This is a genomic window from Arthrobacter sp. TS-15 (genome assembly GCF_006964045.1).
Taxonomy (GTDB): domain Bacteria; phylum Actinomycetota; class Actinomycetes; order Actinomycetales; family Micrococcaceae; genus Arthrobacter.
Genome location: NZ_SDXQ01000039.1, coordinates 57672 through 173014 on the forward strand (window position 1 = coordinate 57672; position 115343 = coordinate 173014).

At 61.9% G+C, this 115343-nt stretch carries 103 protein-coding genes and 1 tRNA gene (2 of these 104 cut by a window edge); 50 read left to right on the forward strand and 54 right to left on the reverse strand.

The window, feature by feature from the left end; all coding sequences use genetic code 11:
* Positions 1 to 385, reverse strand: partial view of a LysR family transcriptional regulator gene (locus EU811_RS16100; RefSeq protein WP_142939339.1) — the start only. The gene continues 554 nt to the left of window position 1, outside the view; 385 of the gene's 939 nt are visible here — the first part of the coding sequence; it begins with the start codon at positions 383 to 385; its stop codon lies beyond the left edge, outside the window.
* Between the two features lie 241 nt (positions 386 to 626).
* Here EU811_RS16100 and EU811_RS16105 point away from each other — a divergent pair, with 241 nt between their 5' ends.
* Entirely contained in the window at positions 627 to 1739 is a 1113-nt protein-coding gene (locus EU811_RS16105; protein WP_142939340.1) for a PrpF domain-containing protein, read from the forward strand.
* A gap of 12 nt (positions 1740 to 1751) precedes the next feature.
* Positions 1752 to 3197, forward strand: coding sequence for an SLC13 family permease (locus EU811_RS16110; protein WP_142939341.1), 1446 nt, complete (start codon positions 1752 to 1754; stop codon positions 3195 to 3197).
* Between the two features lie 166 nt (positions 3198 to 3363).
* Here the strand turns inward: EU811_RS16110 and EU811_RS16115 are convergent, their stop codons facing one another.
* The 8 genes from EU811_RS16115 to EU811_RS16150 form a co-directional block, all read right to left on the reverse strand.
* A complete protein-coding gene (locus tag EU811_RS16115) occupies positions 3364 to 4788 on the reverse strand; it encodes a glycoside hydrolase family 32 protein (RefSeq protein WP_142939453.1) in 1425 nt (474 codons plus the stop codon).
* A 133-nt stretch (positions 4789 to 4921) separates the two neighbouring features.
* Positions 4922 to 6484: a glycoside hydrolase family 32 protein gene (locus EU811_RS16120; RefSeq protein ID WP_142939342.1), complete on the reverse strand. Its 1563-nt coding sequence runs from the start codon at positions 6482 to 6484 to the stop codon at positions 4922 to 4924.
* Positions 6481 to 7575 carry an ATP-binding cassette domain-containing protein gene (locus EU811_RS16125; RefSeq protein WP_142939343.1) on the reverse strand — a complete coding sequence of 365 codons (1095 nt, stop codon included), beginning with the start codon at positions 7573 to 7575 and terminating at the stop codon, positions 6481 to 6483. The genes EU811_RS16120 and EU811_RS16125 overlap by 4 nt, the downstream gene beginning before the upstream one ends.
* Positions 7572 to 8534 carry an ABC transporter ATP-binding protein gene (locus tag EU811_RS16130; RefSeq protein ID WP_142939344.1) on the reverse strand — a complete coding sequence of 321 codons (963 nt, stop codon included), beginning with the start codon at positions 8532 to 8534 and terminating at the stop codon, positions 7572 to 7574. The genes EU811_RS16125 and EU811_RS16130 overlap by 4 nt, the downstream gene beginning before the upstream one ends.
* Positions 8531 to 9469 carry an ABC transporter permease gene (locus EU811_RS16135; protein WP_142939345.1) on the reverse strand — a complete coding sequence of 313 codons (939 nt, stop codon included), beginning with the start codon at positions 9467 to 9469 and terminating at the stop codon, positions 8531 to 8533. The genes EU811_RS16130 and EU811_RS16135 overlap by 4 nt, the downstream gene beginning before the upstream one ends.
* A 10-nt stretch (positions 9470 to 9479) precedes the next feature.
* Positions 9480 to 10457 carry an ABC transporter permease gene (locus EU811_RS16140; RefSeq protein WP_142939346.1) on the reverse strand — a complete coding sequence of 326 codons (978 nt, stop codon included), beginning with the start codon at positions 10455 to 10457 and terminating at the stop codon, positions 9480 to 9482.
* Between the two features lie 131 nt (positions 10458 to 10588).
* The gene (locus EU811_RS16145) at positions 10589 to 12262 is read right to left on the reverse strand and encodes an ABC transporter substrate-binding protein (RefSeq protein WP_142939347.1); all 1674 of its coding nucleotides are present in this window, start codon (positions 12260 to 12262) and stop codon (positions 10589 to 10591) included.
* 78 nt (positions 12263 to 12340) lie between these two features.
* On the reverse strand, positions 12341 to 13408 hold the full coding sequence (locus EU811_RS16150; protein WP_142939348.1) for a LacI family DNA-binding transcriptional regulator: 1068 nt from the start codon (positions 13406 to 13408) through the stop codon (positions 12341 to 12343).
* 206 nt (positions 13409 to 13614) lie between these two features.
* Here EU811_RS16150 and EU811_RS16155 point away from each other — a divergent pair, with 206 nt between their 5' ends.
* Complete coding sequence (locus tag EU811_RS16155) at positions 13615 to 14391, forward strand: type 1 glutamine amidotransferase domain-containing protein (RefSeq protein ID WP_142939349.1); 777 nt, start codon at positions 13615 to 13617, stop codon at positions 14389 to 14391.
* 84 nt (positions 14392 to 14475) lie between these two features.
* Here EU811_RS16155 and EU811_RS16160 read toward each other — a convergent pair whose 3' ends face one another.
* Positions 14476 to 15432 (reverse strand): LysR family transcriptional regulator, encoded by a 957-nt coding sequence (locus tag EU811_RS16160; protein WP_142939350.1) that lies wholly within the window; start codon positions 15430 to 15432, stop codon positions 14476 to 14478.
* A 216-nt stretch (positions 15433 to 15648) separates the two neighbouring features.
* Between EU811_RS16160 and EU811_RS16165 the strand changes: the two genes are divergently transcribed.
* The 7 genes from EU811_RS16165 to EU811_RS16195 all read left to right on the forward strand — a co-directional run bounded on the left by EU811_RS16165 (position 15649) and on the right by EU811_RS16195 (position 23088).
* The gene (locus EU811_RS16165; protein ID WP_142939351.1) at positions 15649 to 16668 is read left to right on the forward strand and encodes a VOC family protein; all 1020 of its coding nucleotides are present in this window, start codon (positions 15649 to 15651) and stop codon (positions 16666 to 16668) included.
* A gap of 4 nt (positions 16669 to 16672) precedes the next feature.
* A complete protein-coding gene (locus EU811_RS16170) occupies positions 16673 to 17614 on the forward strand; it encodes a fumarylacetoacetate hydrolase family protein (RefSeq protein WP_142939352.1) in 942 nt (313 codons plus the stop codon).
* A gap of 44 nt (positions 17615 to 17658) precedes the next feature.
* Positions 17659 to 18618 carry a cyclase family protein gene (locus EU811_RS16175; protein ID WP_142939454.1) on the forward strand — a complete coding sequence of 320 codons (960 nt, stop codon included), beginning with the start codon at positions 17659 to 17661 and terminating at the stop codon, positions 18616 to 18618.
* Positions 18619 to 18724: 106 nt separating this feature from the next.
* Positions 18725 to 19849, forward strand: coding sequence for an FAD-dependent monooxygenase (locus tag EU811_RS16180; protein ID WP_142939353.1), 1125 nt, complete (start codon positions 18725 to 18727; stop codon positions 19847 to 19849).
* Complete coding sequence (locus EU811_RS16185) at positions 19846 to 20922, forward strand: amidohydrolase family protein (protein WP_142939354.1); 1077 nt, start codon at positions 19846 to 19848, stop codon at positions 20920 to 20922. The genes EU811_RS16180 and EU811_RS16185 overlap by 4 nt, the downstream gene beginning before the upstream one ends.
* Positions 20923 to 20930: 8 nt before the next feature.
* On the forward strand, positions 20931 to 21926 hold the full coding sequence (locus EU811_RS16190) for a fumarylacetoacetate hydrolase family protein (RefSeq protein ID WP_142939355.1): 996 nt from the start codon (positions 20931 to 20933) through the stop codon (positions 21924 to 21926).
* 139 nt (positions 21927 to 22065) lie between these two features.
* The gene (locus tag EU811_RS16195; protein ID WP_142939356.1) at positions 22066 to 23088 is read left to right on the forward strand and encodes a DUF808 domain-containing protein; all 1023 of its coding nucleotides are present in this window, start codon (positions 22066 to 22068) and stop codon (positions 23086 to 23088) included.
* A gap of 82 nt (positions 23089 to 23170) precedes the next feature.
* On the opposite strand, the gene EU811_RS16200 is transcribed toward EU811_RS16195, so the two are convergent.
* Positions 23171 to 24205, reverse strand: coding sequence for an AAA family ATPase (locus EU811_RS16200; RefSeq protein WP_142939357.1), 1035 nt, complete (start codon positions 24203 to 24205; stop codon positions 23171 to 23173).
* Positions 24206 to 24329: 124 nt separating this feature from the next.
* Between EU811_RS16200 and EU811_RS16205 the strand changes: the two genes are divergently transcribed.
* From EU811_RS16205 to mtr, 3 genes are all read left to right on the forward strand, one after another.
* Positions 24330 to 25529 (forward strand): pyridoxal phosphate-dependent aminotransferase, encoded by a 1200-nt coding sequence (locus EU811_RS16205; protein WP_142939358.1) that lies wholly within the window; start codon positions 24330 to 24332, stop codon positions 25527 to 25529.
* On the forward strand, positions 25526 to 26485 hold the full coding sequence (locus EU811_RS16210) for a 2-hydroxyacid dehydrogenase (protein WP_142939359.1): 960 nt from the start codon (positions 25526 to 25528) through the stop codon (positions 26483 to 26485). The genes EU811_RS16205 and EU811_RS16210 overlap by 4 nt, the downstream gene beginning before the upstream one ends.
* A 159-nt stretch (positions 26486 to 26644) precedes the next feature.
* Positions 26645 to 28054, forward strand: coding sequence for a mycothione reductase (mtr, locus tag EU811_RS16215; RefSeq protein ID WP_142939360.1), 1410 nt, complete (start codon positions 26645 to 26647; stop codon positions 28052 to 28054).
* Positions 28055 to 28101: 47 nt separating this feature from the next.
* Here mtr and EU811_RS16220 read toward each other — a convergent pair whose 3' ends face one another.
* Both EU811_RS16220 and EU811_RS16225 read right to left on the reverse strand, forming a co-directional pair.
* Entirely contained in the window at positions 28102 to 29262 is a 1161-nt protein-coding gene (locus tag EU811_RS16220) for a fatty acid desaturase family protein (protein WP_142939361.1), read from the reverse strand.
* 13 nt (positions 29263 to 29275) lie between these two features.
* The gene (locus tag EU811_RS16225) at positions 29276 to 30376 is read right to left on the reverse strand and encodes a ferredoxin reductase (protein ID WP_142939362.1); all 1101 of its coding nucleotides are present in this window, start codon (positions 30374 to 30376) and stop codon (positions 29276 to 29278) included.
* 215 nt (positions 30377 to 30591) lie between these two features.
* Between EU811_RS16225 and EU811_RS16230 the strand changes: the two genes are divergently transcribed.
* The 4 genes from EU811_RS16230 (at position 30592) to EU811_RS16245 (ending at position 34178) form a co-directional block, all read left to right on the forward strand.
* Positions 30592 to 32055 carry an MGDG synthase family glycosyltransferase gene (locus tag EU811_RS16230; RefSeq protein ID WP_142939363.1) on the forward strand — a complete coding sequence of 488 codons (1464 nt, stop codon included), beginning with the start codon at positions 30592 to 30594 and terminating at the stop codon, positions 32053 to 32055.
* Between the two features lie 90 nt (positions 32056 to 32145).
* A complete protein-coding gene (locus EU811_RS16235; protein ID WP_142939364.1) occupies positions 32146 to 32838 on the forward strand; it encodes a histidine phosphatase family protein in 693 nt (230 codons plus the stop codon).
* Between the two features lie 24 nt (positions 32839 to 32862).
* On the forward strand, positions 32863 to 33411 hold the full coding sequence (locus EU811_RS16240; protein ID WP_142939365.1) for a DUF3090 domain-containing protein: 549 nt from the start codon (positions 32863 to 32865) through the stop codon (positions 33409 to 33411).
* Positions 33411 to 34178 (forward strand): SCO1664 family protein, encoded by a 768-nt coding sequence (locus tag EU811_RS16245; protein WP_142939366.1) that lies wholly within the window; start codon positions 33411 to 33413, stop codon positions 34176 to 34178. The genes EU811_RS16240 and EU811_RS16245 overlap by 1 nt, the downstream gene beginning before the upstream one ends.
* Positions 34179 to 34218: 40 nt before the next feature.
* Here EU811_RS16245 and EU811_RS16250 read toward each other — a convergent pair whose 3' ends face one another.
* A complete protein-coding gene (locus tag EU811_RS16250; protein ID WP_142939367.1) occupies positions 34219 to 35469 on the reverse strand; it encodes an FAD-dependent oxidoreductase in 1251 nt (416 codons plus the stop codon).
* Positions 35462 to 36766, reverse strand: a complete 1305-nt coding sequence (locus EU811_RS16255) for an MFS transporter (RefSeq protein WP_142939368.1) — start codon at positions 36764 to 36766, stop codon at positions 35462 to 35464. Before EU811_RS16255 ends, EU811_RS16250 begins: the two co-directional genes overlap by 8 nt.
* An 81-nt stretch (positions 36767 to 36847) precedes the next feature.
* Here EU811_RS16255 and EU811_RS16260 point away from each other — a divergent pair, with 81 nt between their 5' ends.
* The 4 genes from EU811_RS16260 (at position 36848) to EU811_RS16275 (ending at position 40560) form a co-directional block, all read left to right on the forward strand.
* Positions 36848 to 37657, forward strand: coding sequence for an IclR family transcriptional regulator (locus EU811_RS16260; protein WP_142939455.1), 810 nt, complete (start codon positions 36848 to 36850; stop codon positions 37655 to 37657).
* Positions 37658 to 37846: 189 nt separating this feature from the next.
* A complete protein-coding gene (locus EU811_RS16265) occupies positions 37847 to 38974 on the forward strand; it encodes a cupin domain-containing protein (RefSeq protein ID WP_142939369.1) in 1128 nt (375 codons plus the stop codon).
* Complete coding sequence (locus EU811_RS16270) at positions 38975 to 39811, forward strand: fumarylacetoacetate hydrolase family protein (RefSeq protein WP_142939370.1); 837 nt, start codon at positions 38975 to 38977, stop codon at positions 39809 to 39811. It begins immediately after the preceding gene.
* Positions 39811 to 40560: a maleylpyruvate isomerase family mycothiol-dependent enzyme gene (locus EU811_RS16275; RefSeq protein WP_142939371.1), complete on the forward strand. Its 750-nt coding sequence runs from the start codon at positions 39811 to 39813 to the stop codon at positions 40558 to 40560. The genes EU811_RS16270 and EU811_RS16275 overlap by 1 nt, the downstream gene beginning before the upstream one ends.
* 154 nt (positions 40561 to 40714) lie before the next feature.
* On the opposite strand, the gene EU811_RS16280 is transcribed toward EU811_RS16275, so the two are convergent.
* On the reverse strand, positions 40715 to 43648 hold the full coding sequence (locus EU811_RS16280) for a polysaccharide lyase family 8 super-sandwich domain-containing protein (protein ID WP_142939372.1): 2934 nt from the start codon (positions 43646 to 43648) through the stop codon (positions 40715 to 40717).
* A gap of 291 nt (positions 43649 to 43939) precedes the next feature.
* Between EU811_RS16280 and EU811_RS16285 the strand changes: the two genes are divergently transcribed.
* The 7 genes from EU811_RS16285 to EU811_RS24275 all read left to right on the forward strand — a co-directional run bounded on the left by EU811_RS16285 (position 43940) and on the right by EU811_RS24275 (position 50141).
* A complete protein-coding gene (locus tag EU811_RS16285; protein WP_160147654.1) occupies positions 43940 to 45031 on the forward strand; it encodes a substrate-binding domain-containing protein in 1092 nt (363 codons plus the stop codon).
* A gap of 88 nt (positions 45032 to 45119) precedes the next feature.
* A complete protein-coding gene (locus EU811_RS16290) occupies positions 45120 to 46424 on the forward strand; it encodes an ABC transporter substrate-binding protein (protein WP_142939374.1) in 1305 nt (434 codons plus the stop codon).
* A 62-nt stretch (positions 46425 to 46486) separates the two neighbouring features.
* On the forward strand, positions 46487 to 47416 hold the full coding sequence (locus tag EU811_RS16295; RefSeq protein WP_142939375.1) for a carbohydrate ABC transporter permease: 930 nt from the start codon (positions 46487 to 46489) through the stop codon (positions 47414 to 47416).
* Positions 47413 to 48324 (forward strand): carbohydrate ABC transporter permease, encoded by a 912-nt coding sequence (locus tag EU811_RS16300; protein ID WP_142939376.1) that lies wholly within the window; start codon positions 47413 to 47415, stop codon positions 48322 to 48324. Before EU811_RS16295 ends, EU811_RS16300 begins: the two co-directional genes overlap by 4 nt.
* The gene (locus tag EU811_RS16305) at positions 48321 to 49334 is read left to right on the forward strand and encodes a hydroxyacid dehydrogenase (RefSeq protein ID WP_142939377.1); all 1014 of its coding nucleotides are present in this window, start codon (positions 48321 to 48323) and stop codon (positions 49332 to 49334) included. Before EU811_RS16300 ends, EU811_RS16305 begins: the two co-directional genes overlap by 4 nt.
* A gap of 149 nt (positions 49335 to 49483) precedes the next feature.
* Complete coding sequence (locus EU811_RS24270) at positions 49484 to 49906, forward strand: multicopper oxidase domain-containing protein (RefSeq protein ID WP_238703438.1); 423 nt, start codon at positions 49484 to 49486, stop codon at positions 49904 to 49906.
* 139 nt (positions 49907 to 50045) lie between these two features.
* Positions 50046 to 50141, forward strand: a complete 96-nt coding sequence (locus EU811_RS24275; RefSeq protein ID WP_238703440.1) for a multicopper oxidase domain-containing protein — start codon at positions 50046 to 50048, stop codon at positions 50139 to 50141.
* Between the two features lie 40 nt (positions 50142 to 50181).
* On the opposite strand, the gene EU811_RS16315 is transcribed toward EU811_RS24275, so the two are convergent.
* Together EU811_RS16315 and EU811_RS16320 are read right to left on the reverse strand one after the other, a co-directional pair.
* Entirely contained in the window at positions 50182 to 52587 is a 2406-nt protein-coding gene (locus EU811_RS16315; protein WP_142939378.1) for a phosphoketolase family protein, read from the reverse strand.
* A gap of 7 nt (positions 52588 to 52594) precedes the next feature.
* Positions 52595 to 53749 (reverse strand): acetate/propionate family kinase, encoded by a 1155-nt coding sequence (locus EU811_RS16320; protein ID WP_142939379.1) that lies wholly within the window; start codon positions 53747 to 53749, stop codon positions 52595 to 52597.
* 170 nt (positions 53750 to 53919) lie between these two features.
* Between EU811_RS16320 and EU811_RS16325 the strand changes: the two genes are divergently transcribed.
* From EU811_RS16325 to EU811_RS16335, 3 genes are all read left to right on the forward strand, one after another.
* The gene (locus tag EU811_RS16325) at positions 53920 to 54714 is read left to right on the forward strand and encodes a universal stress protein (protein WP_238703441.1); all 795 of its coding nucleotides are present in this window, start codon (positions 53920 to 53922) and stop codon (positions 54712 to 54714) included.
* 216 nt (positions 54715 to 54930) lie between these two features.
* Positions 54931 to 57531: a cation-translocating P-type ATPase gene (locus tag EU811_RS16330; protein ID WP_142939381.1), complete on the forward strand. Its 2601-nt coding sequence runs from the start codon at positions 54931 to 54933 to the stop codon at positions 57529 to 57531.
* 67 nt (positions 57532 to 57598) lie between these two features.
* The gene (locus EU811_RS16335) at positions 57599 to 58057 is read left to right on the forward strand and encodes a universal stress protein (RefSeq protein WP_142939382.1); all 459 of its coding nucleotides are present in this window, start codon (positions 57599 to 57601) and stop codon (positions 58055 to 58057) included.
* Here EU811_RS16335 and pta read toward each other — a convergent pair.
* Positions 58054 to 60129: a phosphate acetyltransferase gene (pta, locus tag EU811_RS16340; RefSeq protein WP_142939456.1), complete on the reverse strand. Its 2076-nt coding sequence runs from the start codon at positions 60127 to 60129 to the stop codon at positions 58054 to 58056. The genes EU811_RS16335 and pta overlap by 4 nt on opposite strands.
* Positions 60130 to 60339: 210 nt before the next feature.
* Here pta and EU811_RS16345 point away from each other — a divergent pair, with 210 nt between their 5' ends.
* Entirely contained in the window at positions 60340 to 60762 is a 423-nt protein-coding gene (locus EU811_RS16345; RefSeq protein ID WP_142939383.1) for a pyridoxamine 5'-phosphate oxidase family protein, read from the forward strand.
* Here the strand turns inward: EU811_RS16345 and EU811_RS16350 are convergent.
* Genes EU811_RS16350 through EU811_RS16360 form a run of 4 tightly spaced genes read right to left on the reverse strand, consistent with a single transcriptional unit; the run spans position 60701 to position 64325 of the window.
* Entirely contained in the window at positions 60701 to 62635 is a 1935-nt protein-coding gene (locus EU811_RS16350) for a heavy metal translocating P-type ATPase (protein WP_142939384.1), read from the reverse strand. The genes EU811_RS16345 and EU811_RS16350 overlap by 62 nt on opposite strands.
* A 9-nt stretch (positions 62636 to 62644) precedes the next feature.
* Complete coding sequence (locus tag EU811_RS16355) at positions 62645 to 63712, reverse strand: zinc-dependent alcohol dehydrogenase family protein (RefSeq protein ID WP_142939385.1); 1068 nt, start codon at positions 63710 to 63712, stop codon at positions 62645 to 62647.
* On the reverse strand, positions 63709 to 63840 hold the full coding sequence (locus EU811_RS24595; RefSeq protein WP_274595838.1) for a hypothetical protein: 132 nt from the start codon (positions 63838 to 63840) through the stop codon (positions 63709 to 63711). The genes EU811_RS16355 and EU811_RS24595 overlap by 4 nt, the downstream gene beginning before the upstream one ends.
* A 14-nt stretch (positions 63841 to 63854) precedes the next feature.
* Positions 63855 to 64325 (reverse strand): pyridoxamine 5'-phosphate oxidase family protein, encoded by a 471-nt coding sequence (locus EU811_RS16360; RefSeq protein WP_142939386.1) that lies wholly within the window; start codon positions 64323 to 64325, stop codon positions 63855 to 63857.
* Between the two features lie 148 nt (positions 64326 to 64473).
* On the opposite strand from EU811_RS16360, the gene EU811_RS16365 reads away from it, so the two are divergent.
* Complete coding sequence (locus EU811_RS16365; RefSeq protein WP_142939387.1) at positions 64474 to 66189, forward strand: sensor histidine kinase; 1716 nt, start codon at positions 64474 to 64476, stop codon at positions 66187 to 66189.
* Positions 66190 to 66192: 3 nt separating this feature from the next.
* Here the strand turns inward: EU811_RS16365 and EU811_RS16370 are convergent, their stop codons facing one another.
* Positions 66193 to 66888 (reverse strand): response regulator, encoded by a 696-nt coding sequence (locus EU811_RS16370; RefSeq protein WP_142939388.1) that lies wholly within the window; start codon positions 66886 to 66888, stop codon positions 66193 to 66195.
* 254 nt (positions 66889 to 67142) lie between these two features.
* Between EU811_RS16370 and EU811_RS16375 the strand changes: the two genes are divergently transcribed.
* Complete coding sequence (locus EU811_RS16375) at positions 67143 to 68528, forward strand: MBL fold metallo-hydrolase RNA specificity domain-containing protein (RefSeq protein WP_142939389.1); 1386 nt, start codon at positions 67143 to 67145, stop codon at positions 68526 to 68528.
* A 99-nt stretch (positions 68529 to 68627) separates the two neighbouring features.
* Positions 68628 to 69491, forward strand: coding sequence for a universal stress protein (locus EU811_RS16380; RefSeq protein WP_142939390.1), 864 nt, complete (start codon positions 68628 to 68630; stop codon positions 69489 to 69491).
* 91 nt (positions 69492 to 69582) lie between these two features.
* Here the strand turns inward: EU811_RS16380 and EU811_RS16385 are convergent, their stop codons facing one another.
* Entirely contained in the window at positions 69583 to 70026 is a 444-nt protein-coding gene (locus tag EU811_RS16385) for a universal stress protein (RefSeq protein WP_142939391.1), read from the reverse strand.
* A 125-nt stretch (positions 70027 to 70151) separates the two neighbouring features.
* On the reverse strand, positions 70152 to 71354 hold the full coding sequence (locus EU811_RS16390) for a GAF domain-containing protein (RefSeq protein ID WP_342211722.1): 1203 nt from the start codon (positions 71352 to 71354) through the stop codon (positions 70152 to 70154).
* A 384-nt stretch (positions 71355 to 71738) separates the two neighbouring features.
* Between EU811_RS16390 and EU811_RS16395 the strand changes: the two genes are divergently transcribed.
* From EU811_RS16395 to EU811_RS16435, 9 genes are all read left to right on the forward strand, one after another.
* Positions 71739 to 72068, forward strand: a complete 330-nt coding sequence (locus tag EU811_RS16395) for a DUF3040 domain-containing protein (protein WP_142939393.1) — start codon at positions 71739 to 71741, stop codon at positions 72066 to 72068.
* Entirely contained in the window at positions 72065 to 72532 is a 468-nt protein-coding gene (locus EU811_RS16400) for a flavodoxin family protein (RefSeq protein ID WP_142939394.1), read from the forward strand. The genes EU811_RS16395 and EU811_RS16400 overlap by 4 nt, the downstream gene beginning before the upstream one ends.
* On the forward strand, positions 72532 to 72978 hold the full coding sequence (locus tag EU811_RS16405) for a universal stress protein (RefSeq protein ID WP_142939395.1): 447 nt from the start codon (positions 72532 to 72534) through the stop codon (positions 72976 to 72978). Before EU811_RS16400 ends, EU811_RS16405 begins: the two co-directional genes overlap by 1 nt.
* Entirely contained in the window at positions 72975 to 74381 is a 1407-nt protein-coding gene (locus EU811_RS16410; protein ID WP_238703439.1) for a DUF4389 domain-containing protein, read from the forward strand. The genes EU811_RS16405 and EU811_RS16410 overlap by 4 nt, the downstream gene beginning before the upstream one ends.
* A gap of 203 nt (positions 74382 to 74584) precedes the next feature.
* A complete protein-coding gene (locus tag EU811_RS16415; protein ID WP_142939397.1) occupies positions 74585 to 75055 on the forward strand; it encodes a pyridoxamine 5'-phosphate oxidase family protein in 471 nt (156 codons plus the stop codon).
* Positions 75056 to 75079: 24 nt separating this feature from the next.
* The gene (locus EU811_RS16420; RefSeq protein ID WP_142939398.1) at positions 75080 to 76036 is read left to right on the forward strand and encodes an ABC transporter ATP-binding protein; all 957 of its coding nucleotides are present in this window, start codon (positions 75080 to 75082) and stop codon (positions 76034 to 76036) included.
* 20 nt (positions 76037 to 76056) lie between these two features.
* Complete coding sequence (locus EU811_RS16425; RefSeq protein ID WP_142939399.1) at positions 76057 to 77211, forward strand: ABC transporter permease; 1155 nt, start codon at positions 76057 to 76059, stop codon at positions 77209 to 77211.
* Positions 77208 to 78374, forward strand: coding sequence for an ABC transporter permease (locus tag EU811_RS16430; RefSeq protein WP_142939400.1), 1167 nt, complete (start codon positions 77208 to 77210; stop codon positions 78372 to 78374). Before EU811_RS16425 ends, EU811_RS16430 begins: the two co-directional genes overlap by 4 nt.
* Positions 78371 to 78739, forward strand: a complete 369-nt coding sequence (locus EU811_RS16435) for a DUF5655 domain-containing protein (RefSeq protein WP_142939401.1) — start codon at positions 78371 to 78373, stop codon at positions 78737 to 78739. The genes EU811_RS16430 and EU811_RS16435 overlap by 4 nt, the downstream gene beginning before the upstream one ends.
* Positions 78740 to 78753: 14 nt before the next feature.
* Here EU811_RS16435 and EU811_RS16440 read toward each other — a convergent pair whose 3' ends face one another.
* The 3 genes from EU811_RS16440 to EU811_RS16450 all read right to left on the reverse strand — a co-directional run bounded on the left by EU811_RS16440 (position 78754) and on the right by EU811_RS16450 (position 83180).
* Positions 78754 to 79602, reverse strand: coding sequence for a pyruvate, water dikinase regulatory protein (locus tag EU811_RS16440; protein WP_142939402.1), 849 nt, complete (start codon positions 79600 to 79602; stop codon positions 78754 to 78756).
* Positions 79603 to 82005, reverse strand: a complete 2403-nt coding sequence (gene ppsA, locus EU811_RS16445; RefSeq protein WP_142939403.1) for a phosphoenolpyruvate synthase — start codon at positions 82003 to 82005, stop codon at positions 79603 to 79605.
* Positions 82006 to 82238: 233 nt separating this feature from the next.
* Positions 82239 to 83180, reverse strand: coding sequence for a LysR family transcriptional regulator (locus EU811_RS16450; RefSeq protein WP_142939404.1), 942 nt, complete (start codon positions 83178 to 83180; stop codon positions 82239 to 82241).
* A 119-nt stretch (positions 83181 to 83299) separates the two neighbouring features.
* On the opposite strand from EU811_RS16450, the gene EU811_RS16455 reads away from it, so the two are divergent.
* From EU811_RS16455 to EU811_RS16465, 3 genes are read left to right on the forward strand one after another with little or no spacing between them, the layout of a single operon-like run.
* Complete coding sequence (locus EU811_RS16455) at positions 83300 to 84292, forward strand: DUF1852 domain-containing protein (protein WP_142939405.1); 993 nt, start codon at positions 83300 to 83302, stop codon at positions 84290 to 84292.
* Between the two features lie 20 nt (positions 84293 to 84312).
* Positions 84313 to 85359, forward strand: a complete 1047-nt coding sequence (locus EU811_RS16460) for a methionine synthase (RefSeq protein WP_142939406.1) — start codon at positions 84313 to 84315, stop codon at positions 85357 to 85359.
* Between the two features lie 2 nt (positions 85360 to 85361).
* On the forward strand, positions 85362 to 85934 hold the full coding sequence (locus EU811_RS16465; protein ID WP_142939407.1) for a flavin reductase family protein: 573 nt from the start codon (positions 85362 to 85364) through the stop codon (positions 85932 to 85934).
* Between the two features lie 178 nt (positions 85935 to 86112).
* Here EU811_RS16465 and EU811_RS16470 read toward each other — a convergent pair whose 3' ends face one another.
* From EU811_RS16470 to EU811_RS16490, 5 genes are read right to left on the reverse strand one after another with little or no spacing between them, the layout of a single operon-like run.
* On the reverse strand, positions 86113 to 87075 hold the full coding sequence (locus EU811_RS16470) for a carbohydrate kinase family protein (RefSeq protein ID WP_142939408.1): 963 nt from the start codon (positions 87073 to 87075) through the stop codon (positions 86113 to 86115).
* Entirely contained in the window at positions 87072 to 88133 is a 1062-nt protein-coding gene (locus tag EU811_RS16475) for an NAD(P)-dependent alcohol dehydrogenase (protein WP_142939409.1), read from the reverse strand. The genes EU811_RS16470 and EU811_RS16475 overlap by 4 nt, the downstream gene beginning before the upstream one ends.
* 40 nt (positions 88134 to 88173) lie before the next feature.
* The gene (locus EU811_RS16480; protein ID WP_142939410.1) at positions 88174 to 89088 is read right to left on the reverse strand and encodes a carbohydrate ABC transporter permease; all 915 of its coding nucleotides are present in this window, start codon (positions 89086 to 89088) and stop codon (positions 88174 to 88176) included.
* The gene (locus EU811_RS16485) at positions 89085 to 90053 is read right to left on the reverse strand and encodes a carbohydrate ABC transporter permease (protein ID WP_142939411.1); all 969 of its coding nucleotides are present in this window, start codon (positions 90051 to 90053) and stop codon (positions 89085 to 89087) included. Before EU811_RS16485 ends, EU811_RS16480 begins: the two co-directional genes overlap by 4 nt.
* Positions 90054 to 90073: 20 nt before the next feature.
* A complete protein-coding gene (locus tag EU811_RS16490; protein ID WP_142939412.1) occupies positions 90074 to 91426 on the reverse strand; it encodes an ABC transporter substrate-binding protein in 1353 nt (450 codons plus the stop codon).
* 205 nt (positions 91427 to 91631) lie between these two features.
* On the opposite strand from EU811_RS16490, the gene EU811_RS16495 reads away from it, so the two are divergent.
* Positions 91632 to 92552 (forward strand): helix-turn-helix domain-containing protein, encoded by a 921-nt coding sequence (locus EU811_RS16495; protein ID WP_142939413.1) that lies wholly within the window; start codon positions 91632 to 91634, stop codon positions 92550 to 92552.
* Positions 92553 to 93004: 452 nt separating this feature from the next.
* Here EU811_RS16495 and EU811_RS16500 read toward each other — a convergent pair.
* A tRNA-Leu gene (locus EU811_RS16500) sits at positions 93005 to 93086 on the reverse strand.
* 188 nt (positions 93087 to 93274) lie between these two features.
* On the opposite strand from EU811_RS16500, the gene EU811_RS16505 reads away from it, so the two are divergent.
* Positions 93275 to 93880 carry an ANTAR domain-containing response regulator gene (locus EU811_RS16505; RefSeq protein WP_011774540.1) on the forward strand — a complete coding sequence of 202 codons (606 nt, stop codon included), beginning with the start codon at positions 93275 to 93277 and terminating at the stop codon, positions 93878 to 93880.
* A 123-nt stretch (positions 93881 to 94003) separates the two neighbouring features.
* On the opposite strand, the gene pyk is transcribed toward EU811_RS16505, so the two are convergent.
* The 11 genes from pyk to hisI form a co-directional block, all read right to left on the reverse strand.
* Complete coding sequence (gene pyk, locus EU811_RS16510; RefSeq protein WP_142939414.1) at positions 94004 to 95497, reverse strand: pyruvate kinase; 1494 nt, start codon at positions 95495 to 95497, stop codon at positions 94004 to 94006.
* Between the two features lie 54 nt (positions 95498 to 95551).
* On the reverse strand, positions 95552 to 97009 hold the full coding sequence (locus tag EU811_RS16515) for a glutamate synthase subunit beta (protein ID WP_142939415.1): 1458 nt from the start codon (positions 97007 to 97009) through the stop codon (positions 95552 to 95554).
* A complete protein-coding gene (gene gltB, locus EU811_RS16520; RefSeq protein ID WP_142939416.1) occupies positions 97002 to 101615 on the reverse strand; it encodes a glutamate synthase large subunit in 4614 nt (1537 codons plus the stop codon). The genes EU811_RS16515 and gltB overlap by 8 nt, the downstream gene beginning before the upstream one ends.
* A gap of 259 nt (positions 101616 to 101874) precedes the next feature.
* A complete protein-coding gene (gene lgt / locus EU811_RS16525; protein ID WP_142939417.1) occupies positions 101875 to 103029 on the reverse strand; it encodes a prolipoprotein diacylglyceryl transferase in 1155 nt (384 codons plus the stop codon).
* Between the two features lie 21 nt (positions 103030 to 103050).
* Positions 103051 to 103863: a tryptophan synthase subunit alpha gene (gene trpA, locus EU811_RS16530; RefSeq protein WP_142939418.1), complete on the reverse strand. Its 813-nt coding sequence runs from the start codon at positions 103861 to 103863 to the stop codon at positions 103051 to 103053.
* Positions 103863 to 105239: a tryptophan synthase subunit beta gene (gene trpB / locus EU811_RS16535; RefSeq protein ID WP_142939419.1), complete on the reverse strand. Its 1377-nt coding sequence runs from the start codon at positions 105237 to 105239 to the stop codon at positions 103863 to 103865. The genes trpA and trpB overlap by 1 nt, the downstream gene beginning before the upstream one ends.
* 114 nt (positions 105240 to 105353) lie before the next feature.
* Positions 105354 to 106172: an indole-3-glycerol phosphate synthase TrpC gene (gene trpC, locus EU811_RS16540; protein ID WP_187697230.1), complete on the reverse strand. Its 819-nt coding sequence runs from the start codon at positions 106170 to 106172 to the stop codon at positions 105354 to 105356.
* A 2-nt stretch (positions 106173 to 106174) separates the two neighbouring features.
* Positions 106175 to 106447, reverse strand: coding sequence for an HGxxPAAW family protein (locus tag EU811_RS16545; RefSeq protein ID WP_142939421.1), 273 nt, complete (start codon positions 106445 to 106447; stop codon positions 106175 to 106177).
* A 131-nt stretch (positions 106448 to 106578) separates the two neighbouring features.
* Positions 106579 to 107184, reverse strand: coding sequence for a Trp biosynthesis-associated membrane protein (locus EU811_RS16550; RefSeq protein ID WP_142939422.1), 606 nt, complete (start codon positions 107182 to 107184; stop codon positions 106579 to 106581).
* On the reverse strand, positions 107181 to 108764 hold the full coding sequence (locus EU811_RS16555) for an anthranilate synthase component I (protein WP_142939423.1): 1584 nt from the start codon (positions 108762 to 108764) through the stop codon (positions 107181 to 107183). Before EU811_RS16555 ends, EU811_RS16550 begins: the two co-directional genes overlap by 4 nt.
* A gap of 58 nt (positions 108765 to 108822) precedes the next feature.
* A complete protein-coding gene (gene hisI, locus EU811_RS16560) occupies positions 108823 to 109239 on the reverse strand; it encodes a phosphoribosyl-AMP cyclohydrolase (RefSeq protein ID WP_142939424.1) in 417 nt (138 codons plus the stop codon).
* A gap of 89 nt (positions 109240 to 109328) precedes the next feature.
* Between hisI and EU811_RS16565 the strand changes: the two genes are divergently transcribed.
* On the forward strand, positions 109329 to 109973 hold the full coding sequence (locus EU811_RS16565) for a TIGR03085 family metal-binding protein (RefSeq protein ID WP_142939457.1): 645 nt from the start codon (positions 109329 to 109331) through the stop codon (positions 109971 to 109973).
* 58 nt (positions 109974 to 110031) lie between these two features.
* On the opposite strand, the gene hisF is transcribed toward EU811_RS16565, so the two are convergent.
* From hisF to ribD, 8 genes are all read right to left on the reverse strand, one after another.
* A complete protein-coding gene (gene hisF / locus EU811_RS16570; protein WP_142939425.1) occupies positions 110032 to 110808 on the reverse strand; it encodes an imidazole glycerol phosphate synthase subunit HisF in 777 nt (258 codons plus the stop codon).
* A gap of 39 nt (positions 110809 to 110847) precedes the next feature.
* Complete coding sequence (gene hisG, locus EU811_RS16575) at positions 110848 to 111708, reverse strand: ATP phosphoribosyltransferase (RefSeq protein ID WP_142939426.1); 861 nt, start codon at positions 111706 to 111708, stop codon at positions 110848 to 110850.
* A gap of 84 nt (positions 111709 to 111792) precedes the next feature.
* Positions 111793 to 112056 (reverse strand): phosphoribosyl-ATP diphosphatase, encoded by a 264-nt coding sequence (locus tag EU811_RS16580; RefSeq protein ID WP_018778638.1) that lies wholly within the window; start codon positions 112054 to 112056, stop codon positions 111793 to 111795.
* Positions 112057 to 112160: 104 nt separating this feature from the next.
* A complete protein-coding gene (ribH, locus tag EU811_RS16585) occupies positions 112161 to 112646 on the reverse strand; it encodes a 6,7-dimethyl-8-ribityllumazine synthase (protein ID WP_142939427.1) in 486 nt (161 codons plus the stop codon).
* Between the two features lie 17 nt (positions 112647 to 112663).
* Positions 112664 to 113368 (reverse strand): GTP cyclohydrolase II, encoded by a 705-nt coding sequence (gene ribA, locus EU811_RS16590; protein ID WP_142939428.1) that lies wholly within the window; start codon positions 113366 to 113368, stop codon positions 112664 to 112666.
* Positions 113365 to 114060: a 3,4-dihydroxy-2-butanone-4-phosphate synthase gene (ribB, locus tag EU811_RS16595; RefSeq protein ID WP_142939429.1), complete on the reverse strand. Its 696-nt coding sequence runs from the start codon at positions 114058 to 114060 to the stop codon at positions 113365 to 113367. Before ribB ends, ribA begins: the two co-directional genes overlap by 4 nt.
* Positions 114060 to 114686 carry a riboflavin synthase gene (locus EU811_RS16600; RefSeq protein ID WP_142939430.1) on the reverse strand — a complete coding sequence of 209 codons (627 nt, stop codon included), beginning with the start codon at positions 114684 to 114686 and terminating at the stop codon, positions 114060 to 114062. Before EU811_RS16600 ends, ribB begins: the two co-directional genes overlap by 1 nt.
* Positions 114686 to 115343: the 3' portion of a bifunctional diaminohydroxyphosphoribosylaminopyrimidine deaminase/5-amino-6-(5-phosphoribosylamino)uracil reductase RibD gene (gene ribD / locus EU811_RS16605; protein WP_187697231.1), read on the reverse strand. The gene runs 437 nt beyond the window's last position; the window shows 658 of its 1095 coding nt (coding positions 438-1095); the start codon falls outside the window, past its right edge; its stop codon occupies positions 114686 to 114688. The genes EU811_RS16600 and ribD overlap by 1 nt, the downstream gene beginning before the upstream one ends.

The window sequence follows — 115343 nt, forward strand, 5'->3', positions numbered from 1 at the left end:
TCGCCGGGTAGCGCTTCTTGAAGGCGCGGATCACTAAGGGCAAAAATGAACCGGCCAGTGTAGGGAACGTGCCAACCGTCAATGAGCCGCGGTTCAAACCGGCAATCTGGCCAAGGTCGGACCGGGCGGCGCGCATCTGTCCCACGATCTTCCGCGCATGTCCTGCCAGCACCTGCCCCGCCTCCGTGGGGACAACACCGCGGGACCGCCGGTTGAGCAGGGGCTGCCCCACTTCCTGCTCCAATTTGCGCAGCTGCTGCGAGACAGCCGATGGCGAATACATCATGATGTCCGCCGCCGCGGTGATCGATCCCTGTTCCACCACCTCCACCAGGAGGGCAAGTCGCCGGATATCAATTAAATCCAAACTTTCATCGTTAAGCATCGCTTCACCCTTCTCCATACTTGGTTCATTCTAAGCAGTTGCACGGCATTCAGCGCCTGCAGCAGGGTGGAAACCAGGGTTTTCGCAATCTTCAAGCTCTGCCTAACCCTGCCTACACAGTGAATGAAGGATCACTACACTCCCCCTCATTTATTCAACATTGTCTTCATATGTGATTCGGATCATCCTCGTAACAGGCAAACAAACTTTGCAGGATTGCCACGAGAGGCAGGGAAGCACAATGAAGATCGAAGCTGAATGGATGCGCGGAGGAACCAGCAAGTGCTGGGTCTTTGAAACTGAACACCTGGATACGGCCAACGCCAGCCTGGACGATCTCCTGCCGCGACTCTTTGGAAGCCCCGATACCCGGCAAATCGATGGGGTGGGCGGGGCTACATCGACTACCAGTAAGGCAATGATCCTCAGCCGACCGGCGAATCCGGGGGTGGACGTCGAATTCACCTTCGCCCAGGTGGGCATCGAGGAGGCCACCGTTGACTGGGGCAGCAACTGCGGGAACTGCTCCGCCGTCGTCGGCCTCTACGCCATCGAGAAAGGCTGGGTCGTGCCCGACGCCGATTCCACCCGCATCGTCACCCGTAACACCAACACGGGCCAGATCATCATCCAGCGGGTTTCCACACCTGCCGGCGCGCTGCCGATCACCCCGGACGCGCACATGCCCGGCGTCGTGTTTCCCGGCTACAAAGTCGGTCTTGGCTTCCAAGATCCGGCCGGCAAGACCACCGGACATCTGCTCCCCACGGGTGAGGCGTCAGACACGATCATGGCCGGCGGAACCCGCTGGACCGTATCGATGGTGGATGCCGGCGCCCCGGTAGTCATCGTCCGGGCCGAGGAACTTGGACTGGACACAGCCCGCTACGAGACGTGGAAGGCCAGCGTGGAATTGCACCTGGATACCCTGGACGTCATCCGTCGTCAGGCAGCGGTCCGAATGGGAATGGCAGCAACTCCAGCCGAAGCCGCACGCGCCGTTCCCAAGCTCGCAATCGTCGGCCCACCCACCGGGCCGGAGTGCGACGTCAACGTCATGATGCTGTCGATGGGCAAGCCCCATCCGGCGTTGGCCATCACCGGCAGCATCGCCCTCACACTTGCCGCCCGCACCCCGGGCACGGTAATGAACGACATCACCGGCGACGCACCCCAGGCAGTCCTGAAACTGCGGACACCTGCCGGCGTCATCGAAACCTGGAGCGAGGAACTAGATGGGTCCCTTCTGGTGGGCGTAGACCGAACAGCGCGCACCATCGCCTCCAGCATCATTCACCTCCCGGAGACTCTCGGCAACGTCGTCGAAGCCTCACTAGCAACAGCCACTCGATGAGGAGAAACAACCATGGCTAAGACTATTTTCACACCAGCTCCCGAGGCTGAGAGCGAACTCCGGGAAGAGCGTTCCCAGCGACCCGGCAACCGCCGCCGTATCCTGCTGATAACGGTTGCCGCTTCAGTCATCCTGGGTCTGTTTGCCATCCTGTTCGGGGGTGCCATCTTCAACCCGGCGGCCACCCCTGAATCGGAGCCGACCATGACTGCCATCCAGATCATCCCGCTGGTAATCCTTGTGGTGATGTTCGTCGTCGCCACCAAGTGGCCACTGAACATCGGCGTCATGGGACTCGTGGCATCCTTCGGGGTTGGCTACTTCATGCTGGGTATGACCGACAAGGAGATCCTGGCCGATTTCCCGGCGAACATCGTGATCACCATCATCGGTGTTACCTACTTCTTCAGCATGGCCCAGCGAAACGGGACCATCGACATCATCGTCCAAAACTGCGTCAGGCTTGTTCGTGGAAAGACTCTGCTGCTGCCGTGGGTATTCTTCCTGCTCGCAGCATCACTGACCGCCCTGGGCACGTTCTCCCCCGCCGCCGTGGCTCTGCTGGCACCGGCTGCGATCGGCCTGGCCTACGAGTCACGCATCCACCCGGTTCTCATGGGCGCATTCATCATCAACGGAGCCCACGCAGGCGGCTTCTCCCCGCTGTCCGTGGCGGGTGTCCTGGTGCATGACATTGCTGTCAAGAACGGCTTCCCGATCTCCCAGGGCGCACTTTTCGGAGCGAGCTTCGCACTGAATCTGATCCTGTCCGTACTCACTGTGGTGCTGTTCGCCCTTTTGGGTAAACTCCGCGACGGCGCCGCAGGCCAGCACGCCGAGCTCGAGGCACGACCCACCCGCCCGCACGGCCAGCAGATCCTGACGCTGGGGCTCATCGTGGCCATGCTTGTCTGCGCCTTGGGCTTCCACATGCCCATCGGCTTCGTCGCCCTCTCGGCGGGACTCCTGCTGGCGCTGGTCAACATCAGGGAGCACCAAACCTTCATCGGCGGAGTCTCCTGGTCCACCGTGCTGCTCGTCGCCGGAATGATCACTTACGTTTCCCTCCTGCAGCACGCTGGCGTCATCGACACCCTCGCAGAGCAAGCCCTGGCCCTCGGAGCACCTCTCCTCATTGCCCTGGTACTCTGCTATGTCATCGGCGTCGGCTCCGCTTTCGCTTCCTCCACCGCGCTGCTGACAGCTTTCATCCCTCTGGCTGGTCCTTTGCTGGCAACGAGTTCGCTCAGTGCATCGGGAACCGTTGCGTCCCTGGCGATCGCCGCCACCGTGGTGGACGTATCGCCGTTCTCCACCGACGGCGCGTTGGTGGTGGCCAACGCTCGCGAGGATGACCGTCAGCGCGTCTATAAGCAGCTGATGATGTACGCCGGCGGAGTGGTTTTGGTGGCACCCGCACTCGCCTGGGCATTGCTTGTACCAACGGGCATCATGTAGCTCAACGTATTACTAAACGCCGAAGAACAGGTTCGGTACGCGTAGGAACCGCTCCGGCACACCATCGCAACAGGTAACCCGACCTCCGGGCGCAGGGGCGCGACCCATCGCACCAAGGGCAGGACCACCCACCAGTGGTCCTGCCCTTCGTTATTTTTGGGTGGGGCTAGGGCGTGACTTTGAGCTCACGGATGGTCAGGTCCTGGAATGTGGCCGATCCTTCATGGGCGTAAAGGCGGATGCCGTCATCACCTTCAAGGGGGAAAACCCGGTGCGAGTGCACCACGCGCCCATCGCCGACGAACACTTCGACGCTGGTGCGATCCACAAGGATGCGGAGCGTAAGTCTGCCAGTGGTGGGATCCATCGCGGTTTGGGTTTCCCCCGCAGTGGGGTTAACGGTGGGGCGGCGGTTGACGTACGTAAACGAGCCACGCAGGAACGCACCGGCGGCCACATGCCTGCCTCCACCTGGCGCGCGGCATACCTCCAACCCGAGATTGGCCGGCGGCGCGGCCGGATCCCACACCACCTCGCAGCTCAGATCGTAAGCATTCGAGCGGATCTTCAGGTCATGAGTACCGGCAACCGCCACATCACCTAGTCGATGTGTGCGCTTCACGTGATCGCTCAGGGCAGATGTGGGCGCTGAGGCGAGGTAATAGGCGTCGCTTCCACGCTTGAGCCGGACATCGCGGACAATCATGTCATCGCCGTTGTAGCCGTCAGTGGAAAGGGTTGGCGTGTTGTGGGGGTAATCCCAGAAATTGGCCCAGCCGATTGCCCGTCGGAGGGTTGGGTCCTCCGCACCCGTCGCATCGTGATGCGGGTAGGTCACTGCGCCATAAAAGTCGAAGCCATAATCAAGCCATTCCGGCTCGGCGTGGTCGGGGGTGAAGGAGCTGCCGTCAAAAGCTCCAGTCCAATACGCATACGTCGCAGGCAACCCGCGCCCCTTGCCATTGGCACTGGTACCAAGGACCCAGTGCGAGGTGCCGTCGTCGGCAGTCATCTTGAAGAGGTCAGGGCACTCCAGCAGCCCCAGGTCGCTGCGAAGAAATTCGCCAACACGTTTCCAGGACCGAAGGTCCGGGGAGGTGTAAAAACCCAGCTTCTGCCCCTCGGCATTGGCCATGAACCACCGGCCGCGGTCTGCGTCCCAGATCACCTTGGGGTCTCGGAAATCGTGCACCCCCGGGTTGGGCAGTACCGGCGCCTCGCCGCCGGGCGTGAAAGAGCGCCCCCTGTCCGTGGAGTACCAGAGGTATTGTGCCTGCCGGCCTTCCGGAGCCTGGGTAACTAGGGCTATGACGGCTCCAGCACCATATCCGGCAGTATTGGCATCATCAACCACCAGACATCCGGACCAACAATCGCCGTTGCCGTTGCTGAACTTGGGTATCGCCACTCCGCGATCCCGGAATGCGACGTGATCCGTGGTGGTGGCCCTGCGCCAGGACGTGCCGCCACCGCCCTTGATGTAGTCAGCGTTGTACAGGTAGTAGTAGTGGTACTCCCCGTCAAGGTAGATGGGTCGTTGGGGATCGTTCTTCCAGTTGTCGGTCACGCTGAAGTGATAGACAGGGCGCATCCGGGATGATCCTTTCGAGGCTGGGCCGCCCACCGCCATAGCGGGTCCTCCAGGAGTGGACAGCGCGATGGACCCGCCCAGCGCAACAGCGCCGGCGCCGGTCAGAAGTCCGCGGCGTGAGACTGACGGTGATTCATCCATGGGTTTTCTTCCGTTCCGGCTGCAGGCTACGGGTCTCTTCAAAGACCCCGGCCATGGTCCAGGCATCGAAGGAGAGGATCCGCACCGAACCTTCGGTGGCTGCCAGCGTTACGCGCTCGCCGCCGAGGGTTGGGTAGATACGGGCCGTGAGCGGCTTGCCATTGGCGAAAATTTCGACGGCGGACCGGTCCACCAGAACGCGCAGGCGAACTCGCCCATTAGTCATGGGAATGGGGCCGGACTTGTCCTCAACGTCAACGGCAGGGTTGAGGCTGCTGCGGGCCCGGTCAAGGCGAAGAGTGCCTGTTGGGGTTTCGTCAGCAGCCCGGCTCAGCATGATGAGCGTCTCCTCAGCACCATCCGTGGACACGAGCACGCCGAGCCGAACCTCCGCACCAGGGGCAAGATGTAGGTCCAGCTCAAGGTCCAGCTGGTTGCCGGACACACGGGTATCCAGTGGCGTTCCAGCCCCCACCAAAACCTGGACCGGCACGCTGACGTGGTTGCTACGGAGTTTCGCGATTTCGGGAACCGGTGCAAACTCCAGGGTTCCGTCGTTGGCCACCGTGGTGAGCCGCGGCAGGCTCATCACCCCGGACCAGCCGGCCTCCACCATGGCTGCGTCGCTGCGCCCTTCCTGCATCCAACCGAACATGACACGTCGGCCGGACTCATCCTGGAAAGACTGCGGGGCGTAGAAAAAGCGACCCCCAAAGTCCAGCCGGTGCAAAGCCTCCGGTTCGAAGGAATTTCCGGCGTAGCGACCGGTCCAGTACAGCGGGTGGCGGGTTTCGCCGTCGTTCCATGCGGAGAAAACCAGCACATCCGGCGAGTCGTCAGCAGGTGCGGATCCTAAAGAACCTTGTCCTGCCCGGAACAGGTCAACGCATTCCCACATGGTCCCGGTCCAGTCAGTGTCCGCCGGGTCACCCTGTGAGGCATCTCCGATGAACAGCGGCCCCACGTAGTCCCACGATCTCAAGTCCGAAGACTCGTACAAGAACGCCGTACCGCCGCGATGACGAATTCCTGAGCCTACCAACTGCCTCCACACGGTCCCCTCGCGCCATACGCAGTGATCGCGGTAGGCAGTGATGTCCACCCCTGCAGGCGGCGCTGCGATCACGGGGTTCCCGGGATCCTTGGTCCAGTCCAGAAGGTCAGGGGATCCTATGGCGACGCAGGGCAACTCCTTGTCCGCGAACCGTCCGGAGTACACCAAGGTGGGTGTGCCGTCGTCGTTCACCAACACCCCGGACCAGCAGCCCTCGGCATCCGGTCCCGCGGATGGCTCCAAAGCCACGGGCTGATCAGTCCAGGTGACCAGGTCCGAGCTGGTGGCATGGCCCCACTGAATCCGGTGATGAAAAGCACCCTCAGGGTTGTATTGGTAGAACAAGTGGTACGTGCCGTTCCACTGGCTGACCCCGTTGGGATCGTTGAGCCAACCGGCCGGTGAAACGAAGTGGAATCGCGGGCGAAGGGGGTCGGCCTCGGCGCGGGACAGCAGTTCGTCGCGCGGAACGGTGGCGAGCGGGTGGGTAAGTTCAGTCATGCGGAAGCCTCTTCGTGAGCGTTCGACGCCGGGTGGCTGGTTTGGGTTGGTTCACTGACCAAGGCATGACTGCCGGCAGCAGCCCACGGCCGGTAGAGGTGGCAGCGAACCCAGTGACGGTTTTCGGGGTCACCCACCTGATGGCGCACAGGTTCCTCGGACGAGCATGCTTGGTTCGGATCGCCGTGGAACGCGCAGTGCGTTGACGCCATGACCGCTTGCCGCAGTTCGGCCCTGCGTACCGGATCATAGGAGCCTGCACGGGCCGGGTCAGGGACAGCTGAAACCAGTAGTTGCGTGTAGGGGTGGGCAGGATTGGCCAGAAGGTCCAAGGACTCGCCTTCTTCAACCAGTTCACCGGCGAACATGACCGCGGTCCTGTCTGCCAAGTACCGTGCGGACGCGAGGTCGTGGGTGATGTAGAGCATGGAGATGCCCTGCTCGTCGCGGAGCTTGCGCATCAGGTTCAGCACGCCGATCCGGACAGAAACGTCCAGCATGGACGTGGGCTCATCAGCCAGGATGACCTGCGGTTCAACGGCGAGGGCCCGGGCGATCGCAACGCGTTGGCGCTGGCCGCCGGAGAGCTCGTGCGGATACGAGTTCAGCATGTCAGCCTGAAGGCCAACGGTGGTCATGAGTTCTTCGAGCCGCCGCTGGGTCTCCCGCTCGCTTCCGCCGCTCCTGCCGTGGATCGCCAACGAGCGCCGCAGGAAGTGATCCATCCTGTGGGCCGGGTTCAGTGAACCGAAGGGGTCTTGGAACACCATCTGCAGTTTTGATCGGAACGCACGCGATGCTTGGAACCGGTCGCGTTTGAGGACGTCGACGCCGTCAATCAGGATTTCCCCTGAACTAGGCTTTTCGAGCCGCGCCACACAGCGGGCCAAGGTGCTCTTGCCGGAACCGGACTCCCCCACGAGCGCTACGATTTCGCCTTTGGCGATGCTCAGGTCGATCCCGTGGAGGGCGCGGACAGAATCGCGGGAGAACAAACCGCCAATGGGGAAAGTCTTTCCCAGGCCGCGAATTTCCAGGGCAGGGGTGCCGGTGGTGGACACGGCCGCCGGGGTCATCAGTGAGTGGCTCATCGTGCGGCTCCTTCCAGGTTGACGGAATTGACCACCGAAGTGTCGGCGACAAACGGGGCTACAAAGTGGCCGGGTGCCACCTCAGCGAGGTCCGGGATGTTGCGGAACTTCACGCCGTCGGGCAGTCCCGTCAATGGGACGCGGGGGCCGGTGAGCGGCGGGAACGCGCCCATCAGCGCTTGGGTGTACGGGTGACGGGGGTTGGCGTAGACGTCATGGGCCTTGGCGGTTTCCACCATCCGCCCGCCATACATCACGGCCATGCGGTGCGAGAGTTCCACCATGAGGGACATGTCGTGCGTAATGAACAGGACAGAGAAACCGAGCTCGCGCTGGAGCTCCTTGATCTGGGCCATTATTTCCTGCTGAACCACCACATCCAGTGCGGTAGTTGGCTCGTCCAGGATCAAGAGTGACGGCTTGAGCGCTACAGCCATGGCAATCACAGCTCGTTGACGCATGCCGCCTGAGAGCTGGTGCGGGTAGGACTTGAGCCGGGAGGGTTCGATCCTTACCAGTTCCAGCAGTTCCCCGGCTCGCCGCATTGATTCCTTGCGGGAATAGCCGGCATGGGTCGTGAAGATATCAACGATCTGTTCGCCGATGGTCAGCACCGGATTGAGCGAGTTCATGGCCGATTGGAACACCATGGCCACGTCCTGCCAGCGGAAGCGCCGCAGCTCCTCCGGAGTCATGGCCAGGACGTCCTTGCCGCCAAAGGAAATGCTGCCGCCGGCGATCTTCGCGGGATCCTTCAGGAGCCTCATGATCGAGTTGGCAATGGTGGATTTTCCGCATCCGGACTCCCCCGCGAGACCGAACACCTCGCCGGTGCCGATGCTGAAGGAAACGTGATCGACGGCGGTGGTGGAGCGGGTATCGCCGATGTACTGCACCGTGAGGTTCTTGACCTCCAGGACAGGCTGGTGGGAGCCGAAGGAAACTTGGGAGATGGTCATTTGGCGGCGCTCCTTTCGGCTTTCGCGGGTGTTGTTTTGGGCGTTTTGATCTTTCGGAGCCGCGGGTTGGTGACTTCGTCCACCGCGTAGTTGATCAGTGCAAGGGCGAAGGCCACCAGCGCGATGCACACGCCGGAGGGTACAAAGACCCACCAACTGCCGGTCAGCAGGGCACCTTCGTTACCGGCCCAGAAGAGGTTGTTTCCCCAGGAGACCGTGCTGACATCGCCCAGTCCCAGGAACTCCAGGCCCGCTTGGGCGCCGATTCCATAAATCACGCAGGCCAGGAGGGTGCCCATGACGATCGAGGCCATGTTGGGCAGGATCTCGCGGAACATGATCCGGCCTGCCCGTTCGCCGGAAACTACGGCCGCGGCCACAAAGTCCTTGGAGCGGATGGATAGTGCTTGTGAGCGCAGGACGCGGGCTGACCCGGCCCACCCGGTGACCACAAGAACCAGGATCACTGTGCCCAGGCCCGGCGGGAGGAAGGCGGCCAGGATGACCAGCAATGGCAGGCCGGGCAGCAACAGAAAAACGTTGGTGACCAGGGACAGTGCTTCGTCAATGAATTTGCCGAAGTACGCCGAGGCCAGACCCACCAGGATGCCGATGAAAGTGGACGCCACGCCCACAGTCAGTCCCACGAACAGCGAACTACGTGAGCCGTGGACGGTCAGGGCGAGCACGTCCTGTCCTTTGGCGGTAGTGCCAAGCCAGTGCTCGGCCGATGGTTCCAGGGAGGCCATCGCGGTGATCCTTGATGGGTCACCCGGGAACAGCACCGGCGCCAGCAGTGCCAGTGCAAGGAAGATGACCATCACGGCCATGCCCGTCAGCGCTTTCTTGTTGCTGATGAGGCCGTGGACGAAGCTGCGGTTGGGCTTGCGGACAGCCTGTGTTGGTGTTGGCTGCTTCAGAAGTGCGGTAGTCATGATCGGTCCTCTAGTTGCTGCGCACGCGCGGGTCGAGGCGGACGTAGAGGATGTCCACCAGGAAGTTGGCCAGCAGCACAGCGGCGGTGATGGTCAGGAACAGGCCCTGCATGAGCGGATAGTCGAGGCCTTGGACAGCGTTGAGGAGCTGGTAACCAACGCCGGGGTAGGCGAACACCACCTCTGTGAGCAGCGCACCACCCACCACGAATCCCAGTCCCATGCCAAAACTGGTCACCGACGGGAGCATGGCGTTGCGGGCTGCGTAGCGGAGCATAATGCGGCCAGGGCGCAGTCCCTTGGCTTCGGCCATGGTGATGTAGTCCTCGGAATTGGTGGCAATCATGGTGTTTCGCATGCCGAGCATCCAGCCGCCGATCGAAACCAGCACGATCGTCAGCGCGGGCAACACAAGGTGGGCGCCGACGTCGCCGATGAACTCCGACGTCAATGCCGGTTCCAATCCGTCCGTGAAAGCGTGCCTGATGGGGAACCATCCCAGCACCACGCCGAAGAGGTACAGCGCACCCATGGCCAGCCAGAAGTAGGGGAACGAGCCGATGAAAACCAGCACGGGCGGGAGCGCGGAGTCGATCGCGCCGCCACGGCGCCAAGCCGCCAGGATTCCCAGCAGGTTACCAACGACGGCGGCGATCACCAGTGCGGTTCCGCCCAGCAGGAGTGTCCAGCCGATTTGGGACGAGATGACCTCGGTGACCGGGGTGGGGAAACGCGAGATGGAGACACCCATCTGCCCAGTGAAAATGTTGTGAATGTAGTCGATGTACTGCTCCCAAATGGGCCGGTCATCAACACCCAGCAGCTTGCGCAGGGCCTCGATCTGTTCGGGCTGCATTCGGTCCTGGGAGCGGGCGAACATACGGGACACGGGGTCGCCCGGCATGAATCGCGGGAGCAGGAAATTTAGGGTGATGGATGCCCAGAAGGCGATCAGGTAGAAACCCAGGCGGCGCAGGATGAAGCGCACGGTTTCCCTCCATTCGGGAATTGCGGGGATTGCGGAAAGTGAAGCGGCACGCCCGGCGGGGAGGCCGGGTCAGCGGCAGGGTGCCGCCGGGCGTGCCAGCGCTGATGCGGCGGCGTGAGGCCTGCCAGGGATTACTTGCGCGGTTCCAGCGTGGTCAGGACGAGCACCGTTGTGGGTGAACGGACGGAGAGGGTGGCGTACGGGTTGTCCTCCGTGGGCCATCCGGTGAATCGGGTGTCATTGAAGGCACCCCATTCAGGGCCGGAGAACAGCGGCACCAACGGTGCGACGTCGTTGTATTCTTCCTGCAGCTTGTTGGCGATGTCCTTTTGCTTGGACTCGTCAGCTTCCGCAGCGAAGTCGGCCAGGAGGGCATCGGCCTTTGTGTCGCCGAAGCGGTGGTAGTTATCAAAGGTCTTGGTGCCTACCGGCTTCACCGTGGCGGTGCCCATGGAGGTGTTGAAGTACTTGTACGGGCTGGGGTCGTTGGCGCTCCAGACGATCCCGGAATCGAAGTCGCCTGTCTCGTAACCGGCAACCACTGCCGCCCAGTCAGGGGACTCCACCTTGGCAGTAACGCCCACCTCGGCCAGGTTCTGCGCGATCACGTTGGCCACGGACAGCCAATCAGAGGACGTCGCACCCACGGAGATCTTGAACTCGAAGGGCTTCCCGTCCTTGAGCGTGCGCTTCCCGTCAGCTCCCTTGGGGTAGCCCGCCTTATCCAGTAGCTCGTTGGCTTTTTGCACATCGTGGTTGGTCCACGTGCAGTTGTCCTTGACCGCGGCGTTCTTCCACGTCTCATAGTTACCGGAGAGTCCAGTGCAGTCCGCCGGCTTGGCATAGCCGCTCATACCGATCTTGGTGACCTGATCGCGGTCCACGGCCATGCTCAGCGCCTTGCGGACATCAACATCGTTGAACGGCGCTTTGGTGGTGTTCAGCTGCCAGTTGATCATGGCACCGGTGGCCGGGAACCAGTACTGGCGGTGTTCCTTGTCCTTGGAGACAAACGTCTTTTCAATGTTGGGAATGTACTGCGGAGCCCAGTCCACGTCCCCGTTTGCGGCGGCGAGGTTGGCGCCGTCGTTTCCTGCAAAAGCGAGCATCTTGATGCCGGCGATTTTCTGCTTTTCCGGCTGCCAGTAATTGGGGTTCTTCTTGAGCACGAAGGACTGCGCCTGGAAAGTATCAACCTCGGTGTATGGTCCAGTGCCCACGGGCTTGGCGTTTGCATCCTTCTCCGGGTCCGGCAATGCGGACCATACGTGCTTGGGCAGGATGATCAGCTGACCCACATCATAGAGGGCCGGAGACCACGGCTTGTTGAAGTTGAACGTGACCTTATTGCCCTCGGCCGTGACGGTGTCCAGGTATTCAAAACCGCCCTTGATCTTCTTCTGAAGTTCGAACGTGAAAGCAACATCGTCAGCCACGAACGGCTGCCCGTCAGACCACTTCACACCGTCACGAAGGGTGAAGGTGACCGATTTGCCGTCCTCCGCCGACTTCCACTCAGTGGCCAGCCACGGCACCGTATCTCCCTTTGCCGGGTTGAAGATCAGGAGGGATTCGTAGATGGACTGCTGAACCATCGGGTTCACCGTGGGGGCGAACGGGTTGAAGTTCTGCACGAACGTTCCCATGTCCTCACGCGGAATGGTGAGAAACGCGCTGGCGTTCGCTCCGGCGTCGGAAGTGCTTGTCTTGGTGACATTTGCCGTGCAGCCGGTGAGCAGCATCGCGCCCACTGCAAGGCTTGCCGCCGTCATCCGGGCAGCCCGGAAGTATCGGGGTTGTGTCATGATGGTTGTCTCTTTCCTATCTTCATCGTGCAAGGTGAAGGGGTGGGTAAGGGTTGCTCTTCGACGTTGATTTCGCGGTCAGACCGAAGAGCGTTCTAGCAGCGGACAGTCGACCAATTGCTGGTCGGCAAGGATCGGCTGTCCTGCTGTGAGAGCGGCGAGCGTTTGGACGCCCAAGGCGCCCATTTTCTCGAAGGGCAACGCAACCGTGGTCAATTTTGGCCGCAGGTAGGCCGCAATAAGTTCCTGGTTGTCGAAGCCGATCACGGCGATGTCCCCGGGGATGGTCAGGCCCCGTTCCTTGATGGCGTCATAGGCGCCCATCGCCATCCGGTCATTGAGGCAGAACAGCGCCGTTGGCCTGCCGCTTTCCGGGTAGCGATCCAGGATGTGGCAGGCAGCTTCGTAGCCGCCGTCAGCCGTTGCATATCCGGACACCACCAATTCCGGGTCAAGCTCCAGTCCGGCTGCGGCGAGTGCTTCGCGTGCACCCTCCAAACGGCCCACTGAAGCAGGAATAACCGGGTCAAGATTGATGACTCCAATCCGCGTATGGCCGGCTTGGAGCAACCGTTCGACGGCCACCCGGCCGCCCCCACGCTCGTCAGGGACGATCGAGGGCAGCTTTCCATCCGCATCGAAGCAATTGATCAACACGGTGGGTACTTCATTGGCGCTCGCCGGAACATGGACGCCCCGGTGAAACGTGGCTGCGTACAGGAGTCCTTCCACTCGTTGTTCCAACAGCTGTTCAGTTGCAGCATCTTCCAAGCCCTGGTTGGGTCCTACGGCATCGGCCTGGTCGGAGGGCGCGATGAGTAGGAACCGGCGGTCAAGCCAGGCTTGGTCTTGGGCTCCCTTAATGATGTCGACAGCGAACGGTGCCGTGACGATCTCTGTCACGATGCCGTACCAGTCACTGCGCCGGGATGCCAAAGCACGTGCACCGGCGTTGGGCCGGTAACCCAGCTCCTGCACGGCCTGGTTGATCCGGGTGCGGGTTTCCTCGGAAATGCTTGCGTTTTCGCGGTTGCTCAGCACAAACGAGACTGCAGTCCGGGAGACGCCGGCGTGGTTGGCAACGTCCTTCATGGTGACTCCCCGCTGCCGCACGGGCACGGCCTCGTCAGGGGTGGTTTTCGCCATTGAATGCTCCGGGTGCTCTTGTTCGATCCGAGGGTGTGCCAGAGCTTCATGATCTGGCTGCTCACCGGTAACCCTGTTGGTAACGCGCGTTACCCGGTGAACATGTGACTTAGGTTACCCGCGTTACTTCCCGTCTGTCAACAGGCTGCCCGGAGGGCTAAAAACGGAAGGGGCGTAGGGTGGACGTTGGACGAAAGGAGCACTTCATGAAGAAAATCCTCATGGTACTGACCAGCGTTTCCGAGCTCGGCGATACGGGAGAGAAGACCGGTTACAACGTCGCCGAGGCCGCACATCCTTGGAAAGTCTTCAAAGATTCAGGCCACTTCGTCGACTTCGCCTCCATCAAGGGCGGCCAGCCTCCCAGCGACGAGGTAGATACAGATGACCCCATCCAGGTTGCCTTTACCCAGGATGAGACCACGCGCGCCGGGCTGTACAACACCGCCCGCGTGGACGTCGTGGATCCCGGCCAATACGATGCCGTCTACCTCGTAGGCGGGCACGGCACTATGTGGGACTTCCCGGACAGCGAAGGACTGCAGCGGCTGGTAGCCAGCGTCTACGACGCCGGAGGTCTGGTAGGAGCTGTGTGCCACGGCCCTGCCGGTCTGCTGAATGTGGAACTAAAAAACGGGTTCCGACTCGTCCAAGGACGCGACGTAGCCGCGTTTACCAATGACGAGGAAGTAGCTGCCGGCAAGGACAAGGTTATTCCGTTCTTCCTGGCCGACCGCTTGGAGGAGCAGGGTGCCCGCCATGTTTCCGCAGGTGTCTTTGAAGAGAAAGTTGCGGTGGACGAGCGCCTGGTAACAGGCCAGAATCCAGCCTCAGCGGCAGGTGTCGCCAAGGAGATGGAGAAGCTCTTCGCCCAGGTCATCCATCAGGAAAAGGCCGACGAGCAACACGAGTCAGAGGCATTGCGCGCAGAGAAGGACGCGGAAAAGTCCGCCAAGAAAGATGCGGCGGACGCCGATCACTAGTCCCATGGGGTTACGTACCCTGCGCTAGGCCGCCAACTCTGATCCGGGCGCCCCCATCCGTGGGGGCGCCCGACCGTTCCCGGGCTAACTGGCCTGATCCGCCGTGATGGTGACCGGATGAGCCGTCACATGAAAGATCTCATGGAGCTGTGAGCAGGCGCGCTGCACCACGGAACGGAGCCACGCATTTGCGGGATCCTCTGTCAGGGATGGATGCCAATACATGGCTTCCACCAAGGCCGCTTCCAACTCCCCTGCGAACTCCAGGACCTCGATGCTCGCCCCCCGCTGCGCCCTGGATGCCAGCATGCGCGGAACCAGCGCCACAAGGTCCGTCCCCTCCACCATTAAAGGCAGGGACAGGAAGCCGGCCACCACAGCGGCCACGCGTCGCCGAACACCGCGCTTTTCAAAGAGTTTGTCCGCCGGCGTGCTGATGCCCTCGCCGAAATACCCCACGGCGTGCGGCACCCCCACGATGTCCTCCAAGGTCAGCCGCGGCAACTGCAGAAGAGGGTTTCCTGCATCGGCCACGGCCACAAAACTGTCCCGGAACAGTTGTTTCGTGGTTCCTTGCATCTTGTAGCCCATCGGCCCCACCAGCAGGTCCATTCTGGAATAGTCAGCCAAGGCGCCCTGAACCCCGGACGTGGGGACGATGTCCACCACCACATGCGGAGCCTCCTGCCGCAGGATTCCCCTCAAGGGCCCCACGATGAGTGCCGCGGCATAATCGGATGCGGCAATCACGAACTCACGTTCACTGGTGGTGGGATCGAATCCGGACCTGACGCGCGTGGCCCGCTGAATGTGAAGCATGGCTTCGTCAACCAGCGGGACCAAAGACTGCGCGAAGGGAGTGAGCTCGTAGCTGCGGCCGTTACGGACCAAAAGTTCGTCGTCGAAATGCCTCCGCAGCCTGGCCATCGCCGCACTTGTGGCCGGCTGGCTGAGCTGGAGCCGTTCCGCAGCCCGGGAAACGTTCCGCAGCTCCAGCAGAACCTGGAGTTGTGGCAAGAGGTTCAGATCCAGGTTCTTCATGCCCCTAGGTTATCCACAGGAGAAGGACATTAGCTTGCGTGCCCACGAGCCGCGGGCCCCGGACAAGGACCATGACGGCGAGCCATGCCAGTATTTGCCGAACAGATAGTTGCTATCAGATACTTGCTCTTCTCCGAATACGTGATGTGGCTCATGGTTGTTACAGGACCTGCAGATAACTGTCCCAGCAATCAAGCACTCAGAAGGAAATTCATCGTGGAAACTCCCCTCTCCCATCTTGCCCACCTCGAGATCACCACTCCGGACGTTGAAGCCTCGGCACGGTTCTACGAGGAGAAATTCGGCATGCGCATCATTGATCGCGTGGATGGCAATGTGTACCTGCGCTGCTGGGGCGACTACTACCGCTACAGCCTGGTCATCACTGAAGGCCCCGAGGCATCGCTCGGCCGGATGGCGTGGCGCACCAACTCCCAAGCAGCACTGGAAGCCGCAGCAGCCCGTGTTGAAGCAACAGGTGCGCAGGGCACCTGGACGGCCGGTGGCCACGGCTTCGGCAAGGCCTACGAATTCACCGGCCCCTACGGCCACCACATGCGCTTGTTCTACGACGTGGAGAAGTTCGTTGCCGAGCCCGGCTTCGAATCCACGTACCCCGACCGTCCCGAACGCCGTAGCAGCCACGCAGCCGCTCCCCGTTTCCTGGACCACGTCACGGTGGCTTCCTCCGATGTCCGCGGATTCGCCAAGTGGTACAACGAGGCACTGGGCTTCCGCGTCATGGCGTTCGTTGACCTGGACGAAGCACCCATCACCGTCTTCTCAGTACTGACCACCAACGAGAAGTCCCACGACCTCGGCGTCGTCAAAGATACTTCCCAGCGCGCCGGCCGCGTCAACCACATCGCGTTCTGGGTGGACGCCACCGAGGACCTTCTCCGCACTGCTGACGTCATGATGGAAAACGGCACCCCCATGGAATACGGCCCCTCCATCCACGGCGTGGGCGAACAGAACTTCCTGTACTTCCGCGACCCCTCAGGCCTGCGCGTTGAGCTCAACTCCGGCGGCTACCGGAACTACGTGCCGGACTGGGACGCCAACACCTGGAAGCCCTCGGAAGGTTCCAACAACTTCTACAAGAACGGCGCCATGCCGCACTCCATGACAGAATCCTTCCCGCCGGCGGAAGGCTTCACCGCCACGGAAGAAGGTGCATCCGCCGAAATGAAGGAAGCCCTCCTGAACCCCTACGCAAAGCAGGGTCGGGGCTAGGAACATGGCTGACGCAACGTACTCGCTGATCCGCTTCCAGGAACCCGGCGACACAAAGGCCAGGGCAGGATTGCTGGTAGGCGAACGTGTCCTCCCCCTGGACAGTGACATCAATGGCCTGATCCACCACTGGGAGACCACCGAAAACGAACTTGACAAGCTCGCAGCCTCGGCCGGTGAAGAGGCGGGCCTTGCCTTGTCCGCCGTCGAGGTCCTTGCTCCAGTGGAACCGGCGCAGGTCCTACAGACCGGCGCCAACTACCGCAAGCACGTGATCGATCTGGCCGTGGCCCACCGGGAAGCCGGCCAGGATGCCGAAGAGGTGCGCGCCAAGACAGCAGCCATGATGGATGAGCGCGCCGGCCAGGGAACACCCTATTTCTTCATCGGCCTCCCCACGGCTATCGCTTCAGCCACGGACGATCTCACCCTCCCGGCATACAGCAAGTCCCACGATTGGGAACTCGAACTAGCAGCCGTGATCGGTAAGGAAGCTTTCCGGGTAACCCCGGAAGAAGCTCTCGAGTATGTCTTTGGGTACACCATGGTCAACGACATCACCACGCGCGAGTATGTGTTCCGCAAGGACATGCCCGCCATCGGTTCGGACTGGTACCGCGCCAAGAACGCACCGGGCTTCCTGCCCACCGGTCCCCTGCTGGTGCCCGCCAAGTTCTTCGGCGACCCTCAGGATGTCCAAGTGACACTGGAGCTCAACGGGAAGGCCATGCAGGACGAGTCAACACAGGACATGATCTTCGGTGTCGCCAAACTGGTCAGCGAAGCGTCCCAAATCATGCCTCTTCGGCCCGGCGACCTGGTTCTGACCGGAAGCCCCGCGGGCAACGGCCAGCACTGGGGGCGGCTCCTGCAGGACGGCGACGTCATGGAGGGCACCATCACCGGCCTGGGAACCCAACGCATTCACTGCAAGGACGAACAGTGACCGCCGACGCCGTTGAGACCAACCTGATCCGGCCCTCTGACCCGATGGGCAGCATCGCCGCCGCGGCTCAGCTATACAACAACTGGGGACGCTGGAGCGACGACGACGTCCTCGGTACCCTCAACTTCATAGACAACGGCAAGCGCGTGGAGGCGGCATCGTTGGTGAAGTCTGGCGATGCGTTCTCCTTGTCCCAGCCCTTCGACACTAATGGCCCCCAGAAGGGGTGGCGTCGACGCACCAACCCGGTTCACACCATGACCGACACCGGGGTGGACGCGGAGCGCGGCAACCAGGGGTTCCCGCACGGCTTCGGTGGGGCTGATGACGTGATCGCCATGCCCTTGCAGTGCTCTACTCAGTGGGACGGGCTTGGGCACATCTTCGATCGCGGCAAAGCCTGGAACGGCCGGGCCGCGGGAGATGTTGTCACCTCTGAGGGCGACCTCTTCACCGGGATAGAAACCGCCGCCGCCAAAATCGTCACCCGTGGTGTTTTGTTGGATGTTGGCCGCGCCATGGGGCCGGAGCTTGGACGTACTGACGGGGAATTGCCCGATGGCTTCGCCATCACCCCGGAGCACCTGGAGCGCACCATTGAACGCCAGGGTCCAAGCTCGGTAGTTCGCCGCGGCGACATCGTGGTGCTCCGCACCGGGCAGTACACGCGTGTTCGCCGCGAAGGCTGGGGTGATTACGCCGGGGGGTCAGCTCCCGGGTTGTCGTTCAGCACGGCACCATGGCTGCATGCCTCGGAGATCGCCGGAATCGCCACAGACACCTGGGGATTCGAAGTCCGGCCCAACGAGTTTGAAGGTGCTTTCCAGCCACTCCACCAGATCGCCATTCCCAATCTGGGGCTGTTCCTCGGCGAAATGTGGGATCTGGATGAATTGGCGGAAGCATGCGCCCGGGACGGCAGGTATGAGTTCATGCTGACAGCCGCTCCACTTCCCATCACCGGAGCGGTCGGTTCCCCGGTCAACCCCGTAGCCGTGCGATAGCTGGTCCGCCCTCCGGTGTCACAGCCGAAGTAGCCCAGGGCAGAAACAGCCTCGCGCGAGAAGCAGCACAATAGGCAGTATGGCCGTCACCACAAAGGAGTCAAAGATGGCAGCAGTACAGAAGGTCGGAATCGTCGGAGCAGGGGCTGCAGGACTCACTGCGGCGATCCTCCTGGCAGATGCCGGGATCGAGGTGGAGGTTCTGGAGAAGGCAACCGAGCCACAAACCCTTGGCTCCGGTATCACGCTGCAGGGAAACGCCCTGCGCGTCCTGCGCGATCTTGGCGTCTGGGAAGACGTGGAGGCGAAAGGGTACGCGTTCAGCACCCTCGGCCTGCGCGCCCCCGATCCCGCAGGTACCGTGATTGCCGTCCTGGACGACATCCGGACCGGTGGCGACGACCTTCCGGCGACGCTCGGTATGTACCGTCCGGACCTGACTGCCATCCTGCGGGAACGCGCCGTGCAGGCAGGCGCCCGCATCAGTTACGGCAAGACCGTCACCGACATAGAGGACGACGGCGGCAGCGTCACCGTCCGCACCGGCGACGGCGGCACCTCGGGCTACGACCTCCTGATCGGCGCAGATGGACTGCACTCCGCAGTCCGCAAAGCGATCGGCATCGAGGTGGAGCCCAAGCCTACGGGAATGGGTATTTGGCGCGCCTTCGTCGAACGGCCTGAGGAAGTGGTCCGGACCGACCTCACTTACGGAGGGCCGTGTTTCATCGCCGGCTACTGCCCCACCGGCCCGGACACCATTTATGCCTACCTCGTGGAGAAGGCCCAGGAACGCAAGCAGGAAGACGGCCCCAAGGTGATGGCCGAACTCGCCGCCGCCTACGGCGGCCCGTGGAACGAGATCCGCTCAAACCTGGACCATGGCGCCCGAATCAACTACACGTGGTTCACTTCGCACCTGGTGGAAGGACCGTGGAACCGCGGCCGTACCGTCATCATTGGGGACGCGGCGCACAGTTGCCCTCCAACAGTGGCGCAAGGCGCGGCCATGGCCTTGGAAGACGCCGCGGTACTTGCGGAGCTGTTGATCGCCGCGGACCACGTCACGGAAACCCTCTGGAAGGAGTTCGCGGACCGCCGCCTGGACAGGGCAACGGCCGTCGTCAAAGCCTCAGTCCAGCTTGGTCAATGGATGCTGGACGGTGTCAGGGACGCAAATGTTCCGGGCCTGATGAACTCGCTCTCCACCATGCTTAAGGAACCCGCATGAACCACATCGAAACAGCCCAACAGCCCACTGTGGATGTCCATGCCCACGTTCTGATTCCGGCCTTGCAGCAGCTGGTGGCCACCGCTGACCCTGAAGGTTTCGCAGAACTGCAGGCGTTGGAAGTCAGGCGGAACGGTCCCGAGTCCATGGCGAACTCCGGCCTCATGATCAAAGAACGGTGGCCGCAGCTCACTGATCTTGACCGCCGGCTGGCGGACATGGACGCCCAAGGAGTGGACGTACAACTGGTGTCACCGTCGCCGTCGCATTTCTACTATTTTGCCGGGGAAGAGCTCGCACTGCGGCTTGCCATGCAAACAAACGAGGCAGTCCGGGATCTTGTCCAGCAGGCACCGGAACGGTTGAACGGGCTGGGCTTGGTTCCGTTGCAACATCCGCAGCTAATGGTGGAGGCCTTGGAACATGCTGTTCTTGACTGCGGCTTGCTGGGCGTGGAGATCGGCTCTTTTGCTGCCACGCCCGGGGACCCGGAGCGCAGCACTGTTGAGCTCTCCGATCCGCGGCTGGAACCTTTCTGGAACCGGGCTGCGGAACTGGACGCAATCGTGTTCCTCCACCCCTTTGGCTGCTCCCTGGACGAACGACTGGACCGCTTCTACCTGTCCAATACGGTCTCCCAGCCCGCTGAGAACGCCGTCGCGCTGTCCCACGTGATTTTCAGCGGGGTCCTGGACCGTCACCCGGACCTCAAGATCCTCGCCGCGCACGGGGGTGGTTACCTGCCCACCACCATTGGCCGATCGGACCACGCTTGGAAGGTTCGCCCCGAGGCGCAGCGGTGCGCCGAACCGCCGTCGACGTATCTTCAGAGGATCTTCTTCGATTCCCTGGTGCACAGCACCCGCGAGCTGCGCGCCCTCGTTGAGGTGGCGGGCGCCGGGCAAGTCCTGCTCGGCTCGGATTATCCATTCGACATGGGCTCCAGCGATCCCGTCGGGGCAGTTAGCGAAGCAGGATTCACCGCGGCCGATGCCGCCAAAGTTCTTGCCGGCAACGCTTCCGGCCTCGGCATCAGCGCTGCGGCCAGCCTCGCCGTCCGCCCCACCACCTAAGGAAACACATGGTCAAGATCGCCCGCTGGAATCACGATGGCGGTACATACTCCGGGTTCGTGGATGACGGCAGTTGCTTCGGGTTGCCGGAGGGACAAACCGTTAACCACTTGTTGAGTGCCGGTTTGGCAAGAACGCTGGAGATCGCCGCGGAAACGCTTCGCGGCGCACCTTCGGTTGCCCTTGCGGACGTAGAGTTGCTGGCGCCGCTGGTACCTGCCACCATCAGGGACTTCGTGGCCTTTGAAGAGCATGTGGAAGGTGTGAGGAAGAGCATCGACGGCGTGGCCGGCGTTGTTGCGGAATGGTACGAGGCACCCACGTTCTACTTCACCAACCCCCACACGGTGACAGGCACAGGCGATGTGATCAGTATTCCGGCGGGTTGCACCGACCTGGACTTCGAGACCGAGGTAGCCGCCGTCGTCGGGCATGTACCGGGCAGCGACGGCAGTAACCTGTCAGCGGCAGATGCCCACCGGCACATCTTTGGCTACACCGTGCTCAATGACTGGTCCGCCAGGGACCTTCAGCGCCGCGAAATGAAAGTCAGCCTGGGTCCCTGCAAGGGCAAAGATTTCGCAAATACTGTGGGCCCCTGGATCGTGACGGCTGATGAGTTCGAACACCTGCATGACGATGAGGGCTTTCTCCCCATCTCCATGGCTGTGGAAGTCAACGGGCAGCCCATAGGCCAGGATCTGCTGTCCAACATGGGTTGGCCGTTCGCTGAGCTGGTTGCCTACGCGTCCCAGGACTCGGTAGTGCGACCGGGGGACGTCCTCGGCTCCGGAACCTGCGGCAGCGGCTGCCTCGCTGAACTCTGGGGACGGAACGGGTCCAAGACACCCCCACCTCTGAAGACCGGCGACGTTGTGCGGATGGCTGTGGAGGGAATCGGCAGCATCGAGAACACCGTGGGTGAAAGGCGAAACGGCGTGACCAGGGTCCCGGCCCGGAACCGTCCCCGGAACCGCACCGTCAGTGTGGCCTTCCGCACCTAGGACTGACATTGTCCCTTTGCGCGCGTTTTGGCCATCTGCTCTTTGTCACCGCAACATATAATCCGATCATGCCCATTACGCGTTTTTCCTTAGGTTGCCATACTCTCTTGTCCACCCCTCAGCAGGACGGGGCGGTTCTATGAGCGGCGGTCTGGTAGCGCTTCTGGACGATGTTGCCGCCTTGGCCCGCATTGCGGCTGCATCCGTCGACGACATCGCCGCAGGGGCAGCCAAAGCAGGGGCCAAAGCCGCCGGCGTGGTCATTGACGACGCCGCCGTGACTCCGCAGTACGTGTCCGGGGCGGACCCATCCCGCGAACTGCCCATGATCAAGCGGATCTTCTGGGGTTCACTGCGGAACAAGCTGGTGATCATCCTCCCGGCGTTGCTGCTGATCAGCGCCTTCATTCCGGGAGTTATTCCGTTCATCCTCATGTTGGGCGGCACTTACCTCTGCTACGAGGGCGCCGAGAAGGTCTGGCACAAACTTCGTGGCCACTCCGAGCATGAGAAAGCGCCGGCCGTTCAACGCGGACCCGAGGCCGAGGCCAAGGTGACCAAGGGCGCCATCACCACGGACTTCATCCTGTCCTGCGAGATCATGGTCATCGCCATGAATGAGGTAGCAGCTGAGTCATTGTGGGTCAGGGCTTTCATCCTGGTGGTCGTAGCAGTAATCATCACCGTCCTCGTTTACGGTGCGGTAGGGCTCATCGTCAAAATGGACGACATCGGCCTGCACCTGACCACCAAGGACTCCGCGGGTTCCCAGCGCTTCGGCCGCCTGCTCGTCAAGGGCATGCCGGCCGTCCTGGGTGCCATCACGCTCATCGGGACCATCGCCATGCTGTGGGTTGGCGGTCACATCATGTTGCAGGGCGCCTACGATCTCGGCTGGCACGCTCCCTACGACTTGGTTCATGTACTTGAGTCACCCTTCGCCGGGATCCCTGTAGTGGGCGGCTTCCTCGCCTGGCTGGTGAACACGCTGTGCTCTGCCATTCTGGGAGCCATCTGGGGCCTCGTCATCATGCTCATCCTGCATCCGCTGCTGAAGGTGCTGCCGTTCGGCAAGAAGGAGGAGGGGCACGAAGAAGGCGACGTCCGTTCCGCGATCGCCGGACACAAGCCCGCGAAAAACCACGAGGATCCGGTCTCCTAGAACTGTTGCGGCGTCCGGTATAGGTGAGCCTGGACGCCGCAGCTGCAGCCGGATATTACGCGGACCGACCGCCCGAAAACACTCAGACCAGCCAGCTCCACCAGCGCGACCGCTCCGGTTCCGGCGTCGGCTCTGGTTCCGGTTCTTCACCCAAAGCCAGCGCTGCCTCGACGAGGTCTACTCCGGTGAGGGTCATGACGGCCTCCCGATCGAGTGCATCCAGACTTTGAGCCTCATCAAGCGAGAGCCGCAGGGCCTGTCGGTTGAGTGCCTGCTCGAACAACGTGCGGGCAAAGCGTGCGTTACCGGAGTCCTCCCCGGCATGGAGCCCGGCAAGGATTCGACGCAGCATCTGGTCCGCACCGGGTTCCAAAATGTACTCGTGCTGGGCCAGCATACGGTGGAATATGGTCTGCAACTCATCAACGGAGTAGTTGGGGAACGTGATCTCCCGGGCGAAACGTGAACGGAGTCCGGGGTTGGAGAGCAGAAAAGCTTCCATCAGGCGCGGGTAGCCGGCCACAATCACCACAAGCCGATGGCGGTGATCCTCCATTCGCTTGAGCAAGACCTCGATTGCCTCGGGGCCGAAGTCCATTCGGCCATCTTCCGGTGCCAGCGCGTAGGCCTCGTCGATGAATAAGACACCATCGAGCGCTCGTCGGATCACGCGGTCCGTCTTGATGGCAGTCGCCCCAACATACTGCCCCACCAGGCCCGAGCGATCCACCTCAACCAAATGCCCTTTTTGCAATAAACCCACCGCGCGGTACATCTCGGCCAGGAGCCGGGCCACGGTGGTCTTGCCCGTCCCCGGGTTTCCCAAAAACACCAAATGCTGAGACGTGGCAACTTCCGGGAGGCCGTGAGCCTTACGGCGGGCCTGGACTTGGAGCAAGGCGACCAAGGCCCGCACCTGTTCCTTCACGGTCTCCAGGCCCACCAGCGAGTCCAGTTCGGACTGCACCTCCGAAAGTGGCCGGGCCGGCCCGGGCCTTGCGCCCGTGACATCACCTATTAGATCGTCCACGCGTTCCGAGCCGGACAACTTGAGCTGATTGGCCAAGTGGCCAATGGTCTCACGCAGGTCATCAAGCGGATTGCGGCTGGCTGCCATACATCCACTGTAGGGCAGAAGTGGCTGAAGGGTCCGGTATGCCTAAGTTACATCAAACGTTTCTGATATATTAGTTAAGTATTAGCGTCTGCGAAAGACCCTTACTCAACGAGGAGTACACAGCATGCAGCAACTCGCGCATCGACTCGACCGGCTTGGCACCGAAACCGCCTTTAGCGTCGCCCAAGCGGCAGCGGCTTGGAAGGCCAAAGGAAACCTGGTTTTCCCCTTCCACCTCGGCGACATCAACATCCCCACCGCCCCGCACATCATCGAAGCTATGACCAAAGCCATCGCTGACGGCTACACGGGCTACTGCCCCGGCCCCGGCATCCCTCAACTGCGCGAAGCCCTCGCCGAGGACCTCGGTTCACGCCGCGGCATCACCCTCTCCCCCGACAACGTCGTGGTGATGACCGGCGGTAAACCCGTCATCACCAAGTTCCTGCAGGCAGTCATGAACCCCGGGCAGGAAGTGCTCTACCCCAACCCTGGATTCCCGATCTACGAGTCTCAGATCGAATACCTCGGCGGCACGGCGGTACCGTACCGCTACCTCCCCACCAGCCAGGGCTTCTCGATTGACCTCGATCAGGTACGTGCCTCCATCACCCCGAACACCGTAGCGATCATCTACAACGATCTACAGAACCCCATCTCTGCAGAGTCCACCACGGCCGAACGCGAAGCCATCGCCCACATCGCACAAGAGCACAACCTCTGGGTGCTCTCCGACGAGGCCTACTTCGAAACCCGCTACGAGGGTGTCTCCAGCTCGATCGCATCCATCCCGGAAATGGCCGAGCGCACCGTCATCCTCTACACCTTCAGCAAGAAGTTCGCCATGACAGGTTCACGCCTAGGCTGCGCCGTCGCGCCTCTCGAGATCGCCAAAGTACTCAGCACCCTCAACACCAACGATGAATCCTGCACCACTCACTACGTACAGTGGGCGGGTATCGAAGCACTCCGCGGCACGCAGGAACCCGTCCAGCAGATGTTGGACGTCCTGCGTGAACGCCGGGATGCTGCCTGTGAGCTCGTGAACTCCGTCCCCGGGATGCACGTCGCAGTGCCGCAGTCCACGTTCTACCTGTTCCCGGACGTCACCGACGTCATGGAGAAGATGGAATACACGGCAGTGGGCGACTTTGCCAGCGACGCCCTCTACAAAACCGGAGTTTCCTTCTGTACCCGTGAGCACTTCGGCCGACGCCAACCCGGAGAAGAGCGGCAGTACATCCGGCTCGCCTACTCAGGCATCGACGTCGCTGACATCCGCGACGGCCTAGGCCGCCTCCGCGACTGGATCGTGACCGCATGAGCCGCGTCGTCGTCACGGGACGCATCCCCGACGCTGCCATTGAAAAGCTTCGCGCCGAACACGACGTCGATGCCTGGGCTGGTCCCCAGACCATCACCCGCGAAGAACTTCTGCGCCGCGTAGCCGGAGCCGATGCCATAGTGTCCCTGCTCACCGAGCGCGTCGATGCAGAACTGCTCGACGCCGCCGGCCCGCAGCTCAAGGTTGTGGCGAACGTCGCCGTCGGCTATGACAACATCGACGTGCCCGCCTGCACCGAACGAGGCGTCGTGGCCACCAACACGCCAGGCGTACTCATCGAGGCCACGGCCGACATCGCGTTCGGTCTCATCCTCATGGCAACCCGACGACTCGGCGAGGGCGAACGACTCATCCGCTCCGGCCAAGCTTGGAAGTGGGGCATGTTCTTCCTCCTCGGGTCCAGCCTGCAAGGCAAGACCCTCGGCATCGTAGGCATGGGCGGCATCGGGCAAGCAACCGCGCGCCGGGCCAAAGCCTTCGGCATGGAGATCGTCTACCAGTCCCGCAGCGAAATCGATGCTCAAATCGCCGCCGAACTGGACGCCCGACGCGTCGATCTCGACGAGCTGCTGGCCGTTGCCGACGTCGTCTCCCTGCACTGCCCCTACGGCCCCGCCACTCATCACCTGATCGGAGCCGAACAACTCGCTGCAATGAAGAATTCTGCATTCCTCATCAACACTGCGCGCGGACCCATCGTGAATGAAGATGCGCTGGCAACAGCCCTCCGAGAGGGTGTAATTGCCGGTGCCGGGCTCGACGTCTTCGAGAAAGAGCCAAGCGTTCACCCCGAACTTCTTGGGCTGGACAATGTTGCGCTCGTGCCACACCTCGGCTCAGCCACCGTGGAGACACGCACAGCCATGGCCATGCTCGCCGCTGATAACGCACTGGCAGTGTTGAGCGGAGAACAACCACCCGCGCCCATCGCATAGGGCGTCGGGGCCAACATAGATGTGGTCGCCAGTCAGTTCCGGTTAACCCGCCAGGGGTGTTCGAGCTTCGCGGACTCGCGAAGCTACCGGCCAAGGCTGCGCTAACCGTGAGGTTGGAGTTCAGTAGGGTTGGAAGAACCAAGAGCGAGGACAACCCTTATGAACACCCCTGCCAGCAAGACTGCCGTAGACCGGCACTACGACCTGGTGATCATCGGCACCGGGTCCGGGAATTCCATTCCCGGACCCGGGTTCGAGGACCAATCGATCGCGATCATCGAGAAGGCTTCCTTCGGCGGGACCTGCCTGAACGTAGGCTGCATCCCCACGAAGATGTACGTTCACACCGCCGACGTCGCACTGCAGACCGCGGAGTCCGGAAGGCTGGGCTTGGAGGCTGAGGTCAACTCCGTTGACTGGCCAGGCATGGTGAGCCGCATCTTCGGGAACCGGATCGATGCCATCTCCGCTGCCGGTGAAGAGTATCGCCGCGGACCGCAGACCCCAAACATCGACGTCTATGACCAGCACGCCGTTTTCGTTGGTGATCGTACGTTGCGAACCGGCCAAGGGGTCCACCAGCGAACCATCTCGGGCGACCGGATCGTCGTCGCGGCCGGCTCCCGACCCGTTATTCCCGGGGCCATCGCCGACTCCGGCGTGCGGTACCACACCAATGAGGACATCATGCGGATTCCGCAGCTGCCCAAATCCCTGGTGATCATTGGCGGAGGCTACATTGCCATGGAGTTCGCCCACGTCTTCGACGCCCTTGGCACGGACGTCACAATCATCGCCCGCTCCACGCTCCTGAAGAACCTCGATGAGGACCTTCACGATCGTTTCAACACCCTGGCCGCCAAACGCTTCGATGTCCGGTTCGGCAGGACCACCGTTGGCGCCGATCAGAGCGATGATGGTATTACCGTCAGGCTCGACGACGGCTCCACCGCCACCGGGGAGGTACTGCTGGTAGCAGCCGGGCGCACCCCCAACGGAGACCTGCTGGACCTACCTTCCGGCGGGATCGACATGACCAATGACGGGCGCATCAAGGTAGATGAGTACGGCCGGTCGAGCTCCGCCGACGGCGTGTGGGCTCTTGGCGACGTGTCCTCGCCCTACATGCTCAAGCATGTAGCCAACGCAGAGATGCGCGCCGTCCGCCACAATCTGTTGAACCCGGACAAGCTTCAGGAAATGCCTCACCGCCATGTCCCCGCCGCCGTTTTCACGCATCCCCAGATTGCCACGGTAGGCATGACCGAATCCCAAGCCCGCGAACACGGCCATAACGTCACCGTCAAAGTCCAGGACTACGGGGACGTGGCCTTTGGGTGGGCCCTGGAAGACACAACCGGCATCTGCAAGCTGATAGCCGATCAGGACACCGGCAAACTCCTCGGCGCCCACTACATGGGCCCACAAGCATCCACCCTGATCCAGCAAATGATCACTGTCCTGGCCTTCGACCTCGACGTACGTCAATTCGCCGCCCATCAATACTGGATTCACCCCGCGCTGCCCGAAGTCACCGAAAACGCCCTGCTTGGTCTCACCTTCAACTGACCAGAACACCACGTCACACGTCCGCGCACACCGAAGCTACGCAGACACTAACTCCTTGTGGGCAGGGCGAGCTTGAAAACTTTAGCCCACGCAGATCCCACCTGTTTCAGCAGCGGCCCCGTGGTGTACTTCAGACCGTAGCGACCGCAGATCTCACGGACCTTGGGTGCGATCTCGGCGTAACGGTTGGACGGCAGATCCGGGAAGAGGTGGTGCTCGATTTGATGCGACAGGTTTCCGGTCATCAGGTGCATGAACCGGGGCCCTGAGATGTTGGCCGATCCGATCATCTGACGTACGTACCAGTCGCCGCGGGTTTCACCTTCCACCATTTCCTCGGTGAACGTGTCGGTTCCCTCGGGAAAGTGGCCACAGAAAATGACAGCGTGGGCCCAGACATTACGGATAGCGTTGGCAGTCAGCGTGCCGTAGAGGGCTTGCTTCCCGGAGCCTGTAAGCATGGCCAAGGCAGGAGTGGCGGCGTAGTCCTTGGCGAACTGTTTGACCGCCTTTCGCCCCAGCGCTTTGAGGTCCTTGTTCATGGCCTCCTTGGATTTCAGGCCTTCTTTGTACTCGGGGATCTCCAAGTCGTAAATGGCTATGCCCCATTCGAAGACGGGCGCGAGCAAGGCGTTATACAGGGGATTGCCTAGGTTAAAAGGCTTCCATTCCTGATCGGGATCCATCCGCAGAAGGTTGTACCCGACGTCGCGATCCTTGCCCACCACGTTGGTCCAGCGGTGGTGAAGATCGTTATGAGTGTGCTGCCACGAGCGCGAGGGGGTAACGAAGTCCCATTCCCACGTGGTGGAGTGGATGTCCGGGTCTCTCATCCAATCCCACTGCCCGTGGAGGATGTTGTGGCCCAGTTCCATATTCTCCAGAATTTTAGCCACGCTGAGGAGCGTTGTGCCGGTGAACCAGGCTGCCTTGTTCCTACCCACCAGCAGCGCGGCACGACCGGAGATTTCCAACGCCCGTTGAACCTTAATCATGCGCCTGATGTAGGCGGCGTCGCTGGATCCGCGCTTGCCAAGGATTTCGTCACGGATGGCATCGAGCTCACGGCCCAGCTGGGCTACTTGTTCGTCGCTCAGGTGGGCTGCCGCAGGTGGCCGCACTGTCGGCCTGCCGGCCTCGGCAAGGGCACCGGGCCGGGTCTTGGGCCCGACGGCGGTGGCGGAGCTCTTGGCTGAAACTACTGACATGCGGTGGTACTCCTCAAATTCCGAGGTTGACGGGTCCGGCAGCTGCCGAGACGCACGTTTGGATGAGTTCCCCAGGTGCCCCGCGGACCTCACCGGTACGAAGATCGCGGACCCTTCCGGCGAGCAGCGGGGTGAGGCAGCTGTGACAAATGCCCATGCGACATCCGCTGGGCATCAGCAACCCTGCGTCCTCCCCGACGTCGAGAATGGGAACGTTGCCGCCTGCAAGGACCTCGCGGTCGGAAGCCTCAAATGTCACTATGCCACCTTCGCCTCCGTCCCCTCCCCGGAGTTCAGTGCTGAACCGCTCAATCGTCAGCGAACCCACTTCTTTTACACCCTTGGATTCGTTCGCGGAAGCAGCGGCACCGGCCAGCGCCGCCTGGTTCCACATGGCTTCCGCGTCATCTAGGAAGGACTCGGGGCCGCACGCATACGCCGCCCTGGCCCGCCAGTCCGGGCAAACCTCCTCCAACACGGCCGTGGACGTGAAGTTCATGCGGCCACGGCCTTCGGTGTGCCATTGGACAAGCCGGAAGTTAGGAAATTGATCAGCAAGTTCAGCCAGTTCCTCCCAGAAGATACTGTCGCCTTGCCCGCGGGAAGAGTGGATCAGCACAACGTTCGCATCGGGCCGGCTTGGGACAAGCGTCCGGATCATTGACATGACGGGCGTGATGCCGCTTCCCGCCGTGAGCATCAGGAGTGAACGGGGGTGCTCAGGGAGGACAAAGTCGCCCTGGGGTGGAGCCAAAAAGAGGACATCACCCACCTTCGTTTTGCGGACCAGAGTTCCTGACACGGATCCAACGTCAGTGACAGTAATAGCCGGGTCCTTGCCGGCCGGTGAACTCAGGGAATAGGACCGCCAATGGCGAACCCCGTTGAGCTCTACACCTATCCGCGCCCACTGACCGGCCAGGTGGGCATGCCAGCCGCGGCCGGGCCGAAAGAAAATAGTGGCCGATTGGGCCGTCTCATGGACAACCTCCGTGACCACCCCGCGCAACTGACGGGACGAAAAGACAGGGTTGAAAAGCGCCAGGACATCCTCCGGCGCAAGCGGGGTGGTCAAAACCGAGGCTATGCGGGCCAGTGGTCTGAAGCGGACGATGAGCTGCTCCTCGCAACGACAGAGAACAAGAATCCGACCACTTCGGCCGGAAGAGGCTTATGTGGCCCATGCCGGTTCAGTAGGACTGAGAGTATTATCATCACCGGATTCTGCGCAAACCGCCACTTGGAGACCCAACGCCTCCCTGAGGTCGAACCGACATCAAGCCACGGCCACCGGGTCATCAAGGGGATGCAGACTGCTAGCCTCACCTCATGCGCACAACGTCTGCACGAGACAAACGCACCGCCAGCGGACAGCGCGTACTAATCCTGACCGCTGGCGTGGGATCCGGGCATAACAGCGCCGCGGCGGCGGTGCAGCAAGCATGCGCCGCGCGCGCTGACATCGCCGAGGTGCAGGTGCTGGACGTGCTGCAGGTGAGCAGCGTCCTCTACCGCGCACTCTTGAGCCGGGGCTACTTCGTCCTCGTGGAAGGCCTGCCGTGGCTCGTCGAATGGGGCTACGACATCAGCAACCCGCCGTTCCGTCGCCGTGGCCCGATTGACCCCTGGACGCGGGTCAACGCCAGTCCGGTTGTTGGTGCGATCAAGCGGTTCCGGCCCACCGCGATTGTGTGCACACATTTCCTTCCGGCCCAGCTGTTGGCCGCACTGCTTCTCCGCGGCCTGATCGATGCGAAGACAGCTGTGGTCACCACCGATTACGACTTTCAAGGCTTGTGGCTCTCCGGGGCATTCCACAAGATCTTTGTGGCCCGGGAAGAAGGAAAGGTGGAGCTGATGGCGCTTGGTCTTCCTTCCGACCGTGTGACTGCCACGGGGATCCCCATCAAGAAACAGCTCAGTCCGGGGCCCGTACGCGATTCCAACAAGCCACCCATGCTGCTCATCTCTGCGGGTGCGACCGGTGGCGACTACGCTGTCTCGGTGGTTCGGCAGACACTGCATATGCGCTCAGCCTTCACGGCCACAGTGGTGTGCGGCCACAATGATGCGCTGCGGCAGCGCATCGGGGCACTCGTGGCGTCGGCCGGCGACCGCTACAGCGTTCTTGGCTTCACAGCGGAAATGCCGCAGCTGCTGCAGCGGGCGGACCTGTTCGTGGGCAAACCGGGCGGGCTGTCGGCGTCGGAATGCATGGCCGCGGGTCTCCCCATGGTCCTTGTGAACCCGATCCCTGGTCAGGAAGTACGCAACGGCGATTACCTCATGGAGCAGGGGGCAGCCGTACGCTGCAACACCGCCGCAACGATCGGCTGGAAGATCGACCAGGTACTGCGCGATCCCGGCCGGTTGCAGAAGATGCAGGCGGCGGCGCAGAGAACAGGCCGCCCTGACGCCGCAGCCGACGTACTAAGCGAGCTGCTGGGCGGGCCCTCCAGGCCGCTGGTAGTGACGCGCGCGGCACAAAGGACCATCCTTGCCGCCAGCGAGAACCGCTTTGTCGCAACCGACCTCACGGGACCTTCCTCTTTGGTGCGCTTGGTCGACCAGGCTTCGGGCAGCACGGTTGCGCTTCTTCAGGAAGAGGAGCTGCCGGATCTGCAGAAGCGATACTCGACGCCGGACGGAGACTTGGTGCTCCGGCCCGGCCGGGCGTCCCTGCTTCTCCGTTGGGAGCAACGGAGGTTACTCCGCGCGATGTTGAGGGGCGACGGTGGACTTCCTGTCCGTGTCGAAGGGCCGTTGGCGCCGTTCCGCGACCTCCATGGGTAACTGGCAAAACCCCATCGGTGGACCTGCCCACCAGCTGCTTCGCCGCTTCACCAGCTCTGTCCCCAAGCATCCGGTGGTTAGGCTTGGTCAATGGCAACAGTTATTCTTGTGCGGCACGGCCGCACCACGGCCAATGCAACTGGACTGCTGGCCGGGCGGGCCCTTGGTGTCGACCTGGACCAGGTGGGCCGCGAACAGGCGGCTCAGACAGCTGACCGGCTCGCGGCCGTCCCGGTAGTCGCGGTCGTATCGAGCCCCCTTGAGCGCTGCCAACAGACGGCCCGGCTCATCATCGACCGCCAGGCCGGCACGCCGTACGCTCCGGTCGACCCGGATCTCACCGAGTGCGATTATGGCCAATGGCAGGGCCGCTCCCTCAGCGACCTGGCCACCGAGACTTTGTGGCCGGTTGTGCAATCGCAACCAGCCGCCGTCGTGTTTCCCGGTGGTGAATCCATGGCGGCAATGCAGGCTCGTTCCGTGGCAGCGATTCGACGTCACGATGCGGCCTTCGAAGCCGAGCACGGGCCAGGTGCCGTATGGGTTGCCGTAAGTCATGGCGACGTTATCAAGTCGATCCTCGCCGACGCGCTCGGCATGCACCTTGACCTGTTTCAGCGAATCAACGTGGGCCCTGCCTCTGTTTCGATCGTGCGCTACGGCCCTAGCCGGCCGAGCGTATACGCGACCAACACAGACGCGGGTGATCTGTCATGGCTTACAAATATTGTCCCCGCCGGGGATGCGCCAGTGGGCGGCGGTGTGGGGCACAACGCTCTGTGAACCTTATGTGCCTAAAATACAGACATGCCTACACTTGTTCACGAGTTTGCCTGGCCTGATCGGGTCGTTGTTGGCACCATCGGCCTTCCCGGGTCGCGGACCTTCTACCTGCAGGTGCGTACGGGAAAGCAAATGGTGAGTGTTGCTTTGGAGAAGCAGCAGTCGGCTCTGCTCGCGGATAAGATCGACGAAATCCTCGATCAGCTCATCACCGTCCAAGGCAACCCGTTCAGCGTTCCCACAAGTACTCCCCCTGAACTTGTAGACAATGACCCTCTGGAAGCCGTTGAAGAACAGTTCCGCACAGGCGCCATGAGCTTGGGCTGGGATCCAACCACTGCGCAGGTTGTCATCGAGGCGTACCCCATCGCTGACCTCGATGACGACGACGAACCACGTGATGAGGACGGCTCCAACGCGGCCGAAATGTTGCTGGTGCGCATGCCCGTAGGCACCGCCCGCGCTTTCGCCAAACGCACCCGGGAGATCGTCGGGGCCGGACGACCCGCGTGCCCGCTGTGCGGTCTCCCCATGGACGCCGACGGGCACGTCTGCGCCCTTCCCGAGGCCTGATGCCCGCGCCGGAGCTCATGACCGCCGAGCTGACACTCACCGGCCGCATTACGACGGCGTCGAACGCTACCTTCCTGGGCAGCATCGCCGACGTCGACGTCGTCTACAAGCCCATAGCAGGCGAAAGCCCGCTATGGGATTTTCCGCACGGATGCCTGGCTCACCGCGAAGTAGCCGCCTACCTGGTCTCGCAGGTTTTCGACTGGGACATCGTGCCACGCACCTGGCTACGCGATGGTCCCCTGGGTGCTGGAATGGTGCAGCTCTGGCAGGAGCAAGACCCCACCCAGCGCGCAGTGAACCTGCTCGCGACGGAGCACGTACCGGAGACGGGATGGAAACACGTCCTCGAAGGACAGGATGAGAACGGACGGATGGTTTCCCTCGTTCACGAAGACTCGGCCGCGCTCAGGCGAATGGCTGTGTTCGATGCGGTGGTCAACAACGCCGACCGGAAAGGCGACCACATCCTCGCCATGACGGACGGCGTCCGGCACGGCGTGGACCATGGACTGACCTTCCACCAGGACCACAAGCTGCGCACGGTGCTGTGGGGCTGGCTGGGCGATGCTCTTACGGACGAGGAACTCGAAGGCATCGATCGTGTGACCGAAGGACTGCAAGGTGGGCTCGGCCGGGACCTGGCCGACTTGCTCAGCGCCGAAGAAATCGCATCGCTCACCACTCGGTGCGAGCGGTTGCGCGCGGCAGGGCGCTTTCCGGCTCCGAGCGGGGAGATGCCGGCCGTGCCCTGGCCCCTGTTTTAGGGAACCAGGTCCGGCTGGCCCCCTCAACAAACGCCCAACATCAGGCAGGCTGCTTGCTGGTTACCAAGGCCGCCTCCAGTGCAGGCACGCCTTGGCCCGCCGCCTCATACAGCCAATCGTTGTACTGGAAGTCGTTGTCCTTGCGGCTCTTGAACAGCAAGTTGCGCAGTGTCCGCGCGAGGCCGGAAACGTGCCAGGACTCGCCCCAGACGCGGGCGGTGCGCTGGACCCGGGCTGTCCTGGTGGCGCGGGCGGAATTGAACGCGGCAAGCGCTTCATCCCACGCGGCCGGGTTGACGCCGTCAGCGGTGAAGACGGTGCCTGCGGTGACGTCTTGCAGCACGGCGGCGTCTTCGAGGGCCTGGCAGGCACCTTGGGCAAGGTACTGGAGCATGGGGTGGGCGGCGTCGCCCATCAGAACCATACGGCCGGCGACCCAGTTTTCAATGGGGTCGCGATCGTACATGGGCCAGCGGATGCCCGTGCCGAGGTTCGCAAGAGCCGCCTGCACCGCCGGAACACAGTCCTGGTAGGCGGCCTGCAGCTCGTCCACTCCGCCGTATTGTTCTTCACCGCGCTCGAAGGACGGCGATTTGAAAACGGCCACAGTGTTCAGCAGCTCCCCCTTGCGCAGGGGGTACTGCACCAGGTGACAGTCCGGGCCGAGATAAACCACGACGTCTTCGAGGTCCGCAGCAGGGGTTTCCGACGTAATGGGCACGGTTCCCCTGTATGCCACGTAAGCGGAGGAAACGGGTTCATCCGAGGCCACCAGCGGGCGCAGCGTGGACTTCAATCCGTCGGCAGCGATCACCACATCGGCTTCATAGTCCACACCCGACTCGGTGTGCACTACTCCCCTGCCGTTCACCGTTTCCACGCCGTTCACCATGACATCGTTGATGAGCTTCACCCCGGCAGCTTCACAGCCTTCAAGGAGAACCCGGTGCAGATCGCTGCGGTGGATCACCACGTACGGTGCGCCGTACCGGTCCTTGAACTCCCCCTGAAGCGACTGCCTCGTCAGCTCTTCTCCGGTAACAGCATCCCGGAACACCAAGTGCTTGGGCTGGACACCGATTTCCAGTGCCTTCTCCAGCAAGCCCCAGCGCTTTAGGACACGGGATGCATTCGGTGCCATTTGCAGGCCGGCGCCTACCTCGCCGAACTCGGGCGCCCGCTCTACCAGCGTGACGTTGGCGCCGTTTTCGCGGAGGGCCAGGGCGCCTGCAAGGCCGGCCATGCCTCCTCCCACAACCAGGACGTCAGTGGAATTGAGGTACTCAGACATTGTGTGCTCCTTGGGAGATGGTGAGTTTGATTTTGAGTCCGATGCCGGCCAGGAGGACCGCGGCAATCGCTGCGGCTCCGGCAAACGCGAGGAAGTTTGAGTTGACGCCCATTCCGGCTGCCAGAAGGAGGCCACCCACTTGGGGTGCGATGACAGCCCCGATCCGGCCTGTGCCCAACGCCCAGCCAAGCGCTGTCCCCCGCAGGTAGTCGGGATAGTGGCTGGCCACCGCGGCGATGATGAGGCACTGGGTGCCATGGGTTCCGACGCCGGCAAGCACCAGTGCGGCATAGACGACGCTAACGGGCGGGCTGGCCAGGAGAACGGCCAGTCCGACGGCGGCGACGGCGGCTGCCGTTATGGCCGTCGGAATCGGCCCGAAGCGTGTGCCCGCCCATGCCGTGATGACCGATCCGGCAACGGCACCGAGGTTCAGTGCCAGCGCAAAGGTGAGAGCCGATCCCAGGTTGTAGCCCGCCAACTGCATCAGATTGGGCAGCCACGTGCCCAAACCATACCAGGCGAACAAGGTGGCGATGGTGGCGAGGGCAAAGAGCATGCTGACACCCAGGTAAGGGGCGCGGAGCAGAGTACCGAAACCAGAGGAGTTCTTGGACTTAGTACGCTTCATCGAGCCCGGCGTCAGCGTCTCCGGGATGTACTTCAAGCCCAGCGGCACCACGATCACCAGCGCCAGGACAGCCACCAGGAACATCACCTCCCACCCGAAAGCGGGGATCAGGGGAATTCCCACCAGCGCGGCCAGAGAGCCGCCGATCGGGACGCCGGACATCATGAGCGTGGCGATGGTGGAGCGCCATTTTGTGGGGACCAACTCCGCCACCAAGGCATTGGCCGACGGCACCAGCCCGCCAAGCCCGACGCCGGCCAGGAGGCGAAGGGCACCAAAGACCGCCGCATTGGGAGCAAACGCACACAGGATGGTGAAGATCGAAAAGACGATCGCGCACCCGAGGATTGTCTTGCGCCGTCCCCAGGAGTCGGCCATCCGGCCTGCAAAGATCGCTCCGATCATCATGCCGAGGAATGCCATGGACCCAATGGTCCCGGCGGTGGCTTTGGTCAGGCCCCAGCCGGTCTCGGAGATCAGGGAGGCCTGGACGGTGCCGTAGACAATGAGGTCGTAGCCGTCGAAAACCACCAGAAGCCAGCACACCAGGACGGCTAGTGCCGAGCCTTTGGAAAACCGCGGACCGGCCTCAGTGCTGGGAACAGCAGCGGCGACGATTCTGGAGGATGCCTCTTGCGACGCTGCAGCGGGAAGTGAGTGATTCATCCCACCACTTTCGGATGGGTCAGGCAAACAAGGCCATAGAATTCTGTTGTGCAGAACAACTCAGCCTCGAAGCAGCGCGGGATGCCGGCCCAGAACCGGAAACCTGTCCAGAAACGGCCCACGTACTCCATCGAGGCTGTGGACAATGCTTTACAGCTCCTCCAGCTTCTTCGCGACGGCGGTGCCCTTCGACTCAAGGACGCAGCAGCCGAGCTGGGTGTTGCACCTTCTACTGCCCACAGGCTTCTGGCAATGCTCGTGTATCGCGGCTTCGCCGTCCAGGACGAAAACCGCCGGTACGTCCCCGGGCCGGCCATGGGCGTGGGCCCGGCAGGACTGAGCTGGACCCGGCTCCTGAGGGACCTGGCACAGCCTCACATGGAGCTCTTGTCTTCGCGGCTCGATGAGACAGTTAACTTGATGGTGCGCGTGGGCACGAAAGTGAGGTTCCTCGCTACCGTGGAAGGCAGCAACGTCCTGCGCATCGGTGACCGGCAAGGAACCGTGATGCCTGCCAACAGAACATCAGGTGGCAAGGTGATGCTGGCAGAACTGGAACCTGGCATGATCGAGCAACTGTTCCGAAGCCAGAATGCCGAAATCGGCGGCGACACCATTCCCGACGCCGAGTATCCGGCGTTTCTGCGGGAGCTGGACACTATCCGCGGCAACGGATTCGCGGCCAACTTCGAGGGCACGGAGGAAGGCGTTAGCGCACTCGGGATGGCACTCCACAACCGGCATGGGCACGTGGTTGGCGCGCTCAGCGTCGCCACGCCTGCCACCCGGTTCCGTAAAGTGTTCGACGCCGGATTGGTCGCCGCCCTGCGCGAGACCTGCCGACAACTTGAAGTGGACATCGCGGCTAACCCGGCCGACGGAGCCGAATAGGATCCACAACGCGACCACCCCCGCGTTGCGAGGCCCGATCTGCGCCTAAAACGAGCTCCATTCCCCGCAGAGCGGGCCCCGCAACGCGCTTAGTTATTCTGCACAGCAGAAACTTCTCTGATTCCCGCCCGGGCCCTCCGTAGGGTCGAACTACGCCAACACCGTTCTGACCCTATCGAGGAGGCCCCCGTGTCCATCAGCGCCGAGAACACGACTCATGAATCAGTGGCCGCCAGCCACGCCTTGCCTGAGCCCACACCGGAGGAAGCTGCCCAGTTGGAGCAGTTGTATAAGGACTTCGCTGCCGGGAACATGGTTCCGTTATGGACGGAGATCGGCGATCTGATGCCGATGGTTCCTACGCCGAAGGCTGTGCCCCACGTATGGCGGTGGAACGACCTGTATCCACTGGCCGCACGTGCGGGTGATCTGGTTCCCGTGGGCCGCGGTGGAGAACGGCGGGCCATAGCGCTGGCGAACCCCGGCCTCGCCGGCACCCCATATGCCACGCCGACGTTGTGGGCCGCGATCCAGTACCTGGGCGCCCATGAGGTTGCTCCGGAGCACCGCCATTCGCAGAACGCGTTCCGTTTCGTCGTCGAGGGCGAGGGTGTGTGGACTGTGGTGAACGGGGATCCGGTGGCGATGCGTCGCGGCGATTTCCTGCTCACCCCGGGCTGGAACTTCCACGGCCACCACAATGACACCGATCAACCCATGGCGTGGATCGATGGCCTGGACATACCGTTCGTACACTACGCCGATGCCGGGTTCTTTGAGTTCGGCACCGAACGTGTCACCGACGAAGCCACACCGGACCTTTCCCGCTCCGAACGTCTCTGGGCCCACCCCGGCCTCCGGCCCCTGTCCGGGCTGGATGACACCACCAACTCCCCCATCGCTGCCTATCGCTGGGAACACACCGACGCCGCTCTGCGTGAGCAGCTGTTGCTGGAGGACGAGGGCCACCCGGCCACGGTGTCCCAGGGCCACGCCGCCATCCGGTACTCAAACCCCACCACCGGCGGGGACGTCATGCCCACCATCCGGGCCGAGTTCCACCGCCTCCGCGCCGGAGCCACCACCGAGCCGCTCCGCGAGGTCGGATCCAGCGTCTGGCAGGTCTTTGAGGGCACCGGCACCGTGGTGTTGAACGGCGAGACCAAGCAGCTGGCCAAGGGCGACCTTTTCGTGGTCCCTTCCTGGCAGGAGTGGTCCTTGCAGTCCGAAACAGAGTTTGATCTGTTCCGCTTCAGTGACGCCCCCATCTTTGAACGACTGAACTTCAACCGCAGCTACACCGAAGGACGCAAGTAAATGAGACTCCTCACCCTCCGCACCGAAAACGCCGCCGGCAAAGGCACCGTGGCCGTCCGCCAGGACGGCGACACCCTCACGGAGATCACCGGCTTCGCCGACGTCGGCGCGCTGCTGCAGGATCCCGCTTGGGCAACCACTGCTGCGGCGGCCAGCGGCGCAACGCACGCGCTCGACGGCGCCGACCTCGCCGCCGTCGTGCCCGCACCCGGGAAGATCATCTGCGTCGGCCACAACTACCGCAACCACATCAAGGAAATGGGCCGGGAAATCCCGGAGCACCCCACCTTGTTTGCGAAGTACACCGAATCGCTGATCGGCCCGAACGATGACCTGGCGCTGCCGCAGGAATCGGACACCGTGGACTGGGAAGCCGAACTCGCCGTGATCATTGGCAAGAAGGGCCGCCGCATCGCCGAGGCCGACGCCGCGGACCACATTGCCGGGTACTCGGTCTTGAACGACGTCTCCATGCGCGACTACCAGTTCCGCACCATCCAGTGGCTGCAGGGCAAAACGTGGGAGAACTCCACGCCGTTCGGCCCGGCCCTGGTCACCAAGGACGAGTTCACCGCCGGCCCACTCATGACCTCGGCCGTGGACGGCGAGATCCAGCAGTCCACCCCCACCGGCGACCTCGTGTTCACCCCCGAATTCCTGGTCTCCTACATCTCCACCATCATCACCCTGAACCCGGGCGACGTGATCGCCACTGGCACCCCCGGCGGAGTGGGCCATGCCCAGGACCCCAAGCGGTACCTGCAGGAAGGCCAGCTCCTGGTCACCACCATCGAGGGCCTGGGCCAGCTAAACAACCGAGTGGTCAAGGAAGCCTGATGGTCGCCCGCCACGATCTCGCCACCGATCCGCGCTTGCAGGAAGATCTCCTGCAGGCGCGGCGGGGCACCGCCTTCTTCGCCCGCAAACTGAACGAACTCTCCGATGCAGAACTCGACGGCGGCACCCTCCTTCCGGACTGGACCCGCCGCCATGTGGTGGCGCACGTGGGATACAACGCCCGCGCGATCGCGCGCTTGGTGGAGTGGGCTGCCACAGGGGTGGAGACGCCCATGTACCCCTCCGCCGAGGCACGGAACCACGAGATCGATTTCGGCGCGACCCTATCCCCGATTGCACTGCGGAACCTGTTCGACCATTCCGCGGTGCACCTGTCCGTGGAATGGCGCGACCTGCCCGACTTGAACTGGGAAAACGAGGTCCGCACCGCCCAAGGCAGAACAGCCCCCGCCTCCGAAACCGTATGGATGCGCACCCGCGAAGTCTGGACCCACGCTGTGGACCTGGACAACGGAGCCACCTTCAACGACATCCCCGCCCCGGTCCTCGAACGTTTGCTCAAAGACATCACCGGCGCATGGAAAACCCGCGGTACCGACACCGGACTCCTCATCACAGTAGATGACACGGAGTTGACGTTCGGCGACACTGCCGCCGCAGACCCGACGCTCATCACCGGCACCCTGCCCGCCGTCGTCGAATGGGCCACCGGCCGCGGCTCCAACGGCGTCAATGCCGACGGGCCACTCACCCAAGGAACGACGCCAGCTGCCCCGAAGTGGATTTAGCCGCGGCCGATGCCATTAGTAGCCACAAACCCCCGATGCTACTCATAAATCAGGATGAGGTATGCCTATTGGACAGATAAGCAGTCAGGGCTTCACACCCGGCCGAACGTAGTCAACAGGGACCCTGACATCCCGCCCGGTCCCGGGAGCTAGGTCATTTGGTGATCAACTGGAGTTGAGGCGGCTGCATCCCGAGTCTGGTATCGAGCACGGCCGCCAGTCCCACCGCCCCCAACGGCTCATAGACTGCGAGGGAAACGGCTCCCGATGCTGCTGCAACGGCGCTGGTCACATCGAGCGCAACCCAGTCCCTGGCGGTGCCCAGGAGACCGCTGCTGAGGGCGGCACCGAGTGCTGGCGCATTGTTCCAGGTGACCGTTGACTCGGACCACGGGGCCGCGCCCTGTGCGAATGCCTGGAGGGTGGTCTGAACTCCAGCCGAGTCCTGCACGTTGCCGTGTACCCAGAGCACAGCACGCTGTACGGTGCCTGTGATTCCGGTCAGGTCAAATTTGGTCAGGGATCGGCGGGTGTAACCGCTGGCAGTCGAGTTGGTGTTCTTCACAACCATTGTGCTGAGGCCGCCGTAGTTGGTGCCCGCGTACGACCCGTCGCGGATGTAGGCGGTAGCCGTGGGGGCCAGCTGAATGGCTGTTGTGGGAATGATCGTTGTCCCGGTACTGGAAAGGCTTATTGTGCGGCTAGCACCAAGCGTTCCACCAACTTCTGCCAGCAATACGACTTTGCCCGTGGCGGTCAATGCGGTGATGCCTATTGGCGCGCCAGCAACCTTCGTGTAGGCGGTGCTTGCAATCGTGACCTGTACTGTTGTGGTGGTCCGGGTCGGATCGGAGATATGGACCACCATCGCTCCATTTTGCTCGCGGATCAGCACCGAACAGGGTTTGTCCACTGTGATCGGTCCGGCCGTGCCGGCGGCGAAGAAGTTTGCCATCGTCAGGCCAAGGAGCGGCACCTTGATCGCCTGCACTGTCGCCGTGTTGGACAGTACAGTTACGTTTGGCGTTGTTGCACGCGCCGCCGCCTGCGCCGCCGTTGCCCCTGGCATGAGTTGGTAGCAATAACTCGCTCCCGATGGGTTGGTGCCGTGCTCGAAGGACATTGTCACGTAATTGCGGGTGAGCGGCGTGGTGGCGCCGCCGGTGTTGATGTCGGACCATTTGCCGCTGCGGGCAGTCCGCTTTGCTGTGACCGAACCGCCCTGTGGGAAAACCCAAGAACCCACGCCACTGGCCGTCATGTATTGCGGGTCAGTAAACGTGTCGACCCAGCCGAGGTTCGTCGGTTGTGTTGTGCCGTTGACCGAAAAGGTGAAGGTGTTCGTAGCACCCATATTTCTGTTATCGATCGTGGTGCGGACGCCTGCACCGTCGCTGCCCGTGATTCCAGCCCCTAGGCAGAAAATCGAATCGTCCAGGCAGAACCACGACTTTTTCCCGGCAAGAGTCGACTGAAGGCCGCGGACGTCCTGACCGAGGACGGCGAACGACCCATCGGTTGTCCCACCTGCCCACGCCGCGTTCGGACGGTCCTTGCCCCACGCCTGACCTGCACCATCTGCTAGTGCCTTCGTGGAGACGGTCGTTCCGGGGAGGGAATATGGGTCGACGGTAGGCCAAAATTCATCGGAGAACTGCCCATTACTGTGATTATCGCCCCACCAATAGAGCATGCCGCTGTTGGTATGCCAGCCGCGTAGATTCTCGCCGTTGCCATATTCATAGAAACCGGTCCTTGTTGAGCACATGCTGATGGCTGCCGCCCACGTGGCGCGACGGTGCACGGCGCGGTCCATACCGAATAGTCGGTGTTCGACGGGTTCAGCCGAAGCCGTGATGCTTGAGTCGCTCAAGAGCGCCTGTGCACGTGCCAGCTCGGGAATTTCCAGGTTAGTGTCGTTCAGCAACGGCTCATAATATTCGCGCTCCAGCCACCCTTTGACCATGGCTTTCCACGCCGCCGCCTGCGCCGCGGGCACTGCTCCGGTGTGTGCCAGCCGCAGGATGTGGGAAACGAGGAGATGGCCTCGTGCGTGGTCGCTGGAGCGGCCCAAACCGTTGGCTCGAAGGCCCCTGCTGCTTCCACGTCCGCACACGCCGTCCATGACCAGACCGTTAAATATGAAGGGTGCGTACGCGTCAGTAACCGAGTCGTAGAAGTTTTGTGCCTGGGGGTCAGTGATCATCCATGGTGTACCCGCCAGCAGCGCTGTCAGCCTGCTGAGGTTGTTGAGCAGCACTTCACCGTAGGTTCCGGTGTACGGAATCCACGTGTGCTGCACGAAGCTTCCATCGGCGTAAAGTCCATCGCCGGCGAGCACGTACGGGAAGATTGGTGAAAGTCCGGCCTGCGCGACCGCGATAGGGGTGGGGTCCTTGGCAAGTACTCCTCGCAGCGCCAGTACCTTGCAGAGATCCGCACGATTCGCCCCGGTACTGTTTCCGGTGTAACTCGACACCACCGCTGCCGGGACGAAGTGATCAATTGCGGCGCAGTAGTTCGCGATCTGGGCCCCTGTCAGTTGTCCGTACATCAGCAGGACCGTGTCCAGCATGTTAGATGGTGCCCCGATTTGCCAATCCCACCAGTTGTTGAAGGTGGCGGTGGTCGGTGAGTACGCGTTTGTGTGCATCCAATCCAGCCCGGCTGCGATGCTTGCTGCCAATGAGGGGTCGCCAGTTATTCCACTGCCCTGTTGACCGTAGGCAAGCGCCATGGTTCGCAGCCGCTTATAGCAGGCCGTGACGTTGGCAGAGACCGAACCAACGGGCAGATCAGGCCACAGAGCTGCTCCGCCGGCGGTCATGGAGTTGCGATAGGCTGCCGCGTCGCTGCCCAGCGTTGCCAGCGCTGTGGAAAACGGGGCCGCAGCAGGGTTGAATCCGTTTCCCGTCAGGTTAGCGACCCACGTTGCCCGCATAGCATCATAGGTGTCGCCGGCCCACGCGCTTTGAGGCCGCATGACAGAGCCGATGGCCGCCAGTGCGGCCGCAGCACCTGACAAACGTAAAACGCCCCGCCTGCTGATTCCGGGCATGGCCAGCGTGAATGGATCCTCACGATTCATCTGTCCTCCTTGACAGTACTGCGCACTACACGGCCTGGTCTCAGGCCGAGGTAGGAACAAGCAGTACACCGGTGCGATGAGGAGATCCGGAAAACGATCACACTCGCACAGCCGAGAAAACTCCCGCGACGAGACTGAAAAGTAATGTCTGCAGCCTTGTTTCAAGGAAAGGTCGTAGGACAAGCCCTCAACTCACTAGTTACTCCAGGGTTGCAGGTGGGCCGACGTCGAGACTTGATTGAGCTTGATGGATTGTTGACTCGAACACGATCAAACAGCAAGACTGGGCTGATGTTCCAGGAAACAAGGCAGGCGGCCATACTCCGCGAGATTGAGATCAGGGGTGAAATCAAGGTCACCGAGTATGCCCGGAGGACAGGACTGTCGCCGATGACAATTCGCAGGGATCTGGCGTCACTCAGGGAAAAGGGCCTGGTCGATCGCATCCATGGCGGAGCCATCTCCCCTGGAACGGCCGCACTGCAGCCGGATGTCGGGAACAAGAGGAAGATTTCCATCGCGACCATCGGGATGATTGTGCCGGCCTCTACATACTATTTCCCTGCGATCATCCGCGGAGCCGAGGCCGCAGCCTCGGAGAGAGGCGTCCGCCTTATCCTGGGAGTCTCCGACTATTCGCAGGAAGAGGAGTGCCGTCAGATACAACGGATGCTCTCCAATGATTTTGATGGCTTGATCGTGACCCCGAGCGATTCGTTCGAGCCGGGGTCCTTGACCTACAAAATGCTCGGGGAAGTGGATATCCCCGTAGTCATCATGGAACGACTCTTGGACGGCGCATCAGCGCAGACTCCCTTCCAAGCCGTTCGGACCGACCACGCCCATGGGGCTGAAATCAGTGTCCGTCACTTGCTCGCCCTCGGGCATCGCCGGCTGGCCTTGGCCACCAGGCCGAGCCCTACCGAGCCACTTGTGCACCAAGGGTTTGAACGCGCACTCCGAGCGGCCGCGACCGGAACGGCACGTTATGTTCACGGACGGATAGCGCCAACTGGTGACGGTCTCGCGGCCGTCCGCGGGTCCCTAGAGCACTTCTTGAAACGTTGCGTTGATGAGCGCGTCACCGCCGCCCTCGTCCTGCCCGATGAGGCAGCAGTGACACTGATGGAACTGACCCAGGATTCGAGTTTGGAGCTTCCAGAGGGGTTCACGATCGTCGCTTATGACGACGAGATTGCTTCCCTGGCGCCGGTTCCGTTAACGGCCGTGGCTCCTCCGAAGTGGCAAGTCGGTTATACGGCCTTGAAGATGTGTTTCGATGACATCTCCTCGTCCACCGCAGTCCCACGTCCTGCGCGGGTAAGGGCAGCCCTCCTACCTGAACTGATTGTTAGGGAGTCCAGCCTTCTGCAGAATGGTTGATTATGTGCGATTGACCGCCTAAGTCTTGTTTTGAGGTTCAATCAAACATTTCATGATGTTATCCGTTTCACATTTCCAAGGAGACATCATGCGCTTTACTAGAGTTTCCACGCTCGGCGCTGCGGCGTTGGCAGGCGCCCTGGCCCTGACAGGTTGCGGCTCATCAAATACCGTTACCGCCACCGCATCTTCAGCTCCTGCTGAAGCCACAGGGGACATCACATTCTGGTCAGCTTTGCCGAACATGGATAAAGTGGCTCAGGCTTTCAACAACTCCCAAGACAAAATCAAAGTCAAGTTCGAAACCGTCCCCACCGGCGCCAACGGCGGCTACGCGAAACTGGCGGCCGCCATCGGTGCGGGAACTGCTCCAGATGTGGCGACCGTCGAGTATTACGCACTCCCCCAGTTCGCCAGTTCGGATCAGCTCCAGCCGCTGGACGGCGTCGTCGCGAAGGAAACACTGGAGAAATACAACGACTCCAGCAAGAGTCTGGTTCAGCTGGGCGGTAAGACGTGGGCCCTGCCCTACGACGCACCGCCCATGCTGATGTGGTACCGCGAAGACCTCCTTGCCGGGGCAGGATCCAGTGTCCCCCAGACCTGGAAGGAATTCGAGGCAGCCGGTAAAGCTGTGCAGGCAAAATACCCTGGCACGTACCTGGCGTCGTTCAACCCCAATGAACCAACGTGGTTCGCAGGCCTCGCTTGGCAGAACGACGCACGATGGTTCTCAGCCCAGGACACTACCTGGAATGTTGGGGTTAATGACGCCGCCAGCAAAGAAGTCGCGGACCTGTGGCAGCGGATGATCAATGACAAGACTGTGAAAGTGGTCAACTCCTACAGCGACGAGTGGACTGCCGACATTGCCACGGGCAAGGCAGCCGGCATCGCCGGAGCGAGCTGGAGCGCTACCTCTATCCAGGCTCGGGCCAAAGGCCAGGAGAAAAAGTGGATAGCGGCCAAACTCCCTCAATGGAATACCCCCGCAACGTCGCTCTATGGCGGATCAACGTTCGCCGTTCCGAAGACCAGCAAAAATCCCGCAGCTGCCGCCAAATTCGCAGAGTTCCTGACTACCGATCCGCGCGCCATCGCGGCCCGAGGAAATACCGGTTCAGCGTACTTGGCGGACCCGGAACTGACGGCCACCGCCAAGAAGGCCTTCGACGCCAGCTTCTTCGCCAATGACATCTGGTCCGTCTTTGACGAGGCGGCCGGAACTGTCCGCAAGGACTGGCAATGGGGCCCGAACTTCGATGTCACCAATTCAGCGGCCAAAGACGCCTTCGGAACACTCAGCGCCGGGGGAAATCTCGCTACAAGTCTCGACAGTATCCAGGACAAAACCATTACTGGGCTCAAGCAATCAGGGCTTTCGGTCAAGTAGACCTACCCCACCCACTGAGCACTAAGCACTACGCACTGAGCAGGACGAAGAAGGAGCACCCCATGTCAACCATTAGCGGCACTTTGCGCCCGAAGAGTAAGAGGGACAAGGGCGGCGGCGGGCGAACCGCCGCGATCTTCCTAACTCCCTTCTTTGTCCTGTTCATGCTGTGCATGATCGGCCCAGTTGTTTACTCCGTAGTTCTGAGCCTCTTCTCCGAGCAGAAATCAGGGTTGGGATTCGGAGGTGCCCCGCAAACGACGTTTGTAGGCATCACGAACTACCTTCAAGTCCTCTCTTCGGAGTCGTTCCTCCAAGGATTCGGCCGGATCGGACTTTACGTCGTCATGTACATCCCAGTCATGATTGGAGGAGCGATTGTTCTGGCACTGCTGCTCGACGCTCTTGCCGCCCGCGCCAAACGGCTTTTCCAGCTGCTGCTGTTCCTGCCTCACGCCGTTCCGGGGGTCATTGCGGCCCTGATCTGGACCTACCTCTACACCCCCGGCGTCAGCCCGGTCGTGCAGGCACTGGAGAACGGCGGCATCTCGCTGAACTTCTTCTCCTCCGAACTCGTACTACCCGCCATGGTCAACATCGCTGTCTGGCAGTGGACCGGTTACAACGTCATCATCATTTACACCGCTCTTCAGGCGATACCCCAGGAAGTCCTCGAAGCTGCCGTTGTCGATGGGGCGGGACAGATCCGTGCAGCCATCAGCATCAAACTTCCCTTGGTTCTTCCCGCGCTCGGTGTCATCGTGCTCTTCACCAGCATCGGTGCCTTGCAGCTGTTCACCGAACCCTCCATCCTGTCCAAGGCCGCATCCAGCGTCACTCCCGGCTACGTGCCCAACATGTGGGCCTATGACGCAGCCTTCAACCGGTTGGACCTTAACCAGGCAGCAGCAGCCTCAATTATCATCGCTGCGCTGGCCGCCGTGGTGTCCTACTTTGTCACCCGGTTCAACTCTAGGAACGTCAACGCATGAGCATTCTCGAGAAACCCCGTTCCGAAGCGCGCCAAACAAATGCTGCCAACAGCCGGCCCCCGAAAAAGCTAAGGGTCAGCGCCAGAAGCACCGTAGCCGTCAACGGGCTCCTGGTCCTCGGAAGCCTCTATATGATCCTGCCGATCTTGTGGCTTGTCCTGGCATCGCTAAAGAATGTTCAGGACCTGTACTCCAGCGGCATATTGGAACTAGGCAACATCGCCCTCCTGGACAACCTCATCGCACTATTCCAAGAGAACGACGGCATCTTTGCCAAATGGATGCTCAACAGTTTCCTCTATGCCGGCATCGGCGCTGTCGTCGGCGGCTTGATCTCCGTGATGGCCGGCTACGCTTTCGACAAGTTCAAGTTCAGGGGTCGCAGCAAACTGTTCGGGTTCGTGCTTGTGGGTGTCCTGATTCCCAACACAGCTACAGTTCTCCCGCTCTACATGCTTTTCTCCACTATGAACCTCACGAACAGCATCTGGTCGATCATTCTTCCGGCACTGTGCAATCCCTTCAGCGTTTACCTTGCCCGGATCTTCAGCCAGTCCTACATTCCTGACGAGACCCTGGAGGCTTCCCGTATGGACGGCGCCGGGCCGATCAGGACGTTTGTCTCGATTGCCGTCCCGATGATTGGTCCCGGCTTCGTCACCATCGCGTTGTTCCAGTTCGTTGCGATCTGGAACAACTACATGCTCCCCTTGGTAATGCTCAACACCCAGGAGCTGTTCCCCGTCTCCTTGGGCATGGCTTTGTGGCAGGGGTACACCAGCGGCAACCCGGAATACAGCGTCCTGGTCATAACCGGGGCCCTCATGTCCGTGATACCCCTCTTACTGGCATTCACCATGCTCCAACGATTCTGGAAGTCAGGCCTCTCAGCAGGAGCGGTGAAGTGAACAGGCCACTCGCCGCGGCCTTCGCCATGTCCGCAGATGTAGCCGGCAGGCTTTTCACCTCCACCCTGCTTGGTTCAATTGACCCAAGCAAGATTCGGGTGCTGGACAGCCAACCGATGACGACCTTCACGGATGCCAGGGCCAACGGAATACTCGCCCGCACGGAGATCCTCATTACGGGCTGGGGTTGCCCGCCCCTCACCGCTGAAGTCCTGGACCAAGCACCTATGCTGCAATACGTGCTGCACGCCGCCGGCACTGTCAAGGATCACATCACCGAAGAAGTATGGGACAGAGGCATCCAAGTCAGCTCAGCCGCCGTCGCAAATTCGATACCAGTAGCTGAATACACACTCGCCATGATCCTGCTGGCCAACAAGAAGGTCCTGCAGCTCTCAGCTGCCTATGCCAAGGAGCAAGGCGCACTGCCAGCCGAGGACTTGTTCCCTTCCCTTGGCAATTACAGGAAAACAGTCGGGGTCATCGGAGCCTCAAAGATCGGTCGCTTGGTCCTGCAGAAACTCCACGGTTTCGACTTCCACATTCTCATAACGGACCCTTACCTCACCCCCGCAGAAGCCGAAAGTCTTGGCGCTGAACTGACGGATTTGGAAACGCTCCTGGCCAACAGCGACGTTATCTCCCTTAATGCACCCGATCTCCCCGATACGCAGAACCTGCTGAACAAAGAAAGACTCGGACTGATCCGCCCCGGCGCCACCCTGATCAACACTGCCAGAGGCGCCCTGGTGGACCACGAGGCCCTGCGTGCCCGGATCCTTAACGGCGACTTGTACGCCATTCTCGACGTGACCACGCCTTGGGTCCTCCCGCCCGGCGATCTTCTCTACAACCATCCCAACGTGCTGATGTCGCCACACATCGCAGGGTCCATGGGCACGGAATTGGAACGCCTCGCAGCAGCCGCACTTGACGAAGCTGCCCGCGCGGCCGCACATCTGGACCTGCGCTACCCAGTAGCCGCATCGGACCTGGCCAGGACGGCCTGACGGAGCCTGTGCAGCAATAAGCAGGGCGGAAATACGGCGCATACTGGAAGTACTAGAAAGAAGCAGCCAGTGAAACCGTTGACGCGCCGGCTCCTGCTGGTGCTGAGTGCAGCAGGAGCGGGCGCCACAGCCGCGGTCAGTGCCGGGCTGTGCTTGAACAGTGGGCCCGGTGCCAACCCCTTCGTCAGCGTAGCCCGGGCGAAACATTCGACTACGAGTGCACACTCCCTGCTGACCACCCACCGGGCACTTACTGGTACCACCCCCGTCACCACGGCCATGCTGCCGACCAAGTGGCCGGTTGTCTCTGCGGCGCGATAGTGGTGGAGGACACCGAACCGATTCCAGTCACGAAGGAAAGGGTGATGGTGATCTCCGATTTGTCCCTCGACGCCGACGGCAACCTTGCCCGGCCGGACCGATCATCAATGCCTGCCCCTCCCGGTACCTGCGATTGTCCCTTGACGGACAGCAGGTCCGCCTGCTCAGCCGTGACATCGGCTATTTGCCGGAGCCTGAGGAAGTTACAGAGGTGGTTCTCGCACCGGGCAACCGGGTGGAACTGCTCGTGAAAACCCGGGAAGCGTATGCCACGCTCACGGCTGCCCCTGTGAACCGTGGCAGCATGAGTCCCATGATGGGGGACCCGGCCATCGGACGTGGCGGCCCGGCCGGTGAAGGCACACTGGACATTTGTTCTCTGGAATCCGGGTGGCATTCGATGACTTCCCCGGCCGCACCGTTTTCCATTGCCACATCCTCGATCACGAAGACCAAGGCATGATGACCACTGTCCAAGCGATCTGAGCGGCAGGTCAGGCCGTTGAGGAATACGCCGTTTGGAAGCCTACTGCTGCGTCCACACCCAGTCCCTGATTTCGGGGAGGTCCTCAAAGTGCTCGCGGATATACCTGGCGTGGTCCTCCAACTGCGTCCGGCAATGCTGCAGCAGTTGGTCTGCCCCTGCAAACTGCCCATGTGCCCGGCGTAGTGCTTCCATCACCAAGTGGTACCGGCTGACCTTGTTAAGGACCACCATGTCGAACGGAGTGGTGGTGGTGCCTTGCTCGTTGTAACCGCGGACATGGAACCGCTCGGGGTGCGGGCGGCCGTGCAGGAGTTGATGCAGGGCCCTCGCGTAACCATGCCATGCCATCACAACGTCCACGTCTGCGGTGAAGAGTTCCTCGAACTTTTCACCAGCCAGCCCATGCGGATGCGTGTCCGGAGGTGGCAGGACCATGGCATCCATGACGTTGACAACCCGGACGGACATGTCGGGGACATACTTCCTCAGCAACCATGACGCCGCCAATGTTTCCTGTGTGGGAACATCACCGGCACATGCGAGGACAATGTCCGGTCCTTGGGCGGCCGGAGTTCCAGAAGCCTCATTTCCAGCCCAATCCCATATGGATGCACCCACGGCTGCGTGCTTCCGTGCCTCCTCGAGGGTCAGGTACTGAAGATGTTCCTGTTTATCAATGACTACCAGATTCACGTAGTCCTTGCTGTTCAGCATGTGTTCCGCGGTGACCAGCAGTGTGTTCGCATCGGGAGGGAAATAGACACGGATGACTGTACTGGACAGGGACAGGACGGTGTCGATGAGACCCGGGCCTTGATGACTGAAGCCGTTGTGATCGTTCCGCCAGCAGGTGGAGGTCAGCAGGATGTTCAGACTCGGAACGGGCTTCCGCCACTCCAGTTCCCGTGCATGTTGGAGCCATTTGGCGTGCTGGATGGTCATGGAAGCACTTACCATCGCAAACGCCTCGTAGCTGGCAAACAGTCCGTGGCGTCCGGTCAGCACATATCCTTCCAGCCACCCTTGGCAAAGGTGTTCGGAGAGGACTTCCATCACGCGTCCGCTGGCGGATACATGATCGTTGGCGAGCGCCGCAGCCGGTTCCAGGAGGCACCTGTCGGTGGCTTCGAATACTGCGCCGAGCCTGTTGCTGTTGGTTTCGTCGGGGCAGAAGAGGCGGAACCTTGGGTCCTCGGCGGTACCGGTGTAGATATCCCGGAGCATTTCCCCCAACGGTCTGGTGCTCTCATGCATCACGGCACCGCGGGGAACGGCCTCTATGGCGTACTGATCGAGCCCTGGAATCACCAGATCATGGCCTCCATCGCCACGGCTGGCCGGCAACGCACCCATGCGCAGATCGCCTTCAGGGGCGAGTTGCGCGAGTTCGGGAATCAGCCGGCCGTCGGCGTCGAACAGTTCTTCCGGCCGGTACGAACGCATCCACGCCTCAAGTTGCTTGAGGTGATCGGGGTTTTTGCTGACGCCCGCCAGGGGGACTTGGTGGGAGCGGTGTGTTCCTTCTACGGGCTTTCCGTCCACTGTCACCGGTCCTGTCCACCCTTTGGGGGTGCGTAGGATGATGGCCGGCCATCGTGCGGGACCGGCGACTCCTTCTGTGCGGGCGCGGGACTGGATTGTCCGGATCGATGCGTAGGCTGCGTCCAACGCTGAGGCGAGGGCGGGGTGGACGCGGTCTGGGTCGTCGCCGGAGACGATGACGGGATCCCAGCCGTGGGCCTCCAGCAGTGATGCTACCTCCACGTTTGAGCGGCGGCCCAGCACGGTGGGGCCGGAGATCTTGTACCCGTTGAGGTGGAGTATTGGAAGCACAGCACCATCCCTGCATGGATTGATGAACGAGGGCGCCTTCCACGAGCCCTCCAGAGGACCGGTTTCGGCCTCCCCGTCACCCACCACGCAGGCAATGATCAGGTCCGGATTGTCCATGGCCGCTCCGGTGGCATGCATCAGGGAGTAGCCCAACTCGCCGCCTTCATGAATGGAACCGGGGGTGGCGGGGCCGACGTGGCTGGCGATGCCTCCCGGGGTCGAGAACTGCCGGACCAGCCTCCGCAACCCTTCGACGTCTTTGCCAACGGCGGGATAAACCTCCGAGTAGCTGCCCTCCAGATAGGTATTGGCGACGACGGCGGGTCCCCCGTGGCCGGGACCGGCCACGAACAGAACTTCCGCATTTGTGCGACGGATAAGGCGGTTGAGGTGCGCGTAGATCAGAGACAATCCGGGACTTGTTCCCCAGTGACCCAGTAGTCTGGGTTTGATGTGCTGTACTTGCAGCGGTTCCCGGAGCAGGGGGTTTTCCTGCAGGTAGATCTGGGCAACGGTCAGATAATTGGCCGCGGACCAATACCGGTGCAGGAGGTCAAAGTTCTCTTCTTTGGACTCAGCATGGGTAGCGGTGGCGTTCTCTTCCAGGCTCATGGTGCAATCACCTTTCCTTCGGGGGCATGGCGAGCAAAGCCGCCGTCGATTCTGCTATGGCGCGTTCTTCATCGCTGGGCACTACCAGCACAGGAAATGCGGAGTCCGTGGCGCTGATTTTTCGGATGCCGTCCTTACTGGCCGAATTCGTTTCCTCATCAAGCCAAAGCCCCAGTGGTCCCAACCATGCCACCACCTTGTCCCTGAAGAGTGCAGAGTTCTCACCCACGCCTCCGGTGAACACCAGAGCGTTGGGCCGGCCAACCACCATGGAATAGGAGGCAATGTATTTGGCCAGACGGTAGGCAGCCATATCCAAGGCGAGAATCGCACCAGGTTCTCCCTGAAGAGCAGCAAGGCCAATTTCACGCATGTCAGCGGTTCCCGCCACCGCAAGTAAGCCCGAGCGGTGGTTCAGAATATGGTCAACTTCTTCGGCAGTTGCACCGCCGCGCTGGATCAACAAGACAATTGAGGGATCCAGGTCTCCCGAGCGCGTACCCATGACCAGGCCCTCCAGTGGGGTCATTCCCATGGAGGTGTCCACGCTGAGCCCCTGTCTTAGGGCGGTGACGGATGCGCCATTGCCAACATGCGCCACGATCCCATTCAAAGACGCAATCGGAATCCCGAGAAACTCTGCAGTGTCGCGGCAGGCCATCTCCACCGAGATCCCGTGGAACCCGTAGCGCCTCACAGGATGCGCCAAGTAGGCGTCCTCCGGTATGGCGTAGCGCGCAGCGAAGTCCGGAATGGAGCGATGGAAAGCCGTGTCGAAGACGGCCACCTGTGGGAGGTCGGGCCAACGCTTACCGGCGGCGTCCATGCAGGCAATACTGGCCGGGTTGTGCAGTGGCGCCAAGGGACTGAGGTCTTCAATGGCGGTTATTACGTCCGCTGTGGCACGTACCGGGCTGCTGAACCGTGGGCCGCCGTGGACTACGCGGTGACCAATCGCCTCCGGCCCTGCGGATCCGAGGCTCTTTACGGTGGCATCGAGTTCTTCAAAGGCAGAGTGCAGGCCGTCCTGAGTAGAACGCTCATCAGGTGGCCAGTCCACCTGTCCGGACGCCAGGATGTCCGTTCCAGGGTGGGAGGCTGAGGTGTCCCGCACATGGTATTTCAGCGATGAGGAGCCGGGGTTCAGCACAAGGACGCGCATATTCTCCTTTCACGTCCGCCGGGAAGGGGAAGGTGGATGCCTCTCCTCTGGACCCTAGTGCACTGAGCTATTAAGCGGGAGGGCCTTCCGGCCCTTGCGACGACGGACCGGCCGGCAGATAGTGGAGAGCACCACCGTTGGCCATCCGAAGGGAACATCGGTTCGTGAAGATGCAGATTCTGGTTGCCCTCGACGGCTCACGGGCGAGGTCTCCTGTGGCCGACTGGGCTGCGGCCCGCGCGGAGTCCCTTGACCTTGGCCTGGCCTTGGTCCATGTAATCCCCGATCGGTGGGCTTACCCCCGGGAGAGCGACCGTCAACTGGCGCTACGCCGCGCTGAGGATCTGCTCACCGAGGAAGCGGAACGGCTGGCGGCAGCCTTTCCCTTTCTGGCCATCACGACTCACCGGTTGTCAGGCGAACCTGCCACAACGATCGCTTCCATGTCATCGGCCTACTCGATGGTGGCGGTGGGCACAGACCGCGGACCCGGTACGGAGGGGCAGGGATACGGTTCGGTCAGTTTCCAAGTTGCTGTTACCAGCAAGTGCGACGTCGCCGTTGTTCCCGACCTTGCCCGCCAAGAGCGTTCCGGCGTAGTGGTTGGCGTCGACGGCTCCCCTGAGTCAGTGGATGCCCTGGATCAAGGGGCCAGGGAGGCCCAACGTTTGGATGATGAATTGACCATTGTCCACGTAACGGGTCCCGGGGTTGACCCTGCCGAGGGCAGGAACGTCCTTGACGCGGCTGTCCGGCGGGTCAAGAACGAGTTCCCCTCCGTCGTGGTGAAGGAAGTCCTGGATACCAGCCGTGGCCCCGGAGAAGCGTTGATAACTGCTGCAGCAGAAGCACAGCTGCTGGTCATGGGTTGCAAAGGGCGAGGCGGTTTGAGCGTACTGGTGGGCTCCGTTGCCCAGCATGTGCTCCTGCAGGTGCAGTGTCCCACTATCCTGACCCGAAGCTAGCCTGAGATGCCGGTGGGCTACCTCTGAGGGACAACTCCAGGCGGCTCTCCCGTAACGGTTGAACCCATCGGCTTCCACGGCAATCACCCCCTCACCCGAAGAACGTCGAGCTTGATTCATGGTCCGGCCCCTCCCGACCATGCCTTTCGACCCTAGACGCGGGCAGTTCCCCGATGGAGTCTTTCATCGAACAGGCATTCCTGCATTGGAGAGAAGATGTCCCTTGGGAACACACCTTCGGCCTCACTGTCCGAGACCCCGGGCGCCGAGGGCCTGAGCTCGCAGGCGGCCGGCGATCTGTTGCGACGAACCGGACCAAACGTTCTACCCACCGCCGAAAAAGTCCCCCCATGGCGGAGGCTGCTCGGGGAACTGACCCACTTCTTCGCCCTGATGCTATGGGTTGCAGCTGGGCTCGCTTACGTGGCAGGCATGCCACAACTGGGCATCGCAATCATCATCGTGGTGATCGTCAACGGCGTTTTCGCCCACATCCAGCAGGAACGGGCCCAACACGCAGCCGAACGATTGCAAGGACTGCTCCCGGCCGACGTCACTGTCCGGCGGGATGGGCGGCTTCAGAGGGTGCATGCGAATGCCTTGGTACCGGGAGATGTGGTGGTTCTGGCCGCAGGCGACAGGTTGCCGGCAGACGTGCAGTTCATTTCGGCGTCAGCATGCAGCGTCGATGAATCGATGCTCACCGGTGAGAGCGAGTCCGTACCCAAATCCGCGACGGACACTGCATGGGGCGGCACGTTCCTGGTCAACGGCGAAGCGGAAGGGTTGGTCACGGCCACCGGAGCCAACACCAAGCTAGCCGCCATCGCAGCGCTGACCAGCGGCACCAAGTCTCCGCCCACTCCGCTGACCATGGAGCTGCGCAGAATAGTCCGCTTGGTTGCCATGGTGGCCCTCACCGTCGCCGGGCTGTTCTTCGTGGTCTCACTTCTGGTCGGAATTGTGTGGCGTGATTCCTTCCTGTTTGCCATTGGAGTTGCGGTTGCGCTGATCCCCGAGGGCTTGCTGCCAACGGTTACCCTGTCCTTGGCCATGGGCGCACAGCGTATGGCGTCGAGAAACGCACTCGTCCGCAATCTTGAAGCCGTGGAGACCCTTGGCTCCACCACCTTCATTTGCACCGACAAAACCGGAACGCTGACGCAAAACCGGATGAACGCCGTCGAGGTCTTCACGCTGGAAGGGCCGCTACATATCAGCGGTGACGGCTATACGCCTGAGGCCCGGGTTGATGGGCCAGGCCGTCCCTCTGCCCTCCGGGTGGCCAGTGCGGCCCGCGCCGCGTCGCAGGGCCGCGCCGTGCTCCACGGCGAGGAATGGGTGGCCAGCGGAGATCCAATGGAAGCGGCGATCGATGTTTTGGCCCGACGCCTTGTGGGGAATGCACCTGAGGAACTTCAGCCAGAGGTACGGTTCGCCTTCGACGCCGATCGTCGGAGGGAATCGGTCATTGTGGGCAACACACTATATGTGAAAGGAGCTCCGGAATCCGTCCTTCCCCTCTGCGGAGTCGAAGCCACTCAACTGTCCCGGGAAGTAGAAACCATGGCTGCCAAAGGCCTCCGCGTCATTGCTGTCGCCACGAGGGAACTGCCTGGAGCAGCCGGCAGTTGGCGTGAGCGGGCCGCAGAAGAGGCTGAGCTGAACCTCGAAGGAATAGGCCTCATTGGCCTCCATGACCCACCCCGTCCGGACGTGGCAGATGTCATCAAAACCGCCCGGGGTGCAGGAATCCGTATTGCGATGATCACCGGCGACCACCCCTCCACCGCAGCGGCAATTGCACGGGAAATCGGCCTCCTGGGGCAACCGGACATGGTCTTTCAAGGCGCTGAACTCCCCCATGACGAACAAGTCCTCGGGGCACTGCTGGACCGTGATGGAGTGGTGGTGAGCCGGGTTTCTCCCGAGCAGAAACTGAGGGTGGCCAAAGCCCTGCAGAGCCGCGGGCACGTTGTTGCCATGACCGGCGACGGCGTCAACGACGGTCCCGCTTTACGTCAAGCCGATATCGGCGTGGCCATGGGACTCAGTGGCACCGATGTGGCCCGTGAGGCAGCAGACCTAGTGCTCCTGGATGACCACTTCGCCACCATCGTTGCCGCCATAGAACAGGGCCGGGCCACCTACTCAAATATTCATCGGTTCCTCACTTACCACTTGACTGACAACGTCGCTGAACTCACGCCCTTCGTGATCTGGGCACTTTCCGGTGGTCAATTCCCCTTGGCCCTCGGCGTTCTCCAGATCCTGGCCTTGGACATCGGAACCGATCTGCTTCCCGCATTGGCCCTCGGGGCGGAACCACCAGGCAAGCGGGTGTTGAGCAGGCCTCCCGAAAAACGGCATCTCCTGGATCGGCAACTCATGCTCAGGGTGTTTGCTGTCATGGGTCCCACGGAGGCGTTGTTCGCCATGGGGGCTTTCTCCGTGGTTCTCTTTGGCAGCGGTTGGGGCCGTGGGGACCCGCTGGACCCCGTTGTGCTGATGGGCGCATCAGGGGCCGCGTTCACAGCGGTGGTCCTTGGCCAGTTGGCAACTGCCTTCGCTTGCCGCAGTGCTACCGTTCCCGCGTGGAAGCAGGGATGGTTTACCAATACGTTGCTGCTGTGGGCTGTAGGGGTGGAACTGGCGGCGTTAGCACTGTGCCTCTATGTACCACCCGTAGCCGGCATCCTGGGCCAGGCTCCTCCTCCCCTCCCTGGCTTCGCCGTTGCCCTCCTCGCGATTCCCGGCGTTCTGGGGGCGGATTGGCTCTACAAACGGCTGCGTCACGGAGGGACCCACACCCATTAGGGCAGTCTGCCGGATCCGTGCCCTTCGACCCTAGTGGCGCGGACCGGTGGAAGAGCAGGCTGGTCCCATGAATACACACTCGCGCTCAGATCGGATCGTTGTCGGCGTCGACGGATCCGAATATTCCTCCAATACCCTGCAGATGGCCGGCCGCATGGCAGCTGCGTTGGGAGGCCCCTTGGAGGTAATCACCTGTATTGGAATGTCCGACTACTACTTGGCCTCGCGTTTCGAGCCCGAGTTGACACGCTTCACCACGGAATTGGAAGACACTGCCAAGCGGCTGGTCGAGGAGGCCTTGGAGCGAGCCTTCGGCGCAGACCGCCCCAAGGATCTAACAGTGACGGTCAAATTCGGTGAACCAGCCAAAGTCCTTGTCGAAGAAAGCCACGGGGCGCAACTGCTCGTGGTGGGGAGGCGGGGCTCCGGTGGCTTCTTCAATCAGCCAATGGGATCCGTCAGCAGGGCTTGCTCGGCCCACGCGCAGTGCCCCGTCCTGGTGGTCACTCAGGATGAAAAGGCCTAGCTGGGCGACTGCGCCTGGACAGCGGTAATGGCGACAGTGTTGATGATGTCTTCGATCGTCGATCCCCTGGACAGGTCATTGATGGGTTTGCGGAGCCCCTGAAGGATGGGCCCGACGGCGACAGCACCGGAAGACTGCTCCACGGCCTTATAGGTGTTGTTGCCTGTGTTCAGGTCAGGGAAGACGAAGACAGTGGCCCTGCCCGCCACAGCAGATGACGGCAACTTTGAACTCGCGATAGCTGCATCCACCGCGGCGTCGTACTGTATGGGGCCGTCCACCGCAAGGTCCGGCCGGGCAGCGGCGACCATATCCGTAGCTCGCTTGACCTTGTCCACGGCCGTTCCGCCGCCGGATACGCCTGTGGAGTATGACAACATTGCAACCCTCGGTTCAACGCCGAACTGCGCCGCCGTCGTAGCCGATGCGAGCGCGATGTCCGCCAGTTGCCGGTCCGTTGGATCCGGCACTACGGCGCAATCTCCGTACACGAGTACGCGGTCCGGAAACAGCATGAAGAACACCGAGGACACCAGTCCGTTGCCATGCTGGCTTTTCATGAACTCCAGCGCCGGGCGAATCGTGTTGGCCGTGGTGTGCGCCGCTCCGGAGACCATCCCGTCGGCCTCCCCCAGGTGGACCATCATGGTGCCAAAGTAGGCGCCATCGAGCATGACTTCCCTGGCACGTTCCAGGATCACGCCTTTGTGGGCGCGCAAGCGCTGATATTCCAGGGCGAATCGCTCTCGTAATGGCGAATGGGCGGGGTCCACGATGGTGATGCCACCCAACTCGATGCCCTCGGCTTCGGCAAGCTCGCGGACCGCAGACGGATTCCCTAGAAGCGTCACGTGGCACACATCCCGGCGACGCAGAATCTCCGCCGCACGCAAGACCCGGCTATCTTTGCCCTCAGCCAGAACGATGCGTTTCTTCTGCTGGCGGGCGCGTTCTACGAGGTCATTGAGGAATCGCAACGGCGTCATGGTCGCCGGACGCGGCAGCGCCAGACGTTCCAGCAACTCCTTTTCGTCGATGGAGCGAGCCCAGATGCCCAATGCTGCTGCCACCCTGCGGCTTTCTCCGGTGTGGATCTCGCTGCGGACGTGCGAAACACGTTGAGCCGTAGTGGAGGCATCCGCGGATTCTGCGAATACAGGAAATGGCGCATGTGCCATCAATGGCAGCACGTAGCTGGCAGGGACCAGGCCATCAGTCAGGATGACTCCGGACGGCGTGGGCAGCTCCGGTGACAACGCCGAGGCCATGCAAGCCATGACGATGTCAGTGCGATCCCCGGGAACAATCACCAGGTTCCCGGGCTCAAGTATCCGCAGGAAGTTCTCCGCGTTCATAGCGGCCACTTGCACGCCGCCCACGTCCCGGTCCAGCTCTGATCTGCCCGAGAACCATTCAAGAGACAATGTCATCGCCACATCGGCCACGGTGGGCGCCGATATCTCAGGAACCTCGGGAATCACGTAGCTTGGAAGGCCTCCCGTGGCCGCCCTAACAGCTCCCCGAACTGTGTCGATGTCTGCTGGCCGGACGCGGTTGACCACAACGGATAACACCGGGCATCTGGCTGCCTCCAGCTGCTGTGACGCGTCGGCCACCGCCTGGGTGGTCTCCTCCGGGCCCAATCCCTGGGCCCCGATGACCGCGAGGACCGGCAGCCCCAGATTGTTGGCCAGTTGGGCGTTCAGGTCGAACTCCCTCCCGGCGTCCGGGCCTGAGAGGTCCGAACCGTCCACAACAACAACGTCACATTCTTCGGCGATGCGTCCGTACTCCTCCAGTGCCTGGGAAGAAACCTCGTCCTCGCGGCCTGCCGCCAGCGCTGCCCGGGCATCAGCCAACGTCATTCCTGCCCTGCAGCGGACTGACTCCACCTTGTATCGCCTGCGAAGCATCCGAAGCAGTGGGTCGTCGGCCGGATCTGTTCCGTTCACAATTGGCCGGTAGATTCCCATTCGGCCCGTTCTGCGGTGCAGCGCGTCAGCCAGCCCCAAGACCACCAGTGACTTCCCGGCTTCGGGCGCGCCGGACACAACATATACGCCGTGGACCATGGTGTTTCCCTCCGGGCCGATCATCCGATGCTTCACAGTTGCACCCCGCAGGGCCTCACCGCCAGAGTCGAAGGTCATGATGGCTGCTCCCGCCCCCCGGGACCTTGGACTCTACTGGGGACGGGAAGCCAGCCATAGGCTCGGGAGCATCGAATCACCGGCGACGTGGCGATACGCCAGCAGCCATCACCCACCCAGGAGACCGAGATCATGGAAACCGATGAACGCCCCGGAACGGTCCTATCCGAAGCCGACTCATGGAAGGTCCTGGAACGTAACCAGCATGGTCGCTTGGCTGTCAGCGTCCTGGGTGAACCGGACATCTACCCACTGAACTTCATCGCCCACAACCAGCGGCTGCTGCTGCGGACAAACCCCGGAACCAAGCTCGCCGAGCTGACAGTGAATGAGAAGGTCGCCTTCGAAGTGGAGGAGATCGCCGACGCCGAAGCATGGAGTGTTGTCCTTAAGGGCACTGCCAGGGTGATCGAGTCGCAGTCGGAGATCGACGAAGCGGACAAGCTGCCCCTGAAGCCGTGGATTCCGACGCGTAAATACACCTACGTGGAGATCACTCCCACCCGGGTCCATGGCCGCCACTTTGAACTCGGTGATGAGCCGGAGCGGTATTGACCCCACGGGCCTCTGCTGACGGCACCGACGCAACAGACCCTCCAGGGCCCAGGGCCCTGAGGGCATTGAGAATGGTGGCAAGATCCACCAGCTCCTGCAGCAGCGCCCCGGCGACGGCTGGAATCATGCCCAGCGAGGCCATCACCATCAGGCCGAGGCTCAGCAGTATCCCGGTCCAAATGCTGGTCCGGGCGATTCGAAGGGTACGCTGCCCGATGCCAACCGCCAGCGCGGCCTTGGACAGGTCATCGACCATAATCACCACGTCCGCCGACTCGCTGGCCGCAGTGGCGCCTTTGGCACCCATGGCGATGCCGACGTCGGCCGCTGCCAGTACCGGAGCGTCGTTGACGCCGTCGCCCACCATCATCACGGGCCTGTGCGGAAGCGCGGCTACGGCGGCAACTTTGTCAGCAGGCAGGCATTCGGCCAGGACGTTGCTGATGCCCGCATCCCTGGCGATGTGTTCGGCTGTGGTTGCAGCGTCTCCGGTGAGGAGCATCGTTTCCCCGACCCCGAGTCTCCGAAGTTCCGTCAGGGTGTCCTTTGCGTTTGGGCGCAATGGATCGCTCATGATCAGAGTGCCGGCAAACCGACCATCCACGCCGACGTAAATCCCCAGATGGCCTGCGGGCAGTGTGGTCATATCGAAGCCGCTCACCAAGGAACCGACGTAAGCGGGTTTACCTACCACGACGTGGTGGCTTCCGCAGTCGGCCGTGACACCGTTGGTTGCCTGTTCGCTCGCGCCCGTTGCCGGTACCAGCGCCAAGCCGCGCGCTCGGGCTTCTGCCATGACTGACGCCGCCAGGACGTGGGTGGAATACTGCTCGGCGGAGGCGGCCAATTGCAGGAGGGCGTCTTCGGACAGATCTGAGGCGGGGGCCACCCGGATTTCAGCCAAAGAAGGGTTGCCTTGAGTGAGGGTCCCCGTCTTGTCGAAGACGGCGGTCTTGACTCTACTGAGTTGCTCGAGCGTGCCGGCGTTTTTGATGATGATGCCGGCATGTGCGGCCTTGCTGGTCCCCGCGAGGAACGCGACAGGTGCAGCTATCAGCAAAGGGCACGGGGTGGCTACCACCAGCACCTCAGCGAACCGACCCGGGTCCTGGCTGAAGAACCACGCAGCGCCGGCCAGCACCAAGGCGACCAGCGTGAACGGCACCGCATATTTGTCGGCAAGCCGTACCGTCGGAGCCCGGCTTGCCGCGGCTTCCTGAACCAAGGCAACTATTTGGCTGTACTGCGAATCCGCTGCGGTGGCTGTGGCCTCCATACGCACGGCATCGGCCCCGTTGACAGTGCCGCTGAGCAGCAGGTCGCCCTGGGTTCGCTCAGCAGGCAGGCTTTCGCCTGTCAGCGCTGACTCATCAAAGATTCCGACGTCGGAGAGCAAGGTACCGTCCACCGGAACCAACTCTGCGGGCCTGACCAGCAGTACGTCTCCGGGGACCACGGCATCCACCAGGATTTCCTCCACGGGCATTCCGGGCCGTTCGCGGTGCGCGTTCCGCGGGGACCGGTCCAGAAGCGCACGGAGCTCTCTGGTGGCGCGGCCTTGGGCAAATTGTTCCAGCGCTTCGCCGCCTGTCAGCATCAGAACCACGATCAGGGATGCCAAATATTCCCCCACCGCAACTGTTGAGCAAATGGCCATCACGGCCAAGAGGTCTATGCCCCAGCGTCCGCGCAGGAGCCCTTTGATCATGGTGCCGGCCCGGTAGAGGGCAACGCTGAGGGCAAAGATGCTTGCGAGCCCCTGGGCCGCAGGTATTTGTCCGCTGACGGCGAGGATCAGGACGGCGACGAGCACCACCAAGGTTCCAGTCACTAACGGAAAGCGCAGGGCCGAGTTCAGCAGCCGTTGTCTCATGTTCGCGGATCAGTCATGAGGTTTTCGGCTCAGAACCACTTTCAGGGCCCCTGTTTCCGCGGCACGCGAGAACGTGTCATAGGCATCCATGAACTGTTCCAGGCCGAAGTGGTGGGTGGCAAACCTATCAGCAAGGAGCTTATGCTGGGCCACCAGGCGAAGCAGCATCGGGGTGGTGTTGGTGTTGACCAATCCCATGCTGATGTTGATGTTTTGGATCCACAGGTCCTGGAGCGGAAGTTGGACGGGTTTTCCGTGGACCCCAATGTTGGCCACGTGCCCGCCGGGGCGGACCAGGCGCAAGGCCATGTCAAAGGTCTCCGGTATTCCCACGGCTTCCATGGACACGTCCACACCAGCCCCGTCGGTGAGGGCGAGAACGTCCGCAATCCACTCGGGCTTGGTGGGGTTGACCGTGTGCGTGGCTCCGAAGTCACGGGACTTGGCCAGCCGGCTCTCGTCGGGATCTATGGCCACTACCGTGGCTGCACCGTGGAGCCCGGCCGTGGCCATGGCCGCAAGGCCGATGGGTCCAGCCCCTACAATGGCCACGACGTCTCCCGGGGCCACGTGTCCGGCTTGGACTCCGATTTCGAAGGCCGTGGGCAGTATGTCGGAAAGCATCACGGCTTCGTCGTCGGTGACGCCGTGGGGCAGTTTGTGCAGGGAATTTTCTGCATAGGGAACACGGACGAACTCGGCCTGCGTCCCGTCGATGAGGTGGCCGAAGATCCAGCCGGTTCCGGCTTGTCCTTCGTCCCCGAGGCAGTGGGAGAACAGGCCCTTCCTGCAATTTCCGCAGTGTCCGCAGGACTTGATGCAGGAGATGATCACCCTGTCTCCTGGGCGGAGCGCACTGATTGAACTCCCCACATCGGTGACAGTCCCCACCCCTTCGTGCCCCAGGATGCGTCCCGGCTGGACCGCAGGGACGTCCCCTTTGAGGATGTGCAGATCGGTACCGCAAATGGTAGTGGTGTCTATACGCACGATTGCGTCTGTGGGATGCAGGATGACAGGATCCGGCACGTCCGCCCAGGACTTTTCTCCGGGGCCACCGTAAACGAGTGCCTTCATGGTGTTGTTCCGTCCTTGTGATGTCCGTCCACCAGGATGGCCGGACGGGCACAGTTGCTCTGCTCCAGCACGTTCCGGCATTCGTCCGTGGCGTGACGTGCGACGGCGGCGCTTGGCTGTGTTTTCATTCCAAACCCGGTTTTCATTCCAAACCCGCCCTGGTGGCGTCGTCGAGCGGACTCCACCACGTCAGCGGCGGTGTCACCTTGAAGCGGCGTCCGGTCAACGAGGTGGGAACGATTCGGACAAAATGGTCTTTTCGCCCGGCCTGCCATGGGAAAAGCAACAGACCGACAGTGTCCAGCACTTCCTGGGTCAGCTTGATGCTCTCTGCTTTTCCCTTGACCACGACGCTCCAGGCGACGCCCGTATTCGGGTCGACTCCGTCCGCTTCCAGTGCTACAGGCGTGGCGCTGAGGGCGGCGTGGAGCTTACTCCCCTCGCCAGTGCGGAAGACCAGCGTGCCGTGGTCTGCTTTGTAATTGATGGGAAAGATGTCGGGGTGATCGTGCGCCCAAACTGCGAGGCGGCCCACTGAGACGCTGCGCAGCAGCTCCCAACACTGCTTGTTGTCCAGGATCTCAGTTTCCGGAACCGTGGGTTTGTTCGTCATGGTTAGACCGTAGGTCTGGTGGTGCCGGGACAACAGGGCACAAAGGCCCACATGCGCCGTAGCCGCTTCAGAGGCGCCAGAGTAGTCTGGCATCAAAGGAGCCCTGCGGCCCCGAGACAGGATCTCGTACGTTCGTCGAAAGGTACTGGTGAACCCATCCGAAACTCCTGAGCCCCGCAAGCCGAAGCTTGAATCGCGGATTCCGATTGAAGACCTTTTGAAGGACTTCGTTGGGCGCGCCGGGGAGCTTCTACAGGCACAGGAAAGAACGCGGGGTCTGCTCGAAGCAGTTGTGGCCGTCGCGGAGGACTTAAGCCTCGAGGCCGTGCTCGACCGTGTGGTGACCTCCGCCTGCCACTTGCTTCACGCCCGCTATGGGGCCTTGGGCGTCATTGGTGAGGACAACGCGCTCAGCCATTTCATCACCGTCGGGATAGACAGCGAGCAGGCCACCCGGATCGGCCCCCTCCCCACCGGACACGGTGTGCTCGGCCTACTCATCACCGAACCTGTGCCGCTTCGCCTCCACGATCTGCGCCAACACCCGAAGGCCTACGGATTTCCCCAACACCACCCGCCCATGAAGTCATTCCTCGGAGTTCCTGTACGGGTGAGAGACGTGGTGTTCGGCAACCTCTATCTGACGGAGAAGGACGGTGGCGGGGACTTCACGCCGGAGGACGAGGACCTTGCCGTGGCGTTGGCAGCGGCGGCCGGTGTGGCAATCGAGAACGCCCGGCTGTATGAAGACGCCCGACGGCGGACGTCCTGGCTCGAAGCATGCATGGACGTCACAGGGAGAATGCTCGGTGGTGACCAGGTGGACCGGGCCGAGAATTCAGCGCTGAACTTGATCGCTGCCAGGGCTTTGCGGGAATCGGCATCCCATCTGGCCTTGATACTGGTCCCGTCCTCTCCGGGAGGCCCGTATGAAGTCGCGGGCACGGCAGGGGAACGCGGAGATGATTTCGCTGGCAAATCACTGCCAATGGATGCCGCCGGAGTCCATGAAGTGGGACGAGAAGGGAAGCCGCTCTGCCTCGATGACTCCACGGAACTCCTTGGTATTGCCGGGCATGCAGGGCCAGCCAAACTCCTCATCATCGACCTCACCGCCCAAGGAGCCCATCATGGGCTTTTGATCCTGGCACGTGATCCTGGTACAGGAAATTTTTCCAAGACGGATGTGGAGATGGGTGCGGTCTTCGGTTCGCATGTGGCACTCGCGCTAGCACTCGAACGGATTCACAGGCTCCGGGAACAAGTAGTGGTGTTCTCGGACCGCGACAGGATCGCCCGGGACCTCCATGACCTGGTGATCCAAAGGCTTTTCGCCGCGGGGTTGAGTATTCAGAGCCTTCGGCGTTTTACCACTGGCGAGTCTGCTCTGAACAGGATCGACTCCGTCACCGAAGAGCTGGACACCAGCATCCGCGATCTCCGCAACACCATTTATTCGCTTCAGGCCAGTACCCACGAGCGCGAGCCGTTGAGCGGCCGCATCCTTCAGTCGATTCAAGCCGGTGCCAAATCCTTGCCCTACGCGCCGCATCTGACCTTGGCCGGCCCCGTTGACTCCCTCACCGACGAAACCACCATAAAACACCTGCTGGCCGTTCTCACAGAGAGCCTCAGCAATGCGGCGCGTCATTCAGGAGCCACATCCGTCAATATTTCTGTGGCGGTCCACGAAGGCCGGCTGACACTTGAAGTGGCGGACGATGGATGCGGTTTTAAGGATCCGGCGCCGGGGAACGGCCTAACGAACCAGGCGCGCAGGGCAGCGGAAATGAATGGCACTTATAGCGTCACCAGCGCACCAGGCAAGGGGACGTCGCTAACATGGTCGGTCCCGCTGTCCTGATCCTCAGTGCCGGTTCCCGGCATCCTCTTCGGAAGAATGAGCCATGAAAACCGCCGCCTGGGTTCGGCGTTCGAACCCGAGTTTGGCCAAGAGGGATGAGACGTAGTTCTTGACCGTCTTCTCTGCCAGGAGCATTTCCTCTCCGATCTGGCGGTTGGTCATACCTTGCCCAACGAACTCGAGGACCCGGCGCTCCTGTGGTGTGAGGGACGAGACTCGGGGATCCTGTTTCTTCGGCTCCGTGAGGCCCTGAATGATCCTCGTCTTGACGGCCTCATCGAACAACGACTCGCCCCTGGCAGCCTTGCGCAGGGCGCCAAGCAAATCCATTCCGCCGATTTCCTTCAGGACGTACCCGGCGGCACCGGCAAGGACGGCGCCGCGGAGGGCTTGTTCGTCGTCGTAGCTGGTGAGTATGAGACAGTTCAGCGAAGGGTCAACTGAACGCACGTCACGGCATACCTCAATTCCCGTCCCGTCGGGCAACCGTGCGTCCAGCACAGCGACGTCCGGGTGCAACGCAGGAATCCGGCGCGTCGCTTCCTCGGCGGACCCGGACATGCCGACCACCACGAAGCCTTCACCTTCCAAGAGTTCTTGGAGCCCCCGACGAACCAATTCGTGGTCGTCGAGTATGAACACGCGGATTGGTTCTCCTGGGGAATCGGTCCTGTGGCCGGATGTTTCTCGGCGATCCATGACTCTCCTGTCCGACGGTCGGTGACCGCATACTCCGGGGCCTGTGCGGGCGGCCCTGCCAAATTCTTGCTGACGGGCGCCTTGGCCACAAGGGTCCAAGGACCCTTCATCAGCACGTGACTTTTGGCCCTGTCCAGAACGGTCCAATGTGCCGACGCTGGAAGAACAAGCCCGCAGAAGCACTCGGCTAAAAGTGCAACGTCGGACATCAAGAAGGAGCCAGCCGTGCCCTGCCTTAAGGATGAAGCATCGTCATGAGCACCAAAAACCCCTCTACGCTCCGCTTTCTTGGCGCAACGGACACCGTTACCGGCTCGCGCTACCTTGTGGACTTCCACGGAACTCGAATCCTTGTGGACTGCGGGCTCTTCCAGGGCTACAAACGGCTGCGCCTGCGGAACCGGCAGCCCTTCCCAGTATCCCCTGCCTCCATTGATGCCGTCCTGCTGACGCACGCCCATCTGGACCATACGGGCTATGTTCCCAAGCTGGTGAAGGATGGTTTCAGAGGTCCTGTCTACGCCACTCACGGGACGAATGAACTGTGCAAACTCCTGTTGCCCGACAGCGGACACCTGCAGGAAGAAGAGTCCAGGTACGCCGATCACCGTGGGTCCTCTATCCACACCCCTGCTTTGCCCCTCTATACAGCGGCCGATGCCGTGAAGTCGCTCAACAGCTTCCACCCCGTTGCGTTCGATGAGCCCCTCGACCTCGGCGGCGGCGTCGAGGCCACGTTCGTACCCGCCGGCCACATTTTGGGAGCAGCCCAGCTTCAGATCCGGGTGGGCGGCAACTCCCTTCATTTCACCGGCGATCTGGGCCGCGACGATGACCCCCTCATGTATCCTCCCCGGCAGCTGGAGGCAGCCGACGTGTTGGTGACGGAGTCCACGTACGGCAACAGGACGCATCCAGCCAGCAGCCCGGAAGCTGAACTCGGCGAGGTGGTTTCCCGGGTGGCCAAGCGGGGAGGAGTCATTCTGGTAGCGGCATTCGCCGTTGGCCGGGCCGAAACGCTCATGCTTCAGTTGGCACGGCTTCGCAGAAAAGATGCCATACCTGACATTCCCGTCTATCTCAATAGCCCCATGGCCATAGACGCTTCCTATATGTACCAGAAGCATCCGGACGAACACCGCCTGCGCCCTGATGAATTCAAGGATATGTACGGGGTAGCCGTTATGACCCGGACGGCGGACGATTCCAAGCTCCTGAACCTCAGGGGTGGCCCCATGATCATCATCTCCGCAAGCGGGATGTTGACCGGTGGACGGATTCTGCATCACATCGAGGCGTACGGCAATGACCCCAAAAATGCCATTGTCCTGAGCGGATACCAAGCCGCCGGCACCAGGGGTGCAGCGCTGGCGGCAGGTTCGCGTGAACTGAGGGTCTATGGGCAGGACGTCAAGATCAGGGCCGAGGTGGTCCAATTGGAAGGTTTCAGCGCACACGCCGATTCCGATGCCATCCTCCGATGGATGCATTCAGCCGCACGAGCCCCACGAATGACGTACATCACCCATGGAGAGCCGGATGCATCTGAGGCCCTTCGCCTCCGCATCAAATACGAATTGGGGTGGAAGGCCCGTGTACCGGAATATCAAGAGACCGTCTCCATCGCCACACCGGAATAAGGACTTCCGGCCCTAACCGGTCCTATGAACCCGGTACAAACTGGCAACAAGGCCCCGGCGAAGGTCCGGGGAACTCGTCAACGAAGAACGGGCCCAGCCATGAATGAAGCAATTGTCGTAGGTGTCAACGATTCACCCAGCAGCGAGGCTGCCATGGGATGGGCCATGCATCGAGCAGCCACCTTGAAGCTGCCGGTTCAGCTTGTCCACGCCGTGGACGACCGCTGGGCGTACGATTCTGTGGGGTACAACGAATGGATCCGGGAATCCGGCATCAACTTTCTTGCAGCCGCCAAGGACCGGGCCGCCAAGATGGAACCCACCGTCAAGGTCACCACCGACCTCGTCTCGGGTGGTGCCGGTTACGCTTTGGGCAAGAGGTCCAAAAAGGCCGCCATGGTGGTCATTGGTTCAGGCCATGGCTGGGCTGGCGGTTCCCTGACCGATCGCGCCTTGCAGGTTGCTGCCGTGGCGCGTTGTCCCGTTGCAGTCATCGGTGAGCACGACATGACAAACCGCAAAGGAATTGTGGTCGGAGTGGACGGTTCTGAAGAGTCCACCCAGGCCGTCGCGTTCGCTGCGGCGGAGGCCGACCGTCAGGGCCAGGAGCTGACTGTTCTCCATGCCTTCCTCACGCCGGAACCGTGGGTTACCCGCGGTGTACCCCGCACCAACTACTTTGAGGTCATCACGGAAGAAGAGCGCGTTGTACTGGCCGAAACCGTCGCCGGATTGGCAGACAAGTACCCGGATTTGGTGGTGCACCAGATCCTCGACACCCACACACGGCCCGCCGAAGCACTGCTCGCTGCCGGGGCCACTGCACAATTGCTGGTGGTTGGCAGCCGCGGACGGGGCGCCTTCAAACGCCTCTTGTTGGGTTCGACGGCGCATGCGGTTCTCACCAAATTGCCGTGTCCCACGATTATCGCGCGCATCAGCCCCGTCAAGCACTCCGACTGAAAGAACCATCACACCCCGAACCCGGGGCACTGAAAGTGCGGACTTGCCGGCCCCCGGGCAAGCCCGCACTTTCGTGTTAAGCACTCATTCATCATTCCTTTTCGGGGGTGTGCACCACAAGAACCGGGCAATGTGCGTGTGCGACGCAGGCCGAACTGACCGATCCCATCAGTAGACCGCCGAAGCCGCCATGGCCGCGCCTGCCGACCACTACCAACTCTGCTCCGCGGCTTGCTTTGATCAGTCCTTGCCGTGGATGGCCCTGTTCCAGATGCGAAATGACGTTGTCAGGCACGTCAAAGCCGAATGCCTTTTCGACTGACTCGTTCAGGACTTGTCCGGCCGCTTCCTCAAAACCGGTGATCCCCATGGCAACGTAGCCTTCGTAAACCGGCGGGAAATCCCAATACGCAACGGCCTCAACGGTCGCCCCCAGCGGGACGGCAAGGCGCTGAGCCTCGCGGAGCGCCTCAATGGATGCCTCCGATCCATCCACACCTACAACTACCCTGCCTGGCGATGTGTTCCCTACCATGATGTCCTCCGGCACTCTCTGGTGTTACCGCGCTCTGGCGTTCCTGAACTTATGACGTGCAGTCTTGCCAGAATGGCGTGAACGGCTACCGGGGAACAGGGCCGAAGGTCACAGTGGCGCGGACCTCAGCCAGCCTTATCTGCGGATCGGAGTTGTTCGATGGTCGACCTCAGCGTGCGGATCGTCTCGTCCAGTTCTTCGGTCAGGGCCGCCATCCGCTCCAACGCCGCCGGATCATCCATGAATCGCCTGAGGTTTTGAATGCCCAAACCCGCAGCAAACAAGCGTTGAATCACCAAGTCGTGCAAATCGCGCGCAATGCGTTCCCGGTCCGAGAGCACCACGCTTTGTTGCCGAAGGGCGCTCGCACGGACAAGATCCAAGGCCAACCCTATTCTGCTGCCGAAAAGCGCGCTGGAATCAACATCCGAACGGGTGTATGCGGGAGCCCCGGTACCGCGGGCCAACAGGAGGGCTCCATTGTCCGTTCCACGATGACCCAAAGCCGACACAAGCACAGGGCCCAGCTTCTCCGTCAAGTCAACGCCCAGAACGTGATGAGGGTCCTTCACCACAAGGGATTCGCCGGTTTCGATAACGGATAACACGATCTGCGAACCGGTGAGCTCCTGCCCGGCGTAGAGGCCCTGTACCCCGATCGCCGACCGGCACAGCACTCTTCCGTCTGACGCTGGGACCGCAACGACAGCAAGAATGGATTCCGACGCCCGAAGGGCCGCTTCGGCCACGAGATCAAGGTGACTGGCGCCGTCGTCGAACTCGTTTGCGATCAGCAGGCTACCTAACTCCACACCGGCCTCGAGCCACCGTTGCCTGCGGTGGCTCTCGTCGAACAGCCGGGCGTTCTGGATGGCAACCCCGGCGGCCGCCGCCAAGGCTACAGCCAACTCTTCATCGGCAGCGGTGAAATCCAGCCCGTCCTTCTTTTCCGTCAAATACAGGTTGCCAAAGACGACGTCGCGGACCCGGATGGGTACGCCGAGGAAACTTTTCATGGGGGGATGGTTCCTGGGGAATCCACTCGCCATCGGATGCTGGCCAAGGTCGTGGAGCCGTAAGGGCAGCGGTTCCCGGATCAAGTGGCCCAACACGCCGTGACCAGTTGGCAGATCACCAATTGACCTGATGCCGTCGTCGTCAATCCCCACAGTGACGAAGTGACTAAGTTGCTGATCCTCACCGATGACACCCAAGGCACCATATCTCGCATCCACCAGGGTGCAGGCTGACGTGACCACCCGGTCCAAAACGGCTTCCAAGCTCAGTTTGTCCGCCATGGACATGACCGCATCAAGCAAAGTGTTCATTTGCTCCTGGGCATGAAGCAATTCGTCGGCCCGCTCCACGAATTCGCTAAGGAGCGTATTTACACGCCCCTTCAGTGGGGACCTCCACGGTTGGTCTGCGCCCACAGGTCATGCCTCCCTTGTGCCAAGCGAGAGTACTTCTTTGCCGAGTCTAAGGGACTCCTGTGGATACAAGAACATCTCCCTGCCGGACTCCAGTAAAGGTTTAAACACTCGGTATTTGTCCGGGCTGGTGGTGCCCTGAACAATGGTCTCGCCCAGTCGCCGATAATTCGGACCGATACTCCCGGGCAAAGTCTTAGGTCCCGAAATCCGGAGTGACTTTCGGCCCTGTTTCCTGATTCCGGCACCACACATGCTGGGAGGGAAAGCAGGAGGCACACCATGGCACTTTCGGAGTTCGAGCGGCTCGAACTACAGAAAATATCGCAGGCCCTTCAGGAGGAGGACCCCAGGCTGGCAGCACTGATGAGCGTGGATGATCTGAACCGACGCCGATGGAAGGGCATAAAGCGAGGCTTCCTCGCTGCGCTTGCCGGGCTCGGACTGCTGCTGGTGAGTTACCCAGTGGGCAGTCTGGCACTGGGAGTGCTGGGCTTCCTTGTCATGGGTGCAGGAACGTACTGGGCGACCGTTTTCATAGGTGACCGCCCTCTTCGCGGGAAGCCCCGCCCCCGAACACACACCCACGAGAAGAACAAGGAACAGTCATGAAAGCACTGGTCGTTTACGATTCCGGCTTTGGCAACACCAAGGCGATTGCTGAGGCCATTGCAGCAGGCCTCAGCTCACTCAACGCGAAAGTGTTGCCCGTCGGACAGCTTCGACCCGAAGATATCTCATCAGAGGACCTTTTGGTGGTGGGAAGCCCCATCAACGGGTGGCGCCCAACCCAGAAGACCACCGAGGCTCTATCCCGTCTTGGTAAACATGGACTCTCAGGGGTGGTTGCTGTCGGCTTTGATACGAGGGTCAAGTTGTTCATCCATGGGGATGCGGCCAAGAAGATCACCAAAACCCTGCATGACGCCGGAGCCAGCATTATTGCCAAACCAATGGCCTTCTACGTCAAGGGAACCGAAGGGCCCCTGCTTGATGGAGAGACGTCCCGGGCAACGGCGTGGGGTAAAGAACTCCTGGCAGTTGCCAAAGCCCATGGAAGCCAGAGGAGCGCGTGATGGCAAGCTGGCTTGACCCGAGCAAGATCATTGTAGGCGTAGACGGATCCCAAGCCTCGGTGGAAGCGCTACGCCAAGGACAGCGCATTGCCCTGGCTCTTGACGCACCGCTTGAAGCGTGGGGTTGCTGGGAGATGCCGCTGGGATACGAAGGATATCTTGCGCTGGGAATTGATGGATTCGCCCATGATGCGGAGGATCGACTCAACAAGGCAGTGTTGGAGGCGTTTGGTGCTGAAAAGCCCCGGAACGTCAGTTCCCGACTTGTTCAAAGTTCACCCCGTGCCGGGCTGGTTGAAGGCAGCAAGCATGCGTCGCTTCTTGTAGTAGGCAGGCGCGGTCACGGTGGTTTTGGGGGACTTCTCCTGGGCTCGGTCAGTTCGGCCTGCGTTGCGCACGCGCACTGCCCTGTCCTGGTGGTTCACTCCCCCGAAAAGGGCTCTTGAGTGACTATTGGGCAGATGTCCATCCCGGCAGCTCCAGGCGACCGGCAGCATGGCTCGCTTCTGCCCAAGACGACGAAGCCTTCTTCACCTCCCCAACAGAGCGGTACACGGTTTCGTCCCGAGCATTGGTCTCCCCCCAACTCGATGCCGTGGGCGAGGGTACGCCCCAAAGGCTTCCCTTTGACGTTGGAACCCTCAGGCTCCGGGCCACCGCGACGGAGGCAAGCCGTGAAGTGTTCATCGGCATTGCACCCCAAACCGACGTGGGCGCGTACCTTGAAGGGGTACACCGCACCGAGTTGCGTGACGTGAAATTCCAGCCTTTCCGGCCTGTTTACAGGGAAGTCCCAGGCTCATCCACTCCCGCAGTACCCGGTGCCCAGCAGTTCTGGGCAGCATCGGCTTCCGGCCCGGGTGAGCAACAGCTCACGTGGAACATAGCCCCCGGCAATTGGACGGTGGTGGTGATGAATGCCGACGCCAGCCTCGGGGTATCCGCGGACCTGCAAGCCGGCTTCCGTTCCGACCTCATCAAACCCGCAGCAATGGGCCTGCTGTTCGCTGGCATCCTGGCCATCCTGGTCGGCGTGCCGCTGTTGGTGTTGGGCGCCGTAGGTCTGGGCCGTGGCGGCGGATCGCCGGGCCAGCCCCCCTCGAGATCTGCGGCAGCACCAGACTCTGCACCGGCGAGCGCCATGAACTCACCGCTTCAGTTCACCGGACAGTTGGACCCCGCCCTGTCTCCATGGATGTGGCTGGTGAAATGGTTCCTCGCCATCCCCCATTTCTTTGTGCTGTTTTTCCTTTGGTTCGCGTTCGCTGTCACCAGCATCATTGCCTGGTTCGCCATCCTTTTTACGGGCCGCTACCCGCTATCCCTCTTTCACTTCAACGTTGGCGTCCTCCGTTGGAACTGGCGTGTGGCATTCTATTCCTACGGCGTGGGTGGGACTGATCACTATCCGCCGTTCAGCCTCTCCCGGACGGACTACCCGGCGAATTTGGAGGTGGATTATCCGGCGCGTCTCTCCCGGGGCCTAGTTCTTGTCAAGTCCTGGTTGCTGCTCATACCGCACCTGCTGATCGTGGGGGCGTTCACAGGAACGGCGACGTGGGCTTGGAGGACCGAGGACGGACCTGCCGGCGTCATCAATGATCGCGGCGGAGGACTGTCCCTACTGGGTCTGCTGGTGATCATTGCCTTGGTAATCCTGTTGTTCACCGGCAGCTATCCGCGCCCCCTGTTCGGGTTCATCATGGGTATTAACAGATGGGTCTACCGTGCGCTCATCTACGGAGCCCTCCTGCGCGACGAGTATCCGCCCTTCCGCCTGGACCAAGGTGCCTACGATCCCGAGCCAATGCAGCCCCCTAATGCTGACGGAAGGGCCGACCTGCCGTGATTGGCGGCCGCATCGCCGCGGTAGCACCGGCGTCGCGAGGAAACGCACGACGGCGAGTGGTCGCCGTCGCGGTTTTGCAGCCAAGGCGGTGTCCGCTGTGCGGCTTTCGCTAATAGCCGCCGCGAGGACGGCCGCAGACGTTCCGGGATCATTTGGGCCTTTGGGCCCTGTTGGGGACCGGAAAGCGACCGTAGGATCTCGACATGACCGACAAGAACATAGTGCCTGAGGCAGAAGTACTTGAACCTGACGATTGCTGGAGGCTGCTGGGCGAGACCACCATCGGACGGCTCTCCGTTATCGTCAACAGCCACCCTGATATTTTTCCCGTAAATTTCGCGGTGGACAACAAAACGATAGTTTTCAGGACCGGACCGGGAACCAAACAGTGGGCCATGGAGGATGACGCCGTGGTAGCCATCGAGTGCGACTCCGTCAGTGCCGAATTCGAAATTGCGTGGAGTGTGGTTGTGAAAGGCACAGTTGAGGACGCAGGGTCCGAAGGCCCTCGACTTGATGAGATCAGGCGCGCCCTTTTCCCGTGGCAGGGAGTGGGTCAGGACCACCTCTTCAGAATTGTTCCGGCCTCGGTAACCGGGAGACGATTCGACCTTTCAGCGCCGATGTCGCTTCAAACTCCACTCAACGACGCAACACGGGCCGGCTTGGAATAGCGCGGTGCGCCCTTGAAGAATCAGGTGGCACCGCCTCGCACCGGAACAGTCTTGTCAGCAGACCGGCTCGTCAAGAAATTCGGTGACCTGACCGCCGTCGACGACGTCTCCTTCGCCATCGGTCCCGGTGAGACTTACGGCCTCCTTGGCCCGAACGGGGCCGGAAAAACCACCATCATCAACATGGTTGCCGGTCTGATCCCTGCCGATTCCGGATCAGTTGATGTGGCCGGTATCAGGATGGACCCAGGGAGTGTCGCCGCAAAACGCAACCTGGGGCTGGTCCCCCAAGAGCTCGCGATCTATCCTGATCTGACGGCACGCGAGAACCTGAATTTCTTCGGCCGTCTCCAGGGGCTTGGCCGAAAAGAGTTGTCCTCCAGAGTGGACACGGTTTTGGATCTCCTTGGCCTGACTGAGCGTGCCGGCGAACAAACCAAAAAGTACTCCGGTGGCATGAAGCGTCGTCTGAATATTGGTATCGGTTTGCTCCACCGCCCCGGTCTGCTGATCCTTGACGAACCGACGGTGGGAGTTGACCCACAGTCACGCAACTCAATTCTTGAAGCGGTGGGAAACCTCTCAACGGAGGGCACCGCGGTCCTCTACACCACCCATTACATGGAAGAAGCAGAGCGCCTATGTGACAGGATTGCCATCTTGGACCAAGGCCAGGTCCAGGCTGAAGGAACCAGGGACGAGCTCATCACGCTCACCGGCGGAGTGGACCGTATCAGCCTCGTGGGGACCGGCCGGACCACGGCAGCAGCTCAAGCACTGACGTCGCTCGACGGTGTTCACCGCGTCACTGATTCCGGAGGAACCGAACTGATACTCACCGTCACGGACGGTGCAGCTCTCCTCGCAGGCATAGTAACTACCGCAGCCCGATCAGGAATGACCCTGGCATCGGTATCCGTGACACGTCCGGACCTCGAATCGGTTTTCCTGCATTTGACCGGCAAAGCGCTCAGGGACTGACCGTGCGAGCACTATGGACCATGGTCGGCAATGATCTACGTCAACGGCTGAGGGACAAGTCGGTGCTCATCTTTTCGCTGATCGTCCCCTTGGCATTGATGGGCGTGCTGAGCTTGGCTTTCGGTCGACTGGGTACCGGCAGCGTCGACCTGCAACCAGCCACTGTCATAGCAAGCGTCGAAGACTCCGGCCCACTCGGTGCTGCGTTGCTCGAATCGCTGGCTTCAGTCGAATCCATGAAGGTCACCGTACGTCAGGTGTCATCGGAGGCCGTGGGCCCGGAAACCCGCACTACCGGTGCCGCCTTGGGCATCGTCATCCCGGCCGGCTTCAGTTCAGCCTTGGATACCGGGCAACCGTCCGCCCTGCAACTTATCGAAGGCAGCGGGTCCGTCCTCGAGACGAGTGTTTTGATCTCAATCGTGACCGGAATCGTGGACCAGTTCACCGCTGCGTCGGTAACGGAGGCAGCGGCGAGACTGGGTGGAGTCCCCCCTGATGCTGCGGCAGGCATTGGACGAATCGCGGTGACCGGCGACCCGATCCTCCATGTCACGGAAGGAATCGCGCCAGCCGGGCAGTTGTCGCTTCGGGCCGGCTTGGTGGCCGGTCAAACGGGCTTGTTTCTATTGTTCACGGTGGGGTTCGGGGTCCTAGGACTACTGGCGGAGAAGGAACAGGGAACACTCGCCAGGATCAGATCCACCGCCGCACCGCAGTGGACCGTCGTCGCCGCCAAAGCTCTTGTCGGTTTCTCGTTGGGAGTCGTCGCAAGTGGCGTGCTGCTTGCCAGCGGCACGCTCCTCTTCGGCGTTAACTTCGGCTCCCCGGCCGTTGTGGGCTTGTTAGTCCTCGGGGCAGCGGCGGCGGCCACCAGCCTAACCTTTGTCGTGGCCAAAATGGTTCGGACAGCAGAACAGGCCAATGTGGCGCAATCCATTGTTGCCATGGTGCTGGGTATCGCGGGAGGCGCCTTCTTCCCCATCCAAGCGTCAGGTTTCATGGCGGTCCTGATGGATTTGAACCCGGTGGGTGCATTCATCCGGGGCCTCGGAATCTCTGCCGGTGGCGGCGGCGTCGCAGAAATCGCCGTGCCTTTGGTGACGATGTGGGGATTCGCGGTTATTTGCGTCATGGTCTCCCGCTTCCTGCCGGACCGCGGAGCCAAGGCATGAAAGCGATCCTGGCCATCGCCGGCGTGGAGGTGCGGCGCTTCCTGCGGGACCGCTCCAACATCTTTTTCGTCTTTACCTTCCCGCTCCTGCTGATTCTGTTATTGGGCACCCAGTTCGGTTCGAGCCGCGCGGAAACCCGGGTTAGCCTCACTGGTGGATCCGGGACGGCGCTTGAGTCCATTGTGACGGAACAATTGGAAGCCGACGGCCTGCAGGTGGAATCTGTCACCGCCCAAGTGATGCACGAACAGCTGGCGCGCGGAAGGGCCGACGTCGGGCTCGTCATCCGCGACGAAGCCGCCGCCGCGTTCGACGACGGACGCCGTGCGGAGCTGCAGATTCTCACTGCGTCGCAAGCATCAGCCCAAGCAGCACTACAGGAAGTCAGGGGTTCCCTGGGCGCCATCAGCATGCGGCACAGCCAGCTCGCAGCTTTGGAGCAGGCCGGCCTGCCGGCCGAGGCAGCGGAGACTGCCGTGGCGCAGGCGCAGGAAGCTTTCCAGCCACCCCGCGTAGAGATCCTCGACACCGACAACACCGCGCAGGAGTTCCGTGGCCTGGGGGTTTTCGAACTCGGAGCGGTGCAGCAGCTGCTGCTGTTCATCTTCCTCAGTTCCCTGACCGGTGCCGCCACGCTGATCCAGGCCCGCCGTTACGGCGTCATCCCGCGTACCATGTCAGCACCCGTATCCAGCGGCCAAACGATTGCCGGGCAGGCAGTGGGAAGATTCGGGATTGCATCAGTCCAAGGTGCGTACATCCTGGTAGGTACGGCCCTGCTCTTCGGCGTTGATTGGGGCAACCTCTGGCTCACGGCAATGGTCTTGATAGCCTTCAGCGCCGTCGCCGCAGCAGCCGCCATGATCATCGGCTCACTGTTGGATCACGACGGCGCCGCAACAGGTATCGGAATAGGCGCAGGTCTCGTGCTGGCTGGCCTGGGAGGCTGCATGGTGCCACCCGAGTTCTTCGCCGAACCCCTTCAGAGCATCTCGCGGCTGACTCCACATCGGTGGGCCTACGACGCCTTGGCCGCCATCCAACGGCAGGACGCTTCCTTCACGGACATACTTCCCGCTCTCGGCGTCCTGGCAGCGATGGCCGCTATTCTCCTTATGTGTGGCGCGTGGCTCCTACGACGCAGCCTCCAAAGGGCGCTATGAGACCAGTTTTGCCCACGGACGCAGAGTCGTTTTTTGATGGATCTCCTCAAGGCCTCGCCATCTGCCGGGCCGTCCTTGCCGTTGTGGGTGGACTCGGTGATTTTCGGGTCAACGTATCCAAGAGCCAGATCGCCCTTCGGCGGCATCGTGGGTTCGCCTACTTGTGGCGGCCTGACAAGTACGTCCATTCGAGGGTACCGGCGGTGTTGTCGTTGGCTTTGCCCTACGAGCTCGGCTCCCCACGGTTCAAAGAAATCGTTCATCCCGCTCCTTCCGTGTGGATGCATCACTTGGAACTCCACGATCCAAGCATGGTTGATGCCGAGGTGAGGCAGTGGATCAGGGAGGCCTTTGAGGCGGCATAGCGCAGTAACGCCACTCAGTGATGCAACTGCATGCGCTGAAGGACGGTGGCTGATATTTCTTCCACGGACATGGACGCGGAGTTGACGTAAGGGATGTTGTTGGCCTGGTACATGTCCTCGGCATTGCGCAGCTCAAAGGCGCACTGATTCAGTGAGGCGTAGTTGCTGCCCGGGCGGCGTTCCTGCCGGATCTGGCTGAGGCGGACGGGCTGTGAGGTCAGCCCGAAACATTTGCTCGCGAAAGGCAGCAACGGTTTCGGGAGGGTCATGGTGTCGAAGTCTTCCTCCACCAGGGGGAAGTTCGCGGCGAGGATGCCGTGCTGGAGGGCCAGGTACATGGTGGTGGGAGTTTTACCGCACCGCGACGGGGCGATGAGTATCAGTTCGGCGCGTTCGAGCGCCCGAAGCGACTGACCGTCGTCGTGCTCTATTGCGTACTCAACAGCTGCCATGCGGGACTGGTACCGCACCGCGTCACCGAGCCCGTGGGCCTGTCCGGGCTGTCCGCTCGCGGACGCGCCCAGTGCCGTCTCGAGTTGGCCGATGTGTGTGCCGAACAGATCGAAGAAGAGGCCCCGGCTTTGGGCCAGCACGGCACGGATGTCATGGCCAACCGCCGTTGAAAAGATGATAGGCCGAGGCCCCGAGCCTGCGATCCTGTCGATCGTTGCCACTACCTCGCGCGCCTGCTCGACCGTGGTGATGAACGGGATGGTTTTTCGCTCCAGCCGCTGGCCCGGGAACTGGCTCAATAGCGTGTTTCCCAGTGTTTCGGCGGTGATGCCGGTGCTGTCCGAGAGGAAGAACACCGTGGGGTTGGACGCGTGGTCCTCCCCCACGGTGTTTCTTTGCAGATCCTCCATTTAGACGGAGGTCTCGCTGCTGGTTCGTGCCAGGCGAAGCCAGGTTTCGGTGACGGCGTCGGGGTTCAGCGAAATGGAGCTAATACCCTGATCCAGCAGCCACTCGGCGAAGTCCGGGTGGTCGCTGGGGCCCTGCCCGCAGATGCCAACGTATTTGCCCCGGGCGCGGCAGGCGGTGATGGCCATTTCCAAGAGCTTGGTGACTGCGGGGTTGCGCTCATCAAAGCCTTCAGCGACCAGCGCGGAGTCCCGGTCCAGCCCGAGTGTGAGCTGGGTCAGGTCGTTGGAACCGATCGAGAAACCGTCGAAGTACTCCAGGAATTCATCGGCCAGAAGGGCATTGGCTGGAAGTTCGCACATCATCACGATCTCCAGCCCGTTCTCGCCCCGGCTGAGCCCGTTGGCAGCGAGGAGCTCAGTCACACCTCTGGCTTCGTCCAAAGTACGCACAAACGGGACCATGAGCTTGATGTTGGTCAGGTCCATGTCGTTGCGGACGTATTTCAGGGCTTCGCACTCGAGTTCGAAAGCCTGCCGGAAGGACTCGGACAGGTACCGGGATGCGCCCCGGTACCCGATCATCGGATTTTCCTCTTCGGGTTCGAACGCCGGCCCGCCCAAGAGGTTGGCATACTCGTTGGACTTGAAGTCGGAAAGCCGGATGATGACCGGTTCCGGAGCAAAGGCAGCCGCGATGGTGGAGATGCCTTCGGCAAGGCGCTGCACATAGTAGTCTCGGGGCCCGGCATATGCGACCGTCTTTTCCTGGATCTGGCGCACCGTGAAGTCATCGAGTGTTGCCGGGCGCTCGATTTCTCCGGCAACAGCCAATAGCGCGTTCGGGTGGATCCCGATCTGGCGGTTGATGATGAATTCGAGCCGGGCCAATCCAACCCCGTGGTGAGGGAGGCGGGCGAAGCTGAAGGCCTGCTCCGGTGTGCCGACGTTCATCATGATCTTCACCGGCGCTTCGGGCATGGTGTCCAGGCTGGTTTCATGCAGGGTGTAGTCCAGCAGGCCTTCGTACACCAAGCCGGCTTCGCCTTCGGCGCAGGATACCGTCACCGGGGTTCCGTCCTTCAGGATCTGGGATGCGTAACCGGTCCCCACGACGGCGGGGATGCCAAGTTCACGGGCGATGATGGCAGCATGGCAGGTCCGCCCGCCACGATCAGTGACAATCGCGGCAGCCTTCTTCATGATTGGTTCCCAATCAGGGTCAGTCATGTTCGCCACCAGGACGTCGCCCTCCTGGAAAGACGCCATCTGATCAATCGAGCTCAGTACCCGGACCTGGCCGGCACCAATCCGCTGACCAATGGCCCGGCCCTCCACCAGAACCGTCGAGCGTTCGGCGAGGGTGTACCGGGACGTCGTCCCGGCAGCCTTGCGGGACTCCACCGTTTCCGGGCGGGCCTGAAGGATATAGAGTTCCCCGTCGGCTCCGTCCTTGCCCCACTCGATGTCCATGTGACGCCCATAATGCGCTTCAATGGCCTGTGCGTGGCTCGCCAACAGTTCCACCTCGGCATCCGTCAGGCTGAAGCGGCTCCGCAGATCCCGCGGCACAGGTACAAAGTCCACAGTCTTTCCGACCTCCCCCGAGTCGGTGTAGACCATCTGCACAGCCTTCTCCCCCAGGCCCCGCTTCAGCACAGCCGGCCGACCCGCCGCAAGGGCAGGCTTGTACACATAGAACTCATCAGGATTCACCGCGCCCTGGACCACCGCTTCGCCAAGTCCGTACGAGGAAGTGATGAAGACGGCGTCGTTGAACCCAGTCTCAGTATCCATCGTGAACATCACCCCCGAGGCGCCAATGTCCGAGCGGACCATGCGCTGGATTCCGGCCGAGAGTGCCACCTCCGAGTGGGTGAACCCGTGGTGGACGCGGTAAGCGATGGCCCGGTCGTTATACAAGGAAGCGAACACATCCTTGATGGCCAGGAGAATGTTGTCGATGCCGCGGATGTTCAGGAACGTCTCCTGCTGACCGGCGAATGATGCATCCGGAAGGTCCTCAGCCGTGGCGCTGGAACGCACCGCCCACGAAACATCCCCACCGTGCTCCGCGGTCAAGCGATCAAACGCGGTGCGGATGCCCGTCTCGAAAGCGGAAGGGAAAGGCGTCTGCCGGATCAGGTCGCGGATCTTCTGCCCTACCCGCCCCAACGCGACGACGTCGTCGCTGTCAAGACCCTCCAGGATGCTTTCGATGCGGGCATCCAGGCCTGATTCGCTCAGAAACCGGCGATACGCATCGGCCGTCGTAGCGAAACCGTCCGGAACCTTGACGCCGGCGGAAGCGAGGTTGCGTACCATCTCGCCAAGGGATGCGTTCTTGCCTCCGACTTGGTCGAGGTCGGACAGGCCAAGCTCAGAAAACCAGAGAACATCAGTCATAGGTCGTGCTCCTTAGTTGACACACGCGTCGTTGCGTGAATGTCGATATGGAAAGGCTCGCTGCTTTATGACCGACCCTGCAAATGGATGTGACAAGGACAACACAGAATGCATGTAATGAAAGGTCATTGAACGCGCCCTACGCCAAAACCAGCACCCCCGGTTCCCACAACTACGTCCAGTCACTGAGTGGCAAAGAGCTAAGTGGCAAAGACTCACCCGCTCAACAGCGGTCAGTCGATCAGCGCGACGCCAAACTCAGCGACGACGGCCCGCAACTCCCTGAGGTAATGCTGCGCTTGGTCGGTGAGAGGAATCGCAGCGTGGCCGATCCAGCCGATCTCGATGCGTTCTTCAACATCCAGCGGGATGGCGACGATCTCCGGGTCGAGTTGCCCGCTGATGATCCCGGTCGAGATCGTGTAGCCGTGGAGCCCGATCATGAGGTTGAAGATCGTGGCACGGTCAGAGACCCGGATCTCCTGCTTGCTGGACAAGGTCGAGAGAATCTCCTCGGCGAAATAGAAGGAGTTGTTCGCACCTTGGTCGAAGGTCAGCCGCGGCAAGCCGGCGAGATCATCCAGAGTCGCACGCTTCTTTGAGGCGAGCGGGTTTTTCCGTGAAATGAAGATATGCGGATCGGCAAGGAAGAGCGGTGTGAACGCAAGCCCGGATTCCCGGAGCAGCTTGTCGATGACCTTCCGGTTGAAATCGTTCCGGTAAAGGATGCCTATCTCGCTGCGGAGCGTCCGGACATCCTCAATAATGTCCCAGGTACGGGACTCACGCAGGGAAAACTCGTATTCAGCCACATCGGAGGCCTTGACCATCCGGACGAAGGCGTCCACCGCGAACGAGTAGTGCTGCGTCGACACCCCGAGCAGACGTCGCCGCGGTGGCCTACCAAGGTAGCGCTGCTCGAGGAGAGCGAACTGCTCCACCACCTGCCTCGCATAGCCCAGGAACTCCACCCCGTCGGCGGTGAGCGTGACTCCGCGGGCGGAGCGGACCAGGAGCTCACGGCCCACCCGGGCCTCAAGGTCCTTCATCGCTGCTGACATGGTCGGCTGCGCTACATAAAGAAGATCTGCAGCCGCGGAGATCGAACCCTCAGCTGCAACTTCAATGAAATAGCGGAGTTGCTGCAGGGTCAGTCCGCTCGAAAGTTGGGGCATAGGAAAAGTCTATATGAACGCATAGTAACGCCTAGTTACCCGATACCCTCGGGATGATTGCACCATGGATACATCACCTTCTGAAAGGCCGTCTCCGGCCATCAACGGATTGGCAGCACATGGCAGACGACTTCACCTTCAGCATCACCACGACTCCCTTCGACGAGGACTACTCACCGTCCGAAGGCTCGCGTATTACAACAAATTTCGCCAACCTAGCACGGGGCGAGCACCGCCAGGAGAACCTCCGCAACGCCTTGACCATGATTCGGCGCCGCTTCAACGACCTCGCTAGCTGGGACAACCCGGACCGGGACCGTTACACGCTGGAGCTTCAGATCGTTTCCGTGCAGATAGAATTCACGGCAGAAGGTACGGATCAGCAGTTCCCGCTGTTCGAGGTTCTCGACATCCAGATCGTCGACCAACTGAACGGGGTCCGCCACCAAGGGATCGTCGGGAACAACTTCTCCTCCTACGTCCGTGACTTCGACTTCAGCGTTGTACTGCCAGCGGCAGCAGCCGAGGCAGGCAAGCCCACCGTCCCCGGGGACTTCGGCGATCTTCACGGCAAACTCTTCCAGCAGTTCCTCGATTCCCCGGCATGCCAGGAGCGCTTCCCGCAACCGCCAGTGGTGTGCATCAGCGTCTCCACCAGCAAGACGTACCGGCGAACCGAGAACCGTCACCCCGTCCTGGGCGTTGAGTACCAGCAGGACGAGTTCTCGCTGACGGACGCGTACTTCGCGAAGATGGGACTGCAGGTTCGCTACTTCATGCCACGCGGCAGCGTTGCGCCGCTCGCCTTCTATTTCCGCGGCGACCTGCTCAACGACTACTCCAACCTGCAGCTGATCGGCACCATCAGCACCATGGAGACGTTCCAGAAGATCTACCGCCCGGAGATTTACAACGCGAACTCCGCCGCCGCCGTCGTATATCAGCCCAGCCTGGGCGAGCAGGATTACTCGCGGACCCAGATCGCCTACGACCGCGTCGAGCGCAGTCAGCTCGCGATCACCCAGGCGAAGTACACGGAGGAACACTTCATCACGCCCCACAAGGATCTATTGGACCAGTGGACCGCAAAATACCCCGCCCTCGTCAACTGACCCACGGAGAATCGCCAATCATGAACACACTTTTGCCCACAACCCTTGTGGGAAGCCTGCCGAAACCATCATGGCTCGCACAGCCGGAGACTCTGTGGTCTCCGTGGAAGCTGGACGGAGATACGCTGCTCGAGGGCAAGCAGGATGCGCTGCGCATTGCCATCCACGAACAAACCCGACGCGGCATCGACATCGTCAGCGACGGCGAGCAAACCCGCCAGCACTTCGTCACCACCTTCATCGAACACCTCAGCGGGGTCGACTTTGAACAGCGCAAGACCGTGCGCATCCGTGACCGCTACGACGCGAGTGTGCCGACCGTCGTCGGACCCGTGCGCCGCGAGCGGCCGGTATTCGTCGACGACGCGAAGTTCCTCCGCGCAACCACCGACAAGCCGATCAAGTGGACCCTCCCCGGTCCAATGACCATGGTGGACACTCTTTTCGATGACCACTACAAGAGCCGCGAGAAGCTGGCCTGGGAGTTCGCCACGATCCTGAACCAGGAGGCGAAAGAACTGGAGGCGGCCGGGGTGGACATCATCCAGTTCGACGAACCCGCGTTCAACGTCTTCCTTGACGAGGTCAAAGACTGGGGCGTGGCTGCGCTCGAGAGAGCGGCAGAAGGACTGCGCGCGGAGACCGCCGTGCATATCTGCTACGGCTACGGGATCAAGGCGAACACTGACTGGAAGGCGACGCTCGGCTCACAGTGGCGGCAGTACGAGGAAACATTCCCGCTGCTTCAGAGCTCAAGCATCGACATCATCTCGCTGGAATCCCAGAACTCCCACGTGCCCATGGACCTCATCGAGCTCCTCCGCGGCAAGAAAGTCATGCTCGGGGCAATCGACGTCGCAAGCGAGACCATTGAAACGCCGGAGGAGGTGGCCGACACCCTCCGCAAAGCCCTGCAGTTCGTCGATGCGGACAAGCTCATCCCCAGCTCCAACTGCGGCATGGCACCGTTCCCCCGCGACGTCTCACTGGCCAAACTGAGCGCCCTCAGCGCAGGAACGAACATCGTTCGCGAGGAGCTCACACGCTCCGCCCCCCAGGTGTCATAACCATGTTTCACGCCTACCCCCCAGACACTTGGGTCCAGGCTCCGGCGCAAAGCTTCCCGTCCTCCCTCTCGGCCGACGACTTCAAAGCCCTGTTCCGTGGCCACCCGGGAGGTGTCGCCGTCATCACGGCCGATGCCGGCGAAGGACCCGTGGCACTGACAGTATCGTCGGTGGTGTCAGTCAGCGCGGCACCTCCGTTGCTGATCTTCTCGGTCTCGGCACTGTCCTCTGCATCCGAGGCGCTTTCACGCGCCGAAACCGTGGTCGTGCACCTGCTGGACGCGCACGACGTCGACTTGGCCAAGTTCGGAGCGACCCCCGGAGTCGACCGCTTTGACCAGACGCACCGCTGGTCGACCCTTGCAACCGGCGAGGCGGTGTATGACGATGTCCGCGCCTGGGTGCGCTGCGCCGTCATCAATCGCATGGAGGTGGGGACCTCCACCATCATCGCCGTTCATGCCCTGGAGTCCCGCGTGATGCGTGAAGTCCAAGCGGGCGAACCCGGCGACGCTCTGGTCTACCACAACCGCACATGGCACCGTCTGGGCGAGCACTCCAGGCACGACGGCTGAGCGCCGCCCCAACAATGCGAGGCAGCAAACCGAACGGCGCACGACGGCGGGAGCATAACTCCCGCCGTCGTCCTCGTTAACGTCGTCATCGTTAACGTCGGATAGCGTTCGCGGGCCACGTTTCGCAGGACACGGGGACTGCTGGAGCGTCGCTTCCAAGGACTTGAGTAGCTGGGCATTATCGAGGGGCCCGACCCAAAGTAGACAGCGGCCCAAGTTCGATCGCGGTTGGCGGGTTTGCCCCTGCCCTGGAACAGGTAATTGCAGCGGCCCTGGTGGCATACGCGGCCACAAGCAACAGCTCGTCCTCGGATAACGCGTTCAGCTTCTTCCTGCCTGCCGCACCGAGGGCACACACTTGGGCCAGACCCGAGATGAGCCCCGCCATGAACGAGTCCCCGGCCCCCACGGTATCCGCCACGACGATCCTCTCGGCAGGCATCTGCACCCGACCCCGACGCGTGAGGATCACAGGACCGGCCGCACCCCTCGTCAACGCAAGCAATGAAGGACCGAGCTCCAGCCATGCCTCCAGTGATTCCGTTGGTGTCCTGTCCGGGTAGAGCCAAAGGAGGTCCTCGTCGCTGGCCTTCACGACGTCGCTGGCGGCAACGAACTGTTCAACCCGCGCCCGGGCCCGAGCCACATCCGGACTGATGGCGGGCCTGCAATTTGGATCGAAACTGACGGTTGCGGACTCCCGGGCTGCCCGCACAAGCGACAACGTGGACTCGTCCCCCGGCGCGAGGACGGAGGCGATCGACCCCGTATGAACGTGACCGGCGGACCGCACGGCTTCCGCCGCCGAAGTCCAAGCATCGTCTAGGTCCCAGCTGACATCGAAGACATACGTCGCGGCACCGTCGGCACCCAGGGTGGCAGTCGCCGTCGACGTCGGTGCGGAGCCGCCTTTGATGACTCCGACGCCATTGCTGCTGAGGTGCTTCTCCAGCGATGCGCCGTGGGTATCATCGGCGTAGTGCGTCACAAGACTGGTCCGCATGCCGAGCCGTGAAACACCAACAGCGACGTTCAGCGGGCTCCCGCCGGGATAAGCCTGGGACGTAGCCGCGTGGGGATCTCTGATCACGTCCACCAGCGATTCCCCAACCACCGTGACTAAAAGATCCGTGTGATTCATCGGCCCGGGTACACCACGGCTTTGAGCTGCCCCGGCTGCTTGCCGGCGGTCAGCGCCGCCTCGGAATCAGCGAGCCCGAACTTGCCCGTGACTAGGATGTCGAGGTCTACTTTGCCGTCCGCGAGGAGTTGGATGGCCAGCGGCCAGGTGTTGGTGTAGCGGAAGACGCCGGAGAGCCAGATCTCGCGGTTCTGGATGTAAGAGACAGGCAGTTCGACGTCGTCTGCGCCGAGTCCCACCAGGATTACGCGGCCCGCAGGACCCACGGCTTTAATCCCGGAACGGACCGCCTGAGGTGCTCCGGAAGCGTCAATAAACGCATCGACGTCGAGCCCTTCCACCTTATCCGTCAGGGCGTTCAGCGCGTGCGTCGCACCGTGCTTCAGGGCGAAGTTAAGGCGGTCTTCGGCGATGTCCGTGACGTAAATTTCGCTTGCGCCGAAGGCCCGCGCGGCCTGCGCAGCGATGATGCCGATAGGACCGGCGCCGGCGATCAGGACCCGGCTGCCGGGTTTGATTTCTGCGCGTTCGCAGGCCCAGAGCCCTACCGAGAGCGGCTCAATCAGTGCAGCGGCTTCGTCGCTGACATCATCCGGGATGTCGTACGCGAAGTCGCTTTGAATGGTGACGTACTCGGCGAACGCGCCGTCCACCGGCGGGGTGGCATAGAACTCCATCTCCGGGCAGAGGTTGTAGCGTCCGGCCTTGCACTGCTTGCAGGTCCGGCAAGGGCGTTGGGGCTCGACGGCGACCCTCGCACCGATGCGAGCGGGGTCCACGGAGCTTCCGACGGCGGCAATCCGCCCTGCGAGTTCGTGGCCGAGGATCAAGGGGTGGTCCACCACATAATCACCGATCCGGCCGTGCTCGTAGTAGTGGACGTCGCTTCCACACACTCCGACCGCGGAAACCTGCACCAGCACTTGGTCGGCGTCGAGGTGCGGGACGGGCAGCGTCTCCATGGTCATCTGGCCTTGGCGCTGCAGGACGGCGGCGCGCATGGTGGCCGGCAGTTCAGGCTGGTCGAGCAGCGGGGTCTGAGTGGTTGAGGTTGTCATGATGGGGGTCCTTTGGAGTTGGTTACTTAGCCGCGTCGAATTACTTGACGGCGCCGAGCGAGAGGCCTTGGACGAGCTTGTCCTGTGCTGCGAATCCGGCGAACAGCACAGGGAGCGAAATGACGACGGCGGCCGCGCAGACCTTCGCGAGGAAGAGGCCCTGGCTGGAGACAAATCCGGTCAGGAACACGGGAGCCGTGCCGGCCACAACGCCGGTGAGCACTCGGGCCAGCAAGAGCTCGTTCCAGCTGAAGATGAAGCAGATCAGGGCCGTGGCCGCGATGCCCGGCATCGCCACGGGTGCTATGACCTTGCGAAGCGTGAGGATCAGGTTGGCGCCATCGATCTGTGCAGCTTCCAGCATTTCGACTGGGACTTCGGCGAGGAAGGACCGCATCATCCACAACGCGATAGGCAGGTTCATGGACGTGTACATGAGGATCAAGAACCATATGTTGTCCAGCGCGCCTACGGTCTTGGCGAAGAGGTACAGCGGAAGGATCGCTGCGACCACCGGCATCATCTTGGTGGAGAGGAAGAAGAACATGACGTCCGTCCACTTCTTCACCGGCCGGATGGACAGGGCATACGCGGCTGGGATGGCCAGGACAAGCACCAGGACGGTGGACAGGATGGAGGCCGTGGCGGAGTTGATCAGCGAAGGCCAAGGGCTAACGCCGGACGTCTCACCGAAGAACTCTTTGTAGGCATCCAGGGTGAGATTCGCAGCCAAGGACGGAGGGTTGGTGGCGGCGTCCGACTCGGAGTGGAACGAGGTCAGGATCATCCACAAGACGGGCGTAGCGAAAAGCAGGGCCAGCAGCCAGGCTGCGATGCCGGCAGCTGTGTTGTTGCGGGTGGGGTCCATCCGCGACTTGCCGCGACGACGGACGCCGGTAGGCGTGCTGGATTTTTCAGGCGTGATGCGGGCTGCGGTGTGACTGAGTGTGCTCATCGTGTTGCCTCCTTCTTGAAGAGCGAGAAAACGGTGCGGAGGGCGAAGGTCGCCACGAGGATGGTGCCGATGACCACCACGACGCCGGCCGCGGAGGCCAGCCCGTATTCATTGGCGTAGTAGAAGGTCTGGTAGATCGCGTACGGAAGATTTGCGGTGCCCAAGCCTCCGGACGTAAGGGTGAATACGGCGTCGAAATTCTGCACAATGTAGATCGCACCCAACAGGCCTCCGAGTTCCAGGTACTGGCGAAGGTGCGGGAGTGTAAGGTGCCGGAAGATGGCCCACGGTGTAGCTCCGTCCATCTGGGCTGCCTCCACGGTATCCATGGGCCGGGACTGCAGCCCGGCCAGCAGGATGAGCATCATGAACGGAGTCCACTGCCACACCAGCGAGATGATGACCGCCATCAGCGGCGCTTGGGACAGCAGGTCCAACTGCGGAGGAGTGTCGCTGCCGAACAGGGACCAGATCCACGTCAGGACACCGTTGATCAATCCGTAGGTGGGGTTGAGCAGTGCGTGCTTCCAGATCAGGGCTGCGGCCACGGGCACCACAAGGAACGGGGCAATCAGCAGCGTCCTTGCCAATCCGCGTCCGATGAATTTCTTGTCCAGCAGCAGGGCCAGGCCTAGGCCGACGACCAGGCTGGCCAGGACCACGGCAACTGTGAGGAGGATGGTGGTGAAGATGGCTTGGCGGAGGTCGGGATCGGTGAGGACCGTGACGTAGTTCTCGAAGCCGGCGAAACCCGTGGTGCCGGGGCTCAGGCTGTTCCAGTTGAGGAACGAAATGATCAGTGTCACCACGAACGGGAGCTGCGTGACGATGATGAGGAAGATCAGGGCTGGAAGCAGCGGCGCACGCCGGGCCCAGGCCAGGGCGCGTTCCCGCGATGCTTTGCTTCGTGAAGGTTTTGGTGTGGCATGTCCCGGGCGGGAGATGCGCGCCGTTGCGGTAGTCATGATGTTCTCCTGCGGTTCGGCTATTGCTTGTTCTTGTACTTGTCGCCGACCTTTTGCGCGGCTTCCTGGCCCTTGGCCAAGGCATCAGCCACACTGCCTTGACCGGCAATGGCAGAGCTGACGCCCTGGGAGACGTTGGTGCCAAGAGCGGCGAACTCGGGGATGCCGACAAACTGGATGCCGACGGCGGGCCGCTCTTGGACGCCGGGGTTCTTAGGGTCTGCATTCTCGATGGCAAAACGTTCGGCTTCAAAGAACGGGGCAGCGTCCTGGAACTCGGCGTTCTCGTACGTGGAGATGCGCTTACCTGACGGCACCTTTGCCCAACCGAGCTTGGAGGCCACCAGTTCTTCGTATTCCTTGGAGCTGGCCCAAGCGATGAACTTTTCCGCCGAATCTGTCTTCTTCGACGCCGCCTGCAAAGCCCATGACCACGTCCACAACCAGCCGGCGGATGAGGTTTCCTTCACCGGAGCCTGCGCATAGCCAATCTTGCCCTTCACCGGGGAGGCCTCCGCCTCCAAGGCGCCGGCGGCCGAGGTGGCGTCGTACCACATGGCCACTTTGCTTTGCGTCAGGTTGTTCAGGCATTCGGTGAAGCCTGCCTGGGCTGCACCGGCCTGACCATGTTCCCGGACCAATTTGGTGTAGAACTCCGTTGCTTCCGTGAACTCGGGCGAATTGACCTTCGCGTTCCAGTCCTTATCGAACCAGGTACCGCCGAAGGTGTTGACCACGGTTGTCAGCGGCGCGAAGACCTGCCCCCAGCCCGGCTGGCCCCGAAGGCAGATGCCTTTCATCCCGGGTTCCGCCCCGTCCACCCTTGCGGCGAGCTCAGCCACTTCAGCCCAGGTGGGCTTCTCCGGCATGCTCAGGCCATTGGCGTCGAAGACGTCCTTGCGGTACATCAGGAAGGACGATTCACCATAGAACGGTTCGCCGTAGAGCTTGCCGTCGGTGCCAGTGAGGGACGCGGTGTAGGCCGGCAGAATATCGTCTTGCTTGAACTCAGGATCCTTGGCCACGTTGTCCAGTGGCGCCAACCAGCCATTGGCCGAGTAGAACGGGATCTCGTAGTTGGACAGCGAAGCGACGTCGTACTGGCCTGCCTGGCTGGAGAACTCCTGGCTGATCTTCGCCCGGACGTCGTTCTCCGGCAACACCGTGTAGTTCACGCGGATGCCCGTCTCCTTGGTGAAATTATCCGCAGTGAGCCTCTGCAGGTCTTCCATCTGCGGGTTGTTCACCATCAGGACGCTGATGCTGTTCTGGTCACCAGCTCCGGTTCCGCCCGCTCCGGCACAGGCCGTGGCGGATAGCGCGATGCACAGGGCGCCGGCTGCAAGGGCTGCCGCACGTGTTTTTGGGCGCATTGAGGACTCCTTCGTTCTTCATGGGGGTGCGCAGTCTCCGCACTCCTACTACTGCGTGGAAGTACAAGACCGGAGCGGGGCAATCGTCCGGGAATCCGGGGCGCCTCGCCGTCTTCGTCAACATTAGGCGTGTGGGGTGGGGCACAACTAGCGTCCTTGATGACGCATACTGATACTTATTTTCCCTCTCCCATCGGAGGCCCCCATGAGTTCCACCCCTCCGGGCGACGGCGCTGCGGCGCGGCTGGCCCAGCGGCTTATTGGGATGCGCGCCAACCGCGAAGTGATCCCCGAAGATCCGAACCATTCGGTCCGTTGGCACCAGCATGACTACCCCAGCCCGGTAGCTCGCTGGAATTATCACCCCGAGTACGAAATCCACCTCATCCGAGAAGGATCGGGAAAATTCATCGTCGGTGACCATATCGGCACCTTCGAAGCCGGGCACGTCTCCCTGATTGGGTCCGGGCTCCCCCATGATTGGGTCAGCGATCTCGAACCAGGGGAACTGCTTCAAAATCGCGATGCCGTGATCCAGTTCGACGGGAAGTGGGTGGAGCAGGCAGCCGTTCTCATGCCTGAACTGGCTGAAGTAAGGCCGTTGTTGGAACAGTCCGCCCGGGGCATCGAATTCTTTGGCCAGACGGCACAAGTGGCAGCCGACTCCATAGAAGCCATGGGCACCTCCACCGGATTGGAGCGTCTGCATCACCTGCTGGCATTGTTTGCCACGCTTTCCCGGGCGCCGGAGCATGATCGTAAATACCTCGCCGATGAATGGTTCCGACCTCAATTGGACGGCCAAGCAGAAGCAGTCGTGGACATCGTTCTCGAGTACGTCTTCACCAACCATGCCGGCAGCGTCGCCATGGCAGAAGCAGCAGCCATGGTGGGTATGGCCGAGCCCACATTCTCCAAATACTTCAAACGAGCCACCGGGCAGAACTTCACGGACCTGGTTCGGAAACTGCGACTGGCTCACGCACGGCGCCTGCTGGAACGCAGCGAGAAACCGGTCTCGGACATTTGCTACGAGGTGGGCTTCAGCAACCTTTCCAACTTCAACCGGCAGTTCCTCAGGGAAGTTGGTGAGACGCCACGGCAGTTCAGGCAGCGCGTCATGTAGCGAGGGCCACTCACATGCATGAGCAGACGTAAACCGAGGGAAAGAAAGCCCATGGATGCAAGCAGCCCTGATAAAGGAGATTTAAGTCTGGACAGCGTCCACACTTAGTTTGGCCTGACAAAGCATCGGCCAGCCCGGTCTTCTCACGCCAAGAATATGCCGAAGCCAGACGTTATCTACGCAGTTTCTCGGCATCATGTCGCACTCACTCTCCCTACCCATAAGGAGGTGTAGGCCAACCAGGACCGACCGGACGCACCAAGAAGGGAACGAATAACCCCAGTGCAGAGCCAGCGGAGGGCCAACCAGCCACGACCCTGAACCCGCTCCCCCACAAGTTCACAGGTGACCCGCGGCGCCAGGCACACCCCGCGGCCAGTGTCAGAGGGACCTGACCAACCAGAATGTACACCCGTTAAAGCAAAAGCCCCCTCTGACGAGGGGGTTTGCTGTGCCCGAGGTGGGACTCGAACCCACACACCTTTCGATACTGCATTTTGAGTGCAGCGCGTCTGCCAATTCCGCCACTCGGGCGCGGATATGCGGGGAAGGTAGCTGCTCTCATCTCTGTGAGCAACGCGATCCTTTCCCAGCACGCGAAATTACTATACATGCAGATAGGCTGATTCAAAGAACCGGGCACGCCGATGCAACAAAACCAGCCATCAAAGAGTCCACACTAAGATGGACATGAACCCGCCGAACCTTTTCAAGGAGATCCCGTGACCGAACAGACGGAGTCCACGTCCACAGCCCAGCCGGCCCGACGCGTTGTCGTTGCCGAGGATGAGACCCTCATCCGCCTGGACATTATCGAGATTTTGAAGGGCGAGGGGTACGACGTCGTCGGCGAGGCAGACAATGGCGAGAAAGCGGTGCAGCTGGCCGAGGAATTGAAGCCGGACCTTGTCCTCATGGACGTCAAGATGCCTGTCATGGACGGTATTTCGGCTGCTGAGAAGATCGTCAAGGCACGCATTGCACCTGTTGTCCTTCTGACTGCCTTCAGCCAGAAGGAACTGGTGGAGCGCGCACGCGACGCCGGCGCCATGGCGTACGTCGTCAAGCCGTTCTCCCCCGCGGACCTGATCCCGGCCATCGAGATCGCACTGTCCCGCCATGAGGAGATCAAGGCGCTTGAGAACGAGGTTTCCGACCTCCAGGAGCAGTTCGCTACGCGCAAGCTTGTAGAGCGCGCCAAGAGCCTCCTGACCACCAAGATGGGCTTGACGGAGCCTGAGGCTTTCCGTTGGATCCAGAAGACCTCCATGGACCGTCGCCTCAGCATGCGTGAGGTTGCCGAGACCATCATCAACCAGGTCAACTAGCACCAAGTAACGCACGACGGCGGCCGCTCACCTNNAGGTGAGCGGCCGCCGTCGTAATCGCCATAGACAAACAGAAAGCGGGCTCCGCCACATTGGCGGGGCCCGCTTTCAGCAACCGAGGACTTACGCCTTGGTCTTGGACTTCTTTTCAGGCCAGGGGCCAACGGGTTCCTTGCGGGAGCCGTCGTCGGTCTTGGAGGTGTCGGCGAGGTCGCCTACCTTGTGGACCTTCAGCGAGTTGGTGGAACCGGCCTGTCCTGGAGGGGAACCGGCAGCAATGACAACCAGGTCGCCTTCGTCCACGAGGTCCATTTCCAGCAGGCTCTTGTCCACCTGTGCGGTCATCTCGTCGGTGTGGCCCACGGAGGGCACCAGGACCGGCTGGATGCCCCAGGTGAGGGCCAGCTGGTTCCAGACGTGCTCAACGGGTGTGAACGCGAAGACCGGCTTGACGGGGCGCAGGCGCGAGAGGCGTCGTGCCGAGTCGCCGGACTGGGTGAAAGTACAGATGTACTTGGCGTCCAGCTGGTCGGCGATTTCGACGGCGGCACGGGTGATGGCGCCACCGCGGGTCTTGGGCTTGGTACCCAGCGGGGGGACGCGCTCAAGACCGTGGACCTCGGTGGATTCGATGATCCGTGCCATGACCTTGACGGTCTCAATGGGGTACTGGCCCACGGAGGTTTCACCGGAGAGCATCACTGCGTCGGCGCCGTCGAGAACTGCGTTGGCGCAGTCGGAAGCCTCGGCGCGGGTCGGACGCGGGTTGTCGATCATGGATTCGAGGACCTGGGTGGCCACGATGACCGGCTTGGCCCAACGGCGTGCCAGTTCAATGGCGCGCTTCTGGACGATCGGCACCTCTTCGAGCGGCAGCTCCACACCGAGGTCGCCACGGGCAACCATGATGGCATCGAACGCGTCGATGATTTCGTGGAGCTGCTCCACTGCCTGAGGCTTTTCGATCTTGGCGATCACCGGCACGCGGCGGCCTTCTTCGTCCATGATCTCGTGAACGCGCTTGATGTCTGAGGCATCACGGACGAACGAGAGGGCGATCAGGTCTGCGCCGCGCTTGAGGGCCCAACGGAGGTCGTCCTCGTCCTTTTCGCTCAAGGCGGGGACGTTGACGGCTACACCGGGCAGGTTGATGCCCTTGTTGTTGGAAACCTTGCCGCCAACCGTCACGGTGGCAACAACCTTCACGTCGTCAACCTCGATGGCACGCAGTGCCACCTTGCCGTCGTCAATGAGCAGTGCATCGCCTACGTTGACGTCCTCGGTGAGGCTCTTGAGCGTGGTGGAGCAGATGTCCTTGGTACCGGGGACGTCTTCGGTGGTGATGGTGAAGGTATCGCCAACAGCCAGTTCATGGGGGCCGTCAACAAAGCGGCCCAGGCGGATCTTGGGTCCCTGGAGGTCAGCCATGATGGCAACCGGCTTGCCCAGCTGTGCCGCAGCCTTGCGGACGTTCTCGTAGGTGTTGTCGTGCACGGAGTAGTCGCCGTGGCTCATGTTCATGCGAGCAACGTCAACGCCGGCCTCCAGCACCGCGAGGGTGTTCTCGAAGCTGGAGATAGCCGGGCCGAAAGTTGCCACAATTTTCGCGCGTCTCATATACCTACCCTAAGTAGTCATGCTGATTGAGTAAAAGAAACGTTCCTGCCGGCGCTATAAGACCGCTATCGCCCGGTCGGTGGGGGCGACCGGTGCCGGGAGAATGGTGCTTCCCATCAGGAACCTGTCCACTGCGGCCGCGCAAGCACGGCCTTCCGCAATGGCCCACACAATCAGTGACTGGCCACGTCCGGCATCGCCGGCAACAAACACTCCCTCGGTGTTCGTCATGTAGTAGCCGTCGCGGGCAACGTTGCCCCGACTGTCGAACTCTGCGCTGACCTGCTCGGTGATACCTGCCGGCTCAGCACCGGTAAAGCCCAGGCTCAAGAACACAAGGTCAGCTGGAATGATGCGTTCTGTACCGGCTTTGGGCAGGCGCTTGCCGTCCACAAACTCGGTTTCAGCAACTTTGACGCCGGTGAGTTTGCCGTTTTCGCCAACGAACTCAACGGTTGATGCAAGGTAGGTACGCTCTCCACCTTCTTCGTGGGCGCTGGCGACCTCGAACAGTGTGGGGAATGTCGGCCACGGTTGGTGGGCGGCTCGTTCGGCCGGCGGCTGCTGGCCGATGGCGAGCGTGGTCACCGATGCTGCCTGGTGGCGGTGTGCGGTGCCGATGCAGTCAGCACCGGTATCGCCACCACCCAGGATGACAACGTGCTTGCCACGGGCGTCGATGTGGTTTTCGGGGCTCTCCCCCGCCACCATACGGTTCGAAGGAACCAGGTAATCCATGGCGAAGTGGACACCCTCAAGGTCCCGGCCCGGAATGGGGAGGTCACGCGGCACGGTGGCGCCGGTGGCCACTACAACGGCGTCGTAACGGCGGCGCAGCTGCTCCCAGGTGACGTCCGTACCCACTGCGACGCCGGTCCGGAAGCGGGTGCCTTCGGCCTTCATCTGCTCAAGGCGGCGGTCAACCTGTTCCTTCTCCATCTTGAAGTCGGGGATGCCGTAGCGGAGCAAGCCGCCAATCTTGTCGTCGCGTTCGTACACAGCAACGGTGTGGCCCACACGGGTCAGCTGCTGCGCCACAGCCAGGCCTGCAGGGCCGGAACCCACCACAGCCACCGTCTTGCCGGTGAGGCGAGTCGGCGGAAGGGGCTGGACCCAGTCGTTATCGAAGGCTTGGTCGATGATGGAGACCTCGACCTGCTTGATGGTCACGGCAGGCTGGTTGATGCCCAGCACACAGGACGCTTCGCAGGGTGCAGGGCACAGGCGGCCGGTGAACTCCGGGAAGTTGTTGGTGGCGTGAAGGCGCTCAATCGCTTCTTCACCCTTGTCCCGCCACACGAGGTCGTTCCACTCGGGAATGAGGTTACCCAGCGGGCAGCCCTGGTGGCAGAACGGAACACCGCAGTCCATGCAGCGGCCGGCCTGGCTCTTCAGGACGCCCTTTTCCTGGGCTTCGTACACTTCTTTCCAGTCCATGATGCGGACGGGAACGGGACGGCGTGGCTGCGTCTCGCGCTGCCGGACTTTCAGAAATCCGCGTGGATCAGCCACCGGTTACCTCCAGGATTCGAGACCATACTTCTTCGCCATCGGGGTCAAGGCCCTCTTCGATGGCGTCAAGACGGGTTTGCAGGACTGCGGCGTAATCGCGCGGCAGCACTTTGGTGATGCGGGCGGCGGTGTCGTCGAAGTTTTCGAGCAGACGGCCGGCCAGGACGGATTCGGTTTCTTCAAGGTGCTTGGTGAGCAGACCGTGGACAATGTCGCGGTCCTCGGCGTCGAGCTCCAGGAGCTGAAGTTCACCGGTATCGAGGGCCATCTTGTTGACGCGCTCAGGCTGCAGGTCCAGCACATAGGCGGTTCCACCTGACATGCCGGCACCGAAGTTACGGCCCGTGCGGCCGATAATCAGCGTCTGGCCACCGGTCATGTATTCGCAACCGTGATCGCCAATGCCTTCGACGACGGCGGTGGCACCGGAGTTACGCACCAGGAAGCGTTCACCAACCTGGCCCCGCAGGAACATTTCACCGCTGGTAGCGCCGTAACCTATGACGTTGCCGGCAATGACATTCCGCTCTGCCTGGAACACGTTGGTGCGGTCCGGGCGGACGATGATTCGGCCGCCGGAGAGACCCTTGCCAACGTAGTCGTTGGAATCGCCGAACATACGCAGGGTAATGCCCGCGGGGAGGAACGCTCCGAGTGACTGGCCTGCGGTGCCGTTGAGCGTGACGTCGATGGTGTCGGTCGCCAGGACATCGATGCCGAAGGTCTTGGTCACCACGTGGCCGAGCATCGTTCCCACGGAACGGTCCGTGTTGATGACGTCCAGGGTGATCTTGACGGGCATGCGGTCGCTGAGCGCTTCCTGGGCCATGGTGATCAGCCGCTGGTCGAAGTGCTTGTCCAGCTCGTGGTTCTGGCCGGTCATGTTGCGCAGCGGCACGTCGTCGTCGAACTCCAACCCGTGCAGGATGGGGTCCAGGTCCAGCCCTTCGGCCTTCCAGTGGTTGATCGCTTCGCGGGTATCCAGGACCTCGGCGTGGCCAATGGCCTCTTCCAGGCTGCGGAAACCGAGCTCGGCAAGGATTTCGCGGACTTCTTCTGCGAGGAATTCGAAGAAGTTGACCACGAACTCGGGCTTGCCGTTGAACCGGGAGCGAAGCTCGGGGTTCTGCGTGGCAACACCAACAGGACAGGTATCCAGGTGGCAGACGCGCATCATGATGCAGCCCGATACCACCAACGGAGCAGTCGCGAAGCCATACTCTTCGCCGCCCAGGAGGGCCGCAATGACAACGTCGCGGCCGGTCTTGAGCTGCCCGTCAACCTGGACCACCACGCGGTCGCGGAGACCGTTGAGCATCAGGGTCTGCTGGGTCTCGGCGAGGCCAAGTTCCCATGGCACACCCGCGTGCTTGAGCGAGTTCAGCGGCGAGGCGCCGGTACCGCCGTCGTGACCTGAAACAAGCACGACGTCGGCCTTCGCCTTGGTGACGCCGGAGGCCACCGTGCCGATCCCGACTTCCGAAACCAGTTTGACGTGGACACGGGCCGAAGGGTTGGCGCGCTTGGCATCGTAGATGAGCTGCGCGAGGTCTTCGATCGAGTAGATGTCGTGGTGCGGGGGCGGCGAAATGAGTCCTACGCCGGGAGTGGAGTGCCGTGTCCGGGCTACCCAGGGGTAGACCTTCTGCGCCATCAGCTGGCCGCCTTCGCCGGGCTTTGCGCCCTGGGCCATCTTGATCTGGATGTCCTCGGCGTTGGTCAGGTACAAGCTGGTGACGCCGAAGCGACCGGAGGCAATCTGCTTGATGGCCGAGCGGCGCTCGGGATCCAGCAGGCGATCAACGTCCTCGCCACCCTCGCCCGTGTTGGACTTGCCACCCAAACGGTTCATGGCGATGGCAAGTGTCTCGTGGGCTTCCTGCGAGATGGAGCCATAGCTCATGGCACCCGTGGAGAAACGCTTGACGATGCTGGAGACAGGCTCCACTTCCTCCAGCGGTACTGCCGGACGGACACCGTCCTTGAACTTGAGGAGCCCGCGGAGGGTCATCAGGTTCTCGGACTGATCGTCAATGCCCTTGGTGTAGGACTTGAAGATGTCGTAGCGGCGTTCGCGGGTGGCGTGCTGCAGGCGGAAAACCGTCTCCGGGTTGAAGAGGTGCGGTTCGCCGTCACGGCGCCACTGGTACTCGCCGCCGCCAAGCAGCGGCTGGTGCGGGTGCTCGATGCCACCTTCGGGGTACGCCATCTGGTGACGTGCCGAAACTTCGGCTGCGATGACATCCAGGCCGACGCCACCCAGCTGGGAGTGCGTACCGGAGAAGAATTCGTCCACGAGTTCCTGGGACAGGCCCAGTGCTTCGAAGGTCTGGGCGCCAGTGTAGGAAGCCACAGTGGAAATGCCCATCTTGGACATGATCTTCAAGACGCCCTTGCCCAGGCCCTTGATGAGGTTGTAGACACCGTCTTCGGCGGTGACGCCTGTGACGTCACCGTTGGAGATCAGCTGCTCCACCGATTCCATGGCCAAGTAAGGGTTGACGGCGGATGCGCCGTAACCGATGAGAACTGCCACATGGTGTGTCTCGCGAACGTCTCCGGCCTCAACCACCAGGGCGGTCTTGGTGCGGTTCGCGCTGCGGAGCAGGTGGTGGTGAACGGCGCTGACCAGCAGGAGCGAAGGAATCGGGGCCCATTGCGCGTTCGAGTCACGGTCGGACAGCACAACGTACTGCACGCCGCGGTTGATCGCGCCGGAAACCTGTTCGCAGATCTCCGTCAGACGTGCACGCAGTGCCGCTTCTCCGCCCTCGGGGCGGTAAAGGCCACGAACCTTCATGGCGATGCGATCGCCGTCGGGGGTTTCGATGTTCGCGATCTTGGCAAGCTGATCGTTGTTGATCACCGGGAACGGCAGCGAGATCTGCGGCTGGCGGACCTGCTTGCCGTCCAGGAGGTTGCCGTTGGGACCAATGGCACATTTCAGCGAGGTGACCAGCTCTTCGCGGATAGCATCCAGCGGCGGGTTGGTGACCTGGGCGAAGGACTGCACGAAGTAGTCGAACAGCAGGCGTGGGCGCTTGGAGAGCACAGCCACCGGGGTGTCCGAGCCCATGGCACCCAAGGGCTCGGCGCCGGTGCGGGACATCGGTCCGAGCAGGATCTTCAGCTCTTCGGTGGTGTAGCCAAAGGTCCGCTGGCGGATGTTTACCGAAGCGGCCGTGTGGACCACGTGCTCACGCTCGGGAAGCTCGTTGATGTCGATCAGGTTGTCCTTGAGCCAATCGGCCCAGGGGTTGGCCCCGGCAATTTCAGCCTTGACCTCGGTGTCGTCAATGATGCGTCCGGCTTCGGTGTCCACCAGGAACATCTTGCCCGGGGCTACGCGGCCTTTCTTGACCACGTTGGAAGGCTCAACCTCAATGACACCAACTTCGGAAGCGAAGATGATGAGGCCGTCTTCGGTGATCCAGTACCGTCCCGGGCGCAGGCCATTGCGGTCCAGTGTTGCGCCAACGAGGCTGCCGTCGGTGAAGGACACAGCGGCAGGACCGTCCCACGGCTCCATGAGCAGGGAGTGGTATTCGTAGAACGCACGGCGCGCGGGATCCATAGTGGCGTGGTTCTCCCATGCCTCCGGGATCATCATCATGATCGAGTGCGTGATCGGACGGCCGGAGAGCCAGAGGAGCTCGGCCACCTCATCGAAGGAAGCAGAGTCCGAGGCGCCCGGGGTACAAATCGGGTAAAGCTCCTCGGGCACCGAACCCAGCAGGGGGCTGGCCAACTGCGACTGGCGGGCACGCATCCAGTTGCGGTTGCCCTTGACCGTGTTGATCTCACCATTGTGGGCGATGGTGCGGAACGGCTGCGCCAACGGCCAGGACGGGAACGTGTTGGTGGAGAAGCGTGAGTGGACGATCGCAAGCTTCGTCTTGAACCGCTTGTCCGAAAGGTCCGGGTAGAACGGCTCCAGCTGTGCGGTGGTCAGCATGCCCTTGTACACAATGGTGCGCGAGGACAGCGACGGGAAGTAGACACCGAACTTGTTCTGGGCGCGCTTTCGGATACGCCAGGCACGGGAGTCCAGTTCATTGGGCTCAAGGCTTTCACCGGTGGCCGAAGCGAAGAACGGCTGCGAGAAGTACGGCATGCAGGCCCGCGCCATGGCGCCGACCAGGTCTGCAACCACCGGGACCTCACGCCATCCGAGGACTGTGAGCCCCTCATCAGCGGCGAGGGCTTCGATACCGGCTTTGGCGTTGTCAGCTTCACGGGACTCAGCTGGAAGGAAGGCGGTGCCCACCACATACTGGCCCGGTGAGGGCAGTTCGAATTCGGTGACGGCCCGGAAGAACTCGTCCGGGACCTGCATCAGCAAGCCCGCACCGTCGCCGGTACCTTCGTCGGCGCCCACGGCGCCGCGGTGTTCGAGATTGCGGAGGGCGGTCAGCGCCGCTTCCACGATGTCGTATCCCGGTTCCCCGCGGAGCGTGGCAATAATAGCCAGGCCGCAGGCGTCCTTCTCCTTATCAGGGTTGTAAAGACCCTGAGCCTCCGGGAGCGCGGCAAAGCGCTTGAACGGAGACATGGCACCCTGAGGTTCGATATTTTCGGACCAACCGGGGTTATGAAGATGGGTCATGGGAGACGTCCTTCCTCGAGATCGTGCGTATGGAAGGGACAACGTTGGCCCCACCTTGCCTGCCCTGTGACGGGCACAACAAAGCGCTAGTAATTGGAATTGTAGGCCAGCCGATCCAGCGCAACGAACAGTTACGCAGACCTCTGGCCCCGGCTTGACCAGTGAACATCGGTATGCTGCGATCCGGTTTCCGGGGTGCCACGACGCTGTGGACTGGGCCCTACGAGCGGTGACTCTGTTGCCCCTTTACCGAACGCGACTACTTGGTGTCGTCTGCCTTCGGCGTGGATCCGGGGGCCTTCCTTGCGGCAGTTGCAGCAGATGTGGAACCGGTGCCGGACGTGATGTCCTTTCCCGTCTCCCCTGCTGATTCCTGCGGCTCGTCAACGTGGCCCGGATCGCTTTGGTTATCTGGGAGATTACCACGCGAACCAGTATCTGAGACAGATGCGTCCACATCATGACTGGTGACGCTGGTCACCGCAGCCGGCTCCTTTTGCGCCGTTTTTTCGGGCTCGCGGCCCGGCAAATAAGGAGTATCGGGCACCGGCCGGCCCTTCCGGCCCAGGACGAAGAAGATCGCCAGAGCGGCTACAAAGACAAAGATGCTGGTCCACACATTGAGCCTGGTGGTAATCCCGAAAAGGCTGATCTGCTCAGCATCGTCAATGCGCAGCGCTTCAATCCACACGCGGCCCAAGGTGTAGTACACGGCGTACAACCAGAAGAGCCGACCCCACCGGAAATTGAACTTCTTATCCAGCAGCAGAAGGATGGCGACACCCGCCAGGTTCCACAGCATCTCGTAAAGGAACGTCGGGTGGAAGAGAGTGCCCGCAGCCATGTCCGGCGGGAAGTTGGCATTGGCGGGGTCAATCTCCAGTCCCCACGGCAACGTAGTGGGCGCGCCGAAAAGTTCCTGGTTGAACCAGTTTCCCAAGCGTCCGATGGCCTGGGCCAGGAGCAGGCCCGGAGCTGCTGCATCAAGGAATGCCGTCAACTTAACGCCTGCCCGTCGGCAACCGATCCATGCACCTACCGCACCGAGGATCACAGCACCCCAAATGCCCAAACCACCCCGCTGGATCTGCGGAATCAGCGAGAGGTCCCCTGTGCCGTCAAACCCGGGCCCGAAGTAAGCGTCCGGGGAAGAGAAGACATGGTAGAGGCGGCCACCGATAATGCCGAAGGGGATCGCCCAGATGGCGATGTCCCACAGACTGCCCTCAGGCGCCCCGCGGCGCTTCCAACGTGCCGAGGTCAGCCACAAGCCAACGATGATGCCCGCCAGGATGCAGAGGGCGTATGCGTGGATGCGCAACGTCCCCCACGGTAGCGGAATGTCGAAACCGGACCACGATGGGCTCGGGATACTCAAGGGGACCATTGCCGCAGCGTGGAGGACGTTCTGCATTCGCTTCGCTGTTTCCTTTTTCTAGGCTTCTGCAGCTGCGCGGCCCAGGCCGGCGCTGAGGTTCTTGGTGAGTTGTCCGACGGCGTCCACGCCGCCGTCGCGGAGGGCCGCCACCAACGCGGTCCCGACGATCACGCCGTCCGCGTATGCAGCAATTTCACGGACATGATCCGGGTTGGAGACGCCCAAACCGACGCACACCCGATTGGCGCCGGCGGCGTGGGCGCGGGCCACCACGTCTTCAGCACTGCTGCTGACCGACGTGCGGGTTCCGGTGACGCCCATGATGGACACAGCGTAGACAAACCCACGGCTTGCCTTGACCGTCATGTCCAGTCGCTCCGGAGTGGAAGAGGGCGCCACAAGGAACACCCTGTCCAGGCCGTACCTGTCGGAGGCTTCAAACCACTCATGAGCCTCATCAGGGACCAGGTCCGGTGTGATGAGTCCTGCTCCCCCGGCTTCGGCCAGGCGACGGGCGAACTCGTCCACGCCCATGCGCATGACCGGGTTCCAATACGTCATGACCAAAACTGCTGCATCGGTGGCGGCAGTAATGCCTGCAACCACGTCAAAGACGTCTGCGACGCGGAATCCGTTGGAGATCGCTTCAGTGGTAGCGGCTTGGATCACGGGACCGTCCATCACGGGATCGGAGTACGGAATGCCGATTTCGATGAGGTCAGCACCGTTCCGGGCCAAGGCTATGCCGGCCTCGATGCTCTCCTTGACCGTGGGGTAGCCGGCGGGAAGGTACCCCACCAACGCGGCCCGGCCTTCTGCTTTGGCCCGGTCAATGACGGCGGCGGATTTGCTGGCGAATTCTTCAGTCATCAGTTCTGGTCCTCGTTGACATCCACGGCTGCTTCGTTGGTGCGCTCGGTGGGCCCCTTAGGCTTCCGCGTGGACAGTGTGGTGCCCTTGACGTGCCCTTCCTCGTCCAACATGTTGAACCAGGCGGCAGCAGTCTCCACATCCTTATCGCCACGCCCGGACAGGTTCACGATCACTGTCACGTCCGAGGGATTTTCCTTGCCCTCCGTGAGACGCTGGCCGATCTTGATGGCACCGGCCAATGCGTGGGAGGACTCGATAGCAGGGATGATGCCTTCAGTCCGGCACAGGAGGCTGAACGCATCCATGGCTTCGGTGTCCGTCACGGCCTCGTAGGTGACACGCCCGATGTCTGCAAGGTAGGAGTGCTCCGGGCCGACGCTCGGGTAATCCAGCCCGGCAGAAATGGAGTGGGACTCAATAGTCTGACCGTCTTCATCCTGCATCAGGTACGAGCGGGCGCCGTGAAGTACGCCCGGGCGGCCCAGCGAGATGGCTGCAGCGTGGCGACCTGTCTCCACCCCTTCACCGCCGGCTTCAAAGCCGTAGATCTTCACTGATGCGTCGTCAAGGAATGCGTGGAAGAGGCCGATTGCATTGGATCCTCCACCGATACATGCAGCGATGGCGTCGGGAAGCTTCCCGGTTTGCTCCAGGATCTGGCTGCGCGCCTCTTCACCGATGACTTCGTGGAAGTAGCGGACCATGGCAGGGAAAGGATGCGCTCCGGCGGCGGTACCCAGCAGGTAGTGGGTGTGCTCCACGTTGGAGACCCAATCCCGAAGGGCATCGTTGATGGCGTCCTTGAGCGTCTGCGAACCGTTGGTCACGGGAACCACGGTGGCCCCCAGGAGCTGCATGCGCGCCACGTTCAAGGCCTGCCTACGGCAATCCTCGGCACCCATGTACACCACGCACTCAAGGCCCAGCAGTGCCGCGGCGGTTGCGCTTGCCACGCCGTGCTGGCCTGCGCCGGTCTCGGCGATGACGCGGGTCTTGCCCATCCGCTTTGCGAGCAGTGCCTGGCCCAGGACGTTGTTGATTTTGTGGGAACCGGTGTGGTTGAGGTCCTCGCGCTTGAGGAAGATGCGCGCCCCGCCTGCGTGCTCCGAGAAGCGCTTGGCCTCGGTCAGCAAAGACGGCCTGCCGGAGTAGTTCTTGTTCAGGTCCTTGAGCTGGGCGATGAAATCAGGATCAGCTTTGGCCTTCTCAAAGGTGTCCTGAACTTCGTCAAGGGCGGCGATGAGCGACTCGGGCATCCAGCGTCCGCCATAGCTGCCAAAGTAGGGCCCCGATGCATTCCGCAGCGAAGGGCCACCTTGGAGGAATGCATCCGCTGCATTCTCTTCTGAGCCGGCTGTTGGCGCGTCGACCATCAGTCTCACCGTCCTGTTCCAGTTAGTTCTTTGGGTAGTTCCACGTGCCACAAGGCAGCCGCAGGCTGATGCCCGGGCTGCCTTGCAACTATTCGCCGTGACTCAGGTGCTGCCTCAGTTCCTGACGGCGATTGCGGCAGCTCCCGCTGCCTTGAATTCAGTGATGCGTTCGCGCGGTGTGGAGTCGCTGACCAGCGCTTCCCCCACCAGGATGGCGTTGGCGCCGCCCGCGGCGTAATGAGAGACGTCCTCGGGACCCCTGACGCCGGATTCGGCCACGATGACGGACTCAGCCGGAATCAAACCGGCCAATGATCCGAAAACGGAACGGTCGACGTCGAGCGTTTTGAGGTTGCGCACATTGATGCCAATGATCTTGGCCTGCGCCGCGACAGCTCGCTCGATTTCCTCTTCGGTGTGCGTCTCCACCAGGACGTTCATGCCGAGCTCGTGGCTCAGAGCACTGAAGTCAGCAAGCTCCGAGTCGGACAGCGCCGCAACGATCAACAGGATGAGATCGGCACCGTGTGCACGGGCTTCCCAGATCTGGTACTCGTCAACGGTGAAGTCCTTGCGCAGCAACGGCGTTTCGACGGCGGCACGTACGGCGTCGAGGTCCGCCAGGGAACCGCCGAAGCGGCGCTGTTCGGTGAGGACGCTGATCACGGAAGCCCCGCCGTCGGCATACTGCGCCGCAAGCGACGCAGGATCGGCGATGGACGCGAGATCACCTTTGGAAGGGCTGCGACGCTTGATTTCGGCGATGACTTTGAGGTCGTTGCGGATGGATGACGGGCCACCCAAGGCGGCCCATGCATCACGGGCCGGAGCAGCGTTAGCGGCGCGCTCCTTCAGCTCCGCGAGGGACACGAGACCACGCCGGGCCTCCATGTCCTCCTTGACGCCAACAATGATGTCATCAAGAACGGTCACGATTAGTGACCGTTGTTCTGCAGCTTGCTGCCGCCAACTCCGTAGCCTGCCTTGCGCATGACGAAGCCCACGATCAGGCCGATAACCATGACCACCAGTCCGCCGACGAAGATCGGGGTGTTGGCGATGACAAATGCGATGGAAGAAATCAGGGCGCCCACCAGCATCACAAGTACGCAGGTCCAGGCAGCCGGGCTGTTTCCGTGGCCAATGGCGTCAGCGTGGCTGGCCATTTTGGATTCAGCTTGGTTTGCGGACACTGTGGTTTTGCTCATGTGAAATCTCCTCAGGATGAATACTGCTTACATTCTGCCATTTATTGACGACGGCCGGGACATCGCCGGACGTCATCGCAGGTGTGGTCGGCTTTGTTGCGCCGGGGAACCCGAAAGTACGATGCGACTGCTTACGTGGGGTCTTCTCCGCGCGAGAGGCTGTCCCAGCTGTCGATCTCGTCAACGGGTTCGTTGTTGCTCTTCTTGCTTCTCGTCCCGGCGTCATATTTGGTCCGTGAGGTCCAGTGACGAGCCGCAAGCGGCAAGAGAACAGCGCAGACCGCCAGAAGGGAACCGGCAATGATGGCAAGCACGGGGAACACAGTAACTGCTGCATCGGCCTGCCCGCCCGATACTCCCGTGGCTGCAGCTATGGAACCTTGCGCGGCTCCCAACGGATCCAGCATGACGGTCACTGCCGCGAGGATGATCCCCGCAGCTGACAAAACAATGAGGACTGCAATGATCCAGCGCGCTATCTTTCCGGCGATGGATGCAGCCAAGCCGCCCGCCAGAGCGACGACAGCCAGTGCTGTGACCGCGGTAGCCGCTTTGCTTCCTTGGACATGGAGGTCACTGTTGGAGGCACCAGTGGGGTCCAGCCGGACCTCGATCCAGGTCTGAGTGGTGGCTCCAAAAACGGCCAGCGCAAGGATGGTGGTGGCCAGAACCAGAGTGGATTTTCGCGCCCACCGCGGAGACTGCCTCACAGAAGGTGCTGAAGATGCCGCGCTCATGAAATCGACGTCCCGGTGTCGGATTCATCTGCGCTCCGCACAGACCTTGCGGAAATGTTCTGCAACGAACCGGCTGTGTGCACCGCACGGAGAGGTGCGGCAGCTTTGTTCACCGTTTCAAGGGCTTCCGAAGGCTTGTGCGAATCGGCCACGATCCCACCGCCGGCCTGGACGTAGGCGCGTCCCTCACGGAGCAGTGCGGACCGGATGGCAATGGCCATGTCCATGTCTCCGGCGAAGTCCAAGTAGCCCACCACGCCGCCGTAGATACCACGCCGGTGCGGTTCGAGTTCGTCCAGCAGCCTGAGCGCGCGCGGCTTGGGAGCACCGGAAAGAGTGCCCGCCGGAAAAGTCGCTTTGAGGACGTCGTAGGCCTTTGCGTGCGGGGCGAGCTCGCCTACCACGGTGGACACCAGGTGCATGATGTGGCTGAACCGCTCCACTTCCATGAACTGCGTAACGTCCACGGTTCCGGCCACACAGACCTTGGAGAGGTCGTTGCGTGAGAGATCCACCAGCATCAGGTGCTCTGCGCGCTCTTTCTGGTCAGCCAGAAGCTCAGTAGCCAATGCCTTGTCGGCCTCCACCGTCTTGCCACGGGGGCGCGAGCCGGCGATGGGGTGGGTAATAACTTCCTGTCCGGTCACCGTGACCAAGGCCTCCGGTGAGGAGCCCACAATCGAGTACTCGCGGCCGTCCGCGTCCTCCAGGCTGAAGAGGTACATATACGGGCTGGGGTTGGTGTTGCGCAGGACGCGATAAACATCCAGGGGGTCCGCGGCGCATTCCATTTCGAATCGCCGCGAGATCACTACCTGGAAAACCTCACCGTCAACAATGGCTTCCTTGCCGCGGTCGATTGCTTCCAGGTATTTGGCCTCGTCCCAGCGTTCCTGGACGCTCGAGGCGAAGTCCAGGGCAGCCGCTTCAAGCACGGACACGGGCTGGGCAACCGGTGTGCTGATCTGCTCCAGCAGCGCCTTCACCCGGGCTACGGCGTCGTGCCAGGCATCATCCACCCGCTCGGAGCTGTCATCGAAATTAATGGCGTTGGCAATCAGGAGGACGGTGCCGTCCATATTGTCGTGCACCGCCATGTCGGTGACCAGGTTCAGTGCCATCTCGGGCAGCTGCAGATCATCTTCGGGCGGGGACGTCAGCCGCTCCCAATGGCGCACAGCTTCCCACCCGAGGAAGCCCACCAAACCGGACGTGAACGGCGGCAACCCATCAAAGCGGTCAGTTTGAAGTGCCGCGACGGTGTCCCGCACAGCGTCAACGGGGTTGCCCGAGACAGGAACTCCCACGGGTGGCTCACCAATCCAGTGCGCCTGGCCGTCTTTGGTGGTCAGCGTGGCACGGGACTTGGAACCGATGAAGGAGTAGCGCGACCACGCGCCGCCAACCGCAGCGGATTCCAAGAGGAAGGTTCCCGGTTGCCCCTTGGCCAGCTTTCGGTACAGGCCAATGGGAGTCTCGGCATCCGCCAAGACCTTGAGTCGGACAGGGATGACACGGCTGTGGACGGCGAGTTCGCGGAACTCTTCCAGGCCCGGGCTGATGATTCCAAGGTCCTGCATGGCTATGTTTTCCGCCTTATTGTCTGAGGTGGTGCGTCAGTGGAAAGTGGTGGGTGCCTTAGTCGGGGTGGCCCGTAACAACTGTGAAGTCGCGACCATCGAAGCAGGTCCGGGTTCCGGTGTGGCAGGCTGCGCCGATCTGGTCCACGCGGATCAGGAGGGCATCGCCGTCGCAGTCAAGGGCGACAGACTTCACGAACTGTACGTGTCCGGAGGTGTCGCCCTTACGCCAGTACTCCTGACGGGAGCGGGAGTAGAACGTGACCCTGCCGGAGGTCATGGTGCGGTGGAGAGCCTCATCATCCATCCAGCCGAGCATGAGGACCTCATGGGTGTCGTGCTGCTGCACGATAGCTGCGACGAGGCCGGAAGAATCCCGTTTCAGGGCGCTGGCGATCTCCTGCGGCAAAGGGCTCGCGGGCTCGCTTGAGGGCTCCGCGGCAGGAGTTGGGCTGGGGGCGGACTGCTCTGACATCAGATCAAGTCTAGTGCCTTTGGCGGGAGCCGGATTCTGCGGCGGTTCCACTGCGCAAGAGTGCTCCGATCGTGCTAGTTTCACAAGTGATGCATTTCGTCGATCCTTCCCGAGAAGTACTGGCCGAAACCCTTCTGGCGGCCGGACCTGACTCCCCCACGCTCTGCGAAGGGTGGCAGACGCGGGATCTTGCTGCGCATTTGTATCTGCGCGAACGGAAGATTGCAGTGGGTTTGGGCCTGCTGATTCCCAGTTTGGGCAAGGCCTCGGAGAAGGCCACCTCCAAACTCGCTGCCAAGCTCAAGAGCCCTGAAGCCTATGCGGACCTCATCAAGACGTTCCGCGCCGGCCCTCCGGCCCTCTCCCCCTTGAAGATCAAAGCCCTGGATGAGACGTCCAATCTCATTGAGTACTTTGTTCACACCGAGGACATTCGCCGCGCCGGCGACCGTTGGGCACCCCGGGCACTCGACGAAGCATATTCGGATGCCCTCTGGGACGACCTCATCAAGCGCGCGGCCTTCCTTTACCGCGGTGTGGACCTCGGTATTGTGCTTGTGCGACCCACCGGTCCCCGACACGTAGCCAAGCGAGCCCCCGTTTCAGTAGCAATCGTCGGCGAGCCCGGCGAACTGCTCATGCACGCTCATGGACGTACCAGCCAAGCGCTCGTCACCTTTGAAGGCCAGCCGGACGCCGTCGCGCTCTTGCAGTCAGCCGACATCGGCCTCTAAGTGCACAATGGAGGGTCACCTGCGCGGTGACCCTCCATTGCCTTTTAAACTCTACTGATCAGCGAACCTCGAAGCCTGCCTCACGAATCGCGGTCTTCACCTGGGCGATCATGTCATCCGGGCCAAAGTGGAACACCGAGGCCGCCAGCACGGCGTCCGCGCCAGCCTCCACGGCGGGCGGGAAATGGGCAGGCACGCCGGCCCCGCCCGAAGCAATGATGGGGATGTTTACCGCCGCCCGAACCAGCCGGATCAACTCGAGGTCGAAGCCGTCCTTCGTGCCATCGGCGTCGATCGAGTTGAGCAGGATCTCTCCCACACCCCTGTCGGCGGCTTCCTTGGCCCAGGCGATCGCGTCGATTCCGGTACCGGTGCGGCCACCATGCGTGGTCACTTCAAAACCGGACGACGTCGGGATGTCACCGTCACGAGTACGGCGCGCGTCCACCGAGAGCACCAGGACCTGCGAGCCGAAGTGACGGGTGATTTCATCGATCACATCGGGGCGGGCGACAGCCGCGGTGTTGATGGACGCCTTGTCCGCACCGAAGCGCAGGAGCTTGTCCACCTCTGCCACGCCACGAACACCACCACCCACGGTCAAGGGAATGAAGACTTCCTCAGCCGTGCGGCGGACGACGTCGAACGTGGTTTCGCGGTTGCCGGACGACGCAGTGACGTCCAGGAACGTCAATTCGTCGGCCCCGCCGTTATCGTACCGGTGCGCGAGTTCCACCGGATCTCCGGCATCTCGGAGTCCTTCAAAATTGACGCCTTTGACCACCCGGCCTGCATCGACATCCAGGCATGGGATGACGCGTACGGCTACAGCCATGTGCTGCTCCTAAGTTCTACTGGGCTTGCTGTCCGTGGATCAGATGCGGCAAGCGTGGATGCTGCTGACCAGGATGGCGCGTGCTCCGAGGTCGTAGAGCTCGTCCATGATGCGGTTGGTTTCCTTCTTGGGAACCATGGACCGCACAGCAACCCACTCCGAATCCCGCAGCGGTGAGACAGTGGGCGATTCCAAGCCGGGAGTCAGCGCAGCCGCGTCCTCCACCAGGTCTTTGCGGATGTCGTAATCCATCAGGACGTACTGGCGGGCTACGAGGACACCCTGGAGTCGACGGATGAGAATCTCGATTTCCTTGGCTGTCCCGTTGGCGGCTCCGCCCGAACCGGACCGGCGGATCAGCACGGCCTCGGACTTCAGGATGGGATCGCCAAAGATCTCCATGCCGGCAGCTTTGAGCGTGTTACCTGTTTCAACGACGTCGGCGATTGCGTCCGCGACGCCCAGACGCACGGAAGACTCAACGGCTCCGTCCAGCCGGACCACGGTGGCGTTCACGCCGCGCTCGGAAAGGTAATCGCGCAAAAGTCCGTCGTAACTGGTTGCCAGGCGCTTGCCTTCGAGCTGCTCGACGCCGGTGAAGTCACCTACCGGTCCAGCGAACCGGAACGTGGACGGCGCGAAGCCCAAAGGAAGCAGTTCTTCGGCTTCCACTTTTGCATCCAACAAGAGGTCGCGGCCGGTGATGCCGACGTCCAGGGTTCCCTGGCCGACGTAAACGGCGATGTCGCGGGGACGGAGGAAGAAGAACTCAATGTCATTGTCGGGATCAACCATGACCAGTTCGCGGGTGTCGCGGCGCTGGCGGTAACCAGCCTCGGACAACATTGCCGAGGCGGCTTCGGACAGGGATCCCTTGTTGGGGACTGCTACACGGAGCATTGGGAGACTTTCTTTTTGGAATGGAGGTTTTCAGGCACCTTGGCCACGCAGGGGGCTCCGCAACAGGCAAGCGGAGTGGCGTGGCTAGAGATGCTTGTAAACGTCTTCCAGGCTGAGGCCCTTAGCGAGCATGAGGACCTGCAGGTGGTACAGCAACTGGGAGATTTCCTCAGCGGCGGCTTCGTCCGATTCGTACTCCGCGGCCATCCAGACTTCGGCGGCCTCTTCGACCACCTTTTTACCGATGCCATGGATTCCGGAGTCCAGTTCGGCAACCGTGCGCGAACCTGCCGGGCGGGTCGCTGCTTTCTCACTCAGTTCTGCGAACAGCGTCTCGAAATTCTTCACGCCCTCCAGACTACTTGCTCAGGGGCAGCCACCGCTTGTTGGGGCGTTGCATGACGAAGGGGATGTGAGTGAAGACACACTCACATCCCCTTCGATCCAGGCCTCTAGCTGAACTGTTTGAGTGTCACAGCCGTGGCCAAGGCAGCGGTCACTGCTTCGTGTCCCTTGTCCTCCTTGGAACCCGGAAGGCCAGCACGGTCGATGCCCTGCTGCTCGGTGTCGCAAGTGAGGACGCCGAAGCCAACAGGCACCCCGGTGCGGACGCTGACGTCGGTGAGGCCCGACGTCGCGGCCTGGCAGACGTAGTCGAAGTGCGGGGTCCCGCCGCGGATCACTACGCCGAGGGCTACCACAGCGTCGAAGTGCGGCGCGAGCCTGGCCGCTGCAACCGGAAGTTCAAAGCTGCCCGGAACCCGCAGGAGCGTGGGTTCGGCGATGCCGGCTTCCTTGGCTGCGCGGAGGGCACCGTCAACCAGGCCGTCCATGATCTGTGTGTGCCAGCTCGCGGCCACAATGGCCAACTTCAGCTGTGAGGTTTCCTCGGGGTTAAGGGTGGCGAGGTCGATAGTTGGTGCGCCGTGGCCGCTCATAGTTGCTGGGGATCCGTTCAGTCTTGGTTGTTGTCAAAGGGTAGGGATGCCGGCGTCTTGCCGTTGCTGACGGGCTGGACGTCCAGCGCCAGCCGGTGGTCCATCCGGTCTTTCTTGGTCTGCAGGTAGCGGAGGTTCTGTTCGCGGGAGGGAACCTCGGTGGGCACCATCTCCACCACCGTGACACCGGCTTGGGCGAGGCGGTTCTGCTTATCGGGGTTGTTGCTCAACAACCTGACCTCGTGCAGTCCCATCTCCGCAAGGATCTGGCCCGCGGCAGTGTAGGAGCGCGCATCTACAGGCAGGCCGAGCTGTTCGTTGGCTTCCACTGTGTCAAAGCCGGCTTCCTGCAGCGCATATGCCTTGATTTTGTTGGCCAACCCGATGCCCCGGCCCTCTTGGCCGCGCAGGTACAGCAAGGTCCCGCCCTCTGCGTGGATGAGCTCCAGGGCAAAGGCCAACTGTTCTCCGCAGTCGCAGCGGTAGGAACCAAACACATCACCGGTGAGGCACTCCGAATGCAGCCTTACCAATGGTGCACGGCCGCCCTTGGGCGGGTTGGGGGAACTCACGGCGAGGTGCTCGTGGCCGGTCTCATGGTCAGTCCACGCCTGTGCCACAAAGTCACCAAAAGCCGTAGGCAACTGCACGATCGGCCCACCACTGACGGGGTGCGTCCCGGGGCCGGTGTGGTCGCTGCTGCGTGTGGTCGATGCGGTCATCGCTTCTCCTCGTCCTCCTGTGAAACATGTGCTTTCCGGGACTCTACCGCCTCAACATACGACACCAGGTCCTCGATGGAGATGAGGGGGCATCCATGTTCAGCGGCAAAATCACGGAGACTGTCCAGCCGCATCATTTCACCGTCGTCATGTACCAACTCTGCGATCACACCCACCGGAGCGAGCCCGGCAAGCCGACACAGGTCCACGGCAGCTTCCGTGTGACCTGGGCGTTCACGCACTCCCCCGTTAACCGCACGCAGCGGGAAAATATGCCCGGGGCGTGTGATCGATGCCGGAGTGCTGTTTGGATCCGCCAAAATTCGGGCAGTCAAAGCGCGGTCAGTAGCTGAGATTCCGGTGCTGACTCCGATCGCAGCATCGCAGGAAATGGTGTAGGCGGTTCCCTTTGCGTCCTCGTTGATCTCCACCATAGGCGGCAGGATCAGGGCGTCCGCGCGCTCTGAATCCAAGGGAACACAGATGACTCCGGATGAATAACGGATGGTCCAGCCCATGAGCGCCGGCGTTGCGTGCTCGGCGGCGAAAATGATGTCGCCTTCGTTTTCCCGGTCTTCGTTGTCCACCACGATCACGGCCTTGCCGGCGGCCATGGCAGCGATTGCTGATTCGACAGGATCCAAGCCGGTACGTCCCGTGCCGGCCGGAGTTGTCTTGGCGGGAGCGCTCATCAGTTGCCTCCCTGCCGGGGCGCGAAGGACAGGAGGCGTTCGGTGTACTTGGCCAACACATCAACTTCGATGTTCACCCGGCCACCCACCGCTTTGGCGCCCAAGCCGGTTTCTTCCAGCGTGGTGGGAATCAGGCCCACTTCAAACCACGGCGCCGTTTCTGCGGCAGGGCTGACCGCGGTCACGGTCAGTGAAACACCGTCGACGGCGATCGAACCCTTTTCGGCGATGTACCGTGCCAGCGTGGCCGGCACTCCAAACCTCAGCCGGTCCCAGTTCCCCAGCGGCTCGCGTTCCAGCAGCTCACCTACACCGTCCACATGGCCTTGGACAACGTGCCCATCCAGCCGTCCGCCGGCCGGAACGCAACGTTCCAGGTTTACGGCATCTCCCGCCGCCAGCTCGCCAATGGTTGTCCGGACGAGGGTCTCCCCCATGACGTCCACGCTGAAGTCCTGGCCCTCGATCTGCGTAGCGGTCAGGCACACCCCGTTGACGGCAATGGAGCCACCCAGGGGCAAGCCGTCTGCCGTGGTAGGCGCTTTCAGCCTCAATGTTGCGCTGGCATCGCCATCATGCTCAATGCCAAGCACAGTGCCTTGCTCGGCAACGATTCCCGTAAACATCAGTTTCCTCCTGTGAGATGTTCCGCAGCTTCTCCGTGAAGAACCACATTTTTCTGCGAAACCGAATTCTTGATAGTGCTGGCGGCGCCCCGTGGTGACCGCAGGTGTAGCCGAAGGTCGTTCCCGAGAATGCGGACAGCGCCGCCACCGGCGTCGTCCCAGGACCAGTGCTGGGCGTCCGCAAGTGTGGTGATACCGAGGTCATGAAGCGCCGGGGTACCGGATCCGAGCAACGTGGGAGCGAGGTAGACGATCAGTTCGTCCACCAGGTCCGCGGCAAGGAAAGTGCTCAAAATGGAGGAGCCTCCCTCCACCATGAGATGCCGGACTCCCTGCTCGAACAGCAGGCCCAAGGCTTCCGCCGGATCCCGCGTGGGCAGGTGAAGGAAACGCCCGTCGGTTCCCCGGACTGCAGCATCTTCAGGGACTTCCCGCAAACCCATGACTGCACGGAGGGGCTGGTGGGCCGAGAGCCCGCCCTCCGGTGTCCGCGCCGTCAATCGCGGGTTGTCGATCAGCACCGTCCCGGTTCCTACCAGGATCGCGTCGATCAGACCCCGCAGTCCGTGGTTGTCAGCAAGCGACTCCGGACAGGAGATCCATTGGCTGGTGCCGTCCACAGCGGCAATTCTGCTGTCCAGGGTCTGGGCTATATGC

What these genes read in the sequence shown, in the direction of transcription:
- EU811_RS16105 (WP_142939340.1), top strand. Translation starts at nt 627, where the DNA reads ATGAAGATCGAAGCTGAATGGATGCGCGGAGGAACCAGCAAGTGCTGG.
- EU811_RS16110 (WP_142939341.1), top strand. Translation starts at nt 1,752, where the DNA reads ATGGCTAAGACTATTTTCACACCAGCTCCCGAGGCTGAGAGCGAACTC.
- EU811_RS16115 (WP_142939453.1), bottom strand. Translation starts at nt 4,788, where the DNA reads ATGCGCCCTGTCTATCACTTCAGCGTGACCGACAACTGGAAGAACGAT.
- EU811_RS16120 (WP_142939342.1), bottom strand. Translation starts at nt 6,484, where the DNA reads ATGACTGAACTTACCCACCCGCTCGCCACCGTTCCGCGCGACGAACTG.
- EU811_RS16125 (WP_142939343.1), bottom strand. Translation starts at nt 7,575, where the DNA reads ATGAGCCACTCACTGATGACCCCGGCGGCCGTGTCCACCACCGGCACC.
- EU811_RS16130 (WP_142939344.1), bottom strand. Translation starts at nt 8,534, where the DNA reads ATGACCATCTCCCAAGTTTCCTTCGGCTCCCACCAGCCTGTCCTGGAG.
- EU811_RS16135 (WP_142939345.1), bottom strand. Translation starts at nt 9,469, where the DNA reads ATGACTACCGCACTTCTGAAGCAGCCAACACCAACACAGGCTGTCCGC.
- EU811_RS16145 (WP_142939347.1), bottom strand. Translation starts at nt 12,262, where the DNA reads ATGACACAACCCCGATACTTCCGGGCTGCCCGGATGACGGCGGCAAGC.
- EU811_RS16150 (WP_142939348.1), bottom strand. Translation starts at nt 13,408, where the DNA reads ATGGCGAAAACCACCCCTGACGAGGCCGTGCCCGTGCGGCAGCGGGGA.
- EU811_RS16155 (WP_142939349.1), top strand. Translation starts at nt 13,615, where the DNA reads ATGAAGAAAATCCTCATGGTACTGACCAGCGTTTCCGAGCTCGGCGAT.
- EU811_RS16160 (WP_142939350.1), bottom strand. Translation starts at nt 15,432, where the DNA reads ATGAAGAACCTGGATCTGAACCTCTTGCCACAACTCCAGGTTCTGCTG.
- EU811_RS16170 (WP_142939352.1), top strand. Translation starts at nt 16,673, where the DNA reads ATGGCTGACGCAACGTACTCGCTGATCCGCTTCCAGGAACCCGGCGAC.
- EU811_RS16175 (WP_142939454.1), top strand. Translation starts at nt 17,659, where the DNA reads ATGGGCAGCATCGCCGCCGCGGCTCAGCTATACAACAACTGGGGACGC.
- EU811_RS16180 (WP_142939353.1), top strand. Translation starts at nt 18,725, where the DNA reads ATGGCAGCAGTACAGAAGGTCGGAATCGTCGGAGCAGGGGCTGCAGGA.
- EU811_RS16185 (WP_142939354.1), top strand. Translation starts at nt 19,846, where the DNA reads ATGAACCACATCGAAACAGCCCAACAGCCCACTGTGGATGTCCATGCC.
- EU811_RS16190 (WP_142939355.1), top strand. Translation starts at nt 20,931, where the DNA reads ATGGTCAAGATCGCCCGCTGGAATCACGATGGCGGTACATACTCCGGG.
- EU811_RS16195 (WP_142939356.1), top strand. Translation starts at nt 22,066, where the DNA reads ATGAGCGGCGGTCTGGTAGCGCTTCTGGACGATGTTGCCGCCTTGGCC.
- EU811_RS16200 (WP_142939357.1), bottom strand. Translation starts at nt 24,205, where the DNA reads ATGGCAGCCAGCCGCAATCCGCTTGATGACCTGCGTGAGACCATTGGC.
- EU811_RS16205 (WP_142939358.1), top strand. Translation starts at nt 24,330, where the DNA reads ATGCAGCAACTCGCGCATCGACTCGACCGGCTTGGCACCGAAACCGCC.
- EU811_RS16210 (WP_142939359.1), top strand. Translation starts at nt 25,526, where the DNA reads ATGAGCCGCGTCGTCGTCACGGGACGCATCCCCGACGCTGCCATTGAA.
- mtr (WP_142939360.1), top strand. Translation starts at nt 26,645, where the DNA reads ATGAACACCCCTGCCAGCAAGACTGCCGTAGACCGGCACTACGACCTG.
- EU811_RS16220 (WP_142939361.1), bottom strand. Translation starts at nt 29,262, where the DNA reads ATGTCAGTAGTTTCAGCCAAGAGCTCCGCCACCGCCGTCGGGCCCAAG.
- EU811_RS16230 (WP_142939363.1), top strand. Translation starts at nt 30,592, where the DNA reads ATGCGCACAACGTCTGCACGAGACAAACGCACCGCCAGCGGACAGCGC.
- EU811_RS16235 (WP_142939364.1), top strand. Translation starts at nt 32,146, where the DNA reads ATGGCAACAGTTATTCTTGTGCGGCACGGCCGCACCACGGCCAATGCA.
- EU811_RS16240 (WP_142939365.1), top strand. Translation starts at nt 32,863, where the DNA reads ATGCCTACACTTGTTCACGAGTTTGCCTGGCCTGATCGGGTCGTTGTT.
- EU811_RS16245 (WP_142939366.1), top strand. Translation starts at nt 33,411, where the DNA reads ATGCCCGCGCCGGAGCTCATGACCGCCGAGCTGACACTCACCGGCCGC.
- EU811_RS16250 (WP_142939367.1), bottom strand. Translation starts at nt 35,469, where the DNA reads ATGTCTGAGTACCTCAATTCCACTGACGTCCTGGTTGTGGGAGGAGGC.
- EU811_RS16255 (WP_142939368.1), bottom strand. Translation starts at nt 36,766, where the DNA reads ATGAATCACTCACTTCCCGCTGCAGCGTCGCAAGAGGCATCCTCCAGA.
- EU811_RS16260 (WP_142939455.1), top strand. Translation starts at nt 36,848, where the DNA reads ATGCCGGCCCAGAACCGGAAACCTGTCCAGAAACGGCCCACGTACTCC.
- EU811_RS16270 (WP_142939370.1), top strand. Translation starts at nt 38,975, where the DNA reads ATGAGACTCCTCACCCTCCGCACCGAAAACGCCGCCGGCAAAGGCACC.
- EU811_RS16275 (WP_142939371.1), top strand. Translation starts at nt 39,811, where the DNA reads ATGGTCGCCCGCCACGATCTCGCCACCGATCCGCGCTTGCAGGAAGAT.
- EU811_RS16280 (WP_142939372.1), bottom strand. Translation starts at nt 43,648, where the DNA reads ATGAATCGTGAGGATCCATTCACGCTGGCCATGCCCGGAATCAGCAGG.
- EU811_RS16285 (WP_160147654.1), top strand. Translation starts at nt 43,940, where the DNA reads ATGTTCCAGGAAACAAGGCAGGCGGCCATACTCCGCGAGATTGAGATC.
- EU811_RS16290 (WP_142939374.1), top strand. Translation starts at nt 45,120, where the DNA reads ATGCGCTTTACTAGAGTTTCCACGCTCGGCGCTGCGGCGTTGGCAGGC.
- EU811_RS16295 (WP_142939375.1), top strand. Translation starts at nt 46,487, where the DNA reads ATGTCAACCATTAGCGGCACTTTGCGCCCGAAGAGTAAGAGGGACAAG.
- EU811_RS16300 (WP_142939376.1), top strand. Translation starts at nt 47,413, where the DNA reads ATGAGCATTCTCGAGAAACCCCGTTCCGAAGCGCGCCAAACAAATGCT.
- EU811_RS16315 (WP_142939378.1), bottom strand. Translation starts at nt 52,587, where the DNA reads ATGAGCCTGGAAGAGAACGCCACCGCTACCCATGCTGAGTCCAAAGAA.
- EU811_RS16320 (WP_142939379.1), bottom strand. Translation starts at nt 53,749, where the DNA reads ATGCGCGTCCTTGTGCTGAACCCCGGCTCCTCATCGCTGAAATACCAT.
- EU811_RS16325 (WP_238703441.1), top strand. Translation starts at nt 53,920, where the DNA reads ATGCAGATTCTGGTTGCCCTCGACGGCTCACGGGCGAGGTCTCCTGTG.
- EU811_RS16330 (WP_142939381.1), top strand. Translation starts at nt 54,931, where the DNA reads ATGTCCCTTGGGAACACACCTTCGGCCTCACTGTCCGAGACCCCGGGC.
- EU811_RS16335 (WP_142939382.1), top strand. Translation starts at nt 57,599, where the DNA reads ATGAATACACACTCGCGCTCAGATCGGATCGTTGTCGGCGTCGACGGA.
- pta (WP_142939456.1), bottom strand. Translation starts at nt 60,129, where the DNA reads ATGGTCCACGGCGTATATGTTGTGTCCGGCGCGCCCGAAGCCGGGAAG.
- EU811_RS16345 (WP_142939383.1), top strand. Translation starts at nt 60,340, where the DNA reads ATGGAAACCGATGAACGCCCCGGAACGGTCCTATCCGAAGCCGACTCA.
- EU811_RS16350 (WP_142939384.1), bottom strand. Translation starts at nt 62,635, where the DNA reads ATGAGACAACGGCTGCTGAACTCGGCCCTGCGCTTTCCGTTAGTGACT.
- EU811_RS16355 (WP_142939385.1), bottom strand. Translation starts at nt 63,712, where the DNA reads ATGAAGGCACTCGTTTACGGTGGCCCCGGAGAAAAGTCCTGGGCGGAC.
- EU811_RS24595 (WP_274595838.1), bottom strand. Translation starts at nt 63,840, where the DNA reads ATGAAAACACAGCCAAGCGCCGCCGTCGCACGTCACGCCACGGACGAA.
- EU811_RS16360 (WP_142939386.1), bottom strand. Translation starts at nt 64,325, where the DNA reads ATGACGAACAAACCCACGGTTCCGGAAACTGAGATCCTGGACAACAAG.
- EU811_RS16370 (WP_142939388.1), bottom strand. Translation starts at nt 66,888, where the DNA reads ATGGATCGCCGAGAAACATCCGGCCACAGGACCGATTCCCCAGGAGAA.
- EU811_RS16375 (WP_142939389.1), top strand. Translation starts at nt 67,143, where the DNA reads ATGAGCACCAAAAACCCCTCTACGCTCCGCTTTCTTGGCGCAACGGAC.
- EU811_RS16380 (WP_142939390.1), top strand. Translation starts at nt 68,628, where the DNA reads ATGAATGAAGCAATTGTCGTAGGTGTCAACGATTCACCCAGCAGCGAG.
- EU811_RS16385 (WP_142939391.1), bottom strand. Translation starts at nt 70,026, where the DNA reads ATGGTAGGGAACACATCGCCAGGCAGGGTAGTTGTAGGTGTGGATGGA.
- EU811_RS16390 (WP_342211722.1), bottom strand. Translation starts at nt 71,354, where the DNA reads ATGAACACTTTGCTTGATGCGGTCATGTCCATGGCGGACAAACTGAGC.
- EU811_RS16395 (WP_142939393.1), top strand. Translation starts at nt 71,739, where the DNA reads ATGGCACTTTCGGAGTTCGAGCGGCTCGAACTACAGAAAATATCGCAG.
- EU811_RS16400 (WP_142939394.1), top strand. Translation starts at nt 72,065, where the DNA reads ATGAAAGCACTGGTCGTTTACGATTCCGGCTTTGGCAACACCAAGGCG.
- EU811_RS16405 (WP_142939395.1), top strand. Translation starts at nt 72,532, where the DNA reads ATGGCAAGCTGGCTTGACCCGAGCAAGATCATTGTAGGCGTAGACGGA.
- EU811_RS16415 (WP_142939397.1), top strand. Translation starts at nt 74,585, where the DNA reads ATGACCGACAAGAACATAGTGCCTGAGGCAGAAGTACTTGAACCTGAC.
- EU811_RS16425 (WP_142939399.1), top strand. Translation starts at nt 76,057, where the DNA reads ATGGTCGGCAATGATCTACGTCAACGGCTGAGGGACAAGTCGGTGCTC.
- EU811_RS16430 (WP_142939400.1), top strand. Translation starts at nt 77,208, where the DNA reads ATGAAAGCGATCCTGGCCATCGCCGGCGTGGAGGTGCGGCGCTTCCTG.
- EU811_RS16435 (WP_142939401.1), top strand. Translation starts at nt 78,371, where the DNA reads ATGAGACCAGTTTTGCCCACGGACGCAGAGTCGTTTTTTGATGGATCT.
- EU811_RS16440 (WP_142939402.1), bottom strand. Translation starts at nt 79,602, where the DNA reads ATGGAGGATCTGCAAAGAAACACCGTGGGGGAGGACCACGCGTCCAAC.
- ppsA (WP_142939403.1), bottom strand. Translation starts at nt 82,005, where the DNA reads ATGACTGATGTTCTCTGGTTTTCTGAGCTTGGCCTGTCCGACCTCGAC.
- EU811_RS16450 (WP_142939404.1), bottom strand. Translation starts at nt 83,180, where the DNA reads ATGCCCCAACTTTCGAGCGGACTGACCCTGCAGCAACTCCGCTATTTC.
- EU811_RS16455 (WP_142939405.1), top strand. Translation starts at nt 83,300, where the DNA reads ATGGCAGACGACTTCACCTTCAGCATCACCACGACTCCCTTCGACGAG.
- EU811_RS16460 (WP_142939406.1), top strand. Translation starts at nt 84,313, where the DNA reads ATGAACACACTTTTGCCCACAACCCTTGTGGGAAGCCTGCCGAAACCA.
- EU811_RS16465 (WP_142939407.1), top strand. Translation starts at nt 85,362, where the DNA reads ATGTTTCACGCCTACCCCCCAGACACTTGGGTCCAGGCTCCGGCGCAA.
- EU811_RS16470 (WP_142939408.1), bottom strand. Translation starts at nt 87,075, where the DNA reads ATGAATCACACGGATCTTTTAGTCACGGTGGTTGGGGAATCGCTGGTG.
- EU811_RS16475 (WP_142939409.1), bottom strand. Translation starts at nt 88,133, where the DNA reads ATGACAACCTCAACCACTCAGACCCCGCTGCTCGACCAGCCTGAACTG.
- EU811_RS16480 (WP_142939410.1), bottom strand. Translation starts at nt 89,088, where the DNA reads ATGAGCACACTCAGTCACACCGCAGCCCGCATCACGCCTGAAAAATCC.
- EU811_RS16485 (WP_142939411.1), bottom strand. Translation starts at nt 90,053, where the DNA reads ATGACTACCGCAACGGCGCGCATCTCCCGCCCGGGACATGCCACACCA.
- EU811_RS16490 (WP_142939412.1), bottom strand. Translation starts at nt 91,426, where the DNA reads ATGCGCCCAAAAACACGTGCGGCAGCCCTTGCAGCCGGCGCCCTGTGC.
- EU811_RS16495 (WP_142939413.1), top strand. Translation starts at nt 91,632, where the DNA reads ATGAGTTCCACCCCTCCGGGCGACGGCGCTGCGGCGCGGCTGGCCCAG.
- pyk (WP_142939414.1), bottom strand. Translation starts at nt 95,497, where the DNA reads ATGAGACGCGCGAAAATTGTGGCAACTTTCGGCCCGGCTATCTCCAGC.
- gltB (WP_142939416.1), bottom strand. Translation starts at nt 101,615, where the DNA reads ATGACCCATCTTCATAACCCCGGTTGGTCCGAAAATATCGAACCTCAG.
- lgt (WP_142939417.1), bottom strand. Translation starts at nt 103,029, where the DNA reads ATGCAGAACGTCCTCCACGCTGCGGCAATGGTCCCCTTGAGTATCCCG.
- trpA (WP_142939418.1), bottom strand. Translation starts at nt 103,863, where the DNA reads ATGACTGAAGAATTCGCCAGCAAATCCGCCGCCGTCATTGACCGGGCC.
- trpB (WP_142939419.1), bottom strand. Translation starts at nt 105,239, where the DNA reads ATGGTCGACGCGCCAACAGCCGGCTCAGAAGAGAATGCAGCGGATGCA.
- EU811_RS16545 (WP_142939421.1), bottom strand. Translation starts at nt 106,447, where the DNA reads ATGAGCAAAACCACAGTGTCCGCAAACCAAGCTGAATCCAAAATGGCC.
- EU811_RS16550 (WP_142939422.1), bottom strand. Translation starts at nt 107,184, where the DNA reads ATGAGCGCGGCATCTTCAGCACCTTCTGTGAGGCAGTCTCCGCGGTGG.
- EU811_RS16555 (WP_142939423.1), bottom strand. Translation starts at nt 108,764, where the DNA reads ATGCAGGACCTTGGAATCATCAGCCCGGGCCTGGAAGAGTTCCGCGAA.
- hisI (WP_142939424.1), bottom strand. Translation starts at nt 109,239, where the DNA reads ATGTCAGAGCAGTCCGCCCCCAGCCCAACTCCTGCCGCGGAGCCCTCA.
- EU811_RS16565 (WP_142939457.1), top strand. Translation starts at nt 109,329, where the DNA reads ATGCATTTCGTCGATCCTTCCCGAGAAGTACTGGCCGAAACCCTTCTG.
- hisF (WP_142939425.1), bottom strand. Translation starts at nt 110,808, where the DNA reads ATGGCTGTAGCCGTACGCGTCATCCCATGCCTGGATGTCGATGCAGGC.
- hisG (WP_142939426.1), bottom strand. Translation starts at nt 111,708, where the DNA reads ATGCTCCGTGTAGCAGTCCCCAACAAGGGATCCCTGTCCGAAGCCGCC.
- ribH (WP_142939427.1), bottom strand. Translation starts at nt 112,646, where the DNA reads ATGAGCGGCCACGGCGCACCAACTATCGACCTCGCCACCCTTAACCCC.
- ribA (WP_142939428.1), bottom strand. Translation starts at nt 113,368, where the DNA reads ATGACCGCATCGACCACACGCAGCAGCGACCACACCGGCCCCGGGACG.
- ribB (WP_142939429.1), bottom strand. Translation starts at nt 114,060, where the DNA reads ATGAGCGCTCCCGCCAAGACAACTCCGGCCGGCACGGGACGTACCGGC.
- EU811_RS16600 (WP_142939430.1), bottom strand. Translation starts at nt 114,686, where the DNA reads ATGTTTACGGGAATCGTTGCCGAGCAAGGCACTGTGCTTGGCATTGAG.